At 71.4% G+C, this 115,343-nt stretch carries 78 protein-coding genes and 1 pseudogene (1 of these 79 running past the window's edge); 45 read left to right on the top strand and 34 right to left on the bottom strand.

The features are described from left to right. Positions 1–330 precede the first annotated feature (330 nt). From ABZ783_RS10325 to ABZ783_RS10350, 6 genes are all read left to right on the top strand, one after another. Entirely contained in the window at positions 331–1,116 is a 786-nt protein-coding gene (locus ABZ783_RS10325) for a protein phosphatase 2C domain-containing protein (protein ID WP_357436478.1), read from the top strand. Positions 1,117–1,266: 150 nt separating this feature from the next. After that, a complete protein-coding gene (locus ABZ783_RS10330; protein ID WP_357435990.1) occupies positions 1,267–1,641 on the top strand; it encodes an MmcQ/YjbR family DNA-binding protein in 375 nt (124 codons plus the stop codon). A 149-nt stretch (positions 1,642–1,790) separates the two neighbouring features. Then, a complete protein-coding gene (locus tag ABZ783_RS10335) occupies positions 1,791–2,252 on the top strand; it encodes an SRPBCC family protein (RefSeq protein WP_357435991.1) in 462 nt (153 codons plus the stop codon). Then, positions 2,249–2,599, top strand: coding sequence for a metalloregulator ArsR/SmtB family transcription factor (locus ABZ783_RS10340; protein ID WP_357435993.1), 351 nt, complete (start codon positions 2,249–2,251; stop codon positions 2,597–2,599). Before ABZ783_RS10335 ends, ABZ783_RS10340 begins: the two co-directional genes overlap by 4 nt. A gap of 32 nt (positions 2,600–2,631) precedes the next feature. Then, positions 2,632–3,075, top strand: coding sequence for an SRPBCC domain-containing protein (locus ABZ783_RS10345; RefSeq protein WP_357435994.1), 444 nt, complete (start codon positions 2,632–2,634; stop codon positions 3,073–3,075). A 208-nt stretch (positions 3,076–3,283) separates the two neighbouring features. Next, positions 3,284–4,234, top strand: a complete 951-nt coding sequence (locus ABZ783_RS10350; RefSeq protein WP_357435996.1) for a methyltransferase — start codon at positions 3,284–3,286, stop codon at positions 4,232–4,234. Here ABZ783_RS10350 and ABZ783_RS10355 read toward each other — a convergent pair. Together ABZ783_RS10355 and ABZ783_RS10360 are read right to left on the bottom strand one after the other, a co-directional pair. Continuing rightward, positions 4,209–5,267, bottom strand: coding sequence for a PQQ-binding-like beta-propeller repeat protein (locus ABZ783_RS10355; protein WP_357435998.1), 1,059 nt, complete (start codon positions 5,265–5,267; stop codon positions 4,209–4,211). The two genes, ABZ783_RS10350 and ABZ783_RS10355, sit on opposite strands and share 26 nt — an antisense overlap. Positions 5,268–5,287: 20 nt before the next feature. Beyond that, positions 5,288–6,286, bottom strand: a complete 999-nt coding sequence (locus ABZ783_RS10360) for a LysR family transcriptional regulator (protein ID WP_357436001.1) — start codon at positions 6,284–6,286, stop codon at positions 5,288–5,290. A gap of 95 nt (positions 6,287–6,381) precedes the next feature. Here ABZ783_RS10360 and ABZ783_RS10365 point away from each other — a divergent pair, with 95 nt between their 5' ends. From ABZ783_RS10365 to ABZ783_RS10375, 3 genes are all read left to right on the top strand, one after another. After that, on the top strand, positions 6,382–9,714 hold the full coding sequence (locus ABZ783_RS10365; protein WP_357436003.1) for a S8 family serine peptidase: 3,333 nt from the start codon (positions 6,382–6,384) through the stop codon (positions 9,712–9,714). Between the two features lie 251 nt (positions 9,715–9,965). After that, positions 9,966–10,538 carry a LemA family protein gene (locus ABZ783_RS10370; RefSeq protein WP_357436480.1) on the top strand — a complete coding sequence of 191 codons (573 nt, stop codon included), beginning with the start codon at positions 9,966–9,968 and terminating at the stop codon, positions 10,536–10,538. 3 nt (positions 10,539–10,541) lie between these two features. Next, entirely contained in the window at positions 10,542–12,404 is a 1,863-nt protein-coding gene (locus ABZ783_RS10375; protein WP_357436004.1) for a hypothetical protein, read from the top strand. Between the two features lie 130 nt (positions 12,405–12,534). Here ABZ783_RS10375 and ABZ783_RS10380 read toward each other — a convergent pair whose 3' ends face one another. Further along, on the bottom strand, positions 12,535–13,938 hold the full coding sequence (locus ABZ783_RS10380; RefSeq protein WP_357436006.1) for a PQQ-dependent sugar dehydrogenase: 1,404 nt from the start codon (positions 13,936–13,938) through the stop codon (positions 12,535–12,537). 654 nt (positions 13,939–14,592) lie between these two features. Between ABZ783_RS10380 and ABZ783_RS10385 the strand changes: the two genes are divergently transcribed. Beyond that, a complete protein-coding gene (locus tag ABZ783_RS10385) occupies positions 14,593–15,108 on the top strand; it encodes a hypothetical protein (protein ID WP_357436008.1) in 516 nt (171 codons plus the stop codon). 26 nt (positions 15,109–15,134) lie between these two features. On the opposite strand, the gene ABZ783_RS10390 is transcribed toward ABZ783_RS10385, so the two are convergent. Next, positions 15,135–15,785: a response regulator transcription factor gene (locus ABZ783_RS10390; protein WP_073834032.1), complete on the bottom strand. Its 651-nt coding sequence runs from the start codon at positions 15,783–15,785 to the stop codon at positions 15,135–15,137. Then, entirely contained in the window at positions 15,782–16,894 is a 1,113-nt protein-coding gene (locus ABZ783_RS10395; protein WP_357436010.1) for a histidine kinase, read from the bottom strand. The genes ABZ783_RS10390 and ABZ783_RS10395 overlap by 4 nt, the downstream gene beginning before the upstream one ends. Before the next feature lie 155 nt (positions 16,895–17,049). Between ABZ783_RS10395 and ABZ783_RS10400 the strand changes: the two genes are divergently transcribed. Next, positions 17,050–17,994: a hypothetical protein gene (locus tag ABZ783_RS10400; protein ID WP_357436011.1), complete on the top strand. Its 945-nt coding sequence runs from the start codon at positions 17,050–17,052 to the stop codon at positions 17,992–17,994. 150 nt (positions 17,995–18,144) lie between these two features. Here ABZ783_RS10400 and ABZ783_RS10405 read toward each other — a convergent pair whose 3' ends face one another. The 6 genes and pseudogenes from ABZ783_RS10405 to ABZ783_RS10430 form a co-directional block, all read right to left on the bottom strand. Next, positions 18,145–18,540: a DUF1232 domain-containing protein gene (locus ABZ783_RS10405; protein ID WP_357436013.1), complete on the bottom strand. Its 396-nt coding sequence runs from the start codon at positions 18,538–18,540 to the stop codon at positions 18,145–18,147. After that, on the bottom strand, positions 18,533–19,102 hold the full coding sequence (locus ABZ783_RS10410; RefSeq protein WP_357436014.1) for a Chromate resistance protein ChrB: 570 nt from the start codon (positions 19,100–19,102) through the stop codon (positions 18,533–18,535). The genes ABZ783_RS10405 and ABZ783_RS10410 overlap by 8 nt, the downstream gene beginning before the upstream one ends. A gap of 52 nt (positions 19,103–19,154) precedes the next feature. Further along, positions 19,155–19,487: pseudogene (locus ABZ783_RS10415) on the bottom strand (DUF3703 domain-containing protein). 8 nt (positions 19,488–19,495) lie between these two features. Further along, entirely contained in the window at positions 19,496–20,230 is a 735-nt protein-coding gene (locus tag ABZ783_RS10420) for a cation transporter (RefSeq protein WP_357436015.1), read from the bottom strand. Next, the gene (locus ABZ783_RS10425; protein WP_357436016.1) at positions 20,230–20,559 is read right to left on the bottom strand and encodes a metalloregulator ArsR/SmtB family transcription factor; all 330 of its coding nucleotides are present in this window, start codon (positions 20,557–20,559) and stop codon (positions 20,230–20,232) included. Before ABZ783_RS10425 ends, ABZ783_RS10420 begins: the two co-directional genes overlap by 1 nt. Positions 20,560–21,119: 560 nt before the next feature. Beyond that, a complete protein-coding gene (locus tag ABZ783_RS10430; RefSeq protein WP_357436017.1) occupies positions 21,120–22,391 on the bottom strand; it encodes an NAD(P)/FAD-dependent oxidoreductase in 1,272 nt (423 codons plus the stop codon). 65 nt (positions 22,392–22,456) lie between these two features. On the opposite strand from ABZ783_RS10430, the gene ABZ783_RS10435 reads away from it, so the two are divergent. After that, positions 22,457–23,071: a helix-turn-helix domain-containing protein gene (locus ABZ783_RS10435; RefSeq protein WP_357436018.1), complete on the top strand. Its 615-nt coding sequence runs from the start codon at positions 22,457–22,459 to the stop codon at positions 23,069–23,071. A gap of 39 nt (positions 23,072–23,110) precedes the next feature. Next, positions 23,111–23,758 carry a CatB-related O-acetyltransferase gene (locus ABZ783_RS10440; protein ID WP_357436019.1) on the top strand — a complete coding sequence of 216 codons (648 nt, stop codon included), beginning with the start codon at positions 23,111–23,113 and terminating at the stop codon, positions 23,756–23,758. Between the two features lie 103 nt (positions 23,759–23,861). Here ABZ783_RS10440 and ABZ783_RS10445 read toward each other — a convergent pair whose 3' ends face one another. Then, positions 23,862–26,012 carry a sialate O-acetylesterase gene (locus tag ABZ783_RS10445; RefSeq protein ID WP_357436020.1) on the bottom strand — a complete coding sequence of 717 codons (2,151 nt, stop codon included), beginning with the start codon at positions 26,010–26,012 and terminating at the stop codon, positions 23,862–23,864. 361 nt (positions 26,013–26,373) lie between these two features. Between ABZ783_RS10445 and ABZ783_RS10450 the strand changes: the two genes are divergently transcribed. Then, a complete protein-coding gene (locus tag ABZ783_RS10450) occupies positions 26,374–27,750 on the top strand; it encodes an FAD-dependent oxidoreductase (RefSeq protein ID WP_357436021.1) in 1,377 nt (458 codons plus the stop codon). A gap of 10 nt (positions 27,751–27,760) precedes the next feature. On the opposite strand, the gene ABZ783_RS10455 is transcribed toward ABZ783_RS10450, so the two are convergent. The 6 genes from ABZ783_RS10455 to ABZ783_RS10480 form a co-directional block, all read right to left on the bottom strand. Beyond that, positions 27,761–28,936, bottom strand: coding sequence for an aminotransferase class I/II-fold pyridoxal phosphate-dependent enzyme (locus ABZ783_RS10455; protein WP_357436022.1), 1,176 nt, complete (start codon positions 28,934–28,936; stop codon positions 27,761–27,763). Between the two features lie 74 nt (positions 28,937–29,010). After that, on the bottom strand, positions 29,011–34,317 hold the full coding sequence (locus ABZ783_RS10460) for an amino acid adenylation domain-containing protein (protein ID WP_357436023.1): 5,307 nt from the start codon (positions 34,315–34,317) through the stop codon (positions 29,011–29,013). Continuing rightward, on the bottom strand, positions 34,314–35,330 hold the full coding sequence (locus ABZ783_RS10465) for a TauD/TfdA family dioxygenase (protein ID WP_357436024.1): 1,017 nt from the start codon (positions 35,328–35,330) through the stop codon (positions 34,314–34,316). Before ABZ783_RS10465 ends, ABZ783_RS10460 begins: the two co-directional genes overlap by 4 nt. Before the next feature lie 56 nt (positions 35,331–35,386). Further along, positions 35,387–36,454 (bottom strand): TauD/TfdA family dioxygenase, encoded by a 1,068-nt coding sequence (locus ABZ783_RS10470; RefSeq protein ID WP_357436026.1) that lies wholly within the window; start codon positions 36,452–36,454, stop codon positions 35,387–35,389. Further along, a complete protein-coding gene (locus ABZ783_RS10475) occupies positions 36,447–39,620 on the bottom strand; it encodes an amino acid adenylation domain-containing protein (RefSeq protein WP_357436028.1) in 3,174 nt (1,057 codons plus the stop codon). The genes ABZ783_RS10470 and ABZ783_RS10475 overlap by 8 nt, the downstream gene beginning before the upstream one ends. Beyond that, positions 39,617–51,592 (bottom strand): amino acid adenylation domain-containing protein, encoded by an 11,976-nt coding sequence (locus ABZ783_RS10480; protein ID WP_357436030.1) that lies wholly within the window; start codon positions 51,590–51,592, stop codon positions 39,617–39,619. Before ABZ783_RS10480 ends, ABZ783_RS10475 begins: the two co-directional genes overlap by 4 nt. 421 nt (positions 51,593–52,013) lie before the next feature. On the opposite strand from ABZ783_RS10480, the gene ABZ783_RS10485 reads away from it, so the two are divergent. Beyond that, on the top strand, positions 52,014–53,672 hold the full coding sequence (locus ABZ783_RS10485) for an FAD-dependent oxidoreductase (protein WP_357436031.1): 1,659 nt from the start codon (positions 52,014–52,016) through the stop codon (positions 53,670–53,672). Beyond that, positions 53,669–55,093, top strand: a complete 1,425-nt coding sequence (locus ABZ783_RS10490; protein WP_357436032.1) for an ATP-binding protein — start codon at positions 53,669–53,671, stop codon at positions 55,091–55,093. Before ABZ783_RS10485 ends, ABZ783_RS10490 begins: the two co-directional genes overlap by 4 nt. A gap of 90 nt (positions 55,094–55,183) precedes the next feature. Here ABZ783_RS10490 and ABZ783_RS10495 read toward each other — a convergent pair whose 3' ends face one another. The 8 genes from ABZ783_RS10495 to ABZ783_RS10530 all read right to left on the bottom strand — a co-directional run bounded on the left by ABZ783_RS10495 (position 55,184) and on the right by ABZ783_RS10530 (position 65,921). Continuing rightward, on the bottom strand, positions 55,184–58,930 hold the full coding sequence (locus ABZ783_RS10495) for an NPCBM/NEW2 domain-containing protein (RefSeq protein WP_357436033.1): 3,747 nt from the start codon (positions 58,928–58,930) through the stop codon (positions 55,184–55,186). Positions 58,931–59,125: 195 nt separating this feature from the next. Then, positions 59,126–59,959 (bottom strand): DeoR/GlpR family DNA-binding transcription regulator, encoded by an 834-nt coding sequence (locus ABZ783_RS10500; protein ID WP_357436034.1) that lies wholly within the window; start codon positions 59,957–59,959, stop codon positions 59,126–59,128. Beyond that, positions 59,956–60,864, bottom strand: coding sequence for a carbohydrate ABC transporter permease (locus ABZ783_RS10505; RefSeq protein WP_357436035.1), 909 nt, complete (start codon positions 60,862–60,864; stop codon positions 59,956–59,958). The genes ABZ783_RS10500 and ABZ783_RS10505 overlap by 4 nt, the downstream gene beginning before the upstream one ends. 2 nt (positions 60,865–60,866) lie before the next feature. Further along, entirely contained in the window at positions 60,867–61,793 is a 927-nt protein-coding gene (locus tag ABZ783_RS10510) for a sugar ABC transporter permease (protein WP_357436037.1), read from the bottom strand. A gap of 33 nt (positions 61,794–61,826) precedes the next feature. Further along, positions 61,827–63,059 (bottom strand): extracellular solute-binding protein, encoded by a 1,233-nt coding sequence (locus ABZ783_RS10515; protein WP_357436039.1) that lies wholly within the window; start codon positions 63,057–63,059, stop codon positions 61,827–61,829. Positions 63,060–63,208: 149 nt separating this feature from the next. After that, a complete protein-coding gene (locus ABZ783_RS10520; RefSeq protein ID WP_357436040.1) occupies positions 63,209–64,099 on the bottom strand; it encodes a class II fructose-bisphosphate aldolase in 891 nt (296 codons plus the stop codon). Continuing rightward, positions 64,099–65,013: a 1-phosphofructokinase family hexose kinase gene (locus tag ABZ783_RS10525; protein ID WP_357436042.1), complete on the bottom strand. Its 915-nt coding sequence runs from the start codon at positions 65,011–65,013 to the stop codon at positions 64,099–64,101. The genes ABZ783_RS10520 and ABZ783_RS10525 overlap by 1 nt, the downstream gene beginning before the upstream one ends. After that, positions 65,010–65,921 (bottom strand): sugar isomerase, encoded by a 912-nt coding sequence (locus ABZ783_RS10530; protein WP_357436043.1) that lies wholly within the window; start codon positions 65,919–65,921, stop codon positions 65,010–65,012. The genes ABZ783_RS10525 and ABZ783_RS10530 overlap by 4 nt, the downstream gene beginning before the upstream one ends. Before the next feature lie 238 nt (positions 65,922–66,159). On the opposite strand from ABZ783_RS10530, the gene ABZ783_RS10535 reads away from it, so the two are divergent. Further along, positions 66,160–67,611, top strand: a complete 1,452-nt coding sequence (locus tag ABZ783_RS10535; RefSeq protein ID WP_357436044.1) for a Gfo/Idh/MocA family oxidoreductase — start codon at positions 66,160–66,162, stop codon at positions 67,609–67,611. Positions 67,612–67,676: 65 nt separating this feature from the next. Here ABZ783_RS10535 and ABZ783_RS10540 read toward each other — a convergent pair whose 3' ends face one another. Together ABZ783_RS10540 and ABZ783_RS10545 are read right to left on the bottom strand one after the other, a co-directional pair. Then, positions 67,677–69,665, bottom strand: coding sequence for an NPCBM/NEW2 domain-containing protein (locus tag ABZ783_RS10540; protein ID WP_357436045.1), 1,989 nt, complete (start codon positions 69,663–69,665; stop codon positions 67,677–67,679). 255 nt (positions 69,666–69,920) lie between these two features. Beyond that, positions 69,921–70,448 carry a CGNR zinc finger domain-containing protein gene (locus ABZ783_RS10545; RefSeq protein WP_357436046.1) on the bottom strand — a complete coding sequence of 176 codons (528 nt, stop codon included), beginning with the start codon at positions 70,446–70,448 and terminating at the stop codon, positions 69,921–69,923. A 25-nt stretch (positions 70,449–70,473) separates the two neighbouring features. On the opposite strand from ABZ783_RS10545, the gene ABZ783_RS10550 reads away from it, so the two are divergent. The 15 genes from ABZ783_RS10550 to ABZ783_RS10620 all read left to right on the top strand — a co-directional run bounded on the left by ABZ783_RS10550 (position 70,474) and on the right by ABZ783_RS10620 (position 87,699). Beyond that, positions 70,474–70,644 (top strand): hypothetical protein, encoded by a 171-nt coding sequence (locus ABZ783_RS10550; RefSeq protein ID WP_357436047.1) that lies wholly within the window; start codon positions 70,474–70,476, stop codon positions 70,642–70,644. 386 nt (positions 70,645–71,030) lie between these two features. Beyond that, entirely contained in the window at positions 71,031–73,157 is a 2,127-nt protein-coding gene (locus ABZ783_RS10555) for a Xaa-Pro dipeptidyl-peptidase (protein ID WP_357436049.1), read from the top strand. A gap of 159 nt (positions 73,158–73,316) precedes the next feature. Beyond that, a complete protein-coding gene (locus ABZ783_RS10560) occupies positions 73,317–75,914 on the top strand; it encodes a M64 family metallopeptidase (RefSeq protein WP_357436051.1) in 2,598 nt (865 codons plus the stop codon). A gap of 389 nt (positions 75,915–76,303) precedes the next feature. Next, on the top strand, positions 76,304–77,668 hold the full coding sequence (locus ABZ783_RS10565) for an alpha/beta fold hydrolase (RefSeq protein ID WP_357436052.1): 1,365 nt from the start codon (positions 76,304–76,306) through the stop codon (positions 77,666–77,668). Beyond that, entirely contained in the window at positions 77,661–78,986 is a 1,326-nt protein-coding gene (locus ABZ783_RS10570) for an aminopeptidase P family protein (protein ID WP_357436054.1), read from the top strand. Before ABZ783_RS10565 ends, ABZ783_RS10570 begins: the two co-directional genes overlap by 8 nt. Before the next feature lie 47 nt (positions 78,987–79,033). Further along, positions 79,034–79,939 (top strand): dihydrodipicolinate synthase family protein, encoded by a 906-nt coding sequence (locus tag ABZ783_RS10575; RefSeq protein ID WP_357436055.1) that lies wholly within the window; start codon positions 79,034–79,036, stop codon positions 79,937–79,939. Beyond that, positions 79,936–80,937, top strand: a complete 1,002-nt coding sequence (locus ABZ783_RS10580; RefSeq protein ID WP_357436056.1) for a proline racemase family protein — start codon at positions 79,936–79,938, stop codon at positions 80,935–80,937. Before ABZ783_RS10575 ends, ABZ783_RS10580 begins: the two co-directional genes overlap by 4 nt. Then, a complete protein-coding gene (locus ABZ783_RS10585; protein WP_357436058.1) occupies positions 80,934–81,617 on the top strand; it encodes a GntR family transcriptional regulator in 684 nt (227 codons plus the stop codon). The genes ABZ783_RS10580 and ABZ783_RS10585 overlap by 4 nt, the downstream gene beginning before the upstream one ends. Next, positions 81,614–82,774, top strand: coding sequence for an FAD-binding oxidoreductase (locus ABZ783_RS10590; protein WP_357436060.1), 1,161 nt, complete (start codon positions 81,614–81,616; stop codon positions 82,772–82,774). Before ABZ783_RS10585 ends, ABZ783_RS10590 begins: the two co-directional genes overlap by 4 nt. After that, a complete protein-coding gene (locus tag ABZ783_RS10595; RefSeq protein WP_357436062.1) occupies positions 82,771–83,076 on the top strand; it encodes a (2Fe-2S)-binding protein in 306 nt (101 codons plus the stop codon). Before ABZ783_RS10590 ends, ABZ783_RS10595 begins: the two co-directional genes overlap by 4 nt. Continuing rightward, positions 83,060–84,553, top strand: coding sequence for an FAD-dependent oxidoreductase (locus ABZ783_RS10600; RefSeq protein WP_357436063.1), 1,494 nt, complete (start codon positions 83,060–83,062; stop codon positions 84,551–84,553). Before ABZ783_RS10595 ends, ABZ783_RS10600 begins: the two co-directional genes overlap by 17 nt. Next, positions 84,546–86,075 (top strand): aldehyde dehydrogenase (NADP(+)), encoded by a 1,530-nt coding sequence (locus tag ABZ783_RS10605; RefSeq protein ID WP_357436064.1) that lies wholly within the window; start codon positions 84,546–84,548, stop codon positions 86,073–86,075. Before ABZ783_RS10600 ends, ABZ783_RS10605 begins: the two co-directional genes overlap by 8 nt. Before the next feature lie 341 nt (positions 86,076–86,416). Beyond that, complete coding sequence (locus ABZ783_RS10610; protein ID WP_357436066.1) at positions 86,417–86,959, top strand: 2'-5' RNA ligase family protein; 543 nt, start codon at positions 86,417–86,419, stop codon at positions 86,957–86,959. Between the two features lie 162 nt (positions 86,960–87,121). Then, entirely contained in the window at positions 87,122–87,400 is a 279-nt protein-coding gene (locus tag ABZ783_RS10615) for a TIM-barrel domain-containing protein (protein ID WP_357436067.1), read from the top strand. Further along, on the top strand, positions 87,400–87,699 hold the full coding sequence (locus ABZ783_RS10620) for a hypothetical protein (RefSeq protein ID WP_357436068.1): 300 nt from the start codon (positions 87,400–87,402) through the stop codon (positions 87,697–87,699). The genes ABZ783_RS10615 and ABZ783_RS10620 overlap by 1 nt, the downstream gene beginning before the upstream one ends. Positions 87,700–87,800: 101 nt before the next feature. On the opposite strand, the gene ABZ783_RS10625 is transcribed toward ABZ783_RS10620, so the two are convergent. Beyond that, positions 87,801–89,171 carry a DNRLRE domain-containing protein gene (locus ABZ783_RS10625; RefSeq protein ID WP_357436070.1) on the bottom strand — a complete coding sequence of 457 codons (1,371 nt, stop codon included), beginning with the start codon at positions 89,169–89,171 and terminating at the stop codon, positions 87,801–87,803. A gap of 336 nt (positions 89,172–89,507) precedes the next feature. Here ABZ783_RS10625 and ABZ783_RS10630 point away from each other — a divergent pair, with 336 nt between their 5' ends. Further along, positions 89,508–90,353 carry an SGNH/GDSL hydrolase family protein gene (locus tag ABZ783_RS10630; RefSeq protein WP_357436072.1) on the top strand — a complete coding sequence of 282 codons (846 nt, stop codon included), beginning with the start codon at positions 89,508–89,510 and terminating at the stop codon, positions 90,351–90,353. 156 nt (positions 90,354–90,509) lie between these two features. After that, complete coding sequence (locus tag ABZ783_RS10635) at positions 90,510–91,517, top strand: serine hydrolase (RefSeq protein WP_357436074.1); 1,008 nt, start codon at positions 90,510–90,512, stop codon at positions 91,515–91,517. A gap of 54 nt (positions 91,518–91,571) precedes the next feature. Here ABZ783_RS10635 and ABZ783_RS10640 read toward each other — a convergent pair whose 3' ends face one another. Beyond that, complete coding sequence (locus ABZ783_RS10640; RefSeq protein ID WP_357436076.1) at positions 91,572–92,744, bottom strand: ROK family transcriptional regulator; 1,173 nt, start codon at positions 92,742–92,744, stop codon at positions 91,572–91,574. 132 nt (positions 92,745–92,876) lie between these two features. Between ABZ783_RS10640 and ABZ783_RS10645 the strand changes: the two genes are divergently transcribed. From ABZ783_RS10645 to ABZ783_RS10675, 7 genes are all read left to right on the top strand, one after another. Further along, entirely contained in the window at positions 92,877–94,007 is a 1,131-nt protein-coding gene (locus tag ABZ783_RS10645) for a Gfo/Idh/MocA family oxidoreductase (RefSeq protein WP_357436078.1), read from the top strand. Then, entirely contained in the window at positions 94,004–95,506 is a 1,503-nt protein-coding gene (locus ABZ783_RS10650) for a sugar ABC transporter ATP-binding protein (protein ID WP_357436080.1), read from the top strand. The genes ABZ783_RS10645 and ABZ783_RS10650 overlap by 4 nt, the downstream gene beginning before the upstream one ends. Continuing rightward, positions 95,503–96,528 carry an ABC transporter permease gene (locus tag ABZ783_RS10655; RefSeq protein ID WP_357436082.1) on the top strand — a complete coding sequence of 342 codons (1,026 nt, stop codon included), beginning with the start codon at positions 95,503–95,505 and terminating at the stop codon, positions 96,526–96,528. Before ABZ783_RS10650 ends, ABZ783_RS10655 begins: the two co-directional genes overlap by 4 nt. Beyond that, complete coding sequence (locus ABZ783_RS10660) at positions 96,525–97,538, top strand: ABC transporter permease (RefSeq protein WP_357436084.1); 1,014 nt, start codon at positions 96,525–96,527, stop codon at positions 97,536–97,538. Before ABZ783_RS10655 ends, ABZ783_RS10660 begins: the two co-directional genes overlap by 4 nt. 32 nt (positions 97,539–97,570) lie before the next feature. After that, a complete protein-coding gene (locus tag ABZ783_RS10665) occupies positions 97,571–98,746 on the top strand; it encodes a substrate-binding domain-containing protein (protein WP_357436086.1) in 1,176 nt (391 codons plus the stop codon). Next, positions 98,743–99,594 (top strand): sugar phosphate isomerase/epimerase family protein, encoded by an 852-nt coding sequence (locus ABZ783_RS10670; RefSeq protein WP_357436088.1) that lies wholly within the window; start codon positions 98,743–98,745, stop codon positions 99,592–99,594. Before ABZ783_RS10665 ends, ABZ783_RS10670 begins: the two co-directional genes overlap by 4 nt. A gap of 99 nt (positions 99,595–99,693) precedes the next feature. Beyond that, a complete protein-coding gene (locus ABZ783_RS10675) occupies positions 99,694–105,705 on the top strand; it encodes a ThuA domain-containing protein (protein WP_357436090.1) in 6,012 nt (2,003 codons plus the stop codon). An 80-nt stretch (positions 105,706–105,785) separates the two neighbouring features. Here the strand turns inward: ABZ783_RS10675 and ABZ783_RS10680 are convergent, their stop codons facing one another. Together ABZ783_RS10680 and ABZ783_RS10685 are read right to left on the bottom strand one after the other, a co-directional pair. After that, the gene (locus ABZ783_RS10680; RefSeq protein ID WP_357436092.1) at positions 105,786–106,145 is read right to left on the bottom strand and encodes a VOC family protein; all 360 of its coding nucleotides are present in this window, start codon (positions 106,143–106,145) and stop codon (positions 105,786–105,788) included. A gap of 64 nt (positions 106,146–106,209) precedes the next feature. Then, positions 106,210–107,244 (bottom strand): sigma-70 family RNA polymerase sigma factor, encoded by a 1,035-nt coding sequence (locus ABZ783_RS10685; RefSeq protein ID WP_357436094.1) that lies wholly within the window; start codon positions 107,242–107,244, stop codon positions 106,210–106,212. Between the two features lie 117 nt (positions 107,245–107,361). On the opposite strand from ABZ783_RS10685, the gene ABZ783_RS10690 reads away from it, so the two are divergent. From ABZ783_RS10690 to ABZ783_RS10705, 4 genes are all read left to right on the top strand, one after another. Beyond that, on the top strand, positions 107,362–107,982 hold the full coding sequence (locus ABZ783_RS10690) for a maleylpyruvate isomerase family mycothiol-dependent enzyme (protein ID WP_357436096.1): 621 nt from the start codon (positions 107,362–107,364) through the stop codon (positions 107,980–107,982). 110 nt (positions 107,983–108,092) lie between these two features. Then, positions 108,093–109,211 (top strand): SPFH domain-containing protein, encoded by a 1,119-nt coding sequence (locus ABZ783_RS10695; RefSeq protein WP_357436098.1) that lies wholly within the window; start codon positions 108,093–108,095, stop codon positions 109,209–109,211. A gap of 51 nt (positions 109,212–109,262) precedes the next feature. After that, positions 109,263–110,357, top strand: a complete 1,095-nt coding sequence (locus ABZ783_RS10700; RefSeq protein WP_357436100.1) for a hypothetical protein — start codon at positions 109,263–109,265, stop codon at positions 110,355–110,357. A 180-nt stretch (positions 110,358–110,537) separates the two neighbouring features. After that, positions 110,538–112,085: an alkaline phosphatase D family protein gene (locus ABZ783_RS10705; RefSeq protein WP_357436101.1), complete on the top strand. Its 1,548-nt coding sequence runs from the start codon at positions 110,538–110,540 to the stop codon at positions 112,083–112,085. 94 nt (positions 112,086–112,179) lie between these two features. On the opposite strand, the gene katG is transcribed toward ABZ783_RS10705, so the two are convergent. Both katG and ABZ783_RS10715 read right to left on the bottom strand, forming a co-directional pair. Further along, on the bottom strand, positions 112,180–114,375 hold the full coding sequence (katG, locus tag ABZ783_RS10710; protein ID WP_357436102.1) for a catalase/peroxidase HPI: 2,196 nt from the start codon (positions 114,373–114,375) through the stop codon (positions 112,180–112,182). Positions 114,376–114,763: 388 nt separating this feature from the next. Continuing rightward, positions 114,764–115,343, bottom strand: the 3' portion of a protein-coding gene (locus ABZ783_RS10715; RefSeq protein ID WP_357436103.1) for a sugar ABC transporter ATP-binding protein. It continues 926 nt past the right edge of the window; 580 of the gene's 1,506 nt are visible here — the last part of the coding sequence; its start codon lies beyond the right edge, outside the window; it ends in the stop codon at positions 114,764–114,766.

Genomic DNA, 115,343 nt, shown 5'->3' on the forward strand with positions numbered 1-115,343 from the left:
GTCTCGACGTCGCCGTTGTTGTACCACTGGAAGAGGTACTCGAACCCGCCGTGCGACGCGTCGGCGATGTAGCCGTCCAACGACATGGTCGCCCCGGTCGTAACCTTCGTCATCGATCCGCTCCTTGGTCCTCGCCAGCCTGCCCGTAACCGGGCCTGTCCTTCACCCAGGGGTCGATCCTGGCGACGCCAGTTCGACATCCCCCCAAAGAAAATTTCGCGCCGTACGGCTCGAAGAGGAGACCCGCCCAGCGTGGGCTCAGGGCATCGGCGGTTGTTAAAGTCGACGCCTCGATCGGCGGGAGGGCTGCGGCACGGCATGCGGGTGACGATGACGAGCGCCGCGGCAGGGACCGGCCGAGCAAACGAGGACTTCGTCGGCGCCGTACCGACGGCGGCGGTGCTGATCGACGGAGCCGGCGGCATCTCCGGCAGCGAATCGGTCTGCCGGCACGGCGTGGCCTGGTACGCCAGCCGCCTGGGCAGCAGGCTCCTCAGCGTCTTGTCACTCGTGTCGGACCGCAGCCTTTCGGCGCTGCTCGCCGAGGCCATCGAGCAGGTGACGGATGATCACCGGCACACCTGCGACGTCGCCGATCCCATCAGTCCGTCGGCGACCGTAGCCATCCTGCGCCGGTCCGAGGGCTTGATCGAGCACCTGGTGCTCGGTGACTCGGTCCTCGTGCTCGACCGTGCAGACGATGCGCCGCTCGTCGTCTCCGATCCCCGGGAGGTGGTCATCAGCCGGTCGTACCAGTCCGCACTCGCGGCCGTCGCCGAGGGTAGCGAGGAGTACCACCGGCTCCTCCGAGACCTGCGCGCCAACCGGAACCGGCCGGGCGGCTTCTGGGTGGCCAAGGACGACCCGCGGGCGGCGGACGAGGCGATCACCGGAAGTTGTCCGGTCTCCGAGCTGGCCGGTGCCGTCCTGCTCAGCAATGGAGCCAGCCGCGTCGTGGACCGGTTCCGGCTCACCGACTGGCCAGGGGTCATGGCCGTCCTGGCATCGAGCGGACCCGCCGAGATCATCCATCGCGTCCGGCAGGCGGAGGTGCGCCACGCGGTGGTGGCGGACGACGCGACGATCGCACACTGCACCGACCTCGGCGAGGCCTGACCGTCGCCAGGCCCGCCCGGTCGCCTGGCCTGGCAGGACCACAGTGGCAGGTGTCGCTGTCGCCACCAGCGGGCCGTCTCGCCGGCGAGGCGGAGCTGCGGGGTGGTTAAGCTGTACGGATGCGCAGGGCGGTCTGCTGGAGCGACCTCGATGGCTGACGCCGACGATGTCCGTCAGCTGGCGCTGGCGCTGCCGCACGTGGTCGAGATCGACAGTGAAGGCTTCGACTTCCGGGTCGCCGGCAAGGGATTCGTCTGGTCCTACCCAGAGCGCAGACCTGGTGCGTCGCGCCTCATCCGGACCGACATCGCGGTGCTGTACGTCGGCGACGAGGCGGAGAAGCAGGCGTTGCTCCTCGGCGAGCCCGGGGCTTTCTTCACCACGCCCGCATATGACGGGATGCCCCTGGTCATGTTGCGGCTGACGCAGGTGAGCGTCGATCGCCTGAAGGAACTCGTCACCGACGCGTGGCGCATGCGTGCCCCGGACTCGCTCGTCGGTGACCTCGACGGCACCGGCTCGTGAGCCCAGATCTGAGCAGAGCTGATCAGTAGGCCGATGTAGCGCTCCTCCCTGCCACGGGTGTACGCGATGCTTTCGAGGCGCAACCGATGGTTGCGAAACGTCGGCCTCCCGGCTAGCCTGACATGCAACCAAACGTTGCGGGAGGGGCCATGGAGTTCGGAACCATCGAGCGGGAGATCTACGTCGAGGCGTCGCCCGAGATCGTCTTCGAGGTGGTGAGCAGTCCCGACCACCTCAAGGAGTGGTGGCCGGACGACGCCCGGTACGAGCCGACGCCCGGGTCGACGGGCGAGATCGTCTTCGGCGACCCCGACGCCGGCGGGGCAGTCGTGCCGTTCACCGTCGTCGACGCGCGACCGCCGCGGAGGTTCTCGTTCCGCTGGACGTACCCGGCCGACCAGGTCGCGGCGGAGGGCAACTCGCTGCTGGTCACCTTCGAGCTGACCCCGTCAGGCGGCGGGACGCTGCTCAAGATGACCGAGACCGGCTTCCGCGAGATGGGCTGGGAGATCGCCGTCCTCGAGCAGCAGTACCAGGAGCACGTCACCGGCTGGAACTTCTATCTACCGCGGCTCGCGCCGTACGTCGCGACGCTGCGGGTGCGGCCGTGAGCGCCGCTGTGGCCGAGAAAGTCGACGACGACCTCTGGTCCGCGATCGGGGACCCGACCCGGCGCCGGATGCTCGACCTGCTGCTCATCGAGGGCGACGGCACCGCGACCACACTGAGTCAGCAGCTGCCGGTCACCCGTCAGGCGGTGGCCAAGCACCTCGGCATCCTCGACCGGGTCGGCCTGGTCCGGGCGACGCCGGCGGGCCGGGAGAAGCGGTACCGGGTGGACGACGCCCAACTCGCCCGCGCGGTGGCCCAACTCGCATCCGTCGGCTCGGCATGGGACGCCCGGCTGCAGCGGATCAAGCGGATCGCCGAGGCGATCCAGCGCACCCGACAGGACTGACATCGAGTCTGACGAGACCAAGGAGAGTCGAGATGGTGGACATTCTGCACCGGGTCGGGGTCAAGACCCCGACACCGGAAAAGGTGTACGACGCACTGACGACCGTCGAGGGCCTCGCCGGCTGGTGGACCGACGACACGAAGGGCAGCGGCGACCTCGGCGGTGTCCTCGAGTTCCGGTTCCCTGTCGGTGGCTTCGACATGGAGGTCGTCGAGCTACGGCCGTCCGAGCGGGTGGCCTGGCGGGTGGTCGACGGCCCCGAGGAGTGGATCGGGACCACGATCGACTGGGACCTCCGCCAGGACGGCGACTACACGATCGTGCTGTTCAAGCACCAGGGCTGGCAGGAGCCGGTGGAGTTCATGCACCACTGCAGCACCAAGTGGGGCTCATTCCTGATGAGCCTGAAGTCGCTGGTGGAGACCGGCGAGGGTGCACCGGCGCCGCGGGACGTGCAGATCAGCGACTGGCACTGAGCCGGCCGGCGGCCGGCCCTGTGCGGCGAGCGGCGAGGCCGCTGGCGGTTCCGGGGTGACCCAGCCCGGGCGCCGGAGATAGCGTTCCGGGGGGGCGATGTTGTCCGACCGGGCGAGCCAGGCAACCGACGAGCAAGGAGGCGCCATGGCAGAGGAGGCGACCGGCTGGGGCGGGAGGTTGTGGGCGGCCGCTGACCTGGTCACCCCGATGGCCATCCGGGTGGCGGCGACGCTGCGGTTGGCCGACCACATCGCCGCTGGCACGCGGACGATCGAGGCGCTGGCCGCAGCGGTGGACGCTGACCGGGACGCGCTGGGCCGACTGTTGCGCCATCTGGTGACCGCCGGTGTGCTGTCTCATGCGGGGACCGGCACCTACCACCTGACGGCCCTGGGTGAGCAGCTCCGTGACGATGATCCAGAAGGCGTGCGGCCCTGGCTCGATCTGGAGGGTGCTGTCGGGCGCGCCGATCTGTGCTTTGTCCAGCTCTTGCACACCGTGCGTACCGGCGAGCCCGCGTTTGCGCGCCAGTTCGGCCGCTCGTTCTGGGACGACCTGTCGGCCGACGCCCGGCTGGGAGCGTCGTTTGACGCGCTGATGGGAGCCCGGCTGGTGGCGGACGCGCCCGCGGTAGCTGCTGCCTACCCGTGGGGCACACTTGGTCACGTCGTCGACGTGGGTGGCGGCAACGCCAGCTTGCTGATCGCCATCCTTCGTGCCCATCCCGACCTGCTCGGGACGGTGATCGACCTGGCCGGCCCGGTGGCCCGCGCCGCACAAGCCATCGCCTCAGCGGGCCTGGGCCCCCGGGCCGGCACTCAGGTCGGCAGCTTCTTCGATGCCCTTCCCGCCGGCGCGGGCGGCTACCTGCTCTCGGGTGTCCTCCACGACTGGGATGACGAGGACGCCGTCCGCATCCTGCAACGGTGCGCCGACGCAGCCTCCGAGAGGGGAAAGATATTCGTCGTCGACCACATCGGCGATGCCCAAGGCGACACCTCGGACACCGAGGGAGACCTGCGCATGCTCTGCTACGTCCGCGGACGGGAACGCACCCTCGACCAGTTGGGCGAGCTGGCCAGGTCAACCGGCCAGCGGGTCAGCTCGGTCCGGCCAGCCGGCTCACGCTCGATCATCGAGTTGCGTCCGCCTCACTGAGCCATCCGCTTGCCGGCGGGATATCGAGCGTGACGAGATGGCCTTCGCCGACCGCGTGCATCAAATTGTTGGCGCCGGGGACCAGCCGGTCAATGCGCGCCGACAGCCGGAGTCGAGCGCCGACGTTGCCAGCACGGTCGATGGTGACCAGCGATCTGTCCGCAAAGGCGAACAGCACACCGCCAGACACCAGGGCCGCGGCGCGGACGGCGCCGTGCGGTAGGGGCCGTATCGCGGTGACCACACGTCGGCTCAGGTCGATGACCGCAATGCCCGCGTCCTCGACGTGCCACAGCGTATCGCCGCGGAGGATCGCCGCTTGTGGGCGCAGATCGCGCTCGTGTTGCCACAGCACCTGCACACCGTTCACCGGATGGAAGGTCATGACCGTACGCCGACCACTGAGGAAGGTCAGCCGGCCATCGCTGCTGACCCCGTAGCCGCCGCCGGTATCAGTGATGACCACCGGCGCCGGCAGTGACCACTCCGCGAGAACGGCCCCGGAGGTGGCGATCACCAGTAGTTTTGGCAGATCGGTGCCCGTGATGAGCAGCCCATCGGCCGTCGAGTCGCGTTCGGGCTTCCAACGAACCGGCTGCGGCCAGGCAAGTGGACCGGCTCCGGCGAACGCAGCGCCGTCGAACGGCAGGCACTTGCCGTCGGCAAGGGCTACCCGCATCAGAGGGTGGTAACCGCGACACCCTCCCAGCAGCACATCAGAGCCGCTGACGCTGACGTGATGTCTCAGTCTCATGCCCGGCGTCGACCACAACCGTTGCCCGTTGTCCAGGTCGAAGCAGTGCAGAACTCCTGCTTGGCTCAGGTAAAGGCAGTGCCCGCCCGCGATTACGGTCGTGCCCCAGCAATCCTCGACGCGTTGTTCCCAGCGCTGCAGCCCGCTGCGCGGGTCCAGCCGGACCAGGCGCGAGTGCCGCTCCGCAACGACGAGGGAACCGGGCGCCACGGCCATCGCCAGCGAGCCCGACCTCAGATGCAAAGGCCGCGACCACAATACGCGGACCGGCTGACCCACCACGCCAGCATGATCCGTCGTCATCGCGGATGAGGGCTCGCGGCCGTGCCCCGGACGCCAGGCCCGCCCGGCATCGGGGTGCGGCGGTCGAGCCAGTCGCGGTAAACCGGGGATCTCCGCGCTTCCGCCCAGTACGCCTCGGTGAGCGCGTCCCGTAGCGGGTGCGCGTGCGGTGCGAGCGGCCCGTGGGAGGGCCAGATGAGTCGTTGGCGTGCCCACATCGGATCGCCGGCCAGCGGTCGGATCAGGACGCCTGGGCGGGCCGGGGTCAACGCGTGGGTGAGCGCTACCCCGTGGCCCTGGCCGATGAGCGGGAAGATGACGGCGGCGTTCATCCGCTGTACCCGACGCGCGGTGAAGCCGGCACGCCGGCAGGCGGCCCGGAACAGGCTGCGCATCCGCACGTCCTTGCCCTCGCCGGCGAGCCATTGCTCGGTGGCGAGGTCGGCGAGTGCCACCTCTGGCTGCCCGGCCAACGAGCGTCCTGCGGAGAGCAGGACGAAAATGGGCTCCACTGCGAGTACGGCGTCGTCGAGCTCGGGCGGCAACGCGAGCTCGTATCCGGGATAGTCCAGGCCCAGCCCGAATTCCAGGCGCCCGCCGGCCAGCAGGTCGAGGAGTTCCTCCTCGGTGTCGGCCACGTGCAGGGAGGTGTCGGCCCGGGGGAACAGCGTCCGGGCGGCGGTCATCAGCAGCGCGGTGAGCGGACCGGGTATCGAGCCGAGTCGCAGCGTGTCGAGGTCGGTGTCGCCGGGCCCGCGCTGGCGTACGTCGCGGAGCAGGTCGTCGTAGAGGGTCAGGACACCGGTGGAGTGGTTCAGGACGATGCTGCCGAGCGTGGTGGGCCGGGTGCCGCGGCGACCGCGCTCGAACAGCGGGCCGCCCAGGGCGCGTTCGATCCGTTGCAGCTGCGCGGTGAGCGCCGGTTGGGTGTACCCGAGAGCGGCGGCGGCCCGGCTGATGCTGCCGGCCTCGGCGATCGCAGTCACCATGCGCAGATGACGGATCTCCAGGTCCATAACCCGATGCTATGACCGGCTGGGATTTCCCGGTAGTTCATGCCGGTCGGGACAGTAACCCGGGCCTGATCAGCAGTGTTCGGCAGGAGGCGCAGGTGCGGGAGAGACGGTTCTACAAGCTGGCAACATTGATGTCGGCGGTGCTGGTCGCGGGTGCCGTCTCGGCGCTGCCGGCGGCCGCCGCGCCGGTGCCATCCGGCACGTCCGGCAGGTCCGACTGGAAGGTGGGCGTTTCCGCCCGTCCCGATGATGGGCACTGGGTCACGCTGGTGACCGGCGACCGCGTCTACCTGGCCGACAAGCGGGTCGCGATGACTGCGGGTGCCGGGCGGGAAAACATCGGCTTCAGTCAGTTCACTGAGGACGGCCACCAGTACGTTGTGCCGAACGATGCCCTGCGGCTGGTCTCCGCCGGGCAGGTGGACCGCCGGCTGTTCGACATCACCGGCCTGGTCGCGGCGGGCTACGACGACGCGCAGGTGAGCGAGGTGCCGACCATCGTCGCGTACCCCGCCGGGGCCGCCGGCCGGGCGCGGCAGCGCGCGGACGGTGCATCCCGGGTGACTCGGACGCTGCCCAGCGTGCGCGGCTCGGCGGTACGGGTGAACAAGCAGCGGGCCGCGACCTTCTGGGCCGATGTCACCGACAAGGGCTCGGGGATCGGCAAGCTCTGGCTGGACGCCAAGCGCGCGGTCAGCCTCGATCAGAGCGTGCCGCAGATCGGCGCGCCGCAGGCATGGTCGGCCGGGTACGACGGAACCGGGGTCACCGTCGCTGTCCTGGACACCGGGGTCGACGACACCCACCCGGACCTGGTCGGCCGGATCGCGGAGAAGCAGAATTTCACCACTGCCGCCGACGCCAGCGACCCGGTCGGACACGGTACCCACGTGGCGGCCACCATCGCGGGCACCGGGGCGGGCTCCAACGGCAAGTACCGCGGTGTCGCGCCCGGCGTCTCGCTGCTGATCGGCAAGGTCTGCGAGACCAGGAACTGCGCCGAGTCGGCGATTCTCGCCGGCATGGAGTGGGCGGCGCCACGCGCGAAGGTCATCAACATGAGTCTCGGCGGGCCGGACGAGGGCGACGACCCGTTGAAGGCGGCGGTGAACACGCTGACCGCCCAGACCGGGGCCTTGTTCGTCATCGCGGCCGGCAACGACGGCCGCGACGGAGGCGTCTCCTCGCCGGCCACCGCCGACGCCGCGCTCGCCGTCGGTGCGGTGGACAAGCAGGAGAATCTGGCGTCCTTCTCCAACCGGGGACCGCGCTCCGACGGTGCCATCAAGCCGGAGATCACCGCGCCCGGCGTCGGGATCGTCGCGGCGCTTTCCAAGGACAGCGACTATCCGGAGTACGCCCCCGGGTACACCCAGCTGAACGGCACTTCGATGGCCACCCCACACGTGGCCGGGGCCGCCGCGTTGCTGGCCGAGCAGCACCCGGGTTGGACCGCCGGCGCACTGAAGGCGCAGCTGATCGCGTCGGCCAAGCCGAACCCCGCGCTGAACGCGTTCCAGCAGGGCGCCGGCCGGGTGGATGTGGGCCGCGCCATCAAGCAGGCGGTGCTGCCCAGCCCGACCAGTCTGGCACTGGGCACCCAGGCGTACCCAGCTGACGACGACGTCCCGGTGGAGCGGACCGTGCGCTACCGCAACGACGGTCCGGCCGCGGTAACCCTGAACCTGACCGCACCGGCGACCGGGCCGGACGGCTCGGCGGCGCCGGACGGCATGTTCACGGTGAACCCGAGCCAGCTGACCATACCGGCCGGCGGCACCGCCGAGGCTACGCTGACCGCCAACACCCGGGTGAACAGCGCGACCGGCCTGTTCAGCGGCGCTGTGGTGGCCAGTTCCCCGGACGGTACGGTGTCGGCCCGGGTGCCGGTGGCCATCACCAAGGAACACGAGTCGCGCAAGCTCACCGTCAAGCTCATCGACCGCAACGGCGCGCCGGCCAGCGACTACTCGCTCAGCGTCGTGGGCGTCGACTTCGCCGTCTACAAGGTGCCCTACCACGCCTCGGGCACCGTCACGACCTCGGTTCGGGTCGGCCGGTACGCCGTACAGGCGACGATCCTCACGGACGAGCCCGACGGTGCCAGCTCGACGCTGCTGACCCAGCCGGTCTACCCGGTCACCTCCGGCGGCGACGCCGAACTGGTGCTGGACGCCCGCAAGGGAACCTCGGCCTCGGTCACCGTGCCGCGTGAGGGGGCCGCCAGCCGCAGCGCCCACCTCGGCTTCTTCCGGACGCTGCCGTCCGGGTACGTGCTGGACAACCGGGTCAGCGGGACCAGCTTCGCCAAACTCTACGCGGCGAACCTGGGCGGCCCGGTCCCGGCGGACGCGGGCACGCTCACCGGCGAGGTGCGTACGGTCTGGGCGCAGCAGAATGCCGACGGCAGCTTCAACAACTCGCCCTACGAGTACGACCTCGTCTGGTTCCGGCGCGGCGACCTGTTCACCAACTTCCGACACACCGTCCGACAGGGTGAGCTGGCCACCGTGGTCAACCGGTTCCACTCGGTCGGCCCGGTCGACCGGACCGGGTACATGCACAACTGGGGCTTCCCGGCGGACGGCGGCAGCGCGATCTCCGCGCCCATCCCGTTCACCATCCCCGGCGAGCGCATCATCTACTACTCGGCCGACGGAGTGATGTGGCGGAACAGATGGGAACCGCAGGGGCCGTACGGGGCGCAGTTCTGGACGGGTGACCTGACGTACGAGCCGGGCCGGCGGTACGTGGTGGACTGGCAGAAGGGGCCCTCCGCGCCCATCTTCAACGGGGACCGGGTGTTCTTCACCCGGCAGGGCAACCACATGGCCCTCAACGTGCCGGTGTTCGGGGACCAGGCCGGGCACACCGGGTACTCGTGGCTGGACACCGGCCGGATGGCGCTCTACAAGGATGATCAGCTGCTCGCCAACATGCCCACGTACTTCTACGACGCGAGCGGCTCCGTTCCCGCGGCGGAAAGCACCTACCGGCTGGAGTACGCGGTGACCCGCGGCGCGAACGGTTCGATGGACAACAGCACGTCGATCAGCGGCAAGTGGACGTTCCGCTCCGCCGAGACGCCCGGCGACAAGCCGACCGCCCTGCCGCTCGCTTCGGTCGCGTTCCGGCCGGAGCTGGACGTCGACAACAGCGCGCGCGGCGGACGCGTGTTCCCGGTCCCGCTCAGCATCGAGCGCCAGCCGGGTGCGGCCGCCTCCGACCTGAAGACGGTCGACGTCGAGGTGTCGTACGACGAGGGCGCGACCTGGCAGCGGGTGTCCCTGCAGAAGACCGGCAAGGACGCCTTCCTGGCTCTGCTTCACCAGCCGGCGCAGGGGTACGTGTCGCTGCGCGCCAGCGCGGCGTACGCGGACGGTGCCACCGTCGACTACACCGTCATCAAGGCGTACCGGTTGCGGTAGCCGCGACTGCGCTCAGCGCCTGATGGCCAGCCGGGCCGCCGCCATCCGCGGCGGCCCGGCGTGTTCCTCCTGCGGTACTTGCCGTCCAGATCAGGCCTGCGACCGGCGACGGCGGTGGCCTCGTCAGCGCCGAGGTCCGCCCGGTCCGCGGCGGCGACCACACCGAACGTTCGATGCCGCGGTTGCGCGGGGATGACACACTCCCGGCGATGCCCCATGGACCTTCGTGGAAGGGAGTCCCCGTGGCGGAGATGGGCGGACTCATCGCGATCATGGGCGGCCTGGTGTGCCTGCTGGTCGTCGGCGTACTCGCGTGGCTGATCATGACCTACAACCGCCTCGTGCGACTGCGCAATCAGGTCGCCGCTTCGTGGGCGCAGATCGATGTGCAGCTCAAGCGGCGTTCGGACCTGATCCCGAACCTGGTGGAGACCGTCAAGGGCTATGCCGCACACGAGAGCGCCACGCTCGCGGCGGTGACCGCGGCGCGTACCGGGGTGGTCGCGGCGGCGGGTGCCGAACCGGCCGCGCGGGCCCAGGCGGAGAACGCGCTCACCCAGAGCCTCGGCCGGCTCTTCGCCGTCGCGGAGGCGTACCCGGACCTCAAAGCCAGCCAGAACTTCGCGGCCCTGCAGGCCGAGCTCGCCACGACCGAGAACAAGATCGCGTACGCGCGGCAGTTCTACAACTCGGCCGTCCAGACGCACAACAACGCCGGGCAGACCTTCCCGACCATGCTGATCGCCGGCCTCGCCGGATTCAGGGCGCGGGAGTTCTTCGAGACGGCCGAGGGTGAGCGCGGCCCGGTGCAGGTGCGGTTCTGAGCCATGAGCTCCGCCGTCCTCGAGCTGGGTGCCGTCGGCGCGTCCCTCGCGCTCTTCTTCGGCGCGTACGTGTTGCTGCTGTCGATCACCAGGCCGCGCGGCATCCACGCCGCGCCGCCCTCGCCGGATCTGCCCGAGGAACCGCCCGCCGTGGCGAGCCTGCTCGGCACCGGCTGGCAGGTCACCGAGGACGCCGCCGAGGCGACGCTGCTGGATCTGGGGGCTCGCGGCTACCTCGAATTCCGCCAGCCCGACAACGACCCGCACCACACGACGGTCCACCTGACGGGCACCGTCCCGACCGGGCTGACCGCGTACGAGAAGCGGGTCTACGAGCGCGTCGTGAAGCTGGCCGTGGACGGCGTGGTGCCCCTGACCGCCATGACGTTCCGCGACGAGAAGGCGGCGAAGTCCTGGTGGAAGGCGCTGCGCAGGGAGGTCGTCGCGGACAGTCGGGCGCGTGGCCTGTCGCGCCGCCGCTTCGGTCCGGCGATCGTCGTCCTCCTGGTGATCGTGGCGGCTGTCGCCGCGGCCGGGATCACCTACGGCTTCGGTCATTTCGCCATCCGCACGCCGGACAAGCGCGGCAACGACATCGGGGCGACCATCGGGGCGTACGTGATCAGCTTCGCGTTGCTGGCGACGTTCGCCGGCCGCTACAACGGGGAGCGGGACACCGCCACGGGACGGCAGGCCGCGAGCCGATGGATGGGCGTGCGTGACTGGCTGCGCGGGCACGAGGCGTTCGCCGATCTGCCCCCGGCCGCCGTTGGACTCTGGGATCGCTACCTCGCCTATGGCGCCGCGCTCGGGGCGACCCGCACGGCGAGCACCGTCATCGACATGGGCATGGGCGACCGCACCCGGGTCTGGTCCACCTTCGGCGGCTCGTGGCACCGGGTACGGGTGCGGTATCCGCGCAGCGGACGGTACGGGGAGACCGCGCCGAGGCTGCTGTTGCGCGGCGTCCTGCTGGCCGTCATCGGCTACGCCATCGCCCGCTATGGTCACGTCGTCGTGGACATCGCGATGCAGATCGACGCGGTGTCGGCCAGCGCCTTCGCCTCGTTCGCCGGCCTCACCTCGGCCCTCATCACCCTCACCGGTGCGCTGCTGGTCGTCAACGGCTGCTACACCGTCGTGCGTACGATCATCGACCTCGCCACACCGAAGACGATCACCGGTCAGGTCCTCTGGATCGACCTGTGGCGGACGCAGAACTCCAGCAGCGACAACAGCAGCCCACAGCCGATTCTGTACTACCTCGCTGTCGATGACGGCACCAGCGACCGCACCGTGGCGTGGGGGTTGCCGCTGGCGCTGGCGAACAGTTGCGCGACCGGCGACACCATCCAGCTGACCGTCCGGCCCTGGTCCCGGCGCGTCACGGCGATAGGCGTCGTCGAGCGGGGGAGTGGGCACGGTCCTCAGCCGGAGGTACCGACCGACAACCTGGTGCTCGCGGCGCTCAACCAGCCCCGCCAGGGCGGCGGCGCGGCCCCGGCCTTGATCCGCAACCGCTCGTTGCTGCAAGCCGAGGAGGTCGCCAGCGCCCTGCAGTGGCCGTCGCCGGTCACCGCCAGGGCAATGATGGGGCCGGGCGGGATCATCGAGTTCTGCGCTCCGGAGGGCCCGATCCTCATGCTGGTCACGGCGCACGGTGTGCTCGGCTCGATGGCGTGGCGGACGGCGAGCCAGGGAACACCACTGCCCGGCGTCGGCGATGCCGCGTTCACCCGCGGGCCGGCGGCGGCCGCCCGCGTCGACGGCAGCACGGTGCAGGTGGCCCTGCTCCCAGCCGCCAGCGGCCGCGATGCCGCACTGCCCGGCCTGCTCAAGCTCGCGGTGGGACGGTTGCGGGCATGAGCGAACCGCGTTCCGCGCGCCGACTTCCTTGATCGCGTTCTCGGCCAGGTCGAAGGCCTCGGCACGACGAGAGGGTGACCCGCCCGTCTGGCACGGCGGACAGGCGGGCCACCGTCGGGTTTGCTGATCGTCAGCGCCGGTAGATCGTGTAGACCGCGCCGTTGGTCAGCGAAAGGACGGCCAGATTGCCGTCCGGGCTGGTCTCGATGTCCGTGACGACGCCGAAGTCCCGGCCGATCAGGAGGCTTTCGCTTTCCGTGATCTCGTGCTTGGCGAGGTTGTCCGCCACCCGGTCTTCCAGCCGAGGATCGTCGACGGCGATCTTCTGACGGTTGCCGGTCAGGTTGAAGTGGAAGAGGTAGCCCCCGTTGAGGGCGGCCGTCGCGGCACCCATGAACAGATCACCCTGGAACTCCGGCCCGAGCGCACGGCTGTTGAGGAAGCCCATTCCGCCAGGGGCGACCTCCCACCTCCAGCTGAACTCGGGATCGCTGTAGTGCGCCCCGGGAAGCATGAAGAGCCTGCCGAGCGCCTCCTGCGGGCTGTCCGCGATGTTGCTCGGCGGCCACCGCAGTTGCTGCAGGTTCCGCCCGCCGAACGTCGTCTCGATCTCCTTGAACTGGGCGACCCGCTGCACCGGCCCGGCGATCTGGACCCAGCCGCCGTTCATGCCCGGCTCGAGCCGGTTGATCTCGCTGAAGCTGTCGTCGCCGTTCTCCTGCATCCACACACTTCCGGAGGCGGGATCGACGGCCATACCGAATCCGTTGCGGTGGCCGTACGAGAAGATCTTCTGCACGGTGGTGCCGACCTCGCCGCCCATGGCCGCGCCAGGCCCGAAGAAGGGGTTGTCGGTCGGCGTCGTGCCGTCGTCGTTGAGGCGCAGGACGACGCCGCTGAGGTGGGCGTCGTCCGGTGCCGGCCCGCCGAACTGGTCGTCGGGCACGGTCGGCCCCGGGCAGGCGGCGGTCGGGCCGCAGGTGAGGTTTTGCAGCTGGCCACGCCGACCAAGGTCGCCCGTGAAGGTGTACAGCTTCCCGTCACGGCCAAAGCTGATCACTCCGCCGTTGTGGTTGGCGCGGGCGGGCTGGCCGGCGTCCTCTTGACGGGCGCGGATCCGGATCAGGTTGCGGTCGAAGGTGAGTGTGCTGCCGTTCCACACGAACCGGTCGACCCGGTTGCCGAGCAGCGGGGTTTCGCTGAGGACGGTGGAATCGCCGCCGGTCGTGCTCTCCGTCCAGTACAGGTAGACCCCAGGATTGGCCGGGAAGTCCGGGTGCAGCGCGATCCCGAGCAGGCCTCGCTCGGAGCCGGAATTGACGGCGAGGTCCAGTGGCGTGCTGGTGATGGCTCCGTTGACGACGCGCTGGACCCGCCCGGTCGTCTTCTCGAGCACGAACATGTCGTCGTCGCCGATGAAAGCCAGGCCGGTGGGGCTGACCAACCCCGTGGCGGCCGTGCGCACCGCCAGCTTCCGGTCGAGCATCGTCGGTCCACCCGGCTCGGCGTTCGCTGGGGCACCGACCGCGGTCATGGACAGTCCTGATGCGGCCAGGGTCAGCATGGCGATGATCGCTCGCGGTTGGCGGCGGGCGCGTGCCGGTGCCATTGCCCCGCCGGGTGATCCATTCGGTGCTTCCATGGTCTGGCGACGTGGGACGACGGTGCGACGAGGTCGTGCGTGCATGCCAGGTTCCCTTCTTGCCCGAGTGGCGAAGACTGTTCCGCGACGGCGTCGGCCGGCCGCGAAGCCCGACTGCCGCCGCATGGTGTCGTTCGGTGCAGTGACCCCCTTTGGCCAACGGCGGTGCGGGCGGGCCGTTACGTCTGGACGAACCCGCTGGTGACGACCAGGCTTCGCGACCACTGGACGCCCGGCTGGGCCCGAGGCCGGCACTGCTCACCGACAGGTCGCCGGAGGAGCCCATGCCGGGACCTCGGGTCCCACCGGAATGCACGCGCCCCGGGTGCGCTCGGTTCACTCTCAATCGAAAAATTGAAGTTTGGCTGCTGAGGCACACAAGTCGCGGCCTTGCCCGTCCTGTGCTTCACTTCGACCGTGCCCCAGGGCAGCCGGGTGGCTCATTCGACCGGGGGAGGCGGCCGGCGTACCCGCCGTCGTTGGTCGCATCCGGCGGCGCCCCGCGAGCGATGTGCCACTGCGCCATGCCGCCCTAACGTCGTTCCCATGACTGGTAACGATTTTGACCGAAGGCACCTCCTCCGGCGTACGGCCGGCATGACCGCCGGCGTTGGGGCGCTGGCCATCGGCGGAGCGCTGGGCATCACTGACGCGGCTGTCGCGGGTGAACGGCCGTCCGTCCACCAGCCGGGCCACCACCCGGTCGTCGGCACCTGGCGCGGCCTAGTGACGCTGCCGCACGAGGTCGAAGTGGGGCTGTTCACCTTCCTCCCGGGCGGCTTCTTCCTGTCGTTCGCCGACGGTGTCCACGTCGCGACCGGCCGTTGGGTGGCCGCCGGACGGAGTACCGCAAGGTTCGCCCTGTGGCAGGTGCTGCCGGAAGATCTGACCGGGCCGCCACATGGATACCACGGGGAGGTCCAGGCAAAGCACGAGGCTCATGTGAACGGTGACACGCTGACCAGCGCCGGTACGTGGCGAGGCCTCGACATCGACGGGAACGAGACCGGGCGCGGGCCGGTCTACACCAGGGCAACCCGCTTCGGGGTCGAGCCCTTCTGACGGCAACGCGCCGTCGTCGGGTGCGGTCAGCGCACCAGGCCAGCGTGGTGCGCCAGGATCGCCGCCTGGACCCGGTTTGTCAGTTGCAGCTTGGCCAGCACCCGGCTGACGTGGCTCTTTACGGTGGCCTCACTGAGGTGCAGCCGCTTGCCAATGTCACCGTTCGACAACCCTTCGCCGACGGCGGCCAGGACGTCCCGTTCCCGGTCCGTGAGGACGTCGATGCGGCGCAGCGCGTCGCGCCGGTGTGGGCTGCTCGGTTCCGCGAAACGGTGCAACAGGCGGCGGGTGACCCGGGGCGACAGCATCGCCTCGCCTGCGGCGGCGCTGCGTATCGCTGCGGCCATCTGGTCCGCGGTGGCGTCCTTGAGCAGAAAGCCCACCGCGCCGTGGCGCAGCGCCGTCTCCACGTACTCGTCCAGTTCGAACGTGGTCAGCACGACCACCTTCGGCGGGTCCGGGAAGCGGGCGAGCGCCGCGGCGGCGGCGAGGCCGTCGGCGCGCGGCATTCGGATGTCCATCAACACCACATCCGGCTGGTGGATTCGTGCCTCGCGGACCGCCTGGTCGCCGTCCTCGGCTTCGCCGACGACCTCGATGTCGTCGTAGGCCGAAAAGATGGTCAGCAGCGCGGCCCGGACCAGCCATTCGTCGTCGACGACCAGCAGGCGGATCACCGCTCCATCTCCCATGCCTCCCTCGCGACCGGGATCCGGACCAGCACCTCGAAGCCGCCGTCCGGCTGCCGACGGGTGCTCAGCGTGCCACCGACCAGCCGAACCCGCTCGCTGATCCCGAGCAGGCCGTGCCCGCCGCGGGGGGCGGCAGTGGCGGCCACCGCACTGGCGCCGTTACGGACGGCGAGGCTGACGCCGTCATCGTCGGATGCCACGACCACCGTGGTCCGCGCGGTGCGCGCGTGCCTGTGCACGTTCGTCAAGGCCTCCTGCACCACCCGGTACACCGCCTGCTCGACCAGCGCTGGTGCCCGTAGGCCGTCCTCGACCGACAGCTCGACCGTCAGCCCGAGGGCACGGGACGCGTCCACCAGCTCAGCCAGGTCCGCGACTCCCGGCTGCGGTCGCAACGGCGCGTCGCCGCCGTCGCGGAGCACACCCACCAATGTACGGAGTTCCTCCAGCGCGGCCCGGCCGATGATCTGGATCTGGCCCGCGACCTCCACCGCGCCCCGTCCCTCCGCCGACGCCAACGCGGTGGCGTGCAACACCATGAGCGACACCCGATGGGTGACGACGTCGTGCATGTCCCGTGCGATCTGTGCCCGCTCCTCGGCGCGCGCCTGGTCGACGAGCAGCTGCTCCTGCGCTCGCCGCGAGGCCACGAACAGGCCGGCCAGGGTCGGCAGGATGCACATGGCCAGACTGATCGGAAGGCTGGCGTCGGCCCCGTACGCCAGCCACATCGGCATCGACACGGCCGCCACCATCGCGACGGTGAGCACCACCCGTAGCCGCAGCGATCGGAGGTATGCCCCCACCGCGTATTGCGCCACAGGCACGGCCGGCCAGGCGCCCGCGACGAGCCAGCACGCCACGGCACCGGCGTACAGCAGTAGCGGTCGGCTCCGGCGGTCGAACACGGCCACGCCGGTGGCCAAGCCCAACGTCACCGTGATCCCCAGCGGTGCCGGGCGATTGACGATCGGGGAGCCGTTGAACAGGCCGGACTGCAGGTCTTGCCACACCCCTGGCAGGACACACGCCGTGGCGAGCACACCGTCCACCGCCCGGCCCGGACGCAGCCATGGGGCCCGGCGGATGACCATCGCCTGAGTCTATCCAGGACAGCCGATTCGGGCTTCCGCCGATCGATGTAGTCGAAAGGTGTGTCCCCGCTGGGGAGCCTGTCGACCATCGGTGCGCGACTCCGGGCACATCGCGCGATGCCGACCTGATCAGCCAAAACCTAGCGTCGGGGGGCATGGAACCCAGATACCGCGACCTCGCCCGCCCGCTGCAGTGGGCCTTCGTCGCCTTCGCCACCCTGAACATCGGATTGCTCCTCCACGGCTCGGACGCGGGCGTCTTCCGACTGATGGCGTTCGTCGGATATGGCGTCGGGGCGATCCTCTCCGTCGTCGCCGCGCTGCGGTGGCACCGCCTGGGCCGTCGGCTGGCGATCGGCCTGCACCTGGCGCTGGCGCCGCTGCAGTTCGTCTTCAGCATCGCCGAGTCGGTCGCGCTTGTCGGCATCCTGCTCTCGCTAGTGATCCTCGCCCGATGCAGGCCGCGCTTCCCGCTGCTGTCGCCGCGGGCCCGCCGGGTCTGGTTGACCCTGCATGTGGGGTTCAGCGTGGGGTGGCTCGGCGTCGCGCTCACGATGACCGCCCTGGCCGTCATCGGTTGGGCCGCGGACTCCCACCCCATGCGACACGGCGCGTACGAGGTGTTGCATGTGATCGACCTGGCCGTCGCGATTCCGTCGATGGCGCTGTCGATCATCACGGGCCTGGTCGTGTCGCTCGGCACCAAGTGGGGGCTCGTCCGGTACCGGTGGGTGTTGACCAAGTTCGCCATCGCGGTGACCATCCCGCTGGTTGCCGGCACCGTCGAGAGCGCGCTGGCCGACGAACTCGCCCTTCGTACCATCGATCCGGCCGGCCAGCCCGGTGCCACCGGCATCGCACTGACGGCCTGCCTGGGCAGCTTCACTGTCGCGCTGTGGATCTCGACCGTGCTGTCGGTCGTCAAGCCCTGGGGCCGAACCCGCTGGGGGCGGCGGGCAGTGGCCGTGCGGGCGGACTCTCCATCCTCGCCACGTCGCCCACTGACGCTTCCGCCACCCCCGAGGCCCGATGCCGGCACCGACCGAATCGCCGGCGCGATGGCGACCGCCCAGCCAGCGCCGACGGTCATCAGGCGGTGACGACCATCGACCTGACGGGCCGGTATCGGCCGTTCTTCGACTTCCAGGTCGACGGGAGGGTGCACATCAACTTCTCCGGCTGGCCTCGCTCGCGTGGTGGGCCGCCGACAGCGCGGGCTCGTGTGGCGAGTCGTGAAGGACTGCTCCGGGTCAGGCAGACTGCTGGCCGAGAAGTCGTTCGATGAGTCGCGGTTCGCCGGGCCAGGCGGCCAGGAGCACGTCGCGGGGGACCTGCCGGCCCGCGTAGCGCAGGGCCAGAGCGACTACGACGATGTCGTCGAGGGGGCCGATGACGGGCAGGAACTCGGGAATGAGGTCGATGGGGCTGGCCACCCAGAGCCCGGCGATCAGGATGGCAATCTTCGCCCGGCGGGGGACGCGCGGATCCTTGCGGAGTCGTCGGACGGTGGTGATGCAGTCGGGGATGAAGGCGGCGAGGTCGCGCAGCGTGCCCGGTGGGAGCCGGCGGGCCAGCAGGATGAGCAGCGCCCACGAGGCGAGCAGGAGCGCGATCGCGGTGGCCAGGGCGAGCAGCCAGTCATGCACGGGGGGATTCCTGTCCGAGCGGGGCGTGTACGGCTTGGTAGACGTCGGCGGCGTAGCTGTCGAGCGCCTCGGCGCAGCGTTTGAGGCCATCTTCGGCGTGGACGCCGGCGGCGACGCCGAAGATGTCGCGGGCCTTGAGTTCGCGGAACCAGCGGCGTAGCCGGTCCAGGCTCTGCTCTTCCTCGTCGAGTTCGGCGACGGTGAGCTTGCCGATGCGTCTCTCCTTGGCGATCTCGGCTTCGTACTTGTCGCACTCGGAGGTGAATTCGGTCCACTCGTCGGCGCGCGCGGTGTTGAACTCGTCGGACAGGCTGCTCCGGCTGTCATCGTCGTGCGGGGTGGCGTCGAGCATGAGCATCCGGCCGTCCGCCCGGCGGACCAACTCGGCGACGCGGTCCAGGCCGGTCGCGAACACGGGAGCCGCCGGTGCTGCCCAGACGCCGCCGCTGACCGGGACGGCGCCGACCCGGCGCAGCTCTCGCCAGACCGCTACCCGGTGTCGGGACGGGCCGGCCGGTAGCCGGATCACGGCGACCAGCCAGCCAAGAGAATCGCTCGCCACGCCGGCGAGTGTAACAGCCGCTACATCAACCGAGTCGCCCTCGGTCGCGTGCTCACCTCGCGAGCAGCGCGGCCAGGTCGTCGGGCACCGGCATGGGCTGGGTCAGCGGCACTCGGGCTCGGCCCGTGTTGCCCTCCGGCTAACGGCCGGTGGCGGACCCGGGGCCGGCGACGGCGAGCCGGATGACCTGACCGACCGCCTCGACCACGTCGCGCTCGCGCAGCGCGCGGCGCAGCATGACGGCGTGCACGACCGTGTGCGGCCAGGGCCACGGCTGGGAGAGGATGTGCGCCCGTTCCGCCGCCCGCCACGCGACCGCCTGGTCGGTGGCGGTGCGGGCCGTGGCCAGTTCGGCGTCGAAGGCGGCCCGGACCGCCGCCGGCATCGTCCGCCTCACCGGTCGCCGCCAGAGCAGCAGGAGCAGCCCGGCCGGCAGCCGCAGGCATCGCCATCCTCGGAAGGCGCGGCAGCCGCGGACGCGGCGGCCCCCGGGATGGCGCAGCAGGTGTCCCCGCGCCAGGCTTCGCGGCCTTCCTTGAGGGCGACGGCGGCGATGACGAGTGCGGCGACCGGGTCGGCCCAGGACCAGCCGAGCAGGCTGTTGAGGGCGAGTCCGACGAGCAGGACCGCGGACAGGTAGGTGCACAGCAGGGTCTGTTTGGAGTCGGCGACCGCGGTGCGGGAGCCGAGTTCCCGGCCGGCGCGGCGCTGGGCGTACGACAGGCCGGGCATGACGGCCAGGGACAGCGCGGCCAGCACGAGGCCGACGGGGGAGTGGTCGGCGTCGGCGCCGCCGAGCAGGGCGCGGACCGACTCGACGGTGACGTACGCGGCGAGGGCGAAGAACGACACCGCGATGATGCGCAGGGCGGTCTTCTCCCGCGCCTCGGGGTCGCGGCCGGCGAACTGCCAGGCCACTGCCGCGGCGGAGGAGACCTCGATGACCGAGTCGAGGCCGAAGCCGATCAGCGCGGTCGACGAGGCGACCGTGCCGGCGCTGATCGCCACGACCGCCTCGACCACGTTGTAGGTGATGGTGGCGGCGACGAGCAGTCGCACGCGGCGGGCCAGGACCGCCCGCCGGGCCGGCGAGGGGACGGCCGGGGTCTGGATCAGCGGCAGGGTCATCAGCAGCAGCCCGTCGCGTCGCCGTCGGGGCAGGCGGCCGGATCCACGGCGAGCACCAGACCAAGGAGGTCGCCGAAGGCGTGCGCGAGCCGGGGGTCCGCAAGCTCATATCGGGTACGCCGGCCCTCGGGAGCGGCCACGACCAGGCCGCAGCCGCGCAGGCAGGCCAGGTGGTTGGACAGATTCTGCCGGGTCGTGCCGAGCAGGTCGGCGAGCTGGGCCGGGTAGCCGGGGCCATCGCGCAGGGCCAGCAGCAGCCGTGCCCGGGTCGGATCGGACAGGGCGTGGCCGAACCGCGCCAGCACCTGCCCGTGGGTCAGTGTCTCCACGCCACCGATAGTACATCCAACGCTGTATCAAATGGCTGGGTCACCGGGCCAGCATCACGGGGCCGTACCCGGGTGGCGGGTCACCCGGACGATCTGTGCGGGGCGCCGTGTACCGCTGTGGTGGACGCGGTATGCGCGGGCTTGCCGCTGACGGTCACGACCAGCACGGCGAGGCAGCCGATGAGTAGGGTGAACCCGCCGACCAGCAGGTAGGCCCACCGCCGATCGGCGCGGCGTGGCTCGACGGATGGGCGGCGGGGAAGGCTCCCTTCCCGCACTCGTCTGGGCACCGAGGGGGAGTTCAGCACCGGCCATTTCGGTGGTGGATTCTGCGATCGGGACGCCATGCTGCCTCCGCGTAAGTCGCCGCCGAGACCGGACGACTCGTCGGGGAAGGGATCGACGAGCCGTCCGGGCGGAAAGACGCGTCGGCCGCGGCCCTCCACTCCTACCAGGCGATGCATCACCGGGCCGCATTACATGGAGCGTCGGCTGCCCACCTTGCGACGCGTGCTGCGATGCGACCACGGGTATTCGCCGCTCCCGGGAACGCGGCGAGGTCAGCGGCCCAGGCTGGCGGCCATGCGGCGGCGCATGGGTGCGATCGCCGCGGTCAGACGCAGGATCGTGCGGAAGGTTGCCCGGCCGAGCGGGGTCGAGTTCGCGGCGTTCTGGGCGTTGCGCAGGGACTGCTTGACGGCGGCGAAGCCGTAGCGCAGCATCTCGCGCTCGTACCCGGAGATCGCGGCCAGAAGTGGGAGCTCGCCGGCGCGGGCGGCGATCAGCTTGCGTCGGAGCAGGTCGGCGTCGCGCAGCGCGGTGTTCGCGCCGATGCCGGCCATCGGGGTCATGTTGTGGATGGCGTCGCCGAGCAGCGTGACGCGGCCGGTCGTCCAGGGTGTGACCGGGGTGGCGCTCTTCACCCGGATCGCGTGGAGGGTGGCCGGGTCGCTTCCGGCGATGAGCCGGTGGAACGCGGGCGACCAGCCGCGGATCCGGTCGGTGACGACCTGCTGCAGCGATGCGCCGTCCTGCTGCTCCACGTCCGGTGGGAACCGGTCGGTAGCGTCGGCGAAACCCCAGAACGCGTAGTCGGTGTCGTCGTACGGCGGCGTGCCGGAGCGCCCGGCGGCCGCCCGATCGATGCGATCGTGCTGCCAGACGGCGGTGAAGAGCGAGCCGCGGCCACGGGGGACGACGATGTTGGCCCGGGTACGCAGGGCGGGCGGCAGGTCGGACGCCCGTTCGGGGGTCAACGGATACTTGCCGGCCACCGCGAGCACGCCGGTGTCAAGGCGCTGCGCGTGCGGGAGGAGCTGGCCGCGTACGCGGGAATTGGCGCCGTCCGCGCCGGTCAGGAGATCGGCGGTCGCGGTGGTGCCGTCGGCGAAGTGGGCGGTGACCCGGTCGCCGTCGAGCTTATAGCGGTGGAAGTTCCTGCCCAGGTGTACGACGTCGTCGAGCTGGTCGAGCAGGATCTCGCGGAGCCGGATCCGGCTGACGCCGTAGTGGCGGCTGGTGGGGCCGGTGGACGGGTTGATCTCGGCCTCGGTCAACCCGAGTAGCTCCGTGCATTGGTCGGTGAGAAAGCCGAAGCCGCTGTCCCCGGTCGAGACGGTGGCCAGGAACGACCGCCACGCGTCCGGGGGAAGGCAGTTGTGCAGGGCGTGCGCGCCGGCCGGGTTGATGTGGATCCGGTAGCCCTGCAGCCAGTCCGTGCGTTCGAGGGTGCGCTCGTAGACGTTGACCTCGATGCCGGCTCGGCGCAGGCCGTGGGCCAGGGCCAGTCCGCCGATCCCGCCGCCGATGATCATCACCGAAAAGCTCGTCATGCCTCCCAGAGTCACCCTTGCGTCTGACTCTGTCAACCATCCGTTTGATTGATAGGATCAGGAGCATGCCTGAGGAGTCGAGACCTCGTCGTTCCCCGTCCGGTCCGGAGCGGAAACGCGACGCCGAGCGCACCCGGGAGCGGATTCTCGACGCCGCGCTGGTGGAGTTCGGTGAGCACGGCTACGCCGGCGCGCGGGTCACCGCCATCGCCCGCCGGGCCGGCGTCAACCAGCAGTTGATCTCGTACTACTTCGACGGCAAGGAAGGGCTGTATCGCGCCCTCATCGAACGCTGGCGTGCGTTGAGCGGTGAGCTGAACCGACCGGACGCTCCGCTGGACGAGGTGGTTGCCGCGTTCCTCCACGCCGGAACGGCACAGCGGCACTGGGTCCGGCTATTGATCTGGCAGGCCCTGGAAGGCGACCGCGAAGAGGGCGCGGAGCAGTATCGCCGGTCCATGGTCGACGACCTGCGCCGACGTCAGGCCGCCGGTGAGATCGCCCAGGACCTCGATCCGGCCTACCTGCAACTGGCCCTCTTCGGCGCAGCGCTCGCGCCCACACTGCTGGCCCACTTCGCCGAAGACTTCACCGGTCTGCCCGTCGACTCTCCCGAGTTTCTCGCCGGGTACGGCGAAGAGCTCAAACGCCTCATCGCGCGGCTGGCCAAGCCCCTGTGACCGATCCGCAAAAGGCCGTAGCCGATGAGGAAGCGAACCATGGCTGACACCCTTCCCGATCCGAGCGTTGTGCATCCGATCCCCGAGCAGCCGCGTGTGGTGCTGCTGAAGCCGTTGGTGACGTCTCCGCTGATCGAGGTCGGAGAGTTCTCCTACTACGACGACCCGGAGGACCCGACCGCCTTCGAGACCCGTAACGTGCTGTATCACTACGGGCCGGAGAAGCTGGTCATCGGGAAGTTCTGCGCGCTGGGCACGGGCGTGCGGTTCATCATGAACGGCGCCAACCACCGGATGGACGGTGCGTCGACCTTTCCTTTCCCCATCATGGGCGGTTCCTGGGCCGAGCACTTCGACCTGATCACCGGCCTGCCCGGACGGGGCGACACCGTGGTGGGCAACGACGTGTGGTTCGGCTACCGCGCCACGGTGATGCCCGGCGTCCGGATCGGCAACGGAGCGATTATCGCCTCCGGTTCGGTGGTGGTGGACGACGTGCCCGACTACGGCATCGTCGGCGGCAACCCGGCCAGGCTCATCCGTCGCCGCTATGCCGAGGAGGACGTCGCCCGCCTGCTGGCCCTGGCCTGGTGGGACTGGCCGATCGAGCACATCACCGAGCACCTCCGCACGATCATGGCCGGCAGCCTCGACGATCTGGAAGCCGCGAACCCCGGACAGCGGTAGCGGCACGCCGAGGAGGTCAGCTCGACCGGCGCCTATGGTTCCACGGTGGCAAGCAGGCGGGACGCGGTCGCCGGCGGCCACGTCCCGCCCGCCTGGCGGCCGGTCAGGTGATCGGCAGGTTGTGGAAGGTCAGCAGACCACTGCCGGTCGCGTTGACGATCCAGGGTCCGGCCCGCAGATGGCTGAGGTAGCTCACGCCCGTCGCGCCGTCGGCGGGCGCGGAGAGGGTCAGCCTCAGCTGGCCGCCGGCGACGTACTCGACATCGGTCACGGTGACCGCGGTCCCGTTGACCCGGAAGTCCGCCGCCGCACCCGGCTCGACCGTCAGCGGGTCGTCGCTGCGCAACTGGATGGTGATCTCCGTGCGCTCGGGGTTCGAGAACGCCGCGGTGCTCGGATTCGGCGGGGCGACCCCCTCACCAGGTCCGTGGTAGAGGTCGCGCGCCACCACCGCGAACGTGTGGTCGCCCATCTCCCGGTAGCCCTGCTCCCAGGCGTAGTGGCAGCCGTCGTGACCCGAGAGGCCGTTGGTCGACAGCAAGGTCACGCCGAGCGTGTCGCCCATCTGCCGCTGCGCCTCCCGCAGCGCGCCGGTGGTGCTGTTTCTGCACGGCGAGGTGCGCACCTGATACACGAAGTACCGGGTCCCCTCGGCGATGTCGGCTCCCAGCTCAGCTCGCCAGTCGTCGAGCAGCGCGGTGAAGCCGGTGACGTGTACGGCCGCTTGGTCGTTGTCGGATTCGCCCTGATACCAGAGCAGCCCGCGGACGTCGCCCAGCACCCCGGCGCCCACCAGGCGTTGCCGCAGCCGGCCGTAGTTGGTGCGGATGTCGTCCGGGTCCGCGTCATTGCGCTGGAAGAACGAGATCGGCTGGCCGCCGTGGGCGCCGTTGAGGATGGCCACCGGGACCTGATAGGTGTCCACGATGCGCCGGGCCATGCGGATGCCCCACTGCCCGATCGAGCCGGGCTGGTTGGTGACCTCACTGCCGGCGTAGTTCCAGCGGCGGTCCGCCGCCGACAGGACAGGATCGGCCGTGGGAGACCCGTAGCTGCGGATGAACGGCGACTCCTCGCCGGCGGAGGAGCCCTTGTAGGTCGCCGCCACGGCATTGGACTGGCCCTGGATGACGTAGACGTCGCCGGCCAGGATGCCTTCCCATACGGCCACCCGGCGGGTCACCTGGGCGCCCAGCGCGCGCAGCGCGAACCGGTAGTCGCGCAAGGTGGCGTCGATGCGGGGGCGGAACGAGAAGTCGCGCCGGTCGGTGACCGGGGCCGTGTAGGTCCACTCGTCTTCGCCGCTGGTCACCGTGAGCTGAACCGCCTTGACCCGCGGGTCGGTGACTGCGCCGGACACCGGCACGGTGGCGCCGTTCGCGGCGTCCCGGGGATACAACTGGCGGTCCTGCGGGTGCTGATCCAGGGTCAGCACGGAGGAACGGGCGTACACGGTCAGCCGCCGTTGGGTGAACGTGCCGGCGTTCCCGGCGAACGTCCAGTCCGGGTGACCGGTTGGCGCGGAGCCGATGCCGAGCGAGAGCGCCGCGCCGGTGGACGTGAAGGTGTTGACCGCCAGTACCGTGCGCGGCGCGTCCGGCGAGGGGCGGCTGGCGCCGACCTGGTGCACCTGGAATGAACCGTACCCGCCGGAGGCGTTGACGGTGTCGTCGGCGTCGTAGTTGGTGGACGAGGCACCGGAGATCTGCCGGGACGAGGCCGTGCTGTAGGTGTTGGGCCACATCTCCAGATAGCCGGCCTGGCCGGTGCCCGTGGTGACGCCGGGAACGTTGGAGGCCACGTCCAGGTCGTTCACCCGCTGACGGGTGATCTCCCCGGTGCGGGTCGGCAGGCCGAGGCGGTGCGCGTCCGCGGTGAAGGGCTCCATGGCCGTCCAGACCCACTGCGGGCCCGTCACGCCGTCCAGCTCGAGGCAGTAGCCGACCCGGTCGAAGCCGGCGGCCACCGCGTCGGTGCGGTCGAAGGTGTACGGCGGGGTCTGGTTGAGCCAGGTCGCCCGGGTCGGCAGGTCGATCGAGAGGACCGGGGTGAAAGCGGCCATGCCGTCGACGTTCGCGGCGCAGGCCGTGTCGTCGACCGGCCGGTCGACAGCGAGCGTCGGGCTGGCGGCGGCCGCCGGCCCGGACACCACCGCGATCGAGGACAGCAGCAGCAGGCCGGCCGCAGCGAGGGCGACGCCGCGCAGTCGTGGCGCCGCATCGCGGAGCCTGGGAGAGAAGTGTGGACGGGGCATGACTCGTACCTCCAGCAAGGTCGTAGTTCGCGCCGCCGGAACGACGTGCCCCATGACTAGCAGCGGACATTCACGCATCACAATGTGATTGCGGCGAATGGTCGGATCCTCGCGACGGAGGCACGCTCTGGGGCGACCAGCGGGCGACCGGCTACGTCCACAGGGGCCCGGCTTGCCCGGATGGCGCTATCCCGAGAGCGTTCCCGCGATCTGCTGCCGCTTTGGACGCGATGGCCGCTGCCTCGGCGCTTGTGCAACGATCGTCGGGCGTCATGCCGACCGGCCGTCCGGCCGGTTGGCCCACGTGCGGCCTTCCGCTGGCACGGGAAGGTGCCACATCTCGTATCCCTTGGAGAGCTTGATGTTCCGCTCCCCGGCTCGGGTGTTCGCCGCGCTGAACGCGGTGCGACCACCCGATCAGGTGGTCCCGATCATGGGCAAGGCGGTCGTGCTCGGTGGCAGTGTCGCCGGGTTGCTGGCCGCCCGGGTGTTGTCCGATCATGCGGAGAGCGTCGTCATCATCGACCGGGACGACCTGCAGGTGTCCGGCGAGCGGCCCGGTGTGCCGCAGGGGACGCAACTGCACGCGCTGCTGCCCGGCGGCTTCCTCCAGCTCGAGCGCCTGTTCCCGGGATTCCGCGAACAGGCGCTGGCCCAAGGCGCGATCGAGGCTCCACCCGCGGCCAGGCGCAACTACCTCGACGGCCGCCGGAAGGTTGTCGTACCCGACGACGCCGACAGCTTGGCGGGGAGCAGGCCGCTGCTGGAAGGGCTGATCCGCCAGCAGGTGCTGCGACTGCCCAACGTCAAGACGGTCACCGCCCGCGCCACGGGCCTCGTCTGCGACGGTGCCGTGACCACCGGGGTCCATTGCGACGTCGGCGGGCTGGCGGGTGTCGAGTCCGGTGATCTCGTGGTGGACGCCATGGGGCGGTCGAGCAGGCTGTCCGATTGGCTGGAGCAGGCCGGCTGGGAACGGCCCGTCGCGCGGCGGATGCCCGTGCACCTGAACTACGCCACCGCCCTGTTCCGACGCCGGGAGACGAACCCGGAACTCGCGGTCGTCCTGGCGCTGCACAGTCCGGGGATGTCGTCGGACGTGGCCGGCGCGGCGTTCTTCGCGGTCGAGGATGGCCGGTGGATGGCCATGATGGCCGGTTACGGGGAGAACCGTCCGGGGCGGACCGCGGACGACTTCGTACACCGGCTGCGAGAGCAGTTCCCACCGGAGTTCGGCGAGGTCGCCGGGGGCGAACTGCTCGGCGACGTCCAGACCTACCGTCATGCGGACAGCCGGCGACGGGACTTTCACACGCTGAAGCGGTTTCCGGCCGGGCTCGTCAGCGTCGGCGACGCGGTCGCGTCGTTCAACCCGGTGTACGGGCAGGGGATGACGGCGGCGGCCCTGCACGCTGCCTGCCTGTCGGCGTACCTGCGGTCTGGCCCGGATCTGGGCGCTCCCGCGCGCCGGTTCTTCGCCCTGCAGAAGGTGGTGGTCGACGCCGCCTGGTCGACGTCGACCTCCGCCGACCTGGCGCTGCCGCACGTCAACGGGCCCTACCCGCGCGGGTACCGGGTCGCCAGCTGGGTGAGCCGGCAGATCGTCGCGGCGACCGTCACGGACGTGACGACCGCGCGGCGGTTCAACGAGGTCGTGTCCATGCGGGCACACCCACGGTCGCTGGCCACACCCGGCGTGATACTCGGTGCCCTGCGCGCCAACCGGCGGGCACGTTGATCCGGTCCGGCTAAAGCTCGGCCGCCTTGTCCAACGCCGTCAGGAAGTCGTCCACCAGGTCGGCCGTGTCCTCGATGCCGGTGGAGACGCGGACCAGCCCGTCCCCGATACCGCTGGCGGCCAACTGCTCGGCGTCCACGATTCCCGCCCACATCGACCTCGGGTGCACCACCAGGGTGCTGACGCTGCCCAGGCTGGCCGCGCGCTTGGCCAGCCCCAGCCCGGCCAGCAGCGCGGCGGCGCCCGCCCGGCCAGCCTTCAGGTCGACGCTGAGCACCCCGCCGAAGCCGGTCATCTGCCGGCGGGCCAGCGCGTGCTGGGGGTGCGACGGCAGTCCCGGGTAGCGGACCCGGGCCACCGCCGGGTGACCCTCCAGGGCCCGGGCCAGGGCGGCGGCGTTGCTGTTGTGCCGCTCCACCCGCAGCGGCAGCGTACGGATGCCGCGTAGCAGGAGCCAGGCGTCGACCGGGCCGAGGGTGCTGCCCGTGACGATCGCGGTCTGCCACACCCGCTCGATCAGTTCGGCGGCACCGACGACCACCCCCGCCGAGACGTCGGAGTGGCCGCCGAGGAACTTGGTGCCGCTGTGCCAGACCAGGTCCGCTCCGGCGCTCATCGGACGCTGGTTCACCGGCGTGGCGAAGGTGTTGTCGACCACCACGAGCGCGCCCGCCGCATGGGCCAACTCCGCGACGGCCGTCAGGTCGGTCAGCTCCAGCAGCGGATTGCTGGGCGTCTCCACCAGCACCAGCCGGGTCTGCGGGCGCATGGCTCGTTCGAACGCCCCGAGGTCGGTCTGGTCGACCTGGGTGCAGGAGACCCCGAAGCGGGGCAGCAGTCCGGTGGCGAGTGAGGTGGTGCCGCCGTATGTGCTGCGCTGCACCACCACGTGGTCGCCGGCGGAGAGCAGGGCCAGCGCGACGGTGCTGATCGCGCCCATTCCCGAGGCGGTGACCAGGCCCGTCTCCGCGCCTTCCAGTTCGGCGACCACGGCGGCCACCTGGGCGTGGTTGGGGTTGCCGTACCGGGTGTAGAAGGTGCTGCCCCGGGTCTCGGTGGCGATCGCGGTGAACCGCTCGTCGGACTCGGCGCTGAAGGTCGCGCTCTGCACGATCGGCGGCGCCACCGCCCCACCAGGGTTCAGGCCGTCGTCGCCGTGCACGGCGGTGGTGCTGAGGCCGGTCAACGGTGCTCCTCTCGATAGCCGGGAACGGCCGACCGGGCCGGCGTGGGCCGGCCCGGTCGGCCGCTGGTCAGGGGTCAGGCGGAACGGGCCACCCGGTCCACCAGCGCACCGTAGCTGCCCAGCGTCACGAACTCGGGCAGGGTGAGGTCGCTGCCGTGGCGCTGCCGCAGCATGGTGACCAGCCGCAGGGCGCGCAGCGAGTCCCCACCGGCGGCCAGGAAGTCGGCCGCGGGGTCGCTCGGCGCGATGCCGAGCACCTCCTGCCAGGCCGCCGCCACCCGGGCCGCCCACCTGGTCCGCGCGTCGTCGTCGAGCGCTGGCCCGCGCGGGGCGACGGCGGGTAGCGGTGCGGTCGGGTCGGCGGCCAGCAGCCGGCGGAAGCCGTCGGCGAAGGTGTCGACGCGGTCCGCGGGGATGTGCCGGTGGTCGTACTGGACGGTGAGGGCGAGGCGGCCGGTGTCGGCGTCCAGTTCGGCGTCGACGGCGAGGCTGAACGCCACGTCCACCGTGATGCCCCGACTGTCCACGATGCGGCTGCCGCCGTCGGCCGGCCCGTTCGGGAAGTGGGTCCAGTTGAAGAAGTGGTCGAAGCGGGGGCCGGCCCCGCCGGCGCGGACTATCTCGGCGAGCGGGAAGCGGTGGTGCGCCATCAGCTCCCGCTCGGCCCGCCACACCTCGGCGGCCAGGTTGGCCAGGGACCGGGCGCCCAGCTGCACGCTCACCGGCAGGGTGTTGAGGAACAGGCCGAGGGTGGCGTCGCTGCCGTCCCCCTCCGGCCGGCCACCGACCACCAGGCCGCTGACCACGTCGTTGCGGCCGGACAGCTCGCCGATCAGGCGCAGGTGGATGGCGAGCAGCCAGGACTTCACCGGCACGCCGGCCGCCCGCGAGGCCTCGGTGACCACGTCGGTCGTGCCGGCCCTGACCGGCACCCGCCGGGTGGTGGTGGTCCGCGGGTCCGGGCCGCCGAGCAGCAGCGGCGGCACCGCGCCGGGGCCGTCCAGCCAGAACCGGCGGGTGACCGGGTCCGCCAGGGCGTCCCGTTCGGCCGCCACGTACTCCCGGAACAGCAGGCCGGGGCGGGCCGGTCGGGCGCTGCCGGCCCGCTCCCGGTCGTACGCGGCGAGCAGGTCGGTGAGGAACAGGTGCAGGCTCCAGCCGTCGAGGATGGCGTGGTACTCGGCGACGATCAGGGTGAACCCGTCGGCGTCCTCGCGGACGGCGTGCAGCCGCAGCAGCGGCGGGCGGGCCCAGTCGAAGGGGCGTACCCGCTCTTCCGCCACCAGCTTGTCGACCCGCTCGCGGCGGGCCTGCGGGTCGGCGTCGGCCAGGTCCGTCACCGGCACCTCGACCGGCACGTCCGCGTGTACGAGCTGCAACGGCTCCGAGTACGCGCCCAGCGCGAACCCGGTCCGCAGCACCGGGTGGGCGGCCACCAGGCCGGCCAGCGCGCGGCGCAGTGCCGCCGCGTCCAGCGGCGCCGCGATCCGGTGCGCGGTGACGTTGTGGTACATCGCCGGGTCGCCGGTCAGCTCGCAGTGGTAGACCATGCCCTGCTGCAGGGCGGTCATCGGGTACGCGTCGGTGAGCCCGGCGGGCAGCAGCTCCCGGTCGGCGGCGGAGACCAGTGCGAAGCGCTCCGCTTCCTCGGCCGCGCCGGAAGCCGTGGGCTCGGCGGAAGCACCGTCGAGGGTGATCTGCCCGTGCGTGACGAGCTCCCGGATCGACTGGTAGGTGAAGATGTCGCCGAGCCGGAAGGACAGCCCCCGCTTGTTCGCCGCGACCTGCATCTGGATGCTGCGGATGGAGTCGCCGCCGAGAGCGAAGAAACTGTCGGTCACGCCGAAGCTCGCCACCCCGAGGACCTCACGCCACGCCTCGACCAGGATCTCCTCGGCCCGGTTGGCGGGCGTCACCGCCGCGCTGTCGCGAGGCCGGTCGAGGCGGGGCGCGGGCAGCGCTGCCCGGTCGAGCTTGCCGTTGCGGGTCAGCGGTAGCTCGTCGAGGAGCACCACGGCGGTCGGGAGCAGGTGGGTCGGCAGCCGGTCGGCCAGCCAGCCGGTCAGGCGCTCCGCCAGCGGGCCGGCCGCCGGCCCAGCCGGGACGACCACCGGCGGGCGCGGATCGGCGGCGTACTCCGGGCGCACGGCGTGCAGGGTGTGCCGGTCGGTGCCGACGAGCAGGTCGTCCTGCCGGGTGACCACGTCGAAGCCGTGGCCCTCGAAGAACGCGACCAGCTCGGCCAGCCGGCCTTCGGTGTCGGTGCCGGCCGCGTCGTGGACCTCCATGGCGACCTGCGCGATCAGCGGCCAGTGCCGGTCCGCCAGCCCGGCGAGCACGTCCGCCTCGGCGCGCTGCACGTCGATCTTCAGCAGGTCGATCCGCTGCGGGCCGATCTCGTCGAGCACGGCCGACAGCGGCCGGACCGGCACGGTGAGCTCCCGGCCGGCGAAGCGTTCCGCCAGCAGTTCGTCGACCCGGCCGAGCAGGACGTCCCGCTCGTCGGCGCCGGCGTCCCGCTCGTTGGCGAGGTACCGCTTGATCACCGACACCTCGGCGGCCGGGTCGGCGTACGCGGCGTGGCCGGACATCATCGAGTAGCCCGGGTAGTAGGTGAAGGACACCTCCCCGGCCGTCCGGGACAGTCCGAACCCGTGCACCGTGGCCGGTACGCCGAACTCGGCGACGTTACGCCGCAGCACGTCGGCGACCGACGGCACCGGTTCGAACGCGTGGATCGTCGCGTCCGGGCAGACAGCGTGGACGAACAGCGAGAACATGCCGATGTTCGCGCCCACGTCGAGCACGGTCGCCCCGGGCCGCAGCACGATGCCGTCGCGCAGGTAGACCTGCTGGACGAAGATCTCGTCGTACAGGTAGCGGGTCTCGTGCGGGTTGATCCCGGCGATCCGCTCGACGTCGACGGCAGCGGTCCCGGCGGTGCGGCCCGGCCGGACGTAGGCGACGAGCCGGTCGCCGTGCCCGTCGTCGTCGCGGGCGATCACGGCGGCGTCGGCGACCTCCGGGTGCTCGCGCAGGACGGTGGCGATCTCGCCCGGCCCCACCCGGAAACCGTGGATCTTCACCTGGTCGTCCAGGCGGCCCAGGTAGCGCAGCCGCCGGTCGGCGTCGAAGCGGACCCGGTCGCTGGTGCGGTACACCCGTTCGGTCCGGCCGGACGGCAGCGCCACCGGCACGAACCGCTGCGCGGTGGTGTCCGGGTCGCCGAGGTACCCGTCGGCGAGCTGCGGCCCGCTGACGCAGAGTTCCCCGGCCGCGCCCGGCGGCACCGGCCGCAGCTGCCCGTCGAGCACCCGGACCGCGACGCCGGGCAGCGGTCGGCCGATGGTTGGGGCGTCCCCGGCGCGGATCTGCGCCGCGCTGGTGTCCACCGTGCACTCGGTCGGGCCGTACAGGTTGACTGCGCGGACGTCGGGCAGCGCCGCCACCGTCTCCCACAGGTCGGGTGCGATGGCCTCCCCACCGAGCAGCAGCAGGCCGGGCAGTCGGGTGTCGCCCGCCCCGGCGAGCAGGATGCGCAGCTGGGCGGGGGTCAGGTCGAGCACGTCGACGTGGTGGTCGGCGAGCGCGGCGGCCAGCGCCGCCCCGTCCCGCCGGACGTCCTCGGGGACCAGGTAGAGGCTGCGGCCGTGGCCGAGCTGCACGAGCTGCTTGATCGAGGCGTCGAAGGTGAGCGGAGCGTTCACCGCCACCCGCAGCCCCGGGCGGCTGCCCGCGTACACCGTCAGCTCGAGGGCATCGGCCAGGTGCGCGGCGGCGCCGTGCGAGACCTGCACCGGGCGGGGCGTGCCGGTGGAGCCGGAGGTGAAGATCACGTACGCCGGGTCGGCCGGGGTCGGCGCTGCGGCGGGCGGCTGGCCGCCGGCCGCGACGAGCTCGTCGACCGGCACGGCCGCCGGGCTGCCGACGCCGACGACGACCTGTGCGCCGACCGCGCGGACCTGGGCGGCGAGGCGCTGCGCCGGGGCGTTCGGGTCCAGCGGGACGAACACCGCCCCGGCCCGCAGCACGCCGAGGAACGCCACGACGGTGTCCCGCGACCGGGCGGCCAGCACCCCGACCGGGGTGCCGGACAGTCCCCGAGCGGCCAGCGCGCCGGCCACCCGCGTGGCCCGTTCGTGCAGCTCACCGACGGTGTACGCGCCGTCCGCGGCGACCACCGCCGCGGCGTCGGGGTCCATGCCAGCCAGGCCCGCGTCGAGCAGGTCGACGAGGGTTCGTCGCGGCGTCTCGGCGGTGCTCCCGGCCGCTTCGGCCAGCCAGCGGGCCTCCCCGTCGCCGAGCACGGCCAGTGGGGCGGCGGCGGTGAGCGCGGCGGGCAGGGTCCGCAGGATCGCCAGCAGTGCGTCGAGCAGCCACTGCCCGCCGACCACCCGCAGGGTGACCTGGTCGCCGTCGGTCCGGGCGGTGAGCTGCGGGCCGCCGGCCGGCGGCGGGTCGGCCACCGCCACGGCGGCGCCGTCGATGCCGGCCACGGTGGCCGGGTCCACGGTGGGCAGCACCGCGAACCCGGCGACCGCCTCGGACTGCTCGTCCACCGGTTCGACCAGGTGGAACGTGTCGTCGGCGGCGGTCTCGGCGGCGTGGACGCAGGTCAGCAGGTCGGCGGGGGCGGCGGGCAGCGGCAGGGCCAGCCGGAGCGGGCCGTAGCCGCCCAGTGGTCCGACCACTTCGGCAGTGCCGGCGGCCTGGCGGCCGTCGCTCCACCGGGCCAGCACCAGGTCCGCCTCATCGGCCCCGTCCGGTGCCTCGGCACGGCGGGAGACCGCGAGGGCCCAGGCGGCGAGGAGCGCGGTGGCCGGCTCGACATTCGCGGACCGGGCGGCGTCGGCCAGGGTGGCGGCGGGCACCGTCGCGGTGACCACCGCGGTCGGGTCGTCGCCGTGCGGGGTGACCAGCCGCGCGGCCGGGGTGGTGGGCGCGGCGGCCGGGTTCTGCTCCCGTTCCTCGAGTTGCCACTCGGCGACGTCGAGGAACTGCAGGGCCTCCGGGTCGTTCGGCAGCGTCTCGCCGGCGTAGGCCCGGGCCAGGTCGGCGAGGACCAGGCGAAGGCTGGCCGGGTCGGCGATCAGCGGGGTAGCGGTCAACTCCAGGGCGTCGTCGGTGAGGGTGACCGACAGGTCGCCCTGGGCGCCGATCACCACGGTGCGGTTGTCGTCCACGTCCTGCAACGGCACCCGCAGGCCGGGGTGGTGCATCAGGGTCAGCCGTAGCGCCTCGTGCCGGGCCACCACCGTGTCGACGGCGGCCTGCAACCGCGTCCGGTCCAGCGGCCGGTGCAGCCGGACCCGGGCCCGGATCAGGTCCTGCTTCCCGGACCAGGCCAGGCGCTGGATCGGCGACAGACGGTATCCGTTCACAGCTCGCTCCGGTTGACGTAGAGGTCGGACATGGCGACGAGGATCTCCCGGTCGCCGCTGAAGGGTTCCCGGCCGTGGGTGGCCAGGAAGTTGTCCACGACCAGCACGTCGCCGCGCTGCCAGGGCACCGAGACGGCGTGCTGCCGGTACAGCTCGCGGATGCCGGTGGCCACCTCGTCGGGGATCGGCTCGCCGTCGCCGTAGTACGCGTTGCGAGGCAACCCGTCCGGGCCGTACTCGCGCAGCAGCGCGCCCGACACCTCCGCCGGCATGTTGGACACGTGGAACAGGTGGGCGTGGTTGAACCAGACCGTCTCCTCGGTACGCGGGTGCGTGGCGACCGCCTGCCGCCGGGCCCGGGTGCGCAGCCCGTCCCCACCCAGCCAGGTGAACTCCGTCGCCGAGGCGGTGCAGTACGCCTCCACCTCCGCCCGGTCGGTGGTCTGGAACGCCTCCTGCCAGGGCAGGTCCAGGTGCGGGCCGTAGTTGCGCACGTAGCAGACGCCGGAGCGCAGGAACCGCTCCCGCACGTCGGCCGGGATCAGCGGGGTGATGACCCGCTCGCTGGCCAGCGGGGTGGCCCCGCCGTCGCCGGTGGCCGGCTGCGCGCACCAGAAGTAGAGGTAGGTGGGCCAGTTGTGCGAGTACGACATCTCGTGGTGCAGCGGGATCCACTGCTCGGCGTTGAACTCGGTGGAGGTGAACACCCGGTCGGCGACCTCGTGGCGGGGGGCGGCCCGCTCCAGGTAGCCGAGCAGGTCCGGGCTGACCGCCCGTGCGGCCTGACTGAATTCGTCGGCGGTGCCCACCTCGAAGCCGCGGAAGAACACGGCCCCGTAGCGGTCCAGGTCCTGCAGCAGCTCCTCGCGCCGGCCGGCAAGCCAGCCGGCCAGGTCGAGGTCGGGCACGGTGGCCTCGACGAGAAGCAATAACTCCTCGTCCACGAGCACCCGCCGGGACACCGGCGAGGTGACCGGACCGGTACCGCGCCGGCGCGGCCCCGGCCCGCTCACGGCATCACCTTTCGTTCGCGGCTGCGGGGCTCGCAGGCCCGGCTCACTCCTCGCGCTCACGGCCGGTCTCCCGTCGTGGCTGTGCCGGAGCGGAGCGCCTCGGTCAGCTCGGGCGCGGCGACCGGGTCGGACATCGCGGTGAGGATCCGTCGGGGCGGGGTGAACGGCTCCCGGGCGTGCGCGGCGAGCATGTTCTCCACCAGCAGCACGTCGCCGCGCCGCCACTCGAAGGAGCGGGTCTCGGCGGCGTACGCCGCCCGCAGCTCGGCCAGCACCTCGTCGGGGATGGGCGTGCCGTCCCCGTACGCGGTCTGGTAGGGCAGGTCCTCCTCGTCGAGGGCGGCCCGCAGGCCGGCGCTGACGTCCTCGGGCAGGGAGGTGACGTGGAAGAACAGCGCGTGGTTGAACCAGGTCCGCTCTCCGGTGACCGGGTGGCGGCGTATCGCCGGGCGGACCTGCCGGGTGCGCAGCTGCTGGTCGCTGACCCATTCCACGTCGATCAGCGCCCGGGCGCAGTACGCCTCGACGTCCTCGCGCCGCTCGGTCTGGAACGCGGTCTGCCAGGAGAGGCTGATGCCGGGCAGGTAGTTGCGCCGGTAGAGCACCCCGCGCCGCTCGAACTCGGCGACCGTCTCCGGACGGAGCCGGGCGAGCACCCGGCGGCTGTCGGCCAGCGGAGTGCGCCCGCCGGCGGCCGGCGCCACCTCGCAGTGGAAGACGATGCGCAGCGGCCAGTTCACCGTGTACGACTGCTCGTTGTGCAGCACGATCGGCTGGTCGGCGGGGTGCTCGGTGGAGGTGTACACCCCCTCGGTGACCTTGCTGCGCGGCGAGGAGCGTTCGCCGTAGGAGAGCACGTCGCCGGAGACGGCGGCCATCACGGTGCGGAAGTCGTCCGGGCCGGCCACGGCGAAGCCGCGGAACAGCACGGCTCCGGCCCGGCGGGCCAGTTCGTCGACGTCGTCGCGGTGGCCGGCCAGCCAGCCGGCCAGGTCGATGTCGGGCACGTTGGCCTGCACCAGCGCCGGCAGCGGGCCGCCGGGCCAGTCGGGCCGCACGTCCACCAGGTTCCGGTCGCGGCCGCGACGGGGGATGGTCCGCGCGACCCGGGTCTGCTCACTCATCTTTCGCTCCAAAGGTGTCGGCGCAGTCGGCCAGACTGCGCCGGGGGTCGGCGGCGGCGGTACGCAGCAGCGCGGTGAACCGCCGGTGCCACGCGACCACTCCGTCGTGGTCGAACAGGTCGGTGCGGTAGGTCCAGAGCGCCTCCAGCCCGTCCCGCCGCTCGTCGAGCCAGAGGGTCAGGTCGAGCCGGGCGGTGTCCGGGGTCAGTTCCACGCCGGTGAACTCCCCGGCCGCGCCGTGATGCCGGGCCGGCGGGGCGTTCTGCACGCCGAAGGCGACCTGGACGAGGGGGTTGCGGTGCGGCCGGCGGGTGGGCCGCAGCCGCTCCACCAGCAGGTCGAACGGGACGTCCTGGTGGGCCGCGGCGAACAGGGTGACCCGGCGGGCCTCGTCGAGCAGGTCGGCGAAGCGGCGGTCGGGGGCGGGCCGCAGCCGCAGCGGCAGGGTGTTGACGTAGCAGCCGACGCTCTGCTCGGCGACGACGCTGGTCCGGCCGGCGAACGCGACGCCGACCAGCAGGTCGTGCCGGCCGGTGGCGGTGCCGAGCAGGGCGGCGAAGGCGGCCAGCCCGACCATGTGCAGGCTGACCCGCTCGGCCCGGGCCAGGTCCCGCGCGGCCGCGGCGGTGTCGGCGTCCACCCGGGTCCGCAGCGCGGCACCGGACGCGGCGTGCTGGCCCGGACGCGCGACGGGCGGCGCGGGCTGACCCGGCCGGGGCGGGGCCGCGGGCAGGTCGAGCAGGTCGGGCGCGCCGCGCAGCTCGTCGAGCACGTCGGCCACCGCCTGCCGTCCGGCCGGCCCGGCCAGCCAGTTCCGTTCGGCCAGGGCGAGCGCCGCCGGGCCGACCGCCGGGGGTTGCCGGACCGCCGCGTCGGCTGCCTCGGCGTCGTACGCGCGGGCCAGGTCCCGCACGATCACGTCGAAGGACCAGTCGTCGCAGACGATGTGGTGGACGACCAGCAGCAGCGCCACCGCGTGGCCGGTGTCGTCCGATACCAGCTGGGCGCGCAGCAGCGGGCCGCTGGCCAGGTCCATCGGTGACCGGGTGGCTGCGGCGGCGAGCCGGGTGAGCCGGTCGTCGAGCGGCGTGCCCGCCTCGGGCGGCGTGACGACCGGTGCCACGTCCGGGGTGGGGTGGAGGTGCTGCACCGGCCCGTCGGGTCCGGAGGGGAACGTCGTGCGCAGGGCCGGATGCCGGTCGACCACTCGACGCAGCGCCCGGGCCAGCCGGTCCGGGTCCAGCGGCGTGGCGAACCGGATCGCGAAGGCGAGCAGGTAGGAGGTGTCGTCCGGGTCGAGTTGGTGCAGGAACCAGAGCCGGGTCTGCGCGGCGGACAGCGGGGCGGGGCCGGCCGGCGCCGGGGCGGGCGGCGCGCTGACCGGCGGCGGGTCGGTGGTCAGCCCGTCGAGGTGGGCGGCCAGCGCGGCGAGGGTCGGGTGGGTGAAGAGGTCGGCGGGTCGGACCGGCCGGCCGGTCGCGGCGGCGAGCCGGGTGGCGCAGCGGACCGCGAGCAGGGAGTCGCCGCCGAGGGCGAGGAAGTCGCTGTCGGCGCCGGGGACGGGTACGCCGAGCACCTCGCGCCACACGGCGGCCACCGCGCCGGCCGTCCCGGGCAGCGGTCCGGCGTCGGGTGCGGTGTCGTTGCCGAGGGTGGGGGCGGGCAGGGCGGCGCGGTTCACCTTGCCGTTGGGCAGGGTGGGCAGCCGGTCCAGCCAGACCAGGGTTGCGGGGACCAGGGGCGCGGGCAGCACCTCGGCCAGCCGGGCGCGTACGTCGTCGCGTCGCTCGCCGACCAGGTAGCCGACGAGCAGCGGATCACCGCTCGGTCCTTCCCGTACGGCGGCGGTCGCTTCGCGGACCCCGGGCAGGCCGGCGAGGCGGGCGGAGACCTCGCTCAGCTCGATCCGGTAGCCCCGCAGCTTCACCTGGTCGTCGAGCCGACCCAGGTAGGCCAGCTGCCCGTCCGGTCGCAGCCGGACCCGGTCGCCGGTGCGGTACATCCGCTCGCCGGGCCGGAACGGGTCGGGCAGGAACCGGGCCTGGGTCTCCTCCGGCCGGTCGAGGTAGCCGCGGGCCAGGCCCGCCCCGGCCAGGTAGAGCTCGCCCGGATCGCCCGGCGGGACCGGCTGCCCGTCCGGGTCGAGGACGTAGGCGCGGGTCTGCGGCAGGGGGCGGCCGATCGGCGGGTCTCCGCTGTCCGGTGGCACCTCCGCCCAGGTGGAGTAGGTGGTGTCCTCGGACGGGCCGTAGAGGTTGCACAACCGGCGTACGTGCGGGCGGGACCACACCCGGGCGGCCAGCGCGGCGGTGAGCGGCTCGCCGGCCAGGCAGACGGTGCGCACGCGCCGCGGTAGGGCGCCGGCGGTGAGCAGTTCGCCCATCGCGGAGGGGACGGTGTTGACCAGGGTGACGGGCAGCCGGTCCGCCCCGGGGGCGGCGAGGGCCAGCACGTTGTCGACGAGCAGCACCCGGCCGCCCCAGCAGAGCGGGGCGAAGATCTCGAAGATGGACAGGTCGAAGCAGACGGAGGTGGCGGCGAGCAGGCCGCCCAGTTCGGCGTCGTCGAAGGCCTGCCGGGCCCAGTGCATGAGCAGCGAGGCCGACCGGTGTTCGATGGCCACGCCCTTGGGTCGCCCGGTGGAGCCGGAGGTGTAGATGACGTACGCCAGGTCCGCCGGCGTGGCCGGCACCGCCGGGTCGGTGCTGTCCTCGGCCGGGTCGAGCCGGTCGACCAGGATCGCGGTGTCGGGGAACCGGTCGGCGAGGTCGGAGTGGGTCAGCACCAGCCGCACGCCGGAGTCGGCGGTCATGAACGCCACCCGGGCCGGCGGGTAGGCCGGGTCCAGCGGGACGTAGCAGGCGCCGGCCTTGAGCACGGCGAGCAGGGCGACCACCAGCTCGGGCGTGCGCGGCAGGCAGACGCCGACGCGTTCCTCCCGGGTCACCCCGCGCTGCAGCAGCACCCGGGCCAGCCGGTTCGCGGCGTCGTCGAGCTCCCGGTAGGACAGCGTACGGTCGGTGTGCCGTACCGCCTCCGCGTCGGGGGTGCGTGCGGCCTGCGCCGCCACCATCCGGTGCAGGCAGTCCGCGGCAGGCGCCGCGCCGCTCGGGCGCCGGCCCGCGGCCCGGCGGGTGGGGCCGGCGGGTCGGGTGGGTGCGCTCACCGGCGTGGACCTCCGCTCTGGTGCAGCGCGAGCTGGCGGTCGGCGGCCTCCTGCAGGCGGTCCTTGTCGGCGAGGATGACGGCGCCGGGGTCGTTGTCGGGCAGTTCGTCCTCGACGTTGCGGATCGGTCGGTAGGCGATGCCGACGGCGGCGAGGGCGAGGGAACAGAGTCCGGCCACGATCGCCGCGACGGCCATGCCGCGACCCGGTCCGGTGCCGACCACGGCGGCCAGCGCACCGTCGGGCGACACCATCGGGGCGAAGACGTGCTCCGCGAGCGGGCCGGCGGTGAGGAAACCGGCCGGCACCATCAGCCAGGACAGCATCTGGCCCATGGACAGGACCCGTCCCTGCAGCTCCAGCCCCACCTTGGCCTGCACGATGGCCAGCCAGTGCGTGTTCACCAGCGCGGTGGCCAGGCCCATGCCGAACAGGCCGAGGGTCGGGAACAGCGGGCTCGGGTGCAGGCCGACGGTGAGCAGTGACGCGCCGAGAAGCACGACGCTGGCCAGGATGCCGGTGGTACGCCGAGCCGTGCCGCCCCACACGCCCATGAGGACCGAGCCGACGAGCATGCCGACCCCGCTCGCGGCGAGCACCCGGCCCAGTACGGCCGGGTCGCCGAACGACAGGGTCAGCGGGGTGACCAGGACCTCGACCATCGAGAAGAAGTAGTTCAGCGACGCGGTCAGCACGACCAGCGCCACCAGGCCGTGCCGGCGGATGATGAACCGCCAGCCGCCGAGGATCTCCCGCAGGAACGGCTCCTCGCGCCGGACGAACAGGGTGTCCGGGAAGCGGACCGACAGGGTGACGGTGACCGCGACGGCGAAGGTGAGCAGGTCGATGACGACGATCCCGCGCAGCCCGACGGCGATCACCAGCGCGCCGCCGACCAGCGGCGCCAGCACGGTGCTCGTCGCCGTGCCGAGGGAGACGATGCCGTTGGCGCGCCCGTAGTACCGCTTCGGTACGAGTTGGGTGACGGCCGCCAGGTAGGCGGGTTGCTGGAAGGCGGTCGCCACCGCGGTGACGGTGATGGCGGTGAACACGTGCCACAGCTGGAGTTGCCCCAACCACAGCAGAAGGGCGAGGCTCACGGTGCCGGCGGCGGCCAGGGTGTCCGCGAGGACCATGATCCGCCGTCGGTCCCACCGGTCCGCCAGCGCGCCGGCGATGGGGGAGAGGACCACGGCGGGCAGCAGCGCCAGGACGGTGGCCGTGGCGAACAGCGAGACCGACCGGGTCTGCTGGTAGACCCACAGGCTCATGCCGAAGCCGGTCAGTCCGCTGCCGATGAGCGAGACGAGTTGACCGATCGCGATCAGGTAGAACACCGTCAGGCTGGGCATCGTCCGGCGTGCGGCGGGCCGGTGGGCGGGCGGTGCGGCCGAGACGGCAGCGACGTGTTCCGGCTGCTCGGGTAGCGGCGGGGGCGCGGCGTCGGTTTCCAGGGCGTCGGCCCGCGGCGGAGCTGCTGCGGTCGGCGCGCCGCAGTTCGCCAGGATGATGCTCGCCAGCTCGCCCGGCTGGTGCTTGGCGAAGTAGTGGCCGGCGCCGTCGATGACCTCCAGCGACACCCGGTCGGAGAAGAACTCCCACTCCAGGTACCGCTCCTGGTACAGCTCGGTGGCGCGGTCGCCGCTGCCGACGACGCAGACGAGCGGGGCCGACAGTTTCCGGGGCAGGCCGTTGGCGTAGACGTCGGTGTAGTAGTCCTCGCCGGCCGCGGAGTCGGCCAGGACCACGCGCATGACGAAGTCCTTCTCGTTCTCGTCGAAGACCTCGGTGAAGAAGCCCATGGCGCGCAGCGCTTCCAGGGTCCGCCGCTTCGACGTCCAGCGTTCCAGCGGGAACCACCGGCGCAGCCAGGTGAACAGCCGGCCGGGCAGTCTCGGGGCGGGGAAGTGGGCGCCGATGACCACCCCGGTCAGGTCGACGCCGGCTGCTTCGAGCCGGCGGGCCAGCTCCACCGCTTCGGCGCCGCCCACGCAGTGCCCGTACACCGCCACCGGGCCCTTGATGCCGTCGAGGACCTCGGTAACGCAGCGGTCCACCAGCTCGTCCAGGCCCAGCAGGGGTTCGTCCGGGCGGTTCAGGTCGTGGCCGGGCCGTTCCAGCGCGTACAGGGACACCCCCGGTGGGAGGGCGTCGGCGAGGGGCTGGAAGGTGATCGCGCTGCCGCCGCCGAACGGTACGCACAGCAGCGTCAGCTGCGTCGGCGTCGCCGGTCGGGACGGGGTCAGCTCGTGCAGCAGCCGCCCGGCGGAGCCGCCGGTCGCGTCCAGGTGCTCGGTCAGCGACCGGATCGTCGGGTAGCGGAACAGGTCGAGGACGCTGATCGCCGGGTCGTTCCCCGCCAGCGCCTTGATGGCCTTGAAGGAGTCGCCGCCGAGGTCGAAGAAGTCGTCGTCGATGCCGACGCTGTCGTAGCCGAGCACCGCCGCCCACCGTTCGGCCAGGGCCTTCCGCAGCGGGGTGTCCGGTGGGGTGGCGCCGACGGTGGCGCTGCCGCGTCGGGGCGCGGGCAGGGCCGCGCGGTCGACCTTGCGGTTGGCGTTGAGCGGCATGCGGTCGAGCACCACGAAGGCGGACGGCACCATGTAGTCCGGCAGGCAGGTGCGGGCGAAGGCCCGCCACGGCGCCGGGTCGGCGTCGAAGTCGGCGGTGACGTCCGGCGTCGCCCCCTGAGTCGCGTCCGGGTCGGGTTCCGCTGCGGTGGTCAGGGTCAGGTAGGCCGTGATCGTCTTCTCACCCTCGTCCTCGCGGACCACGACGGCGGTGTCGCGTACCAACGGGTGGCGGCGCAGCACCGCCTCGATCTCGCCGAGTTCGATGCGGAATCCGCGCACCTTAACCTGCGAGTCGCTGCGACCGACGAACTCGATGCGGCCGTCGGCCAGGTAGCGGCCGAGGTCGCCGGTACGGTACAGCCGGCCGCCGCCGTTCGGGTCCGGCACGAACCGCTGCGCGGTCAGCGCCGGGTCGCCGTGGTAGTCGCGGGCCAGTCCCGCCCCGCCGAGGTACAGCTCACCGAGGACGCCCACGGGGGCGGGGGACAGCTGCGGGTCGAGCACGTAGATCCGCATGTTGCCGATCGGGCGGCCGATGGTGAGGTGCGTGCAGCCGGGCTCGATGCGTTCCATGGTGGACCAGACGGCGGCCTCGGTCGGACCATAGAGGTTCCACAGCGCGCCGACCCGTTCGGCCAGTTGTCGGGCCAGCGGCGCGGACACCGCCTCGCCGCCGCACCCGGCCGTCAGGCCGGGCAGTCCGGTCCAGCCGGACTCGATCAGCAGCCGCCAGGTGGCCGGGGTGCCCTGAGCCAGGGTGACCCCTTCCGTGGCGAGCAGCTCGGCCAGTCGAGTCGCGTCGTAGGCGACGTCGCGGCCCACCATCAGCATCCGGGCGCCGACCACGAGGGGCAGGAACAGCTCCGGTACGGACATGTCGAAGGCGAAGCTGGCCATCGCGAGCATGGTGCCGTCGGCGGTCAGACCCGGCCGTTCACGCATGGCGGCCAGCGTGTTGACGACGGCGCCGTGCGTCACCCGTACGCCCTTGGGGCGCCCCGTCGACCCGGACGTGTAGATCACGTACGCGAGGTCGTCCGGACCGGCGAGGGGCTCGGGGTCGGTGTCCGGCTCGGTGGCCAGGGACGCCTGGCCGCTGTGCAACACCTCGCCGGCGTACCCGGCGAACCGGTCGGCGAGGTCCGCCTCGGTGACCAGGACCGGGGCGGAGCTGTCCGTCAGCACGTACCGCTGCCGCTCGATCGGGTAGTCGGGGTCCACCGGGACGTACGCGCCGCCGGCCTTGAGCACGCCGACCAGGGTGACCGGCAGCTCGGGCGTGCGATTGAGGCAGACGGCGACGGTGACGTCCGGGCCGACGCCGGCGCGGCGCAGCCGGTGGGCGAGCCGGTTGGCCCGGGCGTTGAGCTCGGCGTAGGTGAGCGTGGTCGTCCCGAACGTCACGGCGGGCCGGTCGGGGTTCGCCGCGGCCTGGTGTTCGATCAGCTCGACGAGGGTCGGTGTCTTCCCGTCGCGCCCCCGCGTGGCCCAGCCGAGCGGGGTGGCCGTGTCGTTCCATTCGGCGACGCGGGCCAGCTCGGCGGGGGTAAGGACGGCCATTACCGCGAGCCGGACGCCGGGGTCGGCGACGGCGGCGGCGAGCAGCATCTCCAGATGCCCCATCATCCGCTCGGCGGTCGCCGCGTCGAACAGGTCGGTGTTGTACTCCAGCCGGAACCGCAGCCCCTCGGCCACCTCGTACGCGTACAGGGCGAGGTCCTGCTGGGCGATGCCCGGCTCGACAGCGAACTGGACCATCCGCAGCCCGGTGGTCCGCAGGTCCTGTTCGGGCACGTTCAGCATGTTGAACATCACCTGGAACAGCGGATTCCGGCTGAGGTCGCGGGGCGCGTCGACGAGGTCGACGAGGCGCTCGAACGGCACCTCCTGGTGGTCGTACGCGCCCAGCGCCGTGCGCCGCACCTGCGTGAGCAGCTCGTCGAAGGTCCAGTCGCCGTCGACGACGGTGCGCAACGGCAGCATGTTGACGAAGAAGCCGACCATCGGTTCGAGCTCCGCGCGGACCCGCCCGGCGACCGGGGTGCCGACACAGATGTCGGCCTGACCGGTGTAGCGCCAGAGCAGGGCCTTCAGCGCGGCCAGCACGGTCATCGCCAGCGTGGCGCCTCGGGCCTGGCTGAAGCGGCGCAGTTCGTCGGCCGTCTGCGGGGGCAGGATGAGGGTGCTGACCGCGCCGTCGAACGTCTGCATGGGCGGCCGCGGCCGGTCGGTGGGCACCTCCAGGACGCTGGCCACGCCGTCGAGTTGCCGGCGCCAGTACCGCATGTCGTCGCTGTCGGTGTCCGCCATCCGGTTGCGCTGCCAGCGCGCGTAGTCGCCGTACTGGATGGCCAGTTCGGGCAGCGGCGAGGGGCGGGCGTCGAGGACGGCGTCGTAGAGCGTGGCCAGCTCGCCGGCGATGATGCCGAGGGACCACCCGTCGGAGACGTTGTGGTGCATGGTCAGCGACAGCACGTGCCGGTCGTCGGCGATGCGGAGCAGCACGGCCCGGAACAGCGGCCCGCGGGCCAGCTCGAACGGACGTCTGACGTCGGCGGCGAGAGCCTGGTGCACCCACGGCGGCACCGCGTCGGCGACCGCGGACTCCACGATGCTGCGGGTACCCCCGAGCGGGTCCGTCTCCGCGCCGGCCGGCGCGGACCTGATCGGCAGCTCGACCGGGCCGGGCGGCAGCACCTCCTGAACCGGGTCGCCGTCGGGGCCGAGCGGGAAGACGGTACGCAGCGACTCGTGCCGCCGGACCAGCTCCGCGAGGGCGCCGCGCAGCGCGCCGACGTCGAGGGTGCCGTCCAGCAGCAGCGTGGTGCTGACGGTGTAGGCGTTCTGGTGGTACGCCTGGTCGAGGAACCACAGCCGGTGCTGCCCGGAGGACAGCGGCGCCGGACCGGTGCCGGGGTCGGTGCGGGGGATGGCCGGCGGGGCCGGCGCGGCGGCGGGCTGCTCGGCGGGAACGTCCACGGGACGGGCGGGTGCGGTGCCGGTCGCCGGCAGCGCCGCCGCGAGCTGCGCGACGGTCGGCTGCGCGAAGACCGTCTCGAGCGGCAGCGCCACGCCGAGCTGGGCCCGCAACCGTACGACGAGTTGGGTGGCGAGCAGCGAATGCCCGCCCAGCTCGAAGAAGTTGTCGAGCGCCCCGACCGGCCGGATGCCGAGCAGCTCGCTCCAGATCTCCGCCACGCACTCCTGCGTGGGCGTGTTCGGGGCGACGTAGGCAGTGCTGAGGACCGGCCGGTTGCCGGCATCGACGGGCTCGGGCGCGTCCGGCGTGGCCGGGGCGGTGGCCACCAGGGCAGGTGCGGGGTCCGCAGCGATCGTGCGCGGCACGGCGTCCACCCAGTGCCGGTGCCGTTCGAACGGGTAGCCGGGCAGGGCCAGCCGCCGGCGCGGGCCGTGGAACCGGCTCCAGTCGACCGGTACGCCGGCCAGCCACATCCGGCCGACCGCGTCGAGCATGGTGGTGACGTCGTCGGCGTCGCTGCGCGGATGCCGCATCGCCGCCACCACCTGACCGGGCTTCAGGCCCGCCAACCGGGCCAGCCCACCGAGGGCGTGCCCGGGGCCCAGCTCGGCGAGGACCACGTCCTGCTCGGCGAGCAGCGCGGCCGACTCGGCGAACCGCACCGGTTCCCGCAGGTGCCGCACCCAGTAGCCGGGATCGGTGACCTGGCCGGGGGTGACCGGGCCGCCGGTCAGGTTGGCCAGGTAGGGGTGCTCGGGTTCGGCGTAGGTGACCCGGCGGGCGTGGTCGGCGAACTCGTCGAGCACCGGGTCGAGCAGGGCGGAGTGGTAGCCGCGGGTGACCCGCAGCGGCCGGCAGTCGATGCCGTCAGCCGTCAGCCGCAGGCGAAGCTGCCCGATCGCCTCCGGGGCGCCGGACAGCACGCACAGCTCGGGGGCGTTGACGGCGGCGAGCGACACCCGGTCGTCGAGCAGCCCGGCCACCGCCGTCTCGGGCAGGCTCACCGCGAGCATCGCCCCGGCCGGGGTCCGCTCGACCAGCTCACCGCGGGCGGCCACCAGGCGCAACGCGTCGGCCAGGGAGAAGACGCCGGCGAGGCACGCGGCGACGTACTCGCCGAGGCTGTGCCCCACCATCAGGTCCGGGGTCACGCCCCGGGCGAGCAGCGCCCGGGCGAGGGCGTACTCGGTGACGAACAGCGCGGGCTGGATGAGCCGGGGCTGCGCGAGCAGCCGCTCGGCCTGCTCGGGTGCGTCGGGCGCCGGGTAGAGCAGGGTACGCAGGTCCAGCCGCAGGTCATCGCGGAGCAGCTCGGCGCACTCGTCCACCACGGCCCGGTAGGTCGGCTCCGCGCGGTACAGGCCGGCGCCCATCGCCACGTGCTGGGCGCCGTGGCCCGGGAAGGCGAACACCAGCGGTCGCCGCCCGCCCGCGTGGACGCCGGTGAACTGCCGCTGCGGCGAGTCGAGCGCGGCCAGCGCGTCGGCGCGGTCCGCCGCGACGAGGAAGCGCCGCTGACTCATCGACTGCCGCCGGCCCAGGTTGGCCGCCACGTCGGCGAGGTCCACCGCCGGGTGTGCGTCCAGCCAGTCGCGGACCTGCCCCGTCTGCCGGTCCAGCGACTCCGTCGTACGGGCCGACACAACCAGCAGCTGCGGCCCAGCGGCCGGCGTCTCCGGCGGCCCGGCGGGCGGCGTGGCGGGCGGCTCCTCCAGCACGACGTGGGCGTTCGTGCCGCCCATGCCGAACGAGCTGACCCCCGCCCGGCGAGGGCCGTCGCCGGGCCATGGGCGGGCGGTGTCGTTGAGGTAGAACGGGCTGCTCGCGAAGTCGATCGCCGGGTTGGGTCGGCTGACGTTGATCGTCGGGGGGAGCGTCCGGCGGTACAGCGCCATGACCGTCTTGATCAGGCCGGCGACACCGGCGGCGGCGTCGGTGTGCCCGATGTTGGCCTTGACGGAGCCGAGGGCGCAGAAGCCGCGGTCGTCGGTGCCGGCCCGGAACGCCTCGGTCAGCGCGGTCACCTCGATGGGGTCGCCGAGGCTGGTGCCCGTCCCGTGGGCCTCCACGTAGCTCAGCGAACGGGGGTCCACGCCGGCCGTCGCGAGGGCGCTGCTGATCACCTCGACCTGGCCGTCGACTGCCGGCGCCGTGTACCCGGTGCGGCGCGCCCCGTCGTTGTTGATGGCGGAACCGCGGATCACCGCGTAGACGGTGTCGTTGTCCGCGACGGCGTCCTCGAGTCGCTTGAGTGCGACGATCCCGACGCCACTGGATTCGATGCTGCCGCGCGCGTCCGCGCTGAACGGGCGGCAGTGCCCGTCGGGGGAGTAGATCCCACCGTCGTGGTAGAGGTAGCCGCGTCGCTGCGCGGGGAAGATGCTGACGCCACCGGCCAGGACCAGGTCGGATTCGCCGGTCAGCAGGCTCTGCCGGCCGAGGTGCACGGCCACCAGCGAGGTCGAGCAGGCGGTGGCGACGGTGACGGCGGGACCGGTGAGGTCGAGCTTGTAGGCGACCCGGCTGAGCAGGAAGTCCTTGTCGTTGCCGAGGGACAGTTGGTGCTCGCCGAGAGCGCTCATCAGCTCGGGGTGGCTGCTCAGATGGTCGAGCAGGTAGCTGCTGCGACCCGACCCGGCGAACAGGCCGATCCGGCCGGGGTGGCCGGATGGGTCGTAGCCGGCGTGCTCCAGCGCGTGCCAGGCGCATTCCAGCAGGAGCCGGTGTTGCGGGTCGAGGGTCTGCGCCTCGCGGGGCGTGATGCCGAAGAAGGCCGCGTCGAACTGGTCGATGCCGGGCAGGTAGGTGCCGGCCCGGACGTACGCCGGGTCGTCGAGCCGGGTCGGGTCCGCGCCGTCGGCCAGCATCTCCTCGACGGTGAACTCCTGGACCGACTCCACGCCGGTCCGGATGTTGTGCCAGTACTCGTCGAGGCTCCGGGCGCCGGGGAAGCGGCAGGCCATGCCGACGACGGCGATCAGGCCGCTGGGCTGCCCGGTGTCGTCGCTCGCGCCGGCGTGTGCGACGCGGGCCGGCGCGGGGCGTGGGGCGGCCGGGGCGGTCGCCGTCCCGGTGGTGGCGTTGGTGAGGAACACCGCCAGCGACTCGACGGTGGGGTTCCGGAACAGGTCGGTGACCGTGACGACGTCGCCGAGCCGTGCGCGCAGCCGCTCGAGGACGGCCAGCAGGCGCATCGAGTGGCCGCCGAGGTCGAAGAAGTTGTCCCGCACCCCGACCCGGTCGACCCCGAGCACGTCGCGCCACACGTCCACGACCAGCCGTTCGAGGCGGATCCGGGTGGCGTCCCACTGGACCGGGCCGGGGCCGGCAGGCGCAGGTCGTTCGGCTGTGCCCGGCTGGTCCTGCTGAGGCGCGAGGCGCTGTCGCGGCAGGTCCGGTGCGCGACCGGGGGCGGGCAGTGCGGCCGTGTCCACCTTGCCGTTGCCCGTCAGCGGCAGCGCGTCGAGGAAGACGAACGCGGCGGGAACCATGTATGACGGCAGGTCGGCGGCGAGGGCCGCCCGGAGGACCCCGTCGTGGCCGGTGTTCGCGACGCCCGCCACGTACGCGACGAGCTGCGGGTCGTCGGGGTCGTCCCGGCGCAGCTGCACCGTCACGTCGCTGTCCGGCAGGTGCCGCCGGACGGCCGCCTCGATCTCGCCGCACTCGATGCGGTAGCCACGCAGCTTGACCTGGTTGTCGGTGCGGCCCAGGTATTCGAGGTTCCCGTCCGGGCGCATGCGCACCAGGTCGCCGGTGCGGTACAGCCGCGCGCCCGGGACGGACGAGAACGGGTCCGGGACGAACCGCTCGGCGGTCAGCTTCGGCTGGTGCAGGTAGCCGCGCGCCACGCCGGCTCCGCCGACGTGCAGCTCGCCGACCACGCCCGCCGGGACCGGGTTCCCCCACGTGTCGAGCACGTACAGCTCGGTGTTGGCGATCGGCCGGCCGATGGGGACCGAGCCGTCGCCCGGGGTGGCCGGGTCGACCTCGTACGCGGCGCAGCCGACCACGGTCTCCGTCGGCCCGTACTCGTTGACCAGCGCGGTGCCGGGGGCGTGGGCCCGCCAGGGCGCCACCTGGTCGGCGCGCAGGTTCTCCCCGCCGATGACGAAGCACCGGGTGCGGCCGGCCAGCTCGGCGGGGCGGAGCTGGTGGTTGACCAGGTCGAGCTGCGCCGGGGTGATCTTGACCAGCCCGAACGGCGTCCGCTGCCGGCGCAGCGCCTCGCCCAGCGCCTCCGGGCCGAGGTGTTCGCCGATCATCAGGACGGTGGCGCCGCTGGTCAGCGGGACCAGCAGGCTCGTGACGGTCAGGTCGAACCCGATCGACGAGTGCAGCGGCACGGTGTCCCCGGGCTGCAGCCGGTAGGCCTGGGCCGCCCAGCGTACGTAGTTGCAGACGCCGCGGTGGGTGACCATGACGCCCTTGGGGCGGCCGGTGGACCCGGAGGTGTAGATGACGTACGCGAGGTCGTCCGCCGACTGCTTCGGCCGTCGCCGCGGCCGCCGCTTCGGCCCACCGCCCGACCTGCCGTTGCCACGACCAGGCTCGGGCTGCGTAGCCGGGGTGTCCAGAGCCGGCACCAGCAGCGCCGTGTCGTCGGGCACCAGGTGCGCCAGCTCGGCGCAGGTGAGGACGACCGGGGCGGCCGTGTCGGCGAGCAGATAGCGCAGCCGGGCGGGCGGGTTGCCCGGATCCATGGGCACGTAGGCCGCGCCGGTCTTCAGCACGGCGAGGACCGCCACGGCGAACGGGACCGCGCGTGGCAGCAGCACGCCCACCAGGCCGCCGATGCCGACGCCCCGCTGGCGCAACGTCTCCGCCAGTGCCTCGGCCCGCGTGTGCAGCTCGTGATAGGTCAGCGCGGTGTCGCCGTCGGTCACCGCCACGCCGTCGGGGGTCCGGCGCGCCTGCTGCTCGATCAGCACGTGGACCAGGTCGTCCGGCTCGGCGGGGGTGGCGGTGCGGTTCCACTCCGCGACGAGCTGCCGGGACTCGCCCGGGGTGAGCATCGCGGCCGCGCCGACCGGCGCGCCCGGGTCGGCCACCAGCGACCGCAGCAGCGTCTGGAAGTGTCCGGCGAGGCGGACCATGGCGTCGTCGTCGAACAGCTCGGTGCGGTACTCCAGCACGGTCCGCACGCCGTCGGCGTTCTCCCGTACCGAGACGGTGAGGTCGAACTTGGCCGTCGTGCCGGGCACCTCGAGCGGGGTGACCTCGAGGCCGTCGAGGCGCGGGGGTGCGGCCTCGCGGCCGTACACGAACATCACCTGGAACAGCGGGGTGAAGCCGGGCCGGCGGGCCGGTCGCAGCGACTCGAGCAGCGCCTCGAAGGGAAGCGCCTCGTTGCTCAGGCCCTCGAGGACCGCGGTACGCACCCGGTCGAGCAGCGTCTCGAACGACGGGTTGTCGTCCAGCCGGGCGCGGATGGCGACGGTGTTCAGCAGCAGCCCGACGAGTTTCTGCGCCTCGGGCCGCTGCCGGTTGGCCGTCGGCGTGCCCACCACGATGTCGCGCTGCCCCGTCCAGCGGGCCAGCAGCACCTGCACCACGGCGAGCATGACCATGTACGGGGAGACGCCCAGCCGGTGGCACAGCGCCATCAGCGCCTCGGTGGGCACGTCCAGCGGGACCGACAGGGTGGACCCCGCGCTGGACGGCACGGCGGGCCGTGGCCCGCGGGTGGGCAGTTCGAGGACGGCGGGCGCGTCCGCGAGCTGGTCGCGCCAGTATGCGCGCTGGGCGGCCGCCTCCGCACCGCCGAGCCAGTCGTGCTGCCACGCCGCGTGGTCGTGGTAGTCGACGTCGACCGGGTCAAGGTCCGCCGGCTGCCCGGTGCGGTGTGCGGTGTAGAGCCGTTCCCACTCGTCGTGGAGGATGCTCACCGACCACTCGTCGACGGCGACGTGGTGCAGCGTCAGCAGGAGCACGTGCTCCTCCGGCGCGCAGCGCAGCAGGCTGGCCCGCAGTACCGGACCGTGTTCCAGGTCGAGCGGGATGCGCGCCTCGGCGTCGAGCCGGGCCCGCAGCTCCTGGTCGCGTTGCCACGTGGGCAGCCCGCTCAGGTCGTGCACCCGCAACAGCCCCGGGCGCGGGTCGTGGACCACCTGGCGCACGCGCTGCACGGCATCGTCCGGACCCGGCGACGCGGCCGCCGCCGGCGTGAGAGTGGTGCGCAGCGCGGCGTGCCGGGCCACCAACCCGTCGAGCGTTGCCGACAGAGCCGCCACGTCCAGCGCCCCGTGCAGCCGGTACGCCAGCGGCACCAGGTAGGTGGCCGCCTCCGGGTCGAGCCGGCTCAGATACCACATCTGGCGTTGCGCGTACGAGGCCGCGATCGGGCCAACGGGGCGCTCGGAGTCGACCCGGGGCCGCGCGACGTGCGTCGCTTGCCGGGACCTCAGGACGTCGGTCATCGAGTGTGCCTTCTCTGTGCCAGCACCGGCCGGAGGAGCGCCGCCAACGCGCCGGCCCGTTCCACCAGTTGCTCGTAGTCGGGTAGGGCGAACCTGTCCATGCCGGCCGGTTGACGTGGGATGCCAGCCCTCGTGATCAGCATGTTCATGTGACAGATGTAGATCCTTGATAGGAGAAGCCCGTTTGACATCATGGCACTGATGATCTTGATTGGGGGATCCCCGGATTGTGTCGGCTGTCGATGCTTTCGGTGCCGAGGCCGTTGCACGTTCGTCTATTTTTTCGCCGGCGGCAAAGTCTCTGACTCAGAAGCTGTCGCGCGGACGATTGACCGAGTCGGGCGGCGGCCGCGGACGCGGGCAGATCGACGCCGGGCTTCCCGCTCAGGCCTACCTCGCGAGAAGTGCTTTAGTTGGGGCCATGCCCAACCCCGCGATCCTCACCGTCGACGACGACCCGGCCGTCTCCCGGGCGGTCGCCCGCGACATCCGCCGCCGCTACGGCGACCGCTACCGGGTGGTACGAGCCGACTCCGCGGAGACGGCGCTGGAGGCGCTGCGCGAGCTGAAACTGCGCGGTGAGCAGGTCGCCGTGCTGATCGCCGACTACCGGATGCCCCAGCTGACCGGCATCGAGTTCCTCGAGGCCGCCATGGATCTCTTCCCGGCGGCGCGCCGGGTGCTGCTGACCGCGTACGCCGACACCGACGCGGCGATCAACGCGATCAACGTGGTCGACCTCGATCATTACCTGCTCAAGCCCTGGCATCCGCCGGAAGAGAAGCTCTATCCGGTGCTGGACTCGCTGCTCGAGGCGTGGCAGGCCACCGCAGCGGCGCCCACCACCGACCTGCGGGTGGTCGGGCACCGCTGGTCGGCCCCCTCGTTCAAGGCGCGCGATTTCCTGGCCCGCAACCTGGTGCCGTTCCGCTGGGTGCTCGCCGACGAACCCGAGGGCGCCGAATTGCTGGCGGCGGCGGGGGTGACCGCGAACGACGTACCCCTGATCGTCACGACCGATGGCAAGTCGCTGGTGCAGCCAACCGAGGCCGACCTGGCCGCGCACGTGGGGCTGACCACGGCGCCGGCCGCGGACTTCTACGACCTGGTGGTCGTCGGGGCCGGCCCGGCCGGGCTCGGCGCCGCCGTCTACGGCGCCTCGGAGGGGCTGCGGACCGTGCTGGTCGAGCGGCGGGCCACCGGCGGGCAGGCCGGGCAGAGCAGCCGGATCGAGAACTACCTCGGTTTCCCCGATGGCGTCTCCGGTGCCCAACTGACCGACCGGGCCCGCCGGCAGGCGCTGCGGTTCGGCGCCGAACTGCTCAGCGCCCGCGAGGTGGTGGCCCTGGAGGACGCCGGGGCGGCACGCGTGCTGCGGTTCGCCGACGGCAGCAGCATCGCCACCCACACCGTCGTGCTCGCCACCGGTGTCTCGTACCGGATGCTCCCCGCGCCCGGGCTGGCGGAGCTGACCGGCCGCGGCTGCTTCTACGGCTCCGTGGCGAGCGAGGCGCCGAGCTGCTCCGGGCAGGACGTCTACATCGTGGGCGGGGCGAACTCCGCCGGCCAGGCCGCCGTGCACTTCTCCCGGTACGCCCGACGGGTGCACCTGCTGATCCGTGGCGCCGACCTGACCCGGTCGATGTCCAGCTACCTGATCGAGCAGATCGCACAGATCGACAACATCGAAGTCCACCCGAACACGGAGGTGGTCGGCGGGGCCGGCCAGGAACACCTCGAGGAGGTGACCCTGCGCGACATCCGCAGCGGCGAGGTCCGCCGTGTCGACACCTCGTGGCTGTTCGTGTTCATCGGCGCGGAGCCCCGCACCGACTGGCTCGACGGCGCGGTGGCCCGTGACCCGCGCGGGTTCGTCCTCACCGGCCCCGACCTGACGAGGGGTGGCCGCCGGCCGTCAGGCTGGAGCCTGCCGCGCGACCCGTACCACCTGGAGTCCAGCATGCCCGGGGTCTTCGCCGCCGGCGACGTACGGGCCGAATCGGTGAAGCGGGTGGCCTCGGCTGTCGGCGAGGGTGCGATGGCCGTGTCGCTCGTGCACCGCTACCTGGAGGCACAGTGACCGGCGACCCCGGGCGGCTCACCCCCGACGAGCTTCGTGGCCTCTTCCTCTTCGAGGCGCTCACCCCGCAGCAGTTGGCGCACCTGGCCGAACACGGCCGGGTCGAACAGCGCCCCGCCGGCGAGGCTGTTTACGTCGAGGGCGAGCCGGCGAGCTGCTTCTACGTGCTGCTCGCCGGCACGGTGGCGATGCGCCGCCGGGTGCAGGGCGACGACGTCGAGGTCAGCCGGACCAGCCAGCGCGGCGTGTACGGCGGGGCGATGCAGGCGTACGTCGGTGACCTGGCCGAGCAGCGGTACGCCAACAGCCTCGTCGCGGTGACCGACTGCGAGGTGTTCGCGCTGCCCGCCGAGATCATCGCCGAGGCGATGCGTACCTGGTTCCCGATGGCCACCCATCTCCTGGAGGGGCTGTTCATCGGGATGCGCAACACGCAGACCATCGTCGGCGAACGGGAGCGGCTGCTGGCGCTGGGCGCCCTCTCGGCGGGGCTGACCCACGAGCTCAACAATCCGGCGGCGGCTGCGGTCCGGGCCACTTCCGCGCTGCGCGGCCGGGTCGCGAAGATGCGCCACAAGCTCGCGCTGATCGCCGACGGTCGACTCGACGGCCGGCGCCTGCACGACCTCGTCGCCCTGCAGGAGGAGGCGGTGAAGCGGGCCGCCACCGCGCCGCCGCTGACCCCCCTCGCGGCCAGCGACGCCGAGGACGAGCTCGCCGACTGGCTCGACGACCACGGCGTCCGGGGGGCCTGGGAGGTCGCCCCGACGCTGGTCGCCGGCGGCATCGACGCGGGGTGGTTGAGCCAGGTCGACGCCGCCGTCGGCGCCGACGACCTGGAGTCGGCGATCCACTGGATCACGTACACCATCGACACCGAGCTGCTGATGGGCGAGATCGACGACGCGGTCGGCCGGATCTCCGGGCTTGTCGGGGCCGCGAAGCAGTACTCTCAGCTGGACCGCGCGCCCTACCAGACGGTCGACGTCCACGACCTGCTCGACGCCACCCTGGTCATGCTCCAGGCCAAGATCCCGTCCGGGGTGCAGGTGGTGAAGGAGTACGACGAGAACCTGCCGGCCATCCCGGCGTACGCCGCCGAGCTGAACCAGGTGTGGACCAACCTGGTCGACAACGCGCTCGGCGCGATGGGCGAAACCGGCACGCTGACGGTCAGGACCGGCCGGAAGGAGGACCGGCTGATCGTCGAGATCCGCGACACCGGCAGCGGTATTCCGCCGGAGATCCGGCCGCGCATCTTCGAACCGTTCTACACGACGAAGCCGGTCGGCGAAGGCACCGGCCTCGGCTTGGACATCTCCTACCGGATCATCGTCAACAAACACCACGGGGACATCCGGGTGCAGTCCCAGCCCGGCGACACCCGGTTCATCGTGCTGCTACCGATGAACCCGGCATAGCGTGACGTGCCGCGCGCCGCCGGCACCCATCGAAACGTGGTGCCGGCGGCGTAGCGGTTGCGGGAATCAACCCGGGAACGGCCCGGCGGCTTACGGATTGCAGGACAGCTTGGCCTCGGCCCAGTCGCCGTGGTCGCTGCCGACGCCGTCGCCACCGTCGGTGATCAGCAGGTCGAGCGCCTTCCCCGCGGTCACGTCGACGTCGACGCTCGCGGTCTCGGCGGTTCCAGTCAGGACCAGAGAGTCGTACTTCGCCGTACCGTCGACCAGCACGTGGAAGGCGATTGAGCCGCGGTTTGCCATCTCGTCGTCCACGCCCACCTTCGCGGTGAATCGGGTGCACCGGCCGTCGAGGTTGACCTTGACCGACGAGGGTGCGTGGGCGCCGAGGCCCTTGGCATAGACGACCCCGTTCAGGGTGATCGGGTTGCCGTCGCCGGCCGCGCTCTCGCCGTTGCTGTGGTCGCGCTCGACGGGTCCCCAGCCGTTCGTCGAATCGATCCACTCCAGGTCGCTGACCCACGCCTCGCCCTTCGGCGCCGGCGGCAACGGCTTGTCCGCCACGGTGGCGGCGAAGAACCCGAACGGGCCACCCGGCAGGCGGATCGCGCGGACCGTCTTGCCCGGCGTGATTGGCAGCGCGTTGTAGGACACCTGGTAGTCCGTCGTGGTGTTGGCCAGGCCCGCCGGGGTGTAACGACCCTTGACCGTGACCGCGGGCTTGGCTCCGCCGGTGGCCGGATCCTGGCAGCACCAGTTCGGCAACTGCAGCGGATGCTGGGACTGGGTGCCGTCGGTGTAGAGGACTGTCACGGTTCCACGGGCATTCAGGCTGGCGCCGGCGCCGAGCAGGTGAAGGTGACTGCCTCTGCCGCTCACCAGGATCGGCGCGGTGATGTCCTTCGCCACGTTCGGTGTGCCGGGGGCGCCAGCCGGCAGGCTGAACTCGACCCCGTTGACGGTGATCGTCGTGCCGGAGCGGAATCCCGCGGCGGCCAGCGCCTCCCCGTGGAAGCTGTTACCGGCGCCGTCGAAGTTGCCCTTTGCGAATGTCTGGGCGTCGGTGATGCCGACCACGTTCGCCGCGGCGGATATCGAGGCGTGGGGAAGCTCCGCTGTGGTGACGGCGCTGGAGCGGTACGGCGTGTTCCGGGCGGTGTAGGCGGCGGCAAGCTGGAGCGTGTACGAGGCCGGCCGGATGTCGTGTCCCGGGGTGACGCTCAGCGGTGCGGTGACGGTCTCGCCGGGTTCGACCCGTGGGAAGTCGGTGTGGCCGCTCGATGTCCAGCCGGCCACCGGGGCGACGGACAGCCGCACGTTCGTCATCGCGTGCGTGCCGTCGTTACGGAAGGTCGCGGTGAGCTCGGTCGGCTGGCCCGGCGGGTTCCACAGCTTCGGGCCGGTCAGTTCGACCGTGCCGAGCGCGTCGGCCGGCTTGGCGCCGCCTACGGAGCTGCTGCCGGCGAGGGTGACCGTGGTGCTGGCGCTGGTAGAGATCGCGGGGGTCTTCACCCACACCATGCCAGCGCGGTCGCCGGGCGCGTAGTACCAGCCGGTGGTTGCCGAGTCGTACGCCGCCTTGTCGCCCAGTTCTCGCAGCGGCTGGTCGCCGACCTTGACCACCTGCGGCTTGGTGCTGGTGTGCGCGGTCACCTGGTAGGGCCGCTGCGCGGGCTTGCCGGTGTAGGAGCCGGTGCTCGCGCCGATGGTGAGGACGACATCGCCGCGGTCGTCGACCGGCGCCTTGACGTCGAACCGCTGGGTCGCGGACCTGCCGGTGCGGTGCTCGCGTGTGACCCGGTCGTCCTCGTAGAGCAGGAACGAGGAGCTGCCATGGGGGTAGACGTCGAGCGTCAGCCGGTCGCCCGGTGCCTGCTCGGCGTGCCGGTTGATGCCAGCCTTCCACATCGGCACGACGGCACCGGCCTTGACGAACAGCGGCAACGTGTCGAGCGGCGCGTGGTAGCCGTTCAGCGTGGTGGGCCCGCGGTGGATTTGGCCGGTCCAGTAGTCGACCCAGGTGCCCGTCGGCAGGTAGATGCCGTTCTTGGTCTCGTCCGCGCCCCACATCGGCGCGACGAGGAACTCTCGACCGGCGAGAAATTCGTACCTGGCGGCGTCGGTGTACGCGGTCGGGTCGTCCGGGTACTCGATCGGCAGTGACCGGTTGATCGGCGTGCCGGTGCGGTGAGCCTCCGCGGCGTACGAGTAGAGGAACGGCAGGAGCCGCTCGCGCAGCTGCAGGTACCGGCGGTTGATCGAGGTGTACGGTTCGCCGTACGCCCATGGTTGCTTGAACGCCGGTGTGGCCCAGCCGCTCATCGTCATGAGTGCCGGCGTGAAGACCTTCCACTGCATGTCCCGCACGTAGCTTCGGGCGGAGCCACCGAAGATTCCGTCGACGTCACCGGCGGTGTAGGCGATACCGGAGTTGCCGGATCCGTGGATCGCCGGGATCTGCCAGCGGATCGCGTCGAGGCTGCCGCTGTGGTCGCCGGTCCACTGCACCGCGCAGCGCTGCGCGCCGGCCCAGCCCTCGACCATCCAGGCGTAGCCGCGGGCGTTGCTGTACTGCTCGATGCCGTCATGCGCGGTGTCGCAGGCGGTGAGCGCGTGCCGGTAGCCCGGGCCGACCCAGGCCACGTCCAGCTTGCGGACGCGGACACCGGCCTCACCGACCTCCGCGGGTTGCCGGTCGAGCGCGGACTGGGTCCACAGCCCCATCTCGATGTTGCGGTTGCGTAGCTCGTCACCGGTCTGCCGCAACGGGCTGATCTCTCGCTTGCCCCAGTACGTGCCGTCGACGAGCTCGTGGCCCAGGTCGTCGGAGTAGCCACAACCGTAGTCGTCATTGACTAGCATCCAGCCACCCGGCATGTCGTCGTCAACGAACTTCTGCGCGATCTTTACCGCGTCCGGCGTGGTCTGCTTGTCGGGGTGGTTCTTCCAGTCGTTGCCCGGGTCGGGGTCCACTCCGTAGTGGCCGCGGTTGTAGCAGTCCGAGTCGCCGTATTCGAGGCCGTAGATCGGCGGCAGGAACGGCCGCCCGGTGAGTTCGGTGTACCGGTTGAGCGCGGCCTTGAAGTCACCGACGAAGTAGTAGGCGTCGAAGCGCTTCTCGGTGTGGGTGGAAACCACGGGGTCGTTGAAGGCGTACGTACCTGGTGTAAAGGTGTTGCGTAGCACCCCGTAGCCGGCGGAGCTCATGTAGTACGGCGAGGAGTTCGGGTTGCCGCCGTCCTCCCAGTTGAAATTCCGGGCGACCTGGATCGTTGTGCCGCGGTGGCTGAACCGGCCGTTCTGCATGCCGCCGCCGAGGAACTGCTCGGTCGCGCCGCGGCTCAACGTCTGGGACGTGGTGGTGTCGGTCCACCGGAGCGGCTGGGTCTCCGACCACACGGTGCTGCCGTCGGCCCGGTGCAGAGCGAAACGCAACGGCGACTTGTACGCCCGGACCTCGATCGTCCTGGTGCGTAGCGAGTAGTAGCCGCCGGCGTCGGACCACGTCGTCTGCCGAGTCGGGTAGTCGGTCTTCACCACGATGTTGGCGTCAGGTGCCTTTGGGTCGTCGGGTGGGGTGTTGGCCGGGTCGGTGAACTGTCCGTCCGGCGCGAGCCAGATCCGGAACACGTCGTCGGCGAGGAACGCCACCCGGACCCGGGCGTCGCCCGCGGTGAGCGTGTAGGTCGTCTGGTCGGCGTGGAAGCCGGTCACCGCCCCGAGCTCCTGAGGCCCGGCGGCCATCGCCGGCGTGTTGGCCAGGACGCTGGCGGCAAGCATCAGCGCGGCCGTGATCGCGGCAGCTGAACGTCGGATCGAGCGAACAGATATGAGCATTTGCCCCTCATCTCGATCAGGAATGGTCAGGCATGATATTCATATCCCACGATGGCCTGTCTGTCACGAGGGTGGCCGCGCCGCTTCGAAGTGACCGGCGAATCCGGGTTTGAGCTGGGCAGACAGCTGCGTACCCCCGGTGACCCCGGCGGGTCACTGGGCCGTGATGTTTGGTGCTGGTCGGTCAGCGGGCAGTCAGGCCAGGAGCACCGTTACGCCGGCGGCCCGCAGATCGGCGACAACTTTCTCGTCGGCGGCGTCGTCGGTGACCAGGGTGTGCACGGCCGACGCGGCACAGATCTTGGCGAAGGAGTGGCGGCCGAGCTTCTCCGAGCCGGCCACCACGACCACCTGGCGGGCCCGGCTGACCATCAAGGCGTCGATGCCCGCCTCGCTCTCGTCGTGGCACGACGTTCCCTCGATGGAGAATCCGTCGACGCCGAGAATGAGGGTGTCCAGCCACAGGGACTGCATGACCATGCTGGTCAGCGGCCCGGTCAGCTCGTACGACTGGGGCAGGGCGACCCCGCCGAGGATGACCGTGCGCAGCGACGGTCGCAGCACCATCTCGGTGGCGATGTTCAGCGCGTTCGTCACTACCGTCAGGGCCGGCCGGTGGGTGGCCTGCGCCAGGTCGGGTCGCGCCGCGATGTGCCGGGCGGTGGCCGAGGTGGTGGTGCCTCCGTTCAACCCCACCACGCTGCCCGGTTCGATGAGCCCGGCGGCGGTGGCGGCGATGCGTTCCTTGGTGCTGTGGTCGCCGCGGTGGCGGTAGCGGACCGGCAGATCGTAGGCGACCGAGCTGGCCACGATGCCACCATGGGTGCGGGTCACCAGGTGCTGTTCGGCCAGGGCGGTGAAATCACGGCGGACGGTCGCTTCGGAAACCTGCAAGGCGGTGGCGGCCTCGAGGACGGAGAGCCGGCCGCCCCGCTCGGCCAGGATCTCCAGCAGAGCCTGTAGCCGGCGAGCGCGATCGGCCAACCCGCCGCCCGCGGCGGCCCCCGTCGCGGTCTCGGTCGAGGTCATTTCACGGCTCCCGCCGTCAGACCCGCAACCAGGCGCTTCTCTACCAGCGCGAAGAGGATGACCACGGGCACGATGCTAACTATTGAGACGGCGAACACGTAATGCCAGGCGGAGTCGTACTGGCCGACGAACTTCGTGATCGCCACCGACAGCGGTTGGTTTTCCGCGGTGGTGAGGATGACCAGGCTCGCCGCGAACTCGTTCCAGCAGGCGATGAAGGTGAAGATGATGGCGGTGACGATGCCGGGCCAGACCAGCGGCAGGGTCACATGGCGTAGCGTCTGGAGCTTGCTGGCGCCGTCGACCAGCGCTGCCTCGTCGATCTCCTTCGGCAGGCCGGCGAAGAAGCTGTGCATGATCCACACGGCGAAGCTGAGGTTGAAGGCGGCGTTGACGAGAATCATCGCCAGCCAGGTGTCGTCGATGCCGAGCGCCAGGAACTGCCGGAACAGTCCGGGTGCCAGCACGGTCGGCTGGAGCATCTGGGTGGCCAGCACGAGCAGCAGGAACACCCCGCGGCCGGGAAACCGGTGCTTGGCCGTGTAGTAGGCGGCGGGTACGGCGACCGCGAGCACCAGCACGGTCCCGCAGAGCGAGATGATCAGGGTGGAGGCCAGGTTGTACGGCAGTGGCGCCTCGGGCGTGGACCACATGGTGAGGTAGTTGGACGGGATCCACTCCGTCGGCAGGTACGTGGGCGGAATGCGCAGGATCTCCGCGTGCTTCTTGAAGGACCCGATGAGCATCACCAGGTACGGCGCCAGGAACACCAGCGCCACCACCACGCCGGCGGCCGTCTTCGTCCAGCGCCGGCCGTGGCGGCTGCGCAGTCGGGGGCCTCGCTGGCCGTACGCCGCGCTCGCGCCTACCCGCCCGCCGGTCGTCTCGGGGGTCGTCGTAACCACTGCTACTCGTCTCTCATCGGTCGGAGAGCCGCCAGGTAGATCCCGATCACCGCGAGAACGATCAGGAAGTTCACCACGCTGAGCGCGCTGGCGAGATCGACCTGCCGGTCCTGCTGGACGTACTTGAAGATCAACGTGGTCGTGGTGTCGGCGTCGTACCCGGGGATGCTGCCGGTCATCGTGCGCAGGATGGGCAGGGAGTTGAAGACGTTGATGATGTTGATGAGGACCGCGACGGCGATCGCGGGCCGCAGGATGGGCAGCACGATTCTGCGATAGATGCGCCCGGGCCCGGCGCCGTCCATCCGGGCCGCCTCGACGATGTCGTCCGGCACCGTCTGCAGGCCCGCGAGGATGGTGTAGGTGGTGAACGGAAGGGACACGAACACCGCCACCACCATGGACACCACGAACGCGGGCACCGGTCGGCGGGTGAAGCCGAACCCGGCGTCGAGGATGCCGAGGTCGACCAGGAACTGGTTGAACACGCCGTAGAAGGGGTCGAGCGCGTAGTAGAAGACGGTCGAGGTCATCACGACGCTGGCTGCCCATGGCACGATCACCGCCAGCCGGACCAGGCGCCGGCCGGGGAAGGCCTGGTTCAGCAACTGCGCCAGAGCCAGGGAGATCAGCAGCGTCACGAGGACCACGCCGACGACCCAGATGATCGTGTTGGTGAACACCCTGCCCAGCGCGGGGAAGTTCAGCAGTGCCACGAAGTTGTCGAGTCCCGCCGAGCCGCGGTCGACGCCGGCCTGTGACACGTCCCGGGAGGATGTCCACACCATGTAGGCGGCGGGAAACAGGACGATCGTGAGGATCAGGGTCAGCGCTGGCAGCAGCCAGGGCAGGGCCCGCACCAGCTCCCGGCGCGCCGGTGGTGCGGACCTGCCGGGCGGCAGCTGCACCTGGGTGGTCTGCTCGCTCATCGTGTCCTCGATGGGTGAGTGCGACGGCCGCTGCTAAGCGTCGGCCTTGGCCTGGATGCCGGCGAGCACCGCCTTGGGTTGCTTGCCCTGCCCGATCTGGCCGATCTGCCCCTGGAGCGCGCCCTGAGTGGCCGCCCAGCGGGGGTTGGTGCTCGGGTAGAACTTGGCGCCCGGCAGGACCTCCAGGAAGCTGGCGATCTCCTTCTTGTCCTTCAGCGCCTCCGCCCCGGACTTCGTGGTGGGCAGGAAGCCCTCCGTGTCGACGAACTTCCGGTAGACCTCGGCGCTGAAGAAGTAGTCCAGGAAGGCCTTGATCGCCTCCTGCTTGCTGCCGTCGTTCTTGAACGCCATGAGATGGTCGGCCACCCCGAGGGTCATCGGCTGCCCGTCCTTGGTGGGAATCGGGGCGGTCCCGTACTTGAGCTGGGGGTTCTTCTGCGCGATCTGCCCCACCGTCGGAGGCAGGCCAACAGCCATGGCGATCTTGCCCTGGATGAACACGTCCAGCATGGGCGTGCGGTCGCTCGCTCCCGGGTCGGGCTGGGTCAGCCCGGCGTCGATCATCCGCTTCATGAACTGCACCGCTTCGACGTTGCGCGGGTTGTCGACGGTGATCTTGTCGCCCTCGTGCCAGGAGCCGCCGTTGCCAAAGATCCAGATCGAGGTCTCCGCCTGGGCCTCCTCGCTGCCCAGCGGCATGCCGTAGCCGTAGACACCCGCGTTGAGGTTCTTGATCTTCTGTGCGGCGTCGTACAGCTCCTGCCAGGTTGCCGGGGGCTTGGTCACGCCCGCCTTGTCGAGCAGCTCCTGGTTGTAGAAGAGGGTGCGGGCCGAGGCGATCATCGGCAGGCCGTACATCGTGCCGTCGATCGAGGCGTTCTTGGCGAAGGAATCCTGGAAGTCGGCCAGGGTGTCGCGGGAGACCACGTCGGCGGCGGGGTAGAGCAGGTCGTCGGAGGCGAAGCCGGAGAAGGCGTCGATGTTGAGGATGTCCGGCGTCGCCTTCGCCTGCACCTTGGTGCGGATGACGTCGTTGATGTTGTCCCAGGACTGGATCTCGAGGTTGACGGTGATGTCCGAGTGCTTCGCCTGGAAGTCGGCGATGATGCCCTCCCAGAGGGCCTTGGTGCCGTTGCTGTAGCTGGGGACCAGCAGCGACAGCTTCCTGCTGTCGCCGCTCGCGTTGTCGCCGCCACTGAATCCGCAGGCGGTGAGGGTCAGGCTGGCGATCACGAACGCCGCCGACCAGCGCAGGAACCGTTTCATCTTCGCCTCCATCATGGATGGACCATGAACAGCCGTGATCAGATCCGGGTTTCGCTGATTGTTCTTGACCGACTAATGCGCTAATCATTCATGATCGCGCCGCTCTTGCGATTCTGTGATGCCGGTCGATCGACGTCAAGACCAACCGCTCACGATTCGGTCACGGTCGGCGCTCGTCCGGCCATCGATGCCTGCGGGTTGGCCTCGCCGGACACGAGTCGGCAGAAATGGGCCACCCTCTCGGCCATCGCCTCCCGGGCCGGCGCCAGATACCGGCGCGGGTCGACCAGCTCGGGGTGCGTGGCCAGGGTGCCGCGGACGGTGCCGGTGAAGGCCACGTTCAGCGCCGTACCGATGTTCACCTTGGCGATGCCACCGCGCACGGCCCGGCCCAGCTCCTCGTCGGGCACGCCGGACGAGCCGTGCAGCACCAGCGGCACCGCGATCTCGGCCCGCAGCCGCCCGATCAGGGTGTGGTCCAGCACGGCGCTGCGGGTGGTCATGGCGTGTGTGGAGCCGACCGCGACGGCGAGGGCGTCCACACCGGTCCGCGCCACGTACGACGCCGCCTCCGTCGGATCGGTGCGGGAACCGGGGGCGTGCGGGTCCACCGGCGGCTCGCCGTCCTTCCCACCGATCGTGCCCAACTCGGCCTCGACCCACAGTCCCCGGGCGTGGGCGAATTCGGCAACCGCCCGGGTCGTCGCGACGTTCTCCCGGTACGGCAGCCTCGACGCGTCGACCATGATCGAGCCGAAGCCGTGCTCCGCGGCCTGGCGCCACAGGTCGGGGGAGACGACATGGTCGAGGTGCAGTGCCACGTCGACCGTGGCCGCCGCCGCGACGGCCCGGGTCGCGGCGGCGATCGGGGCGAGCCGAGAGTCGTGGAACCGTACGGCGTTCTCGCTGATCTGGAGGATCACCGGTCGCGCCGCGGCCTCCGCGCCGGCGACGATCGCCTCGGCATGCTCCAGGCTGATCACGTTGAACGCGCAGACCGGCCCGGCGGCGACGATCTGCTCGGTCGGTACCAGCGCCATCACAGCTCCTTGAGGGTCACAGCCCGGCGCAGCCGCCGGTAGTCGAACAGGTCCACGCTTCCCGCCACCGGCGCCCGCACCGCCGCTGCGGACAGCGCCACCGCGTCGGTGAGCCGGTCCGGCCAGGGCCGACGGTGGATCATGCCGTGGGCCAGGGCGGCGACGCAGGCGTCCCCCGCCCCGGTCGGGTTGCCGGCGACTGGATGCGGCAGGAACGCGTGCCAGTTGCCCTGTCCGGTCCGAGCGAGCAGTCCCGCCGGGCCGAACGAGGCCACGACGGTACGCGCTTCGAGCGCGTGTACCGCGGTGACGGCCGCAGCCGGTCGGGGGAGCGCCTGCCCGACGAGGTCGGCCAGCTCCTCGGCATTCGGCTTGACCAGATCGGGCCGCGCGCTCAGGCCGTGCCGCAACGGCTCACCGCTGCTGTCCAGCACCGTCCGGGCGTTGGCGTCGCGGGCCGCCCCGATCAGCGCACGGTACGCATCGGCTGGTACCCCTGGCGGCAGGGAGCCGGAGAGCACGACCACCGCCGCGCCGCGTACCAGATCGGCGAACCGGCTGAGGAAGGCGCTCCACTCGTCCGGGGCGACCCTCGGCCCGGGTTCCCACAGCCCGGTCGCCGCGTCCGGTTCGGCCACGACCACCGTGCGCCGGGACTCGGCCGCGATCGGCACGAACGCCTCCCGTACTCCTTCGGCGGCGAGCAGGGACCGGATCCGCGCGCCGCAGGCACCGCCGGCCAGCCCGGTCGCGACGACCGGGTCGCCGAGAGCACGCAGTACACGGGCCACGTTGACGCCTTTGCCGCCCGCCCGCTCGGCGACCTCCGCGACCCGGTGGGTGCTGCCCGGCACGAGGGCGGGGACGCGGTACGTCACGTCGAGCGCGGCGTTCAGCGTGACGGTGAGGATCATCCGTCGAGCCCCGCACCGGCGGTCTCGCCACCGGTCAGGATCACCGAGCGGGTCAGGTGGCGTGGCGCGTCCGGGTCGAGTCGCCGGTGGCGGGCCAGGGCGACGGCCAGCCGCTGCGCGAGGATCAGCTCGGCCATCGGGTCGCGTACGGAGTGGACGAAGGTGGCGCCGGTGCCGGCCACCTCCTCCGGCAGCCCCGCCGGCACGGCCCCGAACGCCCACACCGCCCGGTCAGGGCCGGCAACGGCGATCGGGCCATGCCGGTAGTCCATGGCCGGGTACGCCTCCGCCCAGAAGCGGGCGGCTTCACGGCACTTGAGCGCTGCCTCGTGGGCGAGGCCGACCGTCCAGTCCCGGCCGACGAACGTGACCTGTTCCAGCGTTGTGGGGTCCAGCGGGAGCGGTGCCGTCAGGGCCTCCGCCGCGTCGCGGACCGCCTGGTCGAGGCTCTCACCGAGAGGCGCGCGGAGCACCGCCAGCGCGGTCGTGGCGAACCGGGTCTGCACCACGGACTTCTCGTCGGCGAACGGCAGGCAGACCGGATCGTCCACAAGGGCCACGGCCGGGGAACTCGGGTCGCCGATGATGCCCGTGCTGCGGGTGTCGCCGGCGATGGCGCGCAGGACGTCGAGCACCTCGCTCGTCGTGCCGGACCGGCTGATCACCACCACCCGGTCGTAGCGGCGCTGCCGCGGGAACTCCGACGCCGCGAACGCGTCCGTCTCGCCGAGGCCGGCCCGTTCGCGCAGTCCGGCGTACGCCATCGCCATGAACCAGGACGTGCCGCAGCCGACGACGGCGACCCGCTCGCCGCGCCGGGGCAACTGTTCAGCGAGTGAGCCCGCGAGCGCGATGGCTCGTTGCCAGCACTCGGTCTGGCTGGCGATTTCCTCATCGACGTGTGTCATGACACTCCGACCTGCTGCTCACGACGGACTCCTCGGAGCGCGCGAAACCGCGCGGTTCGGCAGCGATCCGAGCGTAAATCGACGACAGCCACTTGGGCAATCCGTCACGCGGCATTCCCCAGTGACCGAGGCTCTTGCGGCGCAGGCTCTTGTCATCGATGAGCTTTTGAACGACACTGCTCGATATCAAGAGCAACTTGGCAGGTTCGATCAGTCTCCGTCACAGAGGAGTGATCACATGGCCCCATCCGCTCACTTCAATCCGTCCCGTCGTGACCTGCTCCGGTCCGGTGTCGTGCTGGGGGCCGCCGCCGGCCTGAGCGGCGCGGTGGGCGCCCCCGCAGCCGCCGACGACTCCACCGGCACCGAACCGCGCCGCGGCAGCGACGAGAAGAGCATGACCAACGTGCCGTTCGAAGGCTTCGATCGAGTCCGCATCGGGCTCATCGGCCTCGGCAACCGCGGCGGCGACCAGGACCGACGGTTCGGCGCGGTCGGCACGGTCACCGCGGTCTGCGACATCCGGCCCGAACGGGTAAACCGCACCATCGGCCGGATCATGCAGCAGGGCTTCCAGGACACACCGCCGGCCGGCTACTCGGCGGGGGAGGAGGACTACCTCAACCTGGTCCGCCGCGACGACATCGACCTCATCTACATCGCCACCCCCTGGGAGTGGCACTACCCCATGGCCAAGGCCGCCATGGAGCACGGCAAGCACGTCGCCGTGGAGTTGCCGATCGCGCCGTACCTCGATCAGATCTGGGATCTGGTGCGCACCTCGGAGCGGACCAGGAAGCACTGCCTGCTGCTGGAGAACGTCAACTACTTCCGCCCCGAGATGGCGATGTTCAACATGGCCCGGCAGGGGATCTTCGGCGACCTGCAGCACGCCTCCGGCGGCTACGTCCACGACCTGCGCTGGCCGTACACGTTCGGCGGCGCCTACTACCCCGAGCATTGGCGGCGCCGCTGGCAGACCAGGATGAACGCCTCGCACTACCCCACCCACGGCCTGGGGCCGGTGTCGGCCACCCTGGGCATCAACCGCGGCGACCGGTTCGAGGAACTGATCTCCGTAGCGTCCCTGCCCAAGGCGCTGGCGCTCTTCCGCGCCGAGGACCCCCGGGTCGGCGCCGACCACCCGTCCTGGGATGACGAGCCCTACATCTCCGGCGACCGGCACACCTGCTTCGTCACCACGACCAGCGGCCGGTTCATCCGGGTCGAGCACGACGTGAACTCCCCGCACCCGTACAGCAGGGAGACCACGCTCACCGGCACCCGAGGGACGATCGAGCTCGACAACGCCCGGGTCTACCTCGAGTCGCTCGGGCACAGCAACCACAGCTGGCGGACCGGCAACGAGTACAACACGATCCTGCGGCAGCACGACCACTGGTTGTGGCCGACGCTGGAGAGCCTGGCCGGCCAGTACGGCGGCCACGGCGGCGGGGACTTCATCGCCATCTGGCGTCTCGTCCAGACCATGCGCCTCGGGATGACCCCCGACATCGACGTCTACGACTCGGCCGCGTGGTGCTCGGTGATCCCGCTCAGCCACGAGTCGTTGAAGACCGGCCGGATGCATCCGGTCAAGGTGCCCGACTTCACCCGCGGCCACTGGCAGGCGGCGCGACCCACGTTCGACCGGCCGAAGCCCGAGGACCCGGTGTTGGACAACAACTGAAGCAGGCCGAGCAAGCACGTCCCGACGGCAGGCTCCCCGGCGTGCGGAGCCTGCCGTCGGACCGATCAAGCGGTGCAGGTGATCATCGGGGCCGTCCAGTCGGCGTGGTCGTAGTTGGGGCCGTCGAGGGTGTCCGTCCGAAGTTCGATGACGTCCACCCCGCTGACCGCGAGGTCCAGCGGTACGCCGGCGCCCGCTCCGGTGGCCTCGGCACCGGCGAGCTTGACGCCGTCGCCCCACACCTCGAAGCCGACCCGGCCCCGGTCACCGACCTCGTCGTCGATCCCGACAGTGACCGTGAACCGGCTGCAGCGCGAGCCGAGGAAGTAGCCGATCCTGCCCGGCGCGTGGGTGCCGAGGCCCTTCGGGTAGACGGTGCCCGCGATCGTCAACGGCTTACCGTCCCCGGGAGCCGTCTCGCCGTTGCTCCGGTCCTTCTCGACCGGACCCCAGCCGTTCTCGGCGTACAGCCAGGCCAGGTCGGACAGGTGCGACGAGCCGGCCGGGGGTGCGGTCGCCACGGTGAACCGGCCGGCTGCCGTGCCGCTGTACACCTGGTTGCGCGAGGTCCAACTGGCGCTCGCGGTCAGGTCCACCGGACCGAGGTCGGGTCGGTCCGCGGTGAGCGACCAGGTGGCCGTACCGGTCGTGCCGGGACCGATCGAGCCGACCTGGGTCGGCCCGGTCGCCGTCGCGGCCCACCCCTCCGGCGCGGTCAGCAGCAGCCGGGCCCTCGTGACGGCGGTCGTGCCGTCGTTGTGGACCTTCACCGTGACCGGGTTCGCCTCGGCACCGTCGACGTACGGCTTCCCCGGCGTGGCCTCGACCACGACCATCGGCGGCAGGCCCTTCCCGCCGGGGTTGACCCGCAGCATCACCGCATCGTGCCCCGGCACCTGGGCGCGGATCGTGCCTCCGGAGACGGACGTGGTGTTGGTCCACAGGTTCCGCACCGCGTACCCGGTGTCGGCCGGCGGCAGCCCGAGCTCGGCCGCGGTGGTGCCGAGCACGGCCGGCGTCGAGGCCCGGTTGAGCAGGACGACGGCGACCGAACCGTCCGACATCTTCTTGGTCCACACCTCGGTGTCGCCGGAGTCCCGCAGCTTCGCGCCCTGGCGCCCGCTCCAGTCCTGGTTGACCGCGAGCACGTCCGGATCGGTCAGCTGGTTGCGCGCCCACGCCGGCATCGAGCGGATGTCGTTGCCTGCGATCAGCGGCGCGTTCAGCAACGCCCAGAGGCTCATGTGCGCGCGGCTCTCGCCCTGCGTCAGGCCAGGATTGCCCACCTCGAGCATGTCCGGGTCGTTCCAGGCGCCCGGACCGGAGTACGCCTCCAGCCCGACCTGTTGGTCGAGGATCGACATCACGCTCGGCCAGGAGTCGGTGATGTCGCCGGTGGTCCGCCACAGGTCGCCACCGACCGAGTCACCCCACAGCCACGGCTGGTTGGCGCCCCACTCGCAGATGCTGTACACGATCGGCCGGCCGGTCTTCTTCAGCGCGTCACCCATCGCCTGGTACCGCTGTTGCGCGGGGACGCCCTGGTTGTTGCAGTTGTCGTACTTGAGGTAGTCGACGCCCCAGTCGGCGAACGTCTGGGCGTCCAGTTCCTCGTGACCGAGGCTGCCCGGCATCGTGCGGGCGCAGGTCTCGGTGCCGGCGCTGGTGTAGATGCCGAGCTTGAGCCCCTTGGCATGGACATAGTCCGCCAGCGCCTTGATGCCGCTGGGGAACCGTTCGTGATGGGCGACGTACTTCCCGGTCGCCGGGTCGCGCTCCTTCTCGGCCCAGCAGTCGTCGATGTTGACGTACCGGTAGCCGGCCGCGGCCATCCCGGACGAGACCATCGCGTCGGCGGTGTCGCGGATCAGCTTCTCGTTGATGTCGCAGGCGAAGGTGTTCCAGCTGTTCCAACCGAGCGGTGGCGTCGCCGCCAGGATCGGCTCGGCCGCCGGCGCTGCGGTCACGTCGTGGACCGACGTTGCGGCGGACGCCGGGACGGTGACGGTCAGGGCGAGGGTGAGAGCGAGGGTGGTGGTGGCAACTGTTCGCATGGCGGCTCCTGAGGGGCGGCTGGTGCGATGCAGATCTATGTAAGAACGTAAATGTATCTGTGCGGTTACGTCAACACGTGTGCGAAAATGTTTGACGCCCCGACGAGTGCCCCGGCGCCCAGTCGCAGACTTGCGGGGATCCCGCACAGCGGACACTGGCCGATGTACGCCAACCCGGTCGCGATGTGGGACCGGATCGCCGCGTTCCTGCCTCAGGGCCACGCCCGTTGAGGTCGATTGGGCGGGACGCCCGGCTCAACGCACCGGACCGCTCCGGGCCCGGTGGCGGCGTACCGCGTCACGGTTGGCGCACCGGGGCGAGCAGTAGCGCTGCTTGCCGGTCCGGGACAGGTCGGCGTAGATCGTCCGGCATCCATCCCGGGCGCATCGGCCCAGCCGGTCCATGCCGCGACCGGTCAGGTGCAGGGCGGTGCCGACACTGATCAGGGCGCGGAGGACGGCCGACAACGGCACGCCGTCGTCCCGGTAGTGCAGGTGCCAGAGCCCATCCGTGTGGTTGGTGAGCCGGGGGTATGTCGAGGCGCTGGCCAGCATCCGGTTGAGCAGCTCCGCCCGCTCGTCCGCCGAGGCGGCGTCGACGATCTCGGACCACTCCTCGATTAACCGGACGGTGACCGTGAGGTCGTCGTCCCGCACCGCCATGTCCATCACCACCCCGGCCGTCCGGCATCGGCGGGCCAGCTCCAACACCGATCGGGGCGGGTCGTTGGCCAGTTCGACGGCCAGCCGTACCGGGTCGGCGCCGTAAGGGTTGAGATGCATAATGCCATTACAGCAGGCTGTGACCATGAGCGACAGCGACGGGCATGTCTGGCGGACCCGGTCCCGGCACCGGACGAGCGACGGGATCATCTACTACCAGTCCTGCCACTGCGGGCGGTGGCGGATCCGTGCCGGTCGACAGGCCGGAATCCCGGTCGAGACCCGGCCCCTCTCGACGTACCGGCCACATCGCTGAGCCCGATCCGGCGACGGGGCTGCCCCACCCCGTTGCGACGTTGGATGGCTGGAACCCCACAGAAGTTTCGTCAGCTGTCTGGTGATCCCACTCCGAGCTGCCAGCTACGGTCTTGTGGCCGGCAGAGAGATCGGTGAATGAAGGCGGCGGAGGCGGTCGCCTGCCGGCAGGCGACCGACGGGTTCCGGCGATGCCTGGGGAGCGGTATGCCCCGGCAAGGAGGGACGGCGTTGGTCGGACGGCTGGCTACCTCAGCCATGGCACGAAACCGGATCAGACCGAGCACGCCTCACTGCTCACGTCGACACGAGCCGGGTCGAACTACCGACTGTGGCGGGCGGCCCGGGCCCTTCGGGATCGCCGGCTGACGATAGAAGGGACTCTTGATGGCGCGACGAAAGCTGCGCCCGCGGGCGGTCGGCCTCACTGCCGTGGCCGCCGCGGTGACGCTGGCTCTTTCGCTAGGGGTTGCGGGACCGGCCGCGGCCAGCCCGGACGAGGTCGGGCCGGTCTTCGTCGACGGGCAGGCTCAGATCGTCCCGGAGTTTGCGAACTCCAGCAGCTGGATCCGGCAGCGGTTGTGGGTGGAGACCGAGTTTGACTCTGACGGCGACGGCAAGCTCGACCGCATGCACGTGGACGTCACCAGGCCGGCGCAGACCGAGCAGGGGTTGAAGGTCCCGGTTGTCTACGAGAGCAGCCCTTACTACGCCGGTACGGCGTCCAGCCAGTCGCAGTACTTCTGGAACGTGCGACACGAGCTCGGTGAGCAACCGCCGGCCCGGCTCTCACCGCCACTGATCGCCCACCAGCCGGGTCGGACCTCGGTGTCCACCAGCGAGGTCAGCACCTGGGTGCCGCGCGGGTTCGCCGTGGTCCACTCCGATTCTCCGGGTACCGGGCTGTCGCAGGGCTGCCCGACGGTCGGCGGACCCAACGAGTCGCTGGCGCCGAAGGCGGTGATCGACTGGTTGAACGGCCGCGCGAAGGGCTACACCAGTGTCACCGGGGATCAGGAGGTCTCGGCGACCGGTTGGGCGACCGGCAAGGTCGGCATGACCGGCACGTCGTACAACGGGACTCTGCCGCTCGCCGCCGCGACCACCGGAGTCGACGGTCTTGAGGCGATCATCCCGATCGCGCCGAACACCTCGTACTACCACTACTACCGCTCCAACGGGCTGGTCCGGAATCCCGGCGGTTGGGTCGGCGAGGACATCGACTACCTGTTCGACTACATCAACAGCGGCTATCCGGAGCGCCGGGCGTACTGCATCGACACGATCCGGGTCGGCGAGATGAACCGCAACCAGGACCGGGCGAACGGAGACTACAACGACTTCTGGGCCGGTCGGGACTATCTCCACGCCGTCGGGACCGTCAAGGCCGCCACCCTGATGGCGCACGGGTTCAACGACTGGAACGTGGTGCCTGAGCACAGCGTGCGGATCCTCGAGGCGCTGAAGGCGCAGGGGACGCCGGTGCAGGCGTACTACCACCAGGGCGGGCACGGCGGTGCCCCGCCGCTGGACATGCGCAACCGGTGGTTCACCCGCTACCTGTACGGCGTCCAGAACGGGGTCGAGAACGATGCCCGGGCCTGGGTGGTGCGTAACGAGACCGGTGCCAGCCAGCTCACCCCGTACGCGGACTACCCCAACCCGGCCGCGGCGCCGGTCACCCTGGTGCTGAAGCCGGGCGGTAACACCACCGGCGAGCTGACCTCGTTGGCTCGGCCCGGCAAGGGTGTGGAGTCGCTGGTTGATGCCGGCAACACCGCGTGCAATGCCGGCGCGCTGGCTACCACGGTGTCCGACCATCGGCTGCTCTACGTGACGCCGGAACTCACCGCGCCGGTGCACATCTCCGGTACGGCGCAGGTGACGCTCCGGATGAGCGCGAGCAAGCCGGCGGCCAACCTGTCGGTGGCGCTGGTGCGGCTGCCGTGGACCGGCGGATCGGGTTGCGAGTCGAGCACCCGGGGCACCACGACGAGCATCATCACCCGGGGCTGGGCGGACCCGCAGAACCGCCACTCGCTCACCCGGAGCGAGCCGCTCGTGCCCGGCGAGTTCGTCGACGTGACCGTACCGCTGCAGCCGGATGACCAGGTCATCCCGGCCGGCTACCGGATCGGCCTGATGGTCTTCTCCACCGACCACGAGTTCACGCTGCACCCGGCCCCGGGCACCGTGCTCAACGTCGACCTGGCCGCAACGGCCCTGCGGCTGCCCGTGGTCGGCGGCCCGCTGGCGATGCCGGTCTGCGCGAGCACCGACGCCCGGACGACGGTGGTGGTCGGCGGCGTCGACAGCGGTGTGCCCAACCACCCGCTGGCCGGCAACTGCACGATCAACGACCACCTCCTCGACGGGGAGCAGTGGTCGAACCACGGCCAGTTCGTGACCCACGTCAACCAGGTCGCGGACCAGCTGGTCGCGGCTGGGGTGGTCACCTCGGGGCAGCGCGGGTCCATCGTGTCGGCGGCCGCCCGGTCGCGCGTCGGCAAGTAACGAAGTAGCACGGAGGCTTCCGTGGGCGCCGCATGTAGACGTTGGACGGGCGGCGCCCACGGAAGTTCTGTCAGGTGTCCGGTGATTCTCGCTCGGTGCCGGAGGCAGCTTCCGGTGGCCGGAGGGAACGCCGGCGGATGAAGGTGAGGTGGAGAGCGAGTGAGACTGAAGGTCGCGACCCTCGCGGCGCTAGCCTTGGTGGCCGGCTTGCTGACCGGCGCCGGCCCGGCGAGCGGCGCTCCGGCGGACGGCCCGCCGATGCCATTGCCCAGCCCGAAGGTCCATCCGATTCAAGTCACCGGCCCGGCGGCCGAGCGGTTGAATCTGATCATCCTCGGCGACGGCTACCAGTGGGACCAGCAGGGGATTTTCCTGAAGGATGTGGACCGCAACCTGGCCATCATGTGGGCCACGGAGCCGTTCCGGACCTACCGCGACTACATCAACGTGTACGCGGTGGAGATCGCCTCGATCGACTACGGCGTCCGGTGCGACCCGGACGGCCGGGTACGCAACCCGGACGGCACGATCCGGGACACCGGCCAGCGTGAGGGCCCGATCGACGCCAAGAACACCGCGCTGCGCATGATCTACCAGAACGGCTGTAATGACCCGCTGTCGCGCGGCACCGTCTACGGTGGGGCTCCGGTGAACTGTCAGAACTACGCCGCCTACTACCCAGCGGGTGTGAACCCGTGCGAGACCGGGAACCAGGCGCACAACCGGATCATCGACAACTACGTCGCGCCGGTCCTGGGTATCCCGCGCACGGCGCAGAACCTGCAGACCCTGGCGATCTTCAACACGTTCACCTACGGCGGGATCGGCGGCACCCAGGCGACGACCTCGGGCGGCTCCCCGCAGGGCCCGCTGATCTCGCTGCACGAGATCGGCCACTCGCTCGGCACGTTGGTCGACGAGTACCCGTACTCCTCCCGTGACGTGGTGCGGCCCTGCTACACCGGCGGCGAGCCCAGCAGCTTCCACCACACCATCTACAGCGACCCCCAGAAGATGGTCGAGGACCAGAAGAAGTGGTGGCGCTGGGTCGGCGAGGAGAGCCTGTCCGGCGGCACGATCGGGACGCACGAGGGCGGCGGCATGTACCCGTGCGGCCAGCGCCGGCCGAGCGAGCACTCGATGATGCGCTGGATCGGGTTCGACTTCGACCAGATCGGCCTTGAGCACATGGTCGCCCGGGTGACCGGCATGCGGAACTCCGGGCAGATGAACGTCCGGCACACCCCGTTGGGCACGGTGGCCTCCGACAGCGTGCTGTGGGTCGAGCCCGGCCAGCCGCGCTACCACGAGCTGCAGGTCACCTGGCGCGTCGGCGGCCCGAACGGCACCGTGCTCGACACCCACAACAGCAGCAACCTCGACCTCGGCGAGCTGGACCTGCCCGCCGGGACGGTGGTGCACGTCGAGGTGCGGGATCCGGTAGGGCCGGACGGTGTCGACTGGGTCCGTAACCCGTCGACCAACAACACGGCCACCGATTCGGGCTACAACGGCGCGCGGTTCGTGCAGACCCGGCAGTGGACGGTGGGTGACACCAAGGCCACGCTGTCGTCGCCCGCCGCGACCGTCACCGGCTCCACGCCGAACACCCAGCCGGTCGCCGGCGACGAGGTGGTCTACGTGCGGACCAACCACCCGGCCGACCGGATCCTCGACGTGGTCTGGTCGCTGGACGGCAAGACGCTGCCGAACCCGCACAACAGCCGCAACCTCGACCTCGGCGCGTTGAAGCTTGCGCCGGGCACCCACCAGCTGGCCGCCACGGTGACCGACCCGGCCGATCCGGGTGGCGTCTCCGACCGGATCGAGTGGACCGTCGACAACGCGATGCCGACCGCGCCGCGTACCCTGTCGGAGCCGCTGACCCGGCTCGCCGGCAGCATGGAGCACCCGGTGTACTTCAACGGTTGGGACATGTGGCTGGACCCGCAGGACGACCACACCGGCTATGCCGAGGACCGCTACGTCGTCGGTCAGCTCCGGCTGGACAAGGACGGGTGGTTCAACTACTTCGGGTTCCCCGAGCAGCCGATGCCCGAGTCGCCGTTCCAGTTCCGTCACTCGGGCACGAACATCAAGGCCCTGACGTACGGCAACCTCGGTACCGGCGGCCTGTCAAAGGCGGCGTTCGAGCAGACCCTGCCCGACGACCACCCGGGCGGCGGGTTCGTGCCGGGGTTCGGCACGCACCTGGTCGAGCACCGGGCCATCGACGCGGCCGGCAACGTCGGCGAGCCGAGCGCCTACCGGGCCACGGTGCTGCCGGGCTCGTCGCCCGACTGCACGAGGACCCTGACCGGCCAGCAGCCACGGGTCGTGGTCAGCGAGGGGGTGACCTGCCTCAAGGGTGCTCAGGTGAACGGTGGGGTGTCGGTGCGTCCGGGCGCTTCGCTGGTGGTCAGTGACAGCTCGATCGACGGCGGGTTGACGGCGACCGGCGCTCAGGCGGTGCAGCTGTTCGGCAGCACGGTGAACGGCCTCGCCCGGATCACCGGAGCCACCCGGGACGTGACCGTCGCGGGCAGCACCTTCAACGGCTCGCTCACCCTGTCGGACAACGTCCAGATGACGGCCAACGACCGGTTCAGCCGGCTGGCCGGCGCCTACGGGCCGATCCTGGTCGGTAGCCGGGTCAACGGCCCGTTGAGCTGCACCGGCAACAGCGCGGCGGTGAAGGACTTCGGCGCGCCGAACACGGTGACCGGTGCCAAGGGCGGTGACTGCGCGGCTCTGTAGCGCGCCGTTGCTGCGGACAGGAACATCTGGTGGGCCGGCAGTCGCCGGCCCACCAGTCTCTTACCGTTGCTGCCCTGCGCTGGATCGACCGGCCGAGTGCAATGTTACTGGGGAGGCGTTCGGTGCCTCTTATGGCTATCTACCCGCTTTCGGGGCCGAGGCGCTCCGGCGAGCGGGGCCAGCCTGGGCGTCATGTCACCCCGCCCACGGCGATTCCCGGTCGGGGTTGCGGCGGCCAGCCTTCGCTTGGCGGGCCGCGCTCGGTTGCCCCCTCTATGCAGTGTTCGCGGCTGCGTCTAGGATCAGTGCAATGGCACACCTTACTGGGGGGCGTTGATGGCATCTGGGCGGCGCAGCCCCGAGCGCATCCGGCAGGAGAAGTGGGCCCGATGACCGTTACCGCGAGTTACACGATCCCCGGCATGCGGGTCCGCGATCACGTGACCGACGTGCCGCTGGACTGGTCCGACCCGGCGCGCGGCACCATCCAGCTCTTCGCCCGTGAGATCGTCGATCCGGTACGGGCCGGTGAGGATCTGCCGTGCCTGGTCTACCTGCAGGGCGGACCGGGCGGGAAGGGCCCCCGTCCGCTCGACCGGTCCGGCTGGCTCGGCCAGGCACTGCGCGACTACCGCGTCGTCCTGGTGGATCAGCGCGGCACCGGCCGCAGCACCCGCGTCGACGGTCGCCGGATGAGCGGGTTCGCGTCGGCCGAGGAGGCCGCCGGCTTTCTCGCGTGCTTCCGGGCCGACTCGATCGTCGCCGACCACGAGCACCTGCGGAAGACCGTCTTCGGCGGCCGGCGCTGGTCCACCCTCGGGCAGTCCTACGGCGGCTTCCTCACGCTGACCTACCTGTCGAAGGCCCCGGAAGGCCTGAGTGCCTGCTACGTCACCGGCGGACTGCCCGGTCTCGACCCGTCGGCGGCCGAGGTCTACCGGCGCACCTATCCCCGCGTCGAGGCGAAGAACCGGGCGTTCTACCGGCGCTACCCGCACCAGGTGGCACAGGTGAGCCGGATCGCCGACCGGCTGGCCGAGGGCGATGTGCTGCTGCCCGACGGCGACGTGCTCACGGTCCGGCGGTTGCAGTCGCTCGGCATCGACTTTGGTATGAAGCCCGGATACGAGCGCATGCACTGGCTGCTCGACGAGGCGTTCTCGGGGACCGAGCTGTCGACGACCTTTCTGCACCAGGTGCTGGCCAGGACCTCGTACAGCGAGAACCCCCTGTTCGCGGCCCTGCAGGAGAGCATCTACGGCCACGGCTCTGCCGCCACCGCCTGGGCGGCGCAGGCCGAACGGGTGCGGCACCCGCAGTTCGCCGAGGAAGCCAGGCCGCTGCTGTTCACCGGCGAGATGATCTATCCCTGGATGTTCGAGGAGATCGCCGAACTGCGCCCGTTCCGCGGCGCCGTCGAGCTGCTGGCCGCCCGAGCGCAGTGGCCGCAGCTCTACGACCTCGACCGGCTGGCCGGCAACGAGATCCCGGTGGCCGCCGCCGTCTACTACGACGACATGTACGTGGACGCCGGCCTGCAACTGGACACCGCGTCCCGGGTCGGCAACGTCCAGACCTGGGTCACCAACGAGTACGAGCACGACGGCATCGGCGACGACCGGGTCTTCACCCGGCTGACCGAGCTGGTCCGGGAACTGGGCGGAGGAGTCACCGAAGCGTACGGACCCGCGACCCGAGCCGACGGAGGACCGGGCCGGCCGGTCGGCCAGACAGGAGGAGTCGCAGTTGCGTGAAGGTAAGCCGCCGAAGCTGTCCGAGATCGCGGCGTTCGCGGAATACATGAACACCGGATGGGGCGTGCCGGACCGCACCCCGTCGGTCGTCCCCGGCGCCGCCGACGCAGCCGCCGCCCACCGGGCCCGGCTGGCCGAGGCGCTCCCGGGCCGGACGATCGTGCTGGCGGCGGGGGAGGCGCCCGTGCGCAGCAACGACACGACGTACGACTTCCGCCCGGACAGCGACTTCGTCTGGGTGACCGGCTGCGGGATCGAGCACGCCGTGGTGGTGCTGCGCGAAGGCGACGCCACGCTCTACCTGCCACCGCCCGCTGTCCCCGGCGACTCCGGGTTCTGGACCGACGCCCGTTACGGCGAGCTGTGGGTCGGGGCCGCTCCGGGACCGGCCGACTGGGCGCGAGCGCTGGGCGTCGAGGTCCGGCCGCTCGCGGAGCTCACCGAGGACGTGACCCGGGACGAGGAGGTGGGCCGGACCATCGCCGAACTGCGCATGTACAAGGACGAGTGGGAGATCGGGCAGCTCCGCGAGGCCGTGGACCGCACGGTCGAGGGCTTCGCCGCGGTCGTCCGCGAGATCCCCACCGCGATCGCCGGGCCCGGGGAGCGGTGGCTGCAGGGCACCTTCGACCGGTACGCCAGGGCGTACGGCAATGCCCCCGGCTACGCCACGATCGTCGGCAGTGGCCGCCACGCGCCCACGTTGCACTGGGTGCGCTGCGACGGCCCGGTGCTGCCCGAAGAGGTGCTCCTGCTCGACATGGGCGTCGAGGCCAGGAGCTTCTACACCGCCGACGTCACCCGCACGTTCCCCGCCTCCGGCCAGTTCTCTCCCGCCCAGCGGCAGGTGCACGACCTGGTGGAACAGGCCCACCGGGCCGGGCTGGCGGCGGTCGGCCCCGGCCGCCGGTTCACCGATTTCCACCATGCAGCGATGGAGGTGATCGCGCGGGGACTGGCGGACTGGGGACTGCTGCCGGTCTCCGTGGACGAGGCGCTCTCCGACACCGGCCAGCACCACCGGCGCTATCTGGTGTGCGGCATCGGCCATCACCTGGGGCTGGACGTGCACGACTGCGGCCGGGCCGCGGCGGAGGCATATCAGGACGCCGTCATGGCACCCGGCATGGTGCTCACCGTCGAGCCCGGCCTGTACTTCCACGCGCACGACCTAACCGTGCCTCCGGAGCTGCGCGGGATCGGCGTGCGCATCGAGGACGACCTCCTCGTCACGCCGGACGGCATGGAGGTGCTGTCCCGCGCGTTGCCGCTGGAGGCCGACGGTCTGGAGAAGTGGATGGCGGCTCAGATCATGTGAGATAGCGCGCTGTCAGACTTCTCGATCCGACCACCAAGGAGACCCCAATGACCACCCCTGCCAACCCGTGGCGCGGCGTCAACGTCGCGACGGCACTGCCCTTCCATGACGACCTCTCCGTCGACTACGACTCGTTCGCCGAGCACGTGCGGTTCCTCGCCGCCGGCGGCTGCGACGGGGTGACGCCCAACGGCTCGCTCGGCGAATACCAGACGCTGACCCCGGAGGAACGGGCCCGCGTCGTCGAGGTGGCCGTCCAGGCCGCCCCCGCCGGTTTCGGTGTGATGCCCGGCGTCGCCGCCTACGGCGCGCTCGAGGCCCGCCGCTGGACCGAGCAGGCCGCCGCGGCCGGGGCCACCTCCGTCCTGCTGCTGCCGCCGAACGCCTACCGCGCCGACCGGGCGGCCGTCGTCGAGCACTACCGCGAGGTCGCCCGGGCCGGGCTGCCGGTCGTCGCCTACAACAACCCCATCGACACCAAGGTCGACCTCACTCCCTCGCTGCTCGCCGAACTGTTCCACGAGGGCCTGATCGTCGGCGTGAAGGAGTTCACCGGCGACGTCCGCAGGGCGTACGAGATCGCCGAGCTGGCACCTGGCCTGGACCTCCTGGTCGGTGCCGACGACGTGTTGCTCGAGTTGGGCCTCGCCGGAGCCGTCGGCTGGATCGCCGGCTATCCGAACGCGATCCCGGAGAGCACCGTGGAGCTCTACCGGCTGGCCACCTCGGGCGACCCCGCCGACCTCGCCAAGGCGGTGCCGATCTACCGCGACCTGCATCCGCTGCTGCGCTGGGACTCCAAGACCGAGTTCGTCCAGTCGATCAAGCTGTCGATGGACGTCGCCGGCCGCAAGGGCGGGGTCTGCCGTCCGCCGCGACTGCCGCTTCCCTCCGAGCTGGCGGCCCGGATCACCGCCGACACCGAAGCCGTCCTGAGCAAGGGCTACCGATGAGGTCCCGCCGCACGTTCCATGCCGTCGACTCGCACACGGAGGGCATGCCCACCCGAGTCGTCGTCGGCGGCATGGGCACGATCCCCGGGGCGACCATGGCCGAGCGCAGGCTGTGGTTCATGGAGCACAGCGACGACATCCGCACCCTGCTGATGTACGAGCCGCGCGGCCACAGCGCGATGAGCGGAGCGATCCTGCAGCCGCCGACCCGTCCCGACGCCGACTACGGCGTGCTCTTCATCGAGGTCTCCGGGCTGCTGCCGATGTGCGGCCACGGCACCATCGGGGTGGCGACGGTGCTCGTCGAGACCGGGATGGTGCCCGTCGTCGAACCGGTGACCACGATCCGGCTCGACACCCCCGCCGGGCTGGTCGTCGCGTCCGTGGCGGTGCGCAACGGCGCGGCCGAGTCGGTCACCATCCAGAACGTCCCGTCGTTTTCGTACGCGCTGGACCGGAAGGTGCAGGTGCCGGGCTTCGGGAACGTCGGGTACGACATGGCCTTCGGCGGGAACTTCTACGCGATCGTCGAGCTGGCGGAGCTGGGGTTGCCCTTCGACCGGTCCTGCGCCGGTGACCTGCTGGCCGCCGGCTTGGCGATCATGGAGGCGGTGAACGAGCAGGACCCGCCGATCCACCCCGAACGCGACGACATCAGGGGCTGTCACCACGTCTATCTGAAGGCCCCCGGCTCCACCGCCTCGTTGTCCCGGCACGCCATGGCCATCCATCCCGGCTGGTTCGACCGTTCCCCCTGTGGCACGGGCACGAGCGCCCGGATGGCCCAGCTGCACGCGCGCGGCGAACTGGGCCTCGGTGCGGACTTCGTCAACGAGTCGTTCATCGGCACCCGCTTCACCGGCCGGCTGCTCGGCGAGACCACGGTCGGGTCGCTGCCCGCCGTGCTGCCCTCGATCACCGGGCGGGCGTGGGTCACCGCGACCTCGCAGTTCCACCTCGACCCCACCGACCCGTTCCCAGCGGGGTTCCTGCTGTGAGCCCCGCCTCCGTCCCGGATCTGCCCGGCGTCGGCCGCAGGGAGAATCTCCGCGACCGGATCAGGGAGGCCCTGCGCGCCGCGATCATCTCCGGCAAGCTCGAGCCCGGCGTGGTCTACTCGGCGCCCGCGCTGGGCGCGCAGCTCGGCGTCTCGCCCACCCCGGTACGGGAGGCGATGCTCGACCTGGTGAAGGGAGGCCTGGTCGTCCCCCACCCGAACAAGGGCTTCCGGATCACCGAGGTGTCCGAGGAGGACCTCGACAACCTGGCCGCCGTGCGGCTGCTCATCGAGCCGCCGACCGTGCGGGACGTGGTGGCGGTGATCCCGAAGGAGGACATCCCCGAACTGCGGACACTCGCGCAGGCCATCGTCGATGCGGCGGAGCGGGGCGACCTGGTCGGCTACATCGAGGCCGACCACGTCTTCCACCTGACCCTGCTCGGCTACAGCCGCAACCGGTTCCTGGTCGACGTCGTCGCCGACCTGCGCTCGCAGACCCGGCTGCTCGGCCTGACCCCGCTGCTGGAGAGCGGCAGCCTGGGCCGCTCAGCCGCCGAGCACCACGAGATCCTGGACTTCATCGAAGCCCGCGACCCGTCCGGGGCCGAGTTGCTGATGCACCGGCACATCGGGCACGTGCGAGGTCTGTGGGCAGGTGGCACCAAGGACGCCACATGACCAGCGCGGATCTTGTGGTGGTCGGGGCGGGGGTCGTGGGCGCTGCCAGCGCTTACTTCGCGTCGCTGGCCGGGGTGCGGGTGCTCGTCGTCGATCGCGGCGCGATCGCCGGGGGCACCTCCAGCGCCGGCGAGGGCAACGTGCTGGTGTCCGACAAGGAGGCCGGCCCCGAGCTCGACCTGGCGCTGTACTCGCAGCGGGTCTGGCGCGAGGAGCTCGCGGAACACGCCGACCTGTGGGAGTTCGAGGCCAAGGGCGGCCTGATCGTCGCGGCGTCGGAGCAGAGCGTCGCCTCGCTGCGCGAACTCGCCGTCCGGCAGCGCCGGTGCGGGGTCGAGGTCCGCGACGTCGCGCGGACCGAGTTGCGCGACTACGAGCCGCACCTTTCCCCGGAGCTCGCTGGCGGCGCCTTCTATCCGCAGGACGCCCAGGTTCAGCCCATGCTGGTCGCGGCGCAGCTGCTGCGGCTGGCCCGCGAGCGAGGGGCACAGGTGCACACCCGCACCGAGGTGACGGGGTTCCTGCGCGACGGCACCCGGGTGACGGGCGTGCGGACCACCGGGGGCGACATCTCCGCCGGGGCGGTGCTCAACGCCGCCGGCACGTGGGCCGGCGGGGTCGCCGGCCTCGCCGGGGTGCGCGTCCCGGTGCTGCCCCGCCGAGGCTTCGTCCTGGTCACCCAGCCGATGCCGCCCCGCACGATCCGCCACAAGGTGTACGCCGCCGAGTACGTCGGCGACGTGGCCAGCTCCGACGCGGCCCTGCAGACCTCGCCCGTCGTCGAGGGGACCGCCAGCGGCACTATCCTCGTCGGCGCGTCGCGCGAGCGCGTCGGGTTCGACCGGACCGTTTCCGTCACCGCGATCAGCACGCTCGCGGCCAAGGCGATCGCGCTGTTTCCGATGCTTCGCGAGGTCCGCGCGATGCGCACCTACCTCGGCTTCCGCCCTTACTGCCCCGATCACCTGCCCGTCATCGGTCCCGACCCCCGCGTGCCCGGTCTCTGGCACGCGTGCGGCCACGAGGGCGCCGGCATCGGCCTGTCCGCCGGCACCGGCAGGCTGATCGCGCAGGCGCTCGTGGGGGAGCGGCCGGACCTGGACCTCACGCCGTTCGCCCCGGACCGATTCGCGGACGCCGAGGAGGAACCCCGATGACTCACCAGATGACCTTCCGCGGCGTCACCGTTGCGGCGGAGCCCGGCCAGAGCGTCGCCGCCGCGCTGGTCGCCGCCGGAATCCACGACTGGCGCACCACCCGTAAGGGCGGCCGGCGGCGAGGACTGTTCTGCGGCATCGGCGTCTGCTTCGACTGCCTGATCACCGTCGACGGCGTCCCCGACCAGCGCGCCTGCCTGGTCGCCGCCGCCGAGGGCATGACCCTCGGCGACGAAGGCGAGGCCGGCGCCGACCGCGAGGACGACGGAGACCGGAGGAACGCCGATGCCGCAGGTGCCTGACGTCGCCGTGGTCGGCGCGGGCCCGGCCGGCCTCGCCGCCGCCGTCGAGGCCGCCGAGGCCGGGCTCGGCGTCGCCCTGATCGACACCGCCGGGCAGCCCGGCGGGCAGTACTGGCGGCACTACGACGAGAAGCATGCCCGCCCCGACGATTCCGCCGGCCATCACGGCTGGGCGGTCTTCACCCGGCTGCGGGACCGCATGTACGCCCTCCGGGCCGCCGGCCGGATCCGCTACCTCCCCAGCCACCAGGTCTGGCTCGTCACCCGCGACGACAGCGGCGCGTTCACCCTCCGGATGACGGCCACCACCGCCACGGCCGGCGGGACGGACCGCACACTCGTCACGCGGGCACTGATCCTGTGCGCCGGGGGATACGACCGGCAGCTGCCCATCCCCGGCTGGGACCTGCCCGGCGTGATGACCGCGGGCGGGGTGCAGGCCCTGCTCAAGGGGCACCGCACCACGGCGGGACGGCGAGCTGTCGTCGCCGGCACCGGCCCGTTCCTGCTTCCGGTGGCCACCGGCCTCGCGCGGGCCGGGGTGACCGTCGCGGCCGTCGTCGAGGCCAACGCCACGCTCGGTTGGCTGCGCGACCCGGTCGGCGCGATCTCCGCGCCGGGCAAGGGCGTCGAGGCACTGCAGTACGCGGCACTCATGGCCCGACACCGCATCCCGTACAAGACCAGAACGGTGATCCGGGAGATCCTCGGAAGTGACCGGGTCGAGGCGGTCCGGCTCGCCAGGGTGGACCGTGACGGCCGCCCGACCGGCCCGGACGAGGAGCTGCCCGCCGACGTCGTGGCCCTCGGCTGGGGCTTCACCCCGTCGCTCGAGCTGCCGCTCATGCTCGGCGCGCAGACGGGGAAGGACGTCGACGGATCTCTCGTCGTGGTCGTTGACGACCGCCAGCGCAGCAGCGTTGAAGGGCTGTACGTCGCCGGCGAGGCGACCGGCGTGGGCGGCGCGGCCCTGGCTGTCCAGGAAGGACGGTTGAGTGCGTTGGCTCTCGCCGACGCACTGGGCCGTTCGGCCGATCCGGCCGCGATAAGGCGACTCGGCCGCGCCGTCCGGCGCGGGCGCCGCTTCGCCGTTGCCATGCACCGGACCTATCCGGTGCCGCCCGCGTGGCCGCAGTGGCTGTCGGAGACGACCCCGGTCTGCCGCTGCGAGGAGGTCTCGTACGGTGACCTGCGGCGGGCGCACGACGACCTCGGCGCGGAGGACGCGCGCACCTTGAAGATGCTCGCCCGGCCGGGGATGGGCTGGTGCCAGGGGCGGGTGTGCGGCTTCGCCACGGCCGGGATCGCGGCCTGCCTGAGCAGGCGCGAGACCACGTCCGAGGACCTGCGCAGCCTGGCCACGCGCAGCCTCGCCGTACCGGTGCCCCTGGGCGAGCTCGCCGCCCTGACCGAAGACACGAGGCCCATCGAGGCGGCCGGAGAACCGACGGAACAGAGAGGACGAGACGGTGAGTGACGTGCTGAGCATCGACCCGCGTACCGGAGCCCCGCGAGGACGCGCGGCGACCGAGTCGACGGCGGAGGACGTGGACGAGGCGGTGCGGGCCGCTGCCGCTGCCGCCCCGGCACTCAGGGACCGCGCCGCGCGGGCCGACCTGCTACGCACAGCGGCCGCGCTCCTGGAGAAGAACGGTGAGGAGATCATCGCGGCCGCCGATGCGGAGTCGGCGCTCGGCCGGGTACGGCTCACCGGCGAGCTCGCCCGCACCTGCTACCAGCTCCGCGCGTTCGGGGACGTGGTCGAGGAGGGCGGCTACCTGGACGTGATCATCGACCACGCCGACCCGCAGGCCGCGCCCGCGCCCCGCCCCGACCTGCGGCGCTACAAGGTGCCGTTGGGCGTGGTCGCGGTCTTCGCGGCGAGCAACTTCCCGCTGGCCTTCAGCGTGCCGGGCGGCGACACCGCGAGTGCGCTGGCCGCGGGATGCCCGGTCGTGGTCAAGGCGCACCCGGACCATCCGGCCACCTCCGTCCTGTGTGCCCAGATCCTCCGCTCCGCGGCGGCCGAGGTCGGGCTGCCCGAGGACGTTGTCCGCCTGGTCCACGGTTTCGACGCGGGCCCGGAACTCGTCCGCCACCCACTGACCGCGGCCGTCGGGTTCACCGGCTCGGTGCGCGGCGGCCGCGCGTTGTTCGACATCGCGTCCTCCCGGCCGCGGCCGATCCCGTTCCACGGCGAGTTGGGCAGCCTCAACCCGGTCGTGGTGACCACGCGGGCGGCCGAGACCAGAGCGGACGAGATCGGAGCGGGGCTTGCCGCCTCGTACACCCAGGGTCTGGGCCAGTTCTGTGTCAAGCCGGGCCTCGTCCTGCTCCCGGCGGGACCGGCGGGCGACGCGGTCATCCGGGCGGTCGTCGCGGCGGCGGTCCCGTCCGGGCCGCTGCTCGACCCGCGCATGCGTGAGGCGTTCCTCGCCGGAGTCCGCTCCCGCGCGGCGCTCCCAGGCGTCGCGGAGCCGCTCGGGGCGGGGGAGGCCGGCGACGACGAGACGCCTCTGGCGGTCCGGCCGGGGTTGCTGACCGTCGCGGCGTCGCGGCTCGCCGAGGGCGGGCCGTACCGGGAACTGCTGGAGGAGTGCTTCGGGCCGGTGACCGTGCTGGTCCGCTACGGCTCGACGGTCGAGCGGGACGCGGTGCTCGGCGCCCTGCCGGGCAACCTCACCGCGACCGTGCACCTGGCCGCCGACGAGCGGGACGCCGGGGCGGCGGAACTGGTCGCCGGGCTGAGCGGGATCGCGGGGCGGGTCGTCGTGGACGGCTGGCCCACCGGGGTGACGGTCGCCCCCGCCATGCAGCACGGCGGTCCGTACCCCGCCTCCACCAGCGGCTCGACCTCGGTGGGAAGCACTGCGATCGAGCGCTGGCTGCGCCCGGTCTGCTACCAGAACACTCCGGACCCGCTGCTCCCACCGGAGCTGCGCGAGGCCAACCCGCTCGGCCTTCCCCGCCTGGTCGACGGGATCCGTACGACCTCGTAGCGGCTCGGGTGCGGGCGCGGTGGGCCGCAGGTTCGCGTGATGATGAGGAGAGCTAGTCGCCGGAGGGCGGAGTGAACGTGGCAGGTGACGACGACATCTCCGGGTGAGATCCCGGATCGGCCGCGGGCGGGCGCGTGATCGCGCCCGTCGCCGCGGCCATCTCGTCGTCCCCTGTTCCCGCCGGGCGTCCGCCGTGTGTGCTCCCGGGAGCACCTGCAAAGGAAAGACGATGCCGTGGGCGCCGGTGTCGAGGTAGGCCAGCCAGCAGGGCTGGTCGAGGGTGTGGGTGATGCCGCTATGTCGAGTCGCAGGATCCGCGTGACGAGATCTAGGATCGCGCCATGGGGGCGGTGTTGCGTCGAAGTGCCCTGGTGGTCGAGGTCCCGGAGGCCGAAGCGGCGGTGGGGTGCCACCGTGATGTCCTCGACGCCAGCGCCCGGTTAGGAGTCCCGGCGCACATCACCGTGCTGTTTCCGTTTGTGCCTCCAGCTCAGATCGACGCGATGGTCGTAGCTGAGCTGCAACGGATCTTCGCCGGTACGGCCGCGTTCGACTTCCGGCTGACCCGTACCGCATGGTTTGGCGACGAGGTCCTGTGGCTCGCGCCGGAGGATTCCCAGCCGTTCCGGATGCTCACCGGGCTCGTGCATGCGGCCTTCCCGGCTTTCCCGCCGTACGAGGGGCAGTTTGACGACGTCGTTCCGCACCTGACGGTGGCTGATGGCTGCGACCTGGCGGACATGCAAGCTGCAGAACGGGCTGTCGAGCAGCATCTGCCACTCCGGGGACTTGCCCGGAGGGTGTCGCTCCTGGCTCAGATCGATGACAGCGGCACGTGGACCAGACATACCAGCTTCCCGTTGGCCGAGCCAGGCAGGAGTTGAAGGTCCTTGCATGCCGCTCGGCCCGGTCCCGCCCGGTCCCGACCGGCATACCGCTCATCCACCGCCGGAACACCCAGGACGGCGGCACGGTGGGCGGCCCGGTCTCGCCGAGGAACTGCCGGACCACCGCCGCCGGCTCTCCGGCGTAAAGCCGGTCGGACTGTGACCGCCACCCCGGAGGTGACCGCTGTCGACGTCGAGCACGGCGACGGCACCCGGGTGAGCGCCGACCGGGTCGACCCGGCCACCGTGACCCTCGACTTCGGCTGGTGGTTCCCCGGCGCGCTGCTGCCCGACTGGACCGACCCGCAGACCCGGCAGTGGTGGCAGGACAAGCGCCGCTACCTGGTCGAGGACCTCGGTGTCGACGGCTTCAAGACCGACGGCGGCACGCCGAGCTCTACCTGCGCTCGGCCGCCACCGCGTGTTTCGCCCCGCTGATGCAGTACCACTCGGAGTTCAACCACCACCGCGAGCCGTCGGTGGACCGCACGCCGTGGAACATCGCCGAGCGGACCGGCGAGCCGCGCGTGCTGGAGGTGTTCCGGCGCTTCGCCCGGCTGCGCGAGGACCTCGTGCCCTACCTGGTGGAGCAGGCGGAACGGTCGGTACGGACCGGCAAGCCGCTGATGCGGCCACTGTTCTTCGATCACCCCGGCGACGAGCGGGTGTGGAACTGGCCGCAGCAGTGGCACCTCGGCGGCGACCTGCTGGTGTCACCGGTACCGAGCCGGGCGTGACGACCTGGCCGGTGTGGCTGCCGGCGGGGAGTGGGAGGACTTCTTCACCGGCGAGCGGCACGTGGGTCCGGTCGAGGTGCACCGGAGCGATCGGGTGGCTGTCAGTGGCAGTTGTTGGTGCCCCGGTCGGCGTAGCTCTTACCGGCCTCCGGCACGAACTCCCAGTCGTAGCTGTTGGTGTGCAGGGTGAACTTGAGCACCCCGTAGGTGTCGCTGTTGCGCGCCTCGCTGTTCGGCTGGATGGTGCCGAAGCCGTAGTGGCCGGCGCCGCCCATGCCGGCGACGAACGCCCGGATGCCGCGGGCGTTGTCCAGGCCGCCGCTGGGGTTCTGCGGGGCGAACCGCTCGTACTGGTGGTTGTGCCCCCACACCACGACGTCGGCGTTGTGGTCGTACAGCGCCTGGTAGAGCGGCCGGGTCGAGGTGGACGGGCCGTGGTTGGCGCCCGAGGTGAACAGCGGGTGGTGCCAGTACGCGAGGGTGCACGGCTTCGTGCTGGCCGTCAGGTCCGCCCGCAGCCATTGCTCCTGTGCGGAGCCGGCGGACATGCTGACGTTGGAGTTCAGCGACACCACGTGCCAGTTGCCCACGTCGTAGGAGTAGTAGCCCCGCCCGGACGGGCCGGCGTTGGTGCCGAAGTAGCCGTAGTAGCCGGTGGCGCCGGCGGTGTTGTAGTCGTGGTTGCCCGGCGAGGGACGGGTGCGGGCCTTGTGCCGGCCCCAGGTCGGCTCGTAGTAGGTGTTGAACTCGGCTGCCGTGCCGTTGGTGTAGACGTTGTCGCCGGTGGTGAAGACGCTTCCGGAGATGTTGTCCAGCAGGGCGGCGGTGGCGGTGTCTCCCGAGCCGGAATCCGCGATGTCGCCCGCGCCCACCAGCACCGGGTCGCTGCTCGACGTGCCGGTGGTCACGACCAACTGGGGTGCCGTGCTGCCGGACTCGCGGGAGTCGTAGTCGGCGCCGTCGCTGTTCGACGAGGTCACGCCGATGCTGACGGTGCCGTTGCCGGTGACCAGCCGGGTCACGTCCACCTCGTACCACGTGTTCCGGGCGACGCTGCCGAGGGAACCGAGGGTCACCCCGTCGATGGCGGGCTGGTTGCTCCAGGTGACCCCGGTCTCCGACCAGGTGGTGTTGGTCATGGCCTTGAAGGTGCCGCCGCTGGGGCTCTCGGCACCTGCCACGTCGTCGGTGTGGATGCGGAGCCGGGCGCTGCTCACCGGCGCGGTCAGGCCGTTGACCGAGAAGCGCAGGAACATCCGCTTGATCGGCGAGTTGTCGATGCCGAGCTGCGACCTCGTGCCGTAGTTGGTCGAGGTGGCGCTGTTGTCCACATAGGTGTCGGCGGCGGAGGTGAAGGTGGTGGTGGCGGCCATTGCCGGGCCGGCCACGGTCACCACCGCCCCGGTGGTGACTGTGGTCAGCGCGGCCATCGTTGCGACGGCCGTGGCAAGCCGGATTCGGCGGGTACCCATGGTGATCCCTTCTCCCCGGGGCGGCTGTCCCGGGACCAGTGATCGACGAATGTAAGGATCCGCCGAAACGGCAGGGGCACGGCCGGGTGAACGGTGAGCATGCCGAGGGTTAGCTCTTTCGTCCGGGCGCCGGACATGCCGCCGGCGTTTGCCGGGTGCGTTGTTAGGGAGGGACGGCTCCGGCTCCGTGCCAAGGGCCACCGCCCACTTGTTCGATTGAAGGAAACTTCCGCTCGATCTCTTGCGCGTGTCAGTGCTTGCCGCCGACAGTCTGGATCACCACCGGCCTTCGACATCCGTCGATGCGCTCTCCCGGTGGGCAGCTGAGGAGGAAGCATGGCACCCGTCGCCCCCCGCCACAGAAGCCGCCTCGTCACACTCGCGGTCGCCGTCCTCGCCGGCTTGGCGCCGGCCGTGCTGTGGGCGCTGCCCGCGCAGGCGGCTGCGCCGCTCTACACCGCCCTCGGCGACTCGTACGCCTCCGGCGTCGGCACCCGCTCGTACTACTCCGACGGCACCAGTTGCTCCCGCTCGCCGTACGCCTACCCGGTCCTCGACGCGAACCAGATCGGCGCCAGCCTCACATTCGCCGCCTGCTCCGGCGCGAAGGTCGCCGACGTGTCCAACAACCAGCTCGCCAGCCTCAGCTCGTCGACCAGCTACGTCACGCTGACCGTCGGCGGCAACGACGCCGGGTTCTCCTCCGTCATCACGCAGTGCGCCAAGCCTTGGCCGTACACCTGCTGGGGTGACATCGACAACGCCAACACCTACATCCGGAACACCCTGCCCGGCACCCTGGACGCGCTCTACAACAAGATCCGCTCAAAGGCACCGTCCGCCCGGGTGGTGATCGTCGGGTATCCGCGCCTGTTCAACGAGAGCGACTGCCAGTCGCTGTCCCGGATCAGCCCGGGGGAGCAGGCGGCGCTGAACGACACCGCCGATCTGCTGAACGAGACGATCAAGGCCCGGGCCGTCGCGCACTCGTTCCCGTTCGTGGACCCCCGAGCCGCCTTCACCGGGCACGCCGTCTGCGACGCCGTCGAGTGGATCAACGGCCTGTCGAACCCTGTCTCGGAGTCGTACCACCCGAACCGCACCGGCCAGTCGGGCGGATACGCGCCGCTGGTAAAGAGCGCCATGGTCGGCACCACGACGGCGGCCGCCGGCAAGGCGTAGCCACCGCCGGCCGGTGCAGGCGGTGCCAAGGGCAGCGCGGCGCCGCGGGTTCGCCTAGGGTGGTCGGGCGGGATCGGTGATCACGTCCCGCGCCGGCCATCTGCCGGTGGCCGCCGACGGTTCACGTTGGACGGGAGTAGAGGCGTGGCGAGCAGGGTGAATCGTAGGACCGTGCTGGGCGTCGGCACCATGGCCACCGCCGGTGCGGTCCTCGGGCTGGCTAGCCCGGCCGCGGGGGCGCCGCGCGATGCGTTCACTTCGCACGGCGGAGAAGGCGGATCCCCGGTGAACCAGGTGGCGGCTGCCTACCAGCGGGAGCGGACCCGGGCCGGCGGAAACTGGTACTCGTACCTCAGTGTCGCCGGTGTCGGCGGCGCGCCCCGGGTCGCGGTGCAGGAGAACGCCGACGCGGTGGTAGAGGCCTACAGCGTCAACAAGGTCGCGGTGGCCGTGGCGGTACTGGACAAGGTCGATCGGGGCCGGCTCACGCTGGACCAGCGGGTGGAGGTCACGGCGGCGATCGTGGTGCCGGGCGGTGACGGCATCTTCGGCCTCGACACGGGATACCCCAGCTCGGTGACCCTGGGTCATGCGCTCGCCGCGCTGCTGACGGTCTCGGACGACACCGCCGTGCGGCTCTGTGGGCTGGTCTGCCCGGCCGCCGAGCTCAACCAGATCCTGATCGCCAAGGGGTTCCCCCACACGCAGGTTCAACCGGTCGCCAACCCGAACCGGTTCTTCCTCGGCACCAGCACCGCTCGTGAGACGCACGATCTGCTGCAGGCGCTGGTCGCCGGCACGCTGCTCTCGCCCGCCTCGACCACCTTCCTGATCAACCTGCTGCGTTCCCCGATCGCCTTCACCGACGGGATCCGGCGCACCATGTCCTCGGCGGAGCGGGCCCGGGTGGCCACGAAGGCGGGCTGGTTCGCCGACGCCCGCCACGAGGCGGGGATCGTCTTCGACGCGGCCGGCGCCCCAGTGCTGACCTACGTGCTGTTCGCCGACGGGCAGGCGGATTCCGACAACTTCGGCGCCACCCATCCGGCGGTGCAGGCCCGGGCAGCGATGGGCCCGAAGTTCCTGACGGCGGTCAGTGGGGTGACCAATCCGGCCGCACCCGCCCGCCGACCGCGTACCTACCGGCCGACCAACGGCGGCTGACCCGGCCCGGCCCGGTGCAGCCGCACCGCCCGGTAAGGGCTCGCCCGGTGTGGCTCAGGCCAGCTCGCGGTCGAGCACGGTGGGGGAGAGGACATGTTGGACGACCATCGCCGCGGCGCCGACCACGCCCGCGTTCGCGCCGGCCTGTGAGGTGACGATGCGCAGGCGCTCGGTGGCCAGCGGCAGCGAACGGCGGTAGATCGACTCCCGGACGCCCGCCAGCAGCATCTCGCCGGCCTGTGCGACCGCCCCGCCGATCACGATCAGCGACGGGTTGAACAGGCTGACGCCGGCGGCCAGCACCTCGCCGATGTCCCGGCCGGCCTGCCGTACGGCTTGGCCGGCGATCGGGCTGCCGGCCTGCACGAGGGCCACGACGTCGGCGTTGTTCGTCGCGTCGAGCCCGGCGGCGCGGAGCTTCGCGGCGATGGCGGGGCCGCTGGCCACGGCCTCCAGGCACCCGCTGTTGCCGCAGCGGCACTGCACGTCGTCCGCGTGTGGGGCCAGGATGTGTCCGAGGTCGCCGGCCGCGCCGACGTCGCCGCGGTGCAGTTGGCCGTTGCTGATGAGGCCGGAGCCGATGCCGGTCGCGACCTTGACGAAGACCATGTGCGCCTCGTCCGGGAAGCAGCGGACGTGCTCCCCGAGCGCCATCAGGTTGACCTCGTTGTCCACCAGGACCGGCACGGCGAAGTCGACCGCGATCCGCGCGGGCACGTCGTATCCGTTCCATCCGGGCATGATCGGCGGGTGGGTCGGCTTGCCGGTCGAGTGCTCGACCGGGCCGGGCAGTCCGATGCCGACGCCGGCGATGGGGGCGGTGGGGTCGTGGTTGGCGCACAGCCGTCGCCAGGTGTCGATGAGCAGGCTGAGCACCGCGTCGGGCCCGTCGGCGATGTCCAGGGTGAGCCTCTCGACGGCCAGCGGCTCACCGGTCAGGTCGGCGATGGCGACGGTGGCGTGGGTGGCCCCGACGTCGGCTGCCAGCACCGCCCGGGCGCGGGCGTTGAACACGAACCTGCTGGCGGGCCGGCCGCCGGTGACGGCGTCGCTGCCCCAGTCGGTCACCAGTCCGGCATCCGTGAGCGCGTCGAGGCGCAGGCGCACGGTCGACCGGGCGAGTCCGGTTTCGGTTGCCAGCTCGGCTCGGGTGCGTGCCTGCCCGTCGCGCAGCAGCTGAAGCAACTCGCCGGGCGATGTCGGGGCTGCGCTGTGCCCATTGTTCATCCCCCAATTAAACCGAAGTGGCGGCGTTACGTCGGCTGGCGCGAGGGTTCGAGATGTTGATCATCTAGGTACGGTCGATGTAGACACATCTTTTGATTGACGATCGTCATAAGTGGACGTTACCGTCGTCACATGTCTGTGACCGATGTCATTACGGCGTCTGGTGGTGGCCTCGAATCCGACCAGCAGACGCTACGCGTGGCGGTGGTCGGCGCGGGGTTCATGGGCCAGGTGCACGCGGAGGCGGCCCGGCGCGCCGGAGCGACCGTCGTGGCCGCGATGGCGTCGCGCCCCGAGGGCGCCGCCGCTGCGGCTCGCGCCGTCGGCGCGGACGAGGGCTACCCGAACCTGGCGGCCCTGCTCGACGGCGCCGAGATCGACGTGCTGCACGTGTGCACTCCCAACGCGTCGCACGCCCCCGTGGTCGCCGCCGCGCTCGCCGCCGGCGTGCACGTCATCTGCGAAAAGCCCCTCGCCACGGGCAGCGTCGAGGCCACGGCGCTGATGGAGGCGGCCGGCGACCGAGTAGCCACGGTGCCATTCGTCTACCGCTTCCATCCGATGGTGCGCGAGTTGCGCGCCCGGCTGGCCGCCGGCGAGGCGGGCGTCGTCGCCAGCGTGACCGGCGGCTACCTCCAGGACTGGCTGTCCCGCCCGTCCGACGACGACTGGCGGGTCGACGCCGCGCTCGGCGGGCCGTCGCGAGCGTTCGCCGACATCGGCTCGCACTGGTGCGACCTGTTCGAGTTCGTCACGGGCGACCGGATCGCCCGGCTGTCCGCGCGCACCGCGGTCGTGCACGAGCGCGCCCGCAGCGCCGGGGAGCCCACCGAGGACCTGGCCACCGTGCACTTCACCACGGCCGCCGGCATGGTTGGCACGCTGGTGGTGTCGCAGGTCGCCGCGGGCCGCAAGAACCGGCTGCACCTGGAGCTTTCCGGCACCGAGGCGAGCTTCGGCTTCGACCAGGAGGACCCGGAGCGGCTGTGGGTCGGCCGGCGCGAGGGCGGCCAGACGCTGCTGCGCGACCCTGGCACGCTGCACCCCTCCGCCGCGCGCTACGTCCGGCTGCCCGCCGGGCACGCGCAGGGCTACCAGGACTGCTTCGACGCGTTCGTCGCCGACACCTACCGGGCCGTGCGTGGCGCGGACGTCCCGGACGGGCTGCCCACGTTCGCGGACGGCCTGCGCGCCGTCCGGATCACCGAAACGGTGCTGGCCTCCGCGGCGGCGGACGGCGCGTGGACAGAGGTGCCGGCATGACGCCCGGCCCAACGACGAGCGTGCGCCTGACCGGGATCACCAAGTCCTTCCTCGGCGTGCCGGTGCTGCGCGGGGTGGACCTGGAGCTGCGGGGCGGCGAGGTGCACGCCGTGATGGGCGAGAACGGCGCGGGCAAGTCCACGCTGCTCAAGGTGCTGGCCGGGGTGCACCGGCCGGACGGCGGCACCATCGAGGTCGACGGCGCCGAGATGTCGTTCGCCGGTCCCACCGACGCGCAGCGGGCCGGCATCGCCATCATCCACCAGGAATTCACCCTGCTGCCGCACCGCAGCGTCGCCGAGAACGTCTACCTCGGCCGCGAGCCGGTGCGGCGGATGCAGGTTGACCGCCGGCGCATGATGGCCGACACCCGCGAGCTGCTGGACTGGCTCGGCGAGGACGGGATCGATCCGGCCGACACCGTGTCGTCACTGTCGGTCGCCCAACGACAGGTCGTGGAGATCGTCAAGGCGCTGTCGACCGACGCGCGGGTGCTGGGCATGGACGAGCCGACCGCCGCGCTCGCCGATCACGAGGTCGAGCTGCTCTACGACCTGGTGCGCCGGCTGCGCGAGCGGGGCATCGCGATCCTCTACGTCTCGCACCGGATGCGCGAGGTGTTCGACCTCTCCGACCGGATCACCGTGCTCAAGGACGGCCAGTTCGTGACCTGCGCCCCGACCAGCGAGCTGACCTCGGAGGACCTGGTCCGTCACATGGTGGGCCGTGACCTGGGCGAGTACTACCCGGACCGGGCGGTCCCCGACGACCTCGGAGCGGTCCGCCTCGCGCTGCGCGGCGCCGGCAACGACCGCCTCCGCGGCCTGAACCTCGAGGTACGCGCCGGGGAGATCGTCGGGCTGGCCGGGCTGCAAGGGTCTGGCCGCTCGGCGGTCGCGCGCGCCGTGTTCGGCGTCGAGCCGTTCACCCGCGGCTCGTTGGAGGTCGACGGAGCGGCCCAGCGGGTGACCCGGCCCCGCACCGCCGTGCGCCTCGGGATCGCGCTGGTCACCGAGGACCGCAAGGGGGACGGGCTGGCGCTTGGGCAGTCCGTGCGGGACAACACGCTGCTGGTGCGCCGCGCCGCGCTGCGCGGCGGGCGCTCCCGCGAGAAGTCGGATGTGGCGCAGCTGCTCGACCTGGTGACCGTGGTGGCCCGCGGGGAGCACCAGGAGGTGCGCTTCCTGTCCGGCGGCAACCAGCAGAAGGTCGTGCTCGCCAAGTGGCTGGCGGTCGAGCCGAGGGTGCTGGTGGTCGACGAGCCGACGCGCGGCATCGACGTCGGCGCGAAGCGGGCCGTGCACGAGCTGCTGCGCGACCTCGCGAGGCGTGGGGTGGCGGTGCTGATGATCTCCTCGGAGCTCCCCGAGCTGATCGGGATGAGCGACCGGATCCTCGTCATGCACGACGGTGCGCTGGCCGGTGAGCTGCCCGCCGGCGCGAGTGAGGGGGCTGTGATGGCGCTGGCCACCGGACACGGGATCGGTGAGGCGGCGTGAGCATTCTTCAGGAGAACACGGTTCCGGTCGAGCGGAAGGCCATGCGGCCGGCGCTGCGCCGGCGGCTCACCCCGACGGTCATCGTCTACCTCGCTCTCGTCGCTCTGCTGGTCGTCGGCAGCGTGCTCGTCGGGCTGCGCGGCGAGGTCCTGCTCGACCAGGGCGGCATCCTCAACATCCTCACCCGGGCCACCGCACTCGGTCTGGTGGCGATAGGACAGACGATGGTGATCCTCACCGGATCCCTCGACCTGTCCGTCGCCTACCTGGTCGGCCTCACCTCACTGATCGCCGCGGAGACGATGGCCGGTCGGGACGGCATGCTCGTGCCCGGCGTGCTGCTGGCGCTCGCGGTCGCCGCCGGTGTCGGCCTGGTCAACGGGCTGGTCATCACCGTCCTCAAGGCCAACGCGTTCATCGCCACGCTCGGTGTGGCACTGATCCTGCGCGGCTATCTTGAGGACAACTACACCGGCCCGGCCGGCGATGTGCCGCGCGGCTTCCAGCACCTCGGCTACGACCGGATCGGCCCGATACCGGTCGCGGCGCTGCTCATGCTGGCTGCCGCCGCACTGGCCTGGTGGTACCTGTCGCGGACCCGCCCCGGCTACCACATGTACGCCGTCGGCGGTGACATCGAGGTGGCCCGGCTGTCCGGGGTGCCCACCCGCCGGGTCATCGTCACCGCGCACGTGCTGTGCTCGGTTGCCGCCGGTCTCACCGGGATCTACCTCGCCAGCCGGCTCGGGTCGGGGGCACCGTACGTTGGCACCGACGCCGGGTACGACCTGGAGTCGATTGCCGCCGTCGTGCTCGGCGGGACGCTGCTCGCCGGTGGCCGGGGCGGCGTCGTCGGGACCATCGGCGGCGTCCTCATCCTCGCCACCCTGGACACCATCTTCGACGACCTCGAGGTCGATCCGTTCTTCAAGGACGTGGTGCGCGGCGTCGTACTCGTGACCGCGGTCGCGCTCTACGCCCGCCGCATGATCGCCAGCCGCGGTCGTGGGAGGTTGGCATGACCTGGCGTCCCCGCCTTGCCGAGGGCACCGCGCCGGTGCTCGTCGTCCTGTTCCTGCTGCTCCTCGGGCTCGCGATCGCCGGCCCGGCCTACGCTGAGCCGTCCGGCTACCTGGCGCTGCTCAAGCGGGCCGCGCCGCTGATGATCCTCGCGATCGGGCAGTACTTCGTCATCGTCTCCGGCGGGTTCGACCTGTCGGTCGGCGCGCTGGTGACCGCCGGGGTGGTCATCGCGGCTCGGCTGATCAACGGCAGCGAGTCCGCGACGGCGCGGGTGATCCTGCTCGTGCTCGGGTTCGGCCTGCTGGTCGGCCTGGTCAACGGGCTGGTCACGACGAAGCTCCTGGTGCCGTCGTTCATCGTCACGCTCGGCATGCTGCTGGTGCTCGACGGCGCGATATTCCTGTGGACCGGCGGTGCCCCACGCGGCGCGCTGTCGGCCGGGTTCCGGACGTTCGGGCGCGGCGCCGTGGAGGTCCCCGCGCTCGGCGAGGTTCCCTGGTCGGTGCTCATCCTGCTGGCGATCCTGGTGGCCGCGGCGCTGTTCATGCGCGGCGGCACCGGCCGGGCGCTGGTCGCGGTCGGCGACAACGAGGCCGCCGTGCGGCTGTCCGGCGGCCAGGTCGACCGGCTCCGGTTGCTCGCGTTCGTCCTGTCCGGGCTGCTCGCGGCGGTCGCCGCGATCCTGCTGGGCGGGTTCGCCGGCGTATCGGCGCAGGTCGGCGATGGCCTGGAGTTCCGGGCGATCACCGCCGTCGTGCTGGGTGGCGTGCTGCTCGGCGGCGGACGCGGGTCGGTGGTGGCGGCCGCCGCCGGCGCGCTCTCGCTGGAATCCCTGTTCACGCTGCTGAACCTGCTCGGCGTGAGCGGTGCCCTCGAGTCGGCCGTGCAGGGCGTGATCATCATCGCCGCCGTCGCCTACGCCTCCCTCGGCAGCGGCGTACGGCAGCGGCTGCGGTGGTGGCCGAAACAGCGGAGCAGCGCGGCACCCGCGCAACCCGCCTCCTCCTGAAGTCCCCAAGGTTAGTAAGGAGATCGACGATAATGACCAAGAAATGGGCCACGGTGGTCGTGGCGGGCGCACTGGCGCTCGCCGGATGCTCGAGCGACCTGCCCGACGACAAGGCCACTGCCGGCGGATCACCCAGTTCCGACGCGAACAAGTCGAAGTTCTTCGACCAGGCGGAGTACGACCGCCAGTTGGCGTTCCGCGGCGCCACGCCGCAGGGCCCGGACGGCAAGCCGTGGGAGCAGATGCTCGAGCCGGAAATGGTGGACACGGCGAAGTTCGCCAAGCCCGGCGGAAAATACACCCTCTGCTTCTCCAACGCCGCCGTGAACAACCCGTGGCGACAGGTGGGCTTCAAGACCATGCAGCAGGAGGTCAAGCAGCACCCGGAGATCGCCACGTTCACGGTGCTGGATGCGGAGGCCAAGGACGACAAGCAGATCAGCGACATCCAGTCGCTGTCCGGCAAGAACTGCTCCGCGATCATCATCTCGCCGAACACCACCGCCACGCTGACGCCGGCGGTGGAGCAGGCGTGCCAGACTGGCGTGCCGGTGATCGTGTTCGACCGAGGCGTCAACACCAGCTGCCCGGTCACCTTCATCCACCCCATCGGCGGCTTCGCCTTCGGCGCCGACGGCGCGGAGTTCCTGAAGGAGAAGGTCAAGCCGGGCGGCAAGGTTCTCGCTCTGCGCATCCTGCCCGGTGTGGACGTGCTTGAGCAGCGCTGGGCGGCCGCCAACGAGATCTTCGGCGGCAGCGAGCTGAAGGTGGTCGGGGTGGAGTTCACCGACGGCGACGCGGCGAAGACCAAGAGCATCGTGGCCGACTACATCCAGCGCGAGGGCCGGATCGACGGCGTGTGGATGGATGCCGGCGCGACCGCCGTCGCCGCGGCCGAGGCGTTCCAGGACGCCGGGGTCGACGTCCCGGCCATCGTCGGCGAGGACCAGCAGGACTTCCTGCGGCTGTGGGTCGACGAGGGCCTCACCGCGGTCGCGCCGACCTATCCGACCTACCAGTGGCGCACGCCGATCATCGCCGCGCTGAAGATCCTCAAGGGCGAGCAGGTGCCGAAGGAGTGGGTGCTGCCGCAGCCGCGGATCACCGGCGACAACGTCAAGGACTACGTCAAGCAGGACATGCCGCCACTGCACTACGCCATGTGCGGCTGCGAGGGCATGCCGGGCTACCCGGGGCCGTGGCGGTGATCAGTCATCCCCTCGGGGTCAACACCTGGGTGTGGGCCTCGCCGCTCACCGACGCGACCTTGGCCGCCCTCGCGGCCAGGGTCGCGGGGTGGGGCTTCGACGTGCTCGAGCTGCCGGTGGAGAACCCGGGCGACTGGGAGCCGAGGCAGGCCGCCCAGGTGCTCGCCGACCACGGCCTGGGCGCCACCGTGTGCCTCGTGATGCCTCCCGGTCGTGAGCTGGTCGCGGCGGACCCGGCCACCATCCGGTCCACCCAGGATTACCTGTTCCGCGTGGTCGACGCCGCCGCGACCGTCGGATCGCCGGTGATCGCCGGACCGGCGTACGCCTCGGTCGGCCGGACCTGGCGGCTGTCACCGGCCGAGCGGGCCGCGGCGTACGCGCAACTGCGGGAGAGCCTCGCCCCCGTTGTCGAGTACGCGGGCGCGGCCGGCGTCACGGTGGCCGTCGAGCCGCTCAACCGCTACGAGACGAGCCTGCTCAACACCGTCGGCCAGACCCTCGAGGCGATCGGCGACCTGCCGCACTGCGGCGTCGCGCTCGACCTCTACCACTTGAACATCGAGGAGACGGACATCCCGGCGGCGATCCGCTCGGCCGCCGGCCGGGTGGCACACGTCCAGGTGTGCGGCAACGACCGCGGCACGCCCGGCGCCGATCACCTGGACTGGCCGGCGATCCTCGCCTCGATCGACGCGGCGGGCTACGGCGGCCCCCTGTGCATCGAGTCGTTCACCGCGGAGAACGCGACGATCGCGACCGCCGCCTCCATCTGGCGTCCGCTCGCCGCGAGCCAGGACGCGATCGCCATCGACGGCCTGAAGTTCCTGCGGGCGGTGATGCCCTAGCACCGACGGCCAGCTCCACCCCCACTCCGACGGCGCCGGCACGCCGCACGGTCATGACCCCACCAGTAGTTCCTCGCGTCCCAGGAGGTACCGCATCTCATGAACGTGACCTGGCGTCCCCGGTGGGGACGACTGTTAGCGATACCCGTCGTCGGCGCGCTCGCGCTGTCCATGATCAGCCCAGCGCCGGCGGCCGCCCACGAGGGCACGCACGGCCAAGCCCACGTGCTGATCTTCACCAAGACCACGCAGTTCCGGCACACCGAGGCGATCGAGCAGGGCGTTCCCGTGCTGCAGGCCGCCTTCGCCGACGCCGGGATCACCTCCCAGCACACCGAGGACTCGTCGATCTTCAACGACCAGGACCTCGCGCACTTCGACGCCCTGGTGATGTTCCAGGCTTCCGGCGACCCGTGGACCGCCGACCAGAAGGCGGCGATGGAGCGCTACATGAAGGCCGGGCACGGCATCGTCGCCATCCACAACGCCACCGACATGCGCGGGAACTACGCGTGGTGGGACAACATGATCGGCTCGCTGATGCCCGGCCACGCCGCCACCGGCACCAGCCCCGGCCTGCCCGGCACCGTCCGCGTCGAGGACCACAGCCACCCGTCGACCGCGCACCTGCCGCAGCGGTGGGAACGCGCCGACGAGTGGTACAACTACGCGCTCAACGTCCGCGGCAACGCGCACGTGCTCGCCACGATGGACGAGACGACGTACAACCCGGGCAACAACGCCATGGGCTACGACCACCCGATCTCGTGGTGCAAGCCGTACGACGGCGGCCGTGCCTGGATGACCGGCATGGGCCACTTCGGCGCGCACTACACCGGCGAGCCGGGGCTGGTGCAGCACATCGTCGGCGGCGTGAAGTGGGCGGCCGGCATGGTCGAGGGCGACTGCGGCGGCACGGTGTGGGACCAGTTCGAACGGGTCCCGCTGGACCAGAACACCAGCGCCCCGTTCGCCATGGACGTCGCACCGGACGGCCGGGTCTTCTTCACCGAGTTGGTACGCGGCCAGATCCGGGTGTACGACCCGCGGACGAAGACCACCTCCACCGCGATCACGATCCCGGTGTACTCCGGCGGTGAGGACGGCCTGCTCGGCATCGCGCTCGACCCGAAGTTCGCCCAGAACGGCTACCTCTACATCTACTACGCGCCGGCGAGCACGAACGACAGCGACCCGGCGAACTTCTTCAGCCGCCTGTCCCGGCTCACCGTCGGGCCGGGCTCGCAGATCGACCGGGCCACGGAGAAGGTCCTGCTCGAGGTGCCGGCGCGCCGGCTCCCCGATGAGCCCGGGCACACCGGCGGCGGCCTCGCGTTCGGCCCGGACGGGAACCTCTACCTGAGCGTTGGCGACGACGTGAACCCACACTCCGAGCCGTCCGGCGGCTACGCGCCGCTGTCTGAGCGGGACGGCACGTTCCACGACGCGCGGGCGACCTCGGCCAACACCAACGACCTGCGCGGCAAGCTGCTGCGGATCCGCCCCGAGGCGGACGGCACCTACTCCATCCCCGCGGGCAACATGTTCCCGCCAGGCACCGCGAAGACCCGGCCGGAGATCTACGCGATGGGCTTCCGCAACCCGTTCCGGTTCTCGATCGACTCGCAGACCGGGGCCATCGGGCTGGCGGACTACTCGCCGGACAACAGCAACGACAACCCGGACCGCGGGCCCGCCGGCATCGCCGAGTGGAACCTCATCACCGAGCCCGGCTTCTACGGCTGGCCGTTGTGCATGGGCAACAACGAGCCGTTCCGGGACGTGGACTACCGGACGAACCCGGTGACGGTCGGGGCGTACTTCGACTGCAACAAGCCGATCAACGACTCGGTGCGCAACACCGGCCTGACCGAGTTGCCGGCGGCCAAGGCACCCAAGATGTGGTACGGCTACAAGCGTTCCTCGGTGCCGTCGGTCATCCCGCAGGGTGGCGGCCTGGCTCCGATGGGCGGCCCGTTCTACAACTACGACCCGAACCTGCAGTCGGACACCAAGTTCCCGGCGTCCTACGACGGCAAGCCGTTCTTCTACGAGTGGTCGCGGAACAAGATGTACTCGATCATCCCGAACGGGCAGGGCGGGGTCGAGAAGGTCAACCCGTTCCTGCCGCAGCAGCAGTTCCTCGCCCCGATCGACTCCAAGTTCGGTCCCGACGGCTCGATGTACGTCCTCGACTGGGGTGGCGGCTTCGGCCGTGACAACCCGAACTCGGGGCTGTACCGGGTCGACTACATCTCCGGCTCACGCTCGCCGACGGCGAAGATCAACGCGACGCCGGACTCCGGCCAGGCGCCGCTGCAGGTCCGCTTCGACGGCTCGGGCAGCACCGACCCGGAAAACGAGCAGCTACGGTACGAGTGGGACTTCACCGGTGACGGCTCCGCCGACTCCACCGAGCTGAAGCCGACCTTCACCTACACCGCGAACGGCGTCTACAACGCCCGGCTCACGGTGACCGACCCGGCCGGCAAGACCGGGACGGCGACGGTGCCGATCACGGTCGGCAACACCCGGCCGCAGGTGAAGTTCAACCTGCCGCCCAACGGCGCGTTCTTCGACTTCGGCGACGAGGTGAGCTGGGACCTGTCGGTCAGCGACGCTGAGGACACCCAGATCGACGACGCCGACGTGGTGATCCAGCCGGCGATGGGCCACGACGAGCACGCGCACCCGGCCGATCCGTTGCACGGACGCACCGGCAAGGTGGTCACCGCCCTCGGCGGCGGGCACGGCGAGGACATGAACGTCTTCTACGCGATCGACGGCCGCTACGCCGACTCCGGCGGCGCGGGTGGCATCCCGAGCCTGACCGGCTCCGACACCACCCTGATGTTCCCGAAGCAGCGGGAGGCGGAGTTCTTCGACAACTCGTCGAACATGACGGTCGGCTCGTCGCGGGACGTCGAGGGCCATGGAAGCTCCATCGCCGGCCAGAACGGCGCCTGGGCCTCGTACGACCCGGTCAACCTGCACAACGTCGACCGGTTGATCCTGCGCGCGTCGGCCGCCAGCGCGAGCAAGATCGAGCTGCGGCGGGGCGCGCCGGACGGCGCACTGCTGGGCACCGCGCAGGTGCCGGCGACCAGCGGCGGCGGCTACGTGGACGTTCCGGTCGAGGTGGCCGACCCCGGCGAGACGTTCACCCTGTACGCGGTGTTCCCGGGTGCCGGTGAGCGGCGCTTGAACTTCATCGAGGCCGACGGCAAGGGCGTCTCGCCGACGAGCAAGCCGAAGGTCGCGGTGACCTCCCCGAAGCCGACCGACGAGCTGGAGCCGGGCGAGATCCACGTGACCGCAGCCGCGAGCGACGCGGAGAACACGATCACCAAGGTCGAGTTCTTCGTCGACGGCACGTCGATCGGCGTCGACACCACGGCGCCGTACTCGATGAAGTGGAACGCGTCCACCCAGAAGCGCTACCAGCTGACCGCGGTCGCGACCAACGACAAGGGCTACCACGCCAAGTCCCGCGTCGTGCAGGTCGAGGTCGGTGACCTCTACGGAGCCTGGCAGACCTACAGCAACACCACCGCCGCGTTCGACCGGCCGGACCAGGACACCTGGATCATCAACGCCGGCGGCGAGAACATGTGGCAGGGCACCGACCAGTACGGCTCGGTGTACCTGCCGGCGGCGGCCGGCAACACGTGGACCGCCACGGTGAAGATCGAGAGCCAGACGAACACGAACAACTCCGCCAAGGCCGGCCTGATCGTCCGCAACGACGTCACCCAGCCCGGCAGGTCGCCCGGGTACGCGGCGATGACGATGCGGGCGGGCCTCGGCTTCGAGTGGCTGCGCGACACCGACGGAAACGGCCAGCTCGACGCCAGCACCGGCGCCAGCAACACGAGCTACCCGTCCTGGGTGCGGATCGTACGCGACGGCGGGAAGTACTACGGGTACTGGAGCAAGGACGGGAAGGCGTTCACCCTGGTCGGCGACCCGGTGACGCTGCCCGGCGCGGCCAGCCCGCAGGACATCGGCCTCGCGGTCACCGCGCACAACGCGTCGGCCACCAGTGAGGTGAAGTTCACCGGCTTCACCCTGGTCGACAAGGCCATCCACCCGGCACCGCCGGAGACCGCTCCGGGCTGCGCGATCCGCGGCTCGGACACCTTCGACGGTGACACGCTGAACACCAACCGGTGGACCACCGTGCGCAACGCCCCGAACCTGCCGGTGCGGGTCACCAACGGCGGGCTGGTGCTGCCGGTCACCAACGGCGACATCAACGAGGCGAACACCGGACCGATCAGCTACGCCGGCCAGCGCGCCAAGGTCGGACCGTGGACGATCACCACGAAGGTGACCATCCCACACGACCGCGAGTGGCAGCACGCCGGTCTGCTCATGCACGGCACCGACAACGACTACGTCAAACTGGCGTTCACCCGCTCCTCGTCCGGCGGTCGGATCCTGGAGTTCCAGACCGAGGCCGGCGGGACGCGGACCTGGCACGCCAACGTGGGTCTGCCGGCGAACTTCCCGGCCGCCGCGCACCTGCGACTCGTCAGCGACGGTCAGAAGCTGACCGCGGCGTACTCCGCCGACGGTCAGAGCTGGACGGCGCTCGCCGGCTCCGCGACCGTCATCCCGAACGCGACCGTCGGCCCCATGGCCGCCGGTGACACCGGGGCGGCACGGGTCAACGCGGTGTTCGACCACTTCACCATCACGCCGGACGGCACGGACGACGGGGTCCGCGCGCCCAGCGACGAGTTCGACGGCAGCACGCTCGACGGCTGCCGGTGGAACTCGGTGGTGCGGTACGACTCGACCAAGGCCGCGGTGAACGGCGGTGCGCTGCGCATCGAGACCCAGCCGGGCGACATCAACGGCACCAACAACGACTCGCCGCGGAACTTCATCCTGCAGAAGATCCCCGCGCAGGTCGCGGCCGGCGACTGGACGATCGAGACCAGGCTGACGCCGTCGATGCTGCACAAGTGGCAGCTGGCCGGCTTCCTGGTCTACAACAACGACGACAACTACGTGAAGTTCGACGTCGTGGCGAACAACAACGCCGGAACGCCGACCAACCTGCGCGCCGAGCTCGTCTCGGAACGCAACGCGCAGTTCGGCAACGGCGGCAACCGGTCGATCGACATCGCCGACTCGTCCGAGAGCGGCTGGTACTACCTGCGGCTGAGCCGGAGTGGGAACACCTACTCGGCCCAGATCAGCGACGGCGGGGTCAACTGGACCTCGCTCGGCCAGCCGGTCACCAACGACGCCGTGATGACCTCGTTCGGTCTGATGGCGTTGGGTCCGGAGCAGGCGCAGCCGGTCACGGTCGGCTTCGACTACTTCCGGGTTCTCGACACGACGGCGCCGAGCCTGACCGTGGCGGTCGACCCGGCGCAGCCGAACGGCAAGCGCGGTTGGTACACCTCGCCGGTGACGGTCACCGCCTCGGCGAGCGATGACCGCGGCGGGCCGGTACGCATCGAGTTCGTCGAGGGCGACGGCGCCTGGACCGAGTACCGCGAGCCGATCAAGGTGACCGAGGACGGCCGGTGGGAGCTGCGGCTCCGGGCGATCGACGAGGCCGGCAACATCTCCGCGCTGAAAGCGGTGTCCCTGGCCGTGGACACCACGGACCCGGTCGTGACCGTCGACGGCGTGGCGAACGGCGGCAAGTACGACCTCGGCAGGTCACTGCCGATCGCCGCCACGGCCCGGGACGCCGCGTCGGGCATCGACTCGGTTGCCCTCCGCCTGGACGGGGTGGCGATCGAGAGCGGGGCGGGGGTCCAGCCCACGGCCGGCGGTCACGAACTGACCGTCGTGGCGACCGACCTGGCCGGCAACGCCACGGAGGTGACCGTCTCGTTCGAGATCGTCGCCACCTACGACAACGCCCAGGCGCTGGTGCGGCGATACCAGGCGGACGGCCTGATCAGCGAGGATCTCGCCGACCACCTGTTCGGCCAGCTCCAGGCGGCCAAGAGCACGGCGGCGGCGGGCCGGCCGGAGCAGGCCAAGGCTGCGCTGGACCGGTTCGCGGCGGCGGCCAGGACCACCACCGACGAGTCGGCCCGCACGCAACTGCTCGCGGCCGGCGCCTACCTGAAGGCCCGTCTGTGAGGAGATGACGGCGAGCCGGTGCCGGCCGGCTCCCCGACCGGTGCCGGAGCACGCCACGCGTGCTCCGGCACCTGGTCTTCTCAGATCACCTGGGTCAGGTTGATCAGGTTGCCGTCAGGGTCGTGCACGTGCGCCACCCGCTGGCCCCACGGCATGTCGTTGGGTGGGCCGAGCACCCGCCCGCCGGCTGTCACCACCTCGTCCAGCAGCGCGTCCACATCCTCGACGTCCACGCTGAGCAGGATCCGCGGCGGCGTGGACAGGTCGGTGTCGGGCTGGCTGACCAGGCCGACCTCCGAGTCGCCCAGCATGAGGCTGACGAAGAACGGCGGGCCGTCAGCGGGGAACCGTCGCACCTGCACGGCGTTGAACAAGCGTTCGTAGAACGCCTGCAGGCGGCCCAGGTCGGGCGTGCTGATGACGGGCTGGACCGTTGTCATTGACTGCTCCTCCGATTGGCGTGGCTGTCACCACCGGGGGTTATACGTACCGGAGCCGCCGGACTCATCGGTGCGCCGCGCGGCGGCCCGCGATCGGCCCGGTGACCCGTGGCGGGCCGGCCGGCAAGGCCCCGACCGGCGGCCGGGGCTGGGCCGGCGGGCCGAACAGTTGGACCAGCCGGCCGGGGTCGAGGTAGGTGGTGCTGCCGGTGACCAGACCCTGCCACACGTCGAGGACGACCAGCCCGAACGGCACGTGCACGCCGTCCTGATCCGGCCGGGTCTGCCAGTACGCCGGCGATCCGTTCGCCGCCACCGGCACCAGCCGGGCTCCTTCGCACGTTCCCGGTGCCAGCAGAGCCTGTCGGATCTCCGCCCGGCCGCGGATCCACCAGCGGAACGGTGGCATCGATATGGTGGCATCCTCGTGCAGCATCGCCACCAGCGCGGTCACGTCATGTCGCTCGAATGCGTCGCAGTATCGGGCGAGCAGGTCGCGTTGGGCTCGGTCGTCCGGCCGCAGTGGCTCGCCCGGCGTCACCCCGGCGGCCCTGAGCGTCGTTCTGGCTCGTTGCAGGGCGCTGGTCACCGCCGCCACGGTGGTGCCCAGCAGATCCGCGACCTCCTCGGCCCGCCAGCACAGCACGTCGCGCAGGATCAGCACGGCCCGCTGGCGGGGCGGCAGATGCTGGAGGACGGCGACGAACGCCAGCCGGATCGTCTCCCGGCGCACGGCCTGCTCCTCCGGGCCGCCGTCCGCCGGCAGCACCAGATCGTCCGGCACGGGCTGCATCCAGGCTCGTTCGGTGGCCGGCGCGCCGATCTCCGCACCAGCCCTCGACGGGCCGCTGAGATCCATCGCGAGGGCACGGCGCCGCGCGCCGCGCAGCATGTCGAGACAGACGTTCGTCGCGATGCGGTACAGCCAGGTCCGCAGGGAGGCCCGCCGCTCGTCGTACCGGTCGAGCGACCGCCAGCCGCGCAACAGCGTTTCCTGCACCGCGTCCTCGGCTTCGAACCCGGACCCGAGCATCCGGTAGCAGTAGCCGGTCAGCTCCACCCGGTACGGCTCCAGCCGGTCCACCGTCGTGTCCACCACGCCCCCGACCATACGGATACCGGCCGACGTACGGCGGCAGCGATGAGTTCGGAACGCCTCCGTCGTATCCCCTGGTGCGGATCCGGACGGGTCCGCGCAACGGACGGGAGGCGGATGATGGTAGATCGGCTTCGAGCCGCGGTGGCGGCGGAACGGCGCGAGTTGGCGGACCTGCTCGCCACCCTGCCGACCGAGCGATGGGATTCGGTCACCCTGTGTGATGGCTGGCGGGTGCGGGAGGTCGTCGCGCACATGACGATGCCGTTCCGGACCTCCCTCCGGCGGATCCTCATCGACCTGATGAAGGCGCGCGGCAGCTTTGATCGGATGGCCGATCGCGCCGCCCGCCGCGACGCGGCAGGCATGCCGACCGAGCGGCTGATCGCGGCGCTGCGGGACAACATCGACCACCCCTGGACCCCGCCCGGCGGCGGGGTCGCCGGAGCGCTGTCGCACGACGTCATCCACGGCCTCGACATCACCGTGGGCCTCGGGCTGTCTCGCCGCATCCCGCCGGACCGGGTGGCGCTGGTGCTGGCCGGCATGCGGCCACGGAACATCGCGTACTTCGGCACCGACCTCACCGGGGTCAGCCTGCAGGCGACCGACCTCGACTGGGTGTACGGATCCGGAGCACCCCTGCGTGGGCTCGCTCAGGACCTGCTGCTCGTGATCTGCGGCCGCCGCCTACCCCCGGGACATCTCGACGGTGAGCCCGCGGCACGGTTCTCCCGGTGACCGGGGGAGGGGGAACCGGCGCGGCGGCCGCGGGTGGCGGGCACTTGTTATCGTCGCCGCGACGCCGATGACCTCGGCAGCGACAGGGGGAGGGGGCCGCGGTGGGGTTGATGGAAAAGCTCCGGGGCGAGTTCGTCGACATCGTGGAATGGCTGGACGACAGCCGGGACACGATCGTCTGGCGCTTCCCCCGTTACCACAACGAGATCAAGATGGGCGCCCAGCTGGTCGTCCGGGAGTCCCAGACGGCGGTGTTCGTCAACGAGGGGCAGATCGCCGACGCCTTCCCACCCGGCACGTACACGCTGGAGACCCGGAACCTGCCCATCCTGTCCACCCTCAAGGGCTGGAAGTATGGCTTCAACTCGCCGTTCAAGGCCGAGGTGTACTTCGTCAACACCCGGCAGTTCACCGACATGAAGTGGGGCACCCAGAACCCGGTGATCCTGCGGGACGCCGAGTTCGGCGTGGTCCGGCTGCGGGCGTTCGGGGCTTACGCGGCGCGGGTGGTGGACGCACAGCAGCTCCTGCGGGAGTTGGTCGGCACGGATCCGCAGTTCCGCACCGAGGAGGTGCAGGAGTACCTGCGTCAGCTCATCGTGGGGCGGCTCGGCGGCGCGCTGGCCACGGCGGGGGTGCCGCTGCTGGACCTGGCGGCGCACCAGGACGCGATCGGCCGGCGGCTGGCCGCCGTGCTGACCGAGGAGTTGGCCGAGGTCGGCATCGCCATCCCCAAGTTCGTCATCGAGAACGTCTCCGTGCGGCCGGAGGTCGAGCGGGCGCTGGACAAACGGACCGGCATGGGCGCGGTCGGGGACCTGGACCGGTTCACCCGCTACCAGGCGGCCACCGCGCTGGAGGACGCGGCGAAGAACCCAGGCGGCGGCGCCGGGGCCGGCCTCGGGCTGGGCATGGGCATGGCGGTGGGTCAGCAGGTGGCCAGGTCCATGTCGGGCGGCGCAGGGATGCAGCCGGCGCCGGTGCCCACGCCGCCAGGGGCCACCGAGCCGCCGCCGCTGCCGAACCAGACGCAGTGGTTTATCGGTGTCGCCGGGCAGCGACAGGGCCCGTTCGACCTCGGTGGGCTGGCCGAGCAGGTGGGCGCGGGCACGCTGGGCCCAGACACGCTGGTCTGGCGGGCCGGCATGGCGCAGTGGCAGCCGGCCGGGCAGCTGCCGGAGCTCGCGTCGGTGCTGGCCAGCGTCCCACCGCCGCTGCCGCCGCAGTGAGCGCGCGGTATCGGAGGGGGCCGCGATGAGCGAGCGTCAGCGAGTGCCGGCATGAGCGACACGGCAGTCTCCCCGCCGTCGTACCAGTGTGGCGGCTGCGGTGCCCGGGTCGAGTACGCGCCGGGCACGGCGGTGCTGCGCTGCCCGTACTGCGGGCACCGGCAGCAGATCGCCGGTGCCGGCCGGGAGGTGCGCGAGCACGCGTACGCGGAGCTGGCAACCTTGCCGCGTAAGCCGGCGGCCAGCGTCGGCGCGTACACGTTCGTCTGCCCGGGTTGCGGCGCCCGGACCGAGAGCGACGCGCTCGCCCAGCGCTGCCAGTTCTGCGCCACGCCGCTGGTGGTGGACGCCGCGGCGGTCGAGCTGATCGCTCCCGAGGCGGTGCTGCCGTTCGCGGTGGACCAGGCGGGCGTGCGCACCGCGCTGGGCCAGTGGTGCCGCAGCCGGTGGTTCGCGCCGAACAGCCTGAAGAAGGTCAGCGAGGCGGAGACGCTCAAGGGCACCTACCTGCCGCACTGGACGTTCGACGCGCGGACCGTCTCGGACTACCGGGGCCAGCGCGGCGAGTACTACTACGTCACCGAGACGTACACGGTGACGGTGGACGGCAGGCAGGAGACGCGCACCCGGCAGGTGCGGCACACCCGGTGGTATCCGGCGAGCGGCATCGTCCGCCGGGACTTCGACGACGTGCTGGTGCCCGCCACGACCCACCTGCCGGAGAAGCAGCTGGACCAGCTGACCCCGTGGCCGCTGGCCGAGGCGGTCGCCTACCACGGGGACTACCTGGCCGGCTATCACGCGCTGCGGTACGACACCGAGCCCGAGGCGGGCCTGGCGGCGGCGAAGGCCCGGATGGCGCCGGTCATCGAGCGGGACTGCCGGTCGGACATCGGCGGCGACGAGCAGCGGGTCACCTCCGTCCGCACCACCTACTCGGACGTCACGTACAAGCTGCTCCTGCTGCCGGTGTGGATCGCCGCGTACCTGCACGCCGGTCGGTCGTACCAGATCCTGGTCAACGCCCGGACCGGCGAGGTCATCGGCGAACGCCCGTACAGCGCCGCCAAGATCACCGCTGCGGTGCTGGCCGCGCTGGCGCTGGTCGCGGCGATCGTGGTGGCGTACCTGATGACCCGCCAGTAGTGGTCGCTGCGGACTCCTTCACACAGATCCCCACGGCCTGCCCGGCTCGACGCTGGCTGGCGATACGAGGCGTCTGATGTCCACGGAGGCGTCCGGCCGCGGCCTTCGTAAGGCCATTCGCCGGCAATGTCGGTCCCAAGAATCGGTGGTGATCATCTACCACCTCTGGAGGGACGTCGAATGCCTCAACTCCACCGGCGTGCATTCCTCGGGCTGGCCGGCGCGGCCGGAGCGGGTGCCGCCGCCGCCATCGCCGGCTTCTCCGCAGCACCGGCGTGGGCCGACCCCACCTTCGCCGACAACCCGTTCACCCTGGGCGTCGCCTCCGGCGACCCGCATCCCGACGGCGTCGTCCTGTGGACCCGCCTGGCACCGGACCCGCTCGCCGTCGACGGGATGGGCGGAATGCCGCCGCGGGTCGTCCCGGTGGCCTGGCAGATCGCCGAGGACGAGCACTTCCGGCGGGTGGTCCGCGCCGGCGCGGAGCGGGCCACGCCGGAGCTTGGTCACTCGGTACACGCCGAGGTCACCGGACTGCGCCCCGACCGCGAGTACTACTACCAGTTCCGGGTGGGCACGCACCTCAGCCCCGTCGGGCGGACCCGGACGGCACCCGCGTACGACGCGGACCGGCGGCGTCTCGCCTTCGGCTTCGTGTCCTGCCAGAACCTGCCCGCAGGGCACTTCACCGCCTACCGGCACCTGGCGGAGGAGGACCTGGACCTGGTCCTGCACCTGGGCGACTACATCTACGAGGGCCCGGGCGCCGGCTCGATCGGTCGCCCGCACCTGCCCGCCACCGAGATCTTCTCGCTCAGCGACTACCGGATCCGGCACGCCCAGTACAAGACGGACCCGGACCTTCAGCTCGCCCACGCCCGGTTCCCGTGGGCGGTCACGTGGGATGACCACGAGGTGGAGAACAACTACGCCGACGGGACCTCCGAGGATCCGAAGCAGTCGCAGGAGAGCTTCCGCCAGCGCCGGGCGCTTGCCTACCAGGCGTATTACGAGCACATGCCGCTGCGCCGGCTCAGCATCCCGCAGGGACCGGACATGCGGTTGTACCGGCGGCTCCGTTACGGCAACCTCGCCGAGTTCAACATCCTCGACGGCCGGCAGTACCGCTCGGACCAGGTGCCGGCCGGGATGGACGACCCGTCGCGGACCATGCTCGGCAGCGCCCAGGAGCAGTGGCTGCTCGACGGCCTGGCCGCCTCGACCGCCCGGTGGAACGTGCTGGGCAACCAGACCGTGATCGCCCAAGCCGACCGGGACCCCGGTCCCGGCAAGCGGCTGTCGGACGACAACTGGAACGGCTACGCGGCGGCCCGGCAGCGCCTCTTCGACGGGGTGGTCGAGCGTGGCGTGGAGAACATGGTGGTGGTCACCGGCGACGCGCACTGCAGCATGGTCGCCGACCTGAAGCAGAACTTCGACGACCAGTCGTCCCGTACGGTCGGCGTCGAGTTCCTCGGCACCTCGATCACCTCCGGCGGCAACGGCGCGGAGCTGGACACCCGGGGTACCGAATGGCTGGCCAGTAACCCGCACATGCGGTTCTACAACGGCCGGCGAGGGTACGTCCGCTGCCAGCTCGACGAGCAGCAGTGGCGCACCGACTACCGCGTCCTGCCGTACGTCACCGAGCCCGGAGCCCCGGTGTCCACCAGGGCCAGCTTCGTGGTGGAGAGCGGCCGGCCGGGCGCCCAGGTGGACGTCGCCTGACGAGCTCCGACGCCGCCCCGGGCCGCGCGAGCGCCGTGCTGCATCGACGTCGACGGGCCCCGGTCACCGTTCTCGGCGACCGGGGCCCGTCGGGTCAGGCGAGGTCGTACCGGTCCAGGTTCATGACCTTGACCCACGCCGTGACGAAGTCCTGGACGAACTTCTCCTGCGCGTCGCGGCTGCCGTAGACCTCCGCGATGGCTCGCAGCTGGGAGTTCGAGCCGAAGACGAGGTCAACGGCGGTGGCGGTCCACCTGACCTCGCCCGTGGCGCGATCCCGCCCCTCGAACACGTTCTCGGCCGAGGTGGCTGCCGTCCACTCCGTGCCGGTGTCGAGCAGGTTCACGAAGAAGTCGTTCGTCAACGCCTCGGGCCGGTCGGTGAAGACGCCGTGTCGTGCGTTCCCGGTGTTGGCCTGCAAGGCCCGCATGCCGCCGAGCAGCACCGTCATCTCGGGAGCGGTCAGGGTCAGCAGGTTGGCCCGGTCCAGCAGCAGCGTCTCCGGCGGCAACTTCTGTCCGGCTCGCAGGTAGTTGCGGAATCCGTCTGCCCTCGGCTCGAGCACGGCGAACGACGCCACGTCGGTCTGCTCCTGCGAGGCGTCCGTACGGCCCGGCCGGAACGGCACGGTGATCTCGTGGCCGGCGTTCCTCGCCGCCTGCTCGACCGCCGCGCATCCGCCGAGGACGATCAGGTCGGCAAGCGACACCTTCGTGCCGCCGGACTGGGTGTTGTTGAACTCCTGCTGGATCCGCTCCAGGGCCCGCAGCACCGTGGCCAGTTCGGCCGGGTCGTTGACCTCCCAGTTCCGCTGCGGCTCGAGGCGGATCCGGGCCCCGTTGGCGCCGCCACGCATGTCGGTACCGCGGAAGCTGGCCGCCGACGCCCACGCGGCGCGGACCAGTTGAGCGATGGACAGCCCGGATTCCAGGATCATGCCCTTGAGGGCAGCGATGCCGTCAGCCCCGATGAGCTGGTGATCGACCGCGGGGACGGGATCCTGCCACAGTTGCGGCTCGGGAACCCACGGGCCCAGGTAGCGCGTGACGGGCCCCATGTCGCGGTGCAGCAACTTGTACCACGCCTTGGCGAACGCGTCCGCGAGCTGATCCGGGTTCTCCAGGAAACGCCGCGAGATCGGCTCGTAGATCGGGTCCACGCGCAGCGCGAGGTCGGTCGTCGCCATCATCGGGGCGTGCCTGACCGCCGGGTCGTGCGCGTCGGGCACGGCGTCCGCCCCGGCGCCGCCCTTCGGCTTCCACTGCTTCGCGCCGGCCGGGCTCTCGGTCACCTCCCACTCGTAACCGAAGAGGGTCTCGAAGAAGCTGTTGTCCCACGTGATCGGGGTGGGCGTCCACGCACCCTCGAGCCCGCTGGTGATCGTGTCCCGGCCCTTGCCGCTACCGAAGGTGTTCTTCCAGCCAAGGCCCTGGCTCTCGACGGGAGCGCCCTCGGGCTCCGGGCCGACGTATTCGGCGGAGGCGGCACCATGGGTCTTGCCGAACGTGTGGCCGCCGGCGATCAGCGCCACCGTCTCCTCGTCGTTCATGGCCATGCGGCGGAAGGTCTCGCGGATGTCCCGGGCCGCGGTCAGCGGATCCGGGTTGCCGTTGGGGCCCTCCGGATTCACGTAGATGAGGCCCATCTGCACGGCACCGAGCGGGCCGGCGAGCTCCCGGTCACCGCTGTAGCGCTCGTCCCCGAGCCAGGTGTCCTCCGGCCCCCAGAAGATCTCCTCGGGCTCCCAGACGTCCTCCCGCCCGAAGCCGAAGCCGAAGGTCTTGAAGCCCATCGACTCCAGGGCGACGTTGCCGGTGAAGACCAGGAGATCTGCCCACGAGATCTTCCGCCCGTACTTCTGCTTGACCGGCCACAACAGCCGGCGGGCCTTGTCGAGGTTCGCGTTGTCGGGCCAGCTGTTGAGCGGCGCGAATCGCTGGGCGCCGTCGCCGGCGCCGCCACGGCCGTCCTCGATGCGGTACGTGCCGGCGGCGTGCCAGCTCATCCGGATGAAGAGCGGCCCGTAGTGGCCGTAGTCGGCCGGCCACCAGTCCTGCGACGCCGTCATCACGTCGAGGATGTCCTGCTTGAGCTCGTCCACGTTGAGGGTCTTGAACTCCTCGGCGTAGTCGAAGTCCGCGCCCATCGGATTGGCTCGCGGCGAGTGCTGGTGCAGAACCTGCAGGTTCAGCTGATTCGGCCACCAGTCCTGGTTGGTCCGGGGCCGGTGCGGGGTCGGAGTGGGGGATGGGATTACCGGGTTTTCACTCTCGCTGCCGCGCTCGGACACGTCGCTCCTTCTCCTGTCGTGGTTCTCGTTCGTTCAACTGTTGGCGTTTGCCGCGAGACACTCGCGGCAAACACCCCAGTAGATGACGTCGGTCAGCGCGCACAGCACGTCGTACCCGGCCTGGTGAAACACCTCGGGCAGTTCCTACGCACGGCACCGAAGATGGAGACGGTGTCGGCGTGCGGATGCGCGTGCACCGCGGCCGGCACCGCCCGCCGCGGACGGGTCACGCGGAGCGCGGCACCGCGCAGCATGCGCTCGAAGTCCGAGGATCGCGACCACAGTGCGCAGTATGCTCCATTTTATTCTGGAATGCACCAAATCCAGCGGTGCGCGGCGGGGAGCCTGAGCCGGCCCGGCTGACCCAGGCGCGGCGGCATCGCGGTGGTCAACTCGCCGCGAGCAACGCCATGATGTTCTTCTCGGTGACGCTGGGGCCGGTCAGTTGCCCCACGACGGCGCCGTCGCGCAGCACCAGGACCCGGTCGCAGGAACCGACGAGTTCCTCCAGATCGGAGGAGATCAGCATGACCGCCAGCCCGTCCACCGCGAGATCGTCGATGAGCGCCTGCACCTCGGACTTGGTGCCGATGTCGATGCCGCGGGTGGGCTCGTCGAGCATCAGCACCCGCGGGTGCGTGGCGAGCCAGCGGGCCAGCAGCACCTTCTGCTGGTTGCCGCCGGAGAGTTCCCCGACCGGCTGGTGCGGGCCGGTTGCCTTGATCCGGAGCCGGCGCACGAAGGTCTCGACGATCCGGTCGAGGCGGGCCTCGGAGACGATGCCGGCGCGGGAGAGCCGGGGGAGCGCGGCGAGCGCGATGTTGTCGCGCACCGACAGCGAGGCGATGATGCCCTCGGTCGTACGGTTCTGTGGCAGCAGTCCCACGCCGGCGCGGACTGCGCCGGCGATCGAGCGCCGGGGCAGGCGGGCGCCGGAGACGGTCACCTGCCCGGCGTCCAGCGGCATG

This window comes from Micromonospora sp. NPDC047738, assembly GCF_040642675.1.
Lineage (GTDB): Bacteria > Actinomycetota > Actinomycetes > Mycobacteriales > Micromonosporaceae > Micromonospora.

What these genes read in the sequence shown, in the direction of transcription:
- ABZ783_RS10325 (WP_357436478.1), top strand. Translation starts at nt 331, where the DNA reads ATGACGAGCGCCGCGGCAGGGACCGGCCGAGCAAACGAGGACTTCGTC.
- ABZ783_RS10330 (WP_357435990.1), top strand. Translation starts at nt 1,267, where the DNA reads ATGGCTGACGCCGACGATGTCCGTCAGCTGGCGCTGGCGCTGCCGCAC.
- ABZ783_RS10335 (WP_357435991.1), top strand. Translation starts at nt 1,791, where the DNA reads ATGGAGTTCGGAACCATCGAGCGGGAGATCTACGTCGAGGCGTCGCCC.
- ABZ783_RS10345 (WP_357435994.1), top strand. Translation starts at nt 2,632, where the DNA reads ATGGTGGACATTCTGCACCGGGTCGGGGTCAAGACCCCGACACCGGAA.
- ABZ783_RS10350 (WP_357435996.1), top strand. Translation starts at nt 3,284, where the DNA reads ATGGCCATCCGGGTGGCGGCGACGCTGCGGTTGGCCGACCACATCGCC.
- ABZ783_RS10360 (WP_357436001.1), bottom strand. Translation starts at nt 6,286, where the DNA reads ATGGACCTGGAGATCCGTCATCTGCGCATGGTGACTGCGATCGCCGAG.
- ABZ783_RS10370 (WP_357436480.1), top strand. Translation starts at nt 9,966, where the DNA reads ATGGGCGGACTCATCGCGATCATGGGCGGCCTGGTGTGCCTGCTGGTC.
- ABZ783_RS10375 (WP_357436004.1), top strand. Translation starts at nt 10,542, where the DNA reads ATGAGCTCCGCCGTCCTCGAGCTGGGTGCCGTCGGCGCGTCCCTCGCG.
- ABZ783_RS10380 (WP_357436006.1), bottom strand. Translation starts at nt 13,938, where the DNA reads ATGACCGCGGTCGGTGCCCCAGCGAACGCCGAGCCGGGTGGACCGACG.
- ABZ783_RS10385 (WP_357436008.1), top strand. Translation starts at nt 14,593, where the DNA reads ATGACTGGTAACGATTTTGACCGAAGGCACCTCCTCCGGCGTACGGCC.
- ABZ783_RS10395 (WP_357436010.1), bottom strand. Translation starts at nt 16,894, where the DNA reads ATGGTCATCCGCCGGGCCCCATGGCTGCGTCCGGGCCGGGCGGTGGAC.
- ABZ783_RS10400 (WP_357436011.1), top strand. Translation starts at nt 17,050, where the DNA reads ATGGAACCCAGATACCGCGACCTCGCCCGCCCGCTGCAGTGGGCCTTC.
- ABZ783_RS10420 (WP_357436015.1), bottom strand. Translation starts at nt 20,230, where the DNA reads ATGACCCTGCCGCTGATCCAGACCCCGGCCGTCCCCTCGCCGGCCCGG.
- ABZ783_RS10430 (WP_357436017.1), bottom strand. Translation starts at nt 22,391, where the DNA reads ATGACGAGCTTTTCGGTGATGATCATCGGCGGCGGGATCGGCGGACTG.
- ABZ783_RS10435 (WP_357436018.1), top strand. Translation starts at nt 22,457, where the DNA reads ATGCCTGAGGAGTCGAGACCTCGTCGTTCCCCGTCCGGTCCGGAGCGG.
- ABZ783_RS10440 (WP_357436019.1), top strand. Translation starts at nt 23,111, where the DNA reads ATGGCTGACACCCTTCCCGATCCGAGCGTTGTGCATCCGATCCCCGAG.
- ABZ783_RS10445 (WP_357436020.1), bottom strand. Translation starts at nt 26,012, where the DNA reads ATGCCCCGTCCACACTTCTCTCCCAGGCTCCGCGATGCGGCGCCACGA.
- ABZ783_RS10450 (WP_357436021.1), top strand. Translation starts at nt 26,374, where the DNA reads ATGTTCCGCTCCCCGGCTCGGGTGTTCGCCGCGCTGAACGCGGTGCGA.
- ABZ783_RS10470 (WP_357436026.1), bottom strand. Translation starts at nt 36,454, where the DNA reads ATGAGTGAGCAGACCCGGGTCGCGCGGACCATCCCCCGTCGCGGCCGC.
- ABZ783_RS10480 (WP_357436030.1), bottom strand. Translation starts at nt 51,592, where the DNA reads ATGACCGACGTCCTGAGGTCCCGGCAAGCGACGCACGTCGCGCGGCCC.
- ABZ783_RS10485 (WP_357436031.1), top strand. Translation starts at nt 52,014, where the DNA reads ATGCCCAACCCCGCGATCCTCACCGTCGACGACGACCCGGCCGTCTCC.
- ABZ783_RS10495 (WP_357436033.1), bottom strand. Translation starts at nt 58,930, where the DNA reads ATGCTCATATCTGTTCGCTCGATCCGACGTTCAGCTGCCGCGATCACG.
- ABZ783_RS10500 (WP_357436034.1), bottom strand. Translation starts at nt 59,959, where the DNA reads ATGACCTCGACCGAGACCGCGACGGGGGCCGCCGCGGGCGGCGGGTTG.
- ABZ783_RS10510 (WP_357436037.1), bottom strand. Translation starts at nt 61,793, where the DNA reads ATGAGCGAGCAGACCACCCAGGTGCAGCTGCCGCCCGGCAGGTCCGCA.
- ABZ783_RS10515 (WP_357436039.1), bottom strand. Translation starts at nt 63,059, where the DNA reads ATGAAACGGTTCCTGCGCTGGTCGGCGGCGTTCGTGATCGCCAGCCTG.
- ABZ783_RS10520 (WP_357436040.1), bottom strand. Translation starts at nt 64,099, where the DNA reads ATGGCGCTGGTACCGACCGAGCAGATCGTCGCCGCCGGGCCGGTCTGC.
- ABZ783_RS10525 (WP_357436042.1), bottom strand. Translation starts at nt 65,013, where the DNA reads ATGATCCTCACCGTCACGCTGAACGCCGCGCTCGACGTGACGTACCGC.
- ABZ783_RS10530 (WP_357436043.1), bottom strand. Translation starts at nt 65,921, where the DNA reads ATGACACACGTCGATGAGGAAATCGCCAGCCAGACCGAGTGCTGGCAA.
- ABZ783_RS10535 (WP_357436044.1), top strand. Translation starts at nt 66,160, where the DNA reads ATGGCCCCATCCGCTCACTTCAATCCGTCCCGTCGTGACCTGCTCCGG.
- ABZ783_RS10540 (WP_357436045.1), bottom strand. Translation starts at nt 69,665, where the DNA reads ATGCGAACAGTTGCCACCACCACCCTCGCTCTCACCCTCGCCCTGACC.
- ABZ783_RS10545 (WP_357436046.1), bottom strand. Translation starts at nt 70,448, where the DNA reads ATGCATCTCAACCCTTACGGCGCCGACCCGGTACGGCTGGCCGTCGAA.
- ABZ783_RS10550 (WP_357436047.1), top strand. Translation starts at nt 70,474, where the DNA reads ATGAGCGACAGCGACGGGCATGTCTGGCGGACCCGGTCCCGGCACCGG.
- ABZ783_RS10555 (WP_357436049.1), top strand. Translation starts at nt 71,031, where the DNA reads ATGGCGCGACGAAAGCTGCGCCCGCGGGCGGTCGGCCTCACTGCCGTG.
- ABZ783_RS10565 (WP_357436052.1), top strand. Translation starts at nt 76,304, where the DNA reads ATGACCGTTACCGCGAGTTACACGATCCCCGGCATGCGGGTCCGCGAT.
- ABZ783_RS10575 (WP_357436055.1), top strand. Translation starts at nt 79,034, where the DNA reads ATGACCACCCCTGCCAACCCGTGGCGCGGCGTCAACGTCGCGACGGCA.
- ABZ783_RS10580 (WP_357436056.1), top strand. Translation starts at nt 79,936, where the DNA reads ATGAGGTCCCGCCGCACGTTCCATGCCGTCGACTCGCACACGGAGGGC.
- ABZ783_RS10590 (WP_357436060.1), top strand. Translation starts at nt 81,614, where the DNA reads ATGACCAGCGCGGATCTTGTGGTGGTCGGGGCGGGGGTCGTGGGCGCT.
- ABZ783_RS10595 (WP_357436062.1), top strand. Translation starts at nt 82,771, where the DNA reads ATGACTCACCAGATGACCTTCCGCGGCGTCACCGTTGCGGCGGAGCCC.
- ABZ783_RS10600 (WP_357436063.1), top strand. Translation starts at nt 83,060, where the DNA reads ATGCCGCAGGTGCCTGACGTCGCCGTGGTCGGCGCGGGCCCGGCCGGC.
- ABZ783_RS10610 (WP_357436066.1), top strand. Translation starts at nt 86,417, where the DNA reads ATGGGGGCGGTGTTGCGTCGAAGTGCCCTGGTGGTCGAGGTCCCGGAG.
- ABZ783_RS10620 (WP_357436068.1), top strand. Translation starts at nt 87,400, where the DNA reads ATGCAGTACCACTCGGAGTTCAACCACCACCGCGAGCCGTCGGTGGAC.
- ABZ783_RS10625 (WP_357436070.1), bottom strand. Translation starts at nt 89,171, where the DNA reads ATGGGTACCCGCCGAATCCGGCTTGCCACGGCCGTCGCAACGATGGCC.
- ABZ783_RS10630 (WP_357436072.1), top strand. Translation starts at nt 89,508, where the DNA reads ATGGCACCCGTCGCCCCCCGCCACAGAAGCCGCCTCGTCACACTCGCG.
- ABZ783_RS10640 (WP_357436076.1), bottom strand. Translation starts at nt 92,744, where the DNA reads ATGAACAATGGGCACAGCGCAGCCCCGACATCGCCCGGCGAGTTGCTT.
- ABZ783_RS10645 (WP_357436078.1), top strand. Translation starts at nt 92,877, where the DNA reads ATGTCTGTGACCGATGTCATTACGGCGTCTGGTGGTGGCCTCGAATCC.
- ABZ783_RS10650 (WP_357436080.1), top strand. Translation starts at nt 94,004, where the DNA reads ATGACGCCCGGCCCAACGACGAGCGTGCGCCTGACCGGGATCACCAAG.
- ABZ783_RS10660 (WP_357436084.1), top strand. Translation starts at nt 96,525, where the DNA reads ATGACCTGGCGTCCCCGCCTTGCCGAGGGCACCGCGCCGGTGCTCGTC.
- ABZ783_RS10665 (WP_357436086.1), top strand. Translation starts at nt 97,571, where the DNA reads ATGACCAAGAAATGGGCCACGGTGGTCGTGGCGGGCGCACTGGCGCTC.
- ABZ783_RS10675 (WP_357436090.1), top strand. Translation starts at nt 99,694, where the DNA reads ATGAACGTGACCTGGCGTCCCCGGTGGGGACGACTGTTAGCGATACCC.
- ABZ783_RS10680 (WP_357436092.1), bottom strand. Translation starts at nt 106,145, where the DNA reads ATGACAACGGTCCAGCCCGTCATCAGCACGCCCGACCTGGGCCGCCTG.
- ABZ783_RS10690 (WP_357436096.1), top strand. Translation starts at nt 107,362, where the DNA reads ATGGTAGATCGGCTTCGAGCCGCGGTGGCGGCGGAACGGCGCGAGTTG.
- ABZ783_RS10695 (WP_357436098.1), top strand. Translation starts at nt 108,093, where the DNA reads ATGGAAAAGCTCCGGGGCGAGTTCGTCGACATCGTGGAATGGCTGGAC.
- ABZ783_RS10700 (WP_357436100.1), top strand. Translation starts at nt 109,263, where the DNA reads ATGAGCGACACGGCAGTCTCCCCGCCGTCGTACCAGTGTGGCGGCTGC.
- ABZ783_RS10705 (WP_357436101.1), top strand. Translation starts at nt 110,538, where the DNA reads ATGCCTCAACTCCACCGGCGTGCATTCCTCGGGCTGGCCGGCGCGGCC.